This window comes from Glycocaulis albus, assembly GCF_014639075.1.
GTDB classification, from domain to species: domain Bacteria; phylum Pseudomonadota; class Alphaproteobacteria; order Caulobacterales; family Maricaulaceae; genus Glycocaulis; species Glycocaulis albus.
The window spans coordinates 112,309-227,651 of the sequence record NZ_BMFS01000002.1 but is presented as its reverse complement, the minus strand read 5'-3'; the positions used below and the strand labels follow the sequence as shown (position 1 = coordinate 227,651).

104 protein-coding genes and 1 tRNA gene (2 of these 105 only partly in view) are annotated in these 115,343 nt (G+C 63.2%); 68 read left to right on the top strand and 37 right to left on the bottom strand.

The genetic code is table 11. The features are described from left to right. From nuoL to lpxB, 27 genes are all read left to right on the top strand, one after another. On the top strand, positions 1-1,048 hold the 3' portion of the coding sequence (nuoL, locus tag IEV75_RS03375) for an NADH-quinone oxidoreductase subunit L (protein WP_188451136.1). The gene continues 926 nt to the left of window position 1, outside the view; the window shows 1,048 of its 1,974 coding nt (coding positions 927-1,974); its start codon lies off the left edge, out of view; its stop codon occupies positions 1,046-1,048. 2 nt (positions 1,049-1,050) lie between these two features. Beyond that, the gene (locus IEV75_RS03370; RefSeq protein ID WP_188451135.1) at positions 1,051-2,565 is read left to right on the top strand and encodes an NADH-quinone oxidoreductase subunit M; all 1,515 of its coding nucleotides are present in this window, start codon (positions 1,051-1,053) and stop codon (positions 2,563-2,565) included. Positions 2,566-2,584: 19 nt separating this feature from the next. Then, a complete protein-coding gene (gene nuoN, locus IEV75_RS03365; RefSeq protein WP_188451134.1) occupies positions 2,585-4,036 on the top strand; it encodes an NADH-quinone oxidoreductase subunit NuoN in 1,452 nt (483 codons plus the stop codon). Then, the gene (locus IEV75_RS03360) at positions 4,037-4,774 is read left to right on the top strand and encodes a biotin--[acetyl-CoA-carboxylase] ligase (protein ID WP_188451133.1); all 738 of its coding nucleotides are present in this window, start codon (positions 4,037-4,039) and stop codon (positions 4,772-4,774) included. A gap of 5 nt (positions 4,775-4,779) precedes the next feature. Further along, a complete protein-coding gene (locus IEV75_RS03355) occupies positions 4,780-5,562 on the top strand; it encodes a type III pantothenate kinase (protein ID WP_188451132.1) in 783 nt (260 codons plus the stop codon). Between the two features lie 63 nt (positions 5,563-5,625). Beyond that, a complete protein-coding gene (locus IEV75_RS03350) occupies positions 5,626-7,239 on the top strand; it encodes a ribonuclease J (protein ID WP_188451260.1) in 1,614 nt (537 codons plus the stop codon). Positions 7,240-7,253: 14 nt separating this feature from the next. Beyond that, on the top strand, positions 7,254-7,682 hold the full coding sequence (gene mce / locus IEV75_RS03345; RefSeq protein WP_188451131.1) for a methylmalonyl-CoA epimerase: 429 nt from the start codon (positions 7,254-7,256) through the stop codon (positions 7,680-7,682). Beyond that, entirely contained in the window at positions 7,682-8,059 is a 378-nt protein-coding gene (locus IEV75_RS03340; protein ID WP_188451130.1) for a DUF1467 family protein, read from the top strand. Before mce ends, IEV75_RS03340 begins: the two co-directional genes overlap by 1 nt. A gap of 91 nt (positions 8,060-8,150) precedes the next feature. Further along, positions 8,151-9,485, top strand: coding sequence for a proline--tRNA ligase (gene proS / locus IEV75_RS03335; RefSeq protein WP_188451129.1), 1,335 nt, complete (start codon positions 8,151-8,153; stop codon positions 9,483-9,485). After that, entirely contained in the window at positions 9,482-10,807 is a 1,326-nt protein-coding gene (locus IEV75_RS03330) for a lipoprotein-releasing ABC transporter permease subunit (protein ID WP_188451128.1), read from the top strand. The genes proS and IEV75_RS03330 overlap by 4 nt, the downstream gene beginning before the upstream one ends. Continuing rightward, the gene (locus IEV75_RS03325) at positions 10,800-11,480 is read left to right on the top strand and encodes an ABC transporter ATP-binding protein (RefSeq protein ID WP_188451127.1); all 681 of its coding nucleotides are present in this window, start codon (positions 10,800-10,802) and stop codon (positions 11,478-11,480) included. The genes IEV75_RS03330 and IEV75_RS03325 overlap by 8 nt, the downstream gene beginning before the upstream one ends. A 311-nt stretch (positions 11,481-11,791) precedes the next feature. After that, a complete protein-coding gene (gene dnaE, locus IEV75_RS03320) occupies positions 11,792-15,256 on the top strand; it encodes a DNA polymerase III subunit alpha (RefSeq protein WP_188451126.1) in 3,465 nt (1,154 codons plus the stop codon). A 207-nt stretch (positions 15,257-15,463) separates the two neighbouring features. Then, positions 15,464-16,303, top strand: coding sequence for a 30S ribosomal protein S2 (rpsB, locus tag IEV75_RS03315; protein ID WP_188451125.1), 840 nt, complete (start codon positions 15,464-15,466; stop codon positions 16,301-16,303). Positions 16,304-16,336: 33 nt separating this feature from the next. Then, entirely contained in the window at positions 16,337-17,278 is a 942-nt protein-coding gene (gene tsf, locus IEV75_RS03310; RefSeq protein ID WP_188451124.1) for a translation elongation factor Ts, read from the top strand. A 67-nt stretch (positions 17,279-17,345) separates the two neighbouring features. Then, complete coding sequence (pyrH, locus tag IEV75_RS03305; RefSeq protein WP_233351731.1) at positions 17,346-18,110, top strand: UMP kinase; 765 nt, start codon at positions 17,346-17,348, stop codon at positions 18,108-18,110. 7 nt (positions 18,111-18,117) lie between these two features. Continuing rightward, positions 18,118-18,684, top strand: coding sequence for a ribosome recycling factor (frr, locus tag IEV75_RS03300; protein ID WP_188451123.1), 567 nt, complete (start codon positions 18,118-18,120; stop codon positions 18,682-18,684). Positions 18,685-18,727: 43 nt separating this feature from the next. Continuing rightward, on the top strand, positions 18,728-19,450 hold the full coding sequence (gene uppS / locus IEV75_RS03295; protein ID WP_188451122.1) for an undecaprenyl pyrophosphate synthase: 723 nt from the start codon (positions 18,728-18,730) through the stop codon (positions 19,448-19,450). Further along, complete coding sequence (locus tag IEV75_RS03290; protein WP_217979890.1) at positions 19,447-20,274, top strand: phosphatidate cytidylyltransferase; 828 nt, start codon at positions 19,447-19,449, stop codon at positions 20,272-20,274. Before uppS ends, IEV75_RS03290 begins: the two co-directional genes overlap by 4 nt. Further along, positions 20,275-21,474, top strand: coding sequence for a 1-deoxy-D-xylulose-5-phosphate reductoisomerase (dxr, locus tag IEV75_RS03285; protein ID WP_188451121.1), 1,200 nt, complete (start codon positions 20,275-20,277; stop codon positions 21,472-21,474). A gap of 6 nt (positions 21,475-21,480) precedes the next feature. Then, positions 21,481-22,680, top strand: a complete 1,200-nt coding sequence (locus tag IEV75_RS03280; RefSeq protein ID WP_188451120.1) for a M50 family metallopeptidase — start codon at positions 21,481-21,483, stop codon at positions 22,678-22,680. Between the two features lie 34 nt (positions 22,681-22,714). After that, positions 22,715-25,087, top strand: coding sequence for an outer membrane protein assembly factor BamA (gene bamA, locus IEV75_RS03275; RefSeq protein ID WP_188451119.1), 2,373 nt, complete (start codon positions 22,715-22,717; stop codon positions 25,085-25,087). 4 nt (positions 25,088-25,091) lie between these two features. Further along, positions 25,092-25,700, top strand: coding sequence for an OmpH/Skp family outer membrane protein (locus tag IEV75_RS03270; protein WP_188451118.1), 609 nt, complete (start codon positions 25,092-25,094; stop codon positions 25,698-25,700). Between the two features lie 11 nt (positions 25,701-25,711). After that, positions 25,712-26,779 (top strand): UDP-3-O-(3-hydroxymyristoyl)glucosamine N-acyltransferase, encoded by a 1,068-nt coding sequence (lpxD, locus tag IEV75_RS03265; RefSeq protein ID WP_188451117.1) that lies wholly within the window; start codon positions 25,712-25,714, stop codon positions 26,777-26,779. Positions 26,780-26,791: 12 nt separating this feature from the next. Next, positions 26,792-27,262 carry a 3-hydroxyacyl-ACP dehydratase FabZ gene (gene fabZ / locus IEV75_RS03260; protein WP_188451116.1) on the top strand — a complete coding sequence of 157 codons (471 nt, stop codon included), beginning with the start codon at positions 26,792-26,794 and terminating at the stop codon, positions 27,260-27,262. Continuing rightward, positions 27,262-28,053 carry an acyl-ACP--UDP-N-acetylglucosamine O-acyltransferase gene (lpxA, locus tag IEV75_RS03255; protein WP_188451115.1) on the top strand — a complete coding sequence of 264 codons (792 nt, stop codon included), beginning with the start codon at positions 27,262-27,264 and terminating at the stop codon, positions 28,051-28,053. Before fabZ ends, lpxA begins: the two co-directional genes overlap by 1 nt. A 5-nt stretch (positions 28,054-28,058) precedes the next feature. Further along, the gene (locus IEV75_RS03250; RefSeq protein WP_188451114.1) at positions 28,059-28,904 is read left to right on the top strand and encodes an LpxI family protein; all 846 of its coding nucleotides are present in this window, start codon (positions 28,059-28,061) and stop codon (positions 28,902-28,904) included. Beyond that, positions 28,867-30,087 carry a lipid-A-disaccharide synthase gene (lpxB, locus tag IEV75_RS03245; protein ID WP_217979888.1) on the top strand — a complete coding sequence of 407 codons (1,221 nt, stop codon included), beginning with the start codon at positions 28,867-28,869 and terminating at the stop codon, positions 30,085-30,087. Before IEV75_RS03250 ends, lpxB begins: the two co-directional genes overlap by 38 nt. Here the strand turns inward: lpxB and gltA are convergent. Together gltA and gltX are read right to left on the bottom strand one after the other, a co-directional pair. Beyond that, positions 30,084-31,388, bottom strand: coding sequence for a citrate synthase (gltA, locus tag IEV75_RS03240; RefSeq protein ID WP_188451113.1), 1,305 nt, complete (start codon positions 31,386-31,388; stop codon positions 30,084-30,086). The two genes, lpxB and gltA, sit on opposite strands and share 4 nt — an antisense overlap. A gap of 32 nt (positions 31,389-31,420) precedes the next feature. Then, positions 31,421-32,824: a glutamate--tRNA ligase gene (gltX, locus tag IEV75_RS03235; RefSeq protein WP_233351730.1), complete on the bottom strand. Its 1,404-nt coding sequence runs from the start codon at positions 32,822-32,824 to the stop codon at positions 31,421-31,423. 100 nt (positions 32,825-32,924) lie between these two features. Between gltX and IEV75_RS03230 the strand changes: the two genes are divergently transcribed. Next, positions 32,925-35,075 carry a ComEC/Rec2 family competence protein gene (locus IEV75_RS03230; RefSeq protein ID WP_188451111.1) on the top strand — a complete coding sequence of 717 codons (2,151 nt, stop codon included), beginning with the start codon at positions 32,925-32,927 and terminating at the stop codon, positions 35,073-35,075. A 40-nt stretch (positions 35,076-35,115) separates the two neighbouring features. Here IEV75_RS03230 and lexA read toward each other — a convergent pair whose 3' ends face one another. The 4 genes from lexA to IEV75_RS03210 all read right to left on the bottom strand — a co-directional run bounded on the left by lexA (position 35,116) and on the right by IEV75_RS03210 (position 38,296). After that, positions 35,116-35,787 (bottom strand): transcriptional repressor LexA, encoded by a 672-nt coding sequence (gene lexA / locus IEV75_RS03225; protein WP_188451110.1) that lies wholly within the window; start codon positions 35,785-35,787, stop codon positions 35,116-35,118. Between the two features lie 98 nt (positions 35,788-35,885). Continuing rightward, positions 35,886-36,680, bottom strand: a complete 795-nt coding sequence (trpC, locus tag IEV75_RS03220) for an indole-3-glycerol phosphate synthase TrpC (protein WP_188451109.1) — start codon at positions 36,678-36,680, stop codon at positions 35,886-35,888. A gap of 12 nt (positions 36,681-36,692) precedes the next feature. Further along, complete coding sequence (gene trpD / locus IEV75_RS03215) at positions 36,693-37,709, bottom strand: anthranilate phosphoribosyltransferase (RefSeq protein ID WP_188451108.1); 1,017 nt, start codon at positions 37,707-37,709, stop codon at positions 36,693-36,695. After that, entirely contained in the window at positions 37,706-38,296 is a 591-nt protein-coding gene (locus tag IEV75_RS03210; RefSeq protein WP_188451107.1) for an anthranilate synthase component II, read from the bottom strand. Before IEV75_RS03210 ends, trpD begins: the two co-directional genes overlap by 4 nt. A gap of 92 nt (positions 38,297-38,388) precedes the next feature. Here IEV75_RS03210 and IEV75_RS03205 point away from each other — a divergent pair, with 92 nt between their 5' ends. Then, complete coding sequence (locus IEV75_RS03205) at positions 38,389-39,297, top strand: divergent polysaccharide deacetylase family protein (RefSeq protein ID WP_188451106.1); 909 nt, start codon at positions 38,389-38,391, stop codon at positions 39,295-39,297. On the opposite strand, the gene trpE is transcribed toward IEV75_RS03205, so the two are convergent. Together trpE and IEV75_RS03195 are read right to left on the bottom strand one after the other, a co-directional pair. Beyond that, positions 39,294-40,793 (bottom strand): anthranilate synthase component I, encoded by a 1,500-nt coding sequence (gene trpE, locus IEV75_RS03200; protein WP_188451256.1) that lies wholly within the window; start codon positions 40,791-40,793, stop codon positions 39,294-39,296. The two genes, IEV75_RS03205 and trpE, sit on opposite strands and share 4 nt — an antisense overlap. Before the next feature lie 12 nt (positions 40,794-40,805). Continuing rightward, positions 40,806-42,695, bottom strand: a complete 1,890-nt coding sequence (locus IEV75_RS03195) for a peptidylprolyl isomerase (protein ID WP_188451105.1) — start codon at positions 42,693-42,695, stop codon at positions 40,806-40,808. Positions 42,696-42,874: 179 nt separating this feature from the next. Here IEV75_RS03195 and tpiA point away from each other — a divergent pair, with 179 nt between their 5' ends. The 16 genes from tpiA (at position 42,875) to IEV75_RS03115 (ending at position 59,200) form a co-directional block, all read left to right on the top strand. Then, positions 42,875-43,609, top strand: a complete 735-nt coding sequence (gene tpiA / locus IEV75_RS03190; RefSeq protein WP_188451104.1) for a triose-phosphate isomerase — start codon at positions 42,875-42,877, stop codon at positions 43,607-43,609. A gap of 77 nt (positions 43,610-43,686) precedes the next feature. Beyond that, positions 43,687-44,679 (top strand): response regulator, encoded by a 993-nt coding sequence (locus tag IEV75_RS03185; RefSeq protein ID WP_188451103.1) that lies wholly within the window; start codon positions 43,687-43,689, stop codon positions 44,677-44,679. Positions 44,680-44,728: 49 nt separating this feature from the next. Then, positions 44,729-45,160, top strand: a complete 432-nt coding sequence (gene secG, locus IEV75_RS03180) for a preprotein translocase subunit SecG (protein WP_188451102.1) — start codon at positions 44,729-44,731, stop codon at positions 45,158-45,160. 7 nt (positions 45,161-45,167) lie between these two features. Then, positions 45,168-45,602, top strand: a complete 435-nt coding sequence (locus tag IEV75_RS03175) for an MAPEG family protein (protein ID WP_188451101.1) — start codon at positions 45,168-45,170, stop codon at positions 45,600-45,602. Between the two features lie 85 nt (positions 45,603-45,687). Beyond that, the gene (gene pyrG, locus IEV75_RS03170) at positions 45,688-47,316 is read left to right on the top strand and encodes a CTP synthase (RefSeq protein WP_188451100.1); all 1,629 of its coding nucleotides are present in this window, start codon (positions 45,688-45,690) and stop codon (positions 47,314-47,316) included. Positions 47,317-47,749: 433 nt separating this feature from the next. Continuing rightward, complete coding sequence (gene rpmF, locus IEV75_RS03165; RefSeq protein WP_036513502.1) at positions 47,750-47,932, top strand: 50S ribosomal protein L32; 183 nt, start codon at positions 47,750-47,752, stop codon at positions 47,930-47,932. A gap of 165 nt (positions 47,933-48,097) precedes the next feature. Continuing rightward, positions 48,098-49,375, top strand: a complete 1,278-nt coding sequence (eno, locus tag IEV75_RS03160) for a phosphopyruvate hydratase (protein ID WP_188451099.1) — start codon at positions 48,098-48,100, stop codon at positions 49,373-49,375. 108 nt (positions 49,376-49,483) lie between these two features. Beyond that, a complete protein-coding gene (locus tag IEV75_RS03155) occupies positions 49,484-49,798 on the top strand; it encodes an FtsB family cell division protein (protein WP_188451098.1) in 315 nt (104 codons plus the stop codon). Between the two features lie 132 nt (positions 49,799-49,930). Next, positions 49,931-50,953, top strand: coding sequence for a pyruvate dehydrogenase (acetyl-transferring) E1 component subunit alpha (gene pdhA, locus IEV75_RS03150; RefSeq protein WP_188451097.1), 1,023 nt, complete (start codon positions 49,931-49,933; stop codon positions 50,951-50,953). A gap of 18 nt (positions 50,954-50,971) precedes the next feature. Then, positions 50,972-52,408: a pyruvate dehydrogenase complex E1 component subunit beta gene (locus IEV75_RS03145; protein ID WP_188451096.1), complete on the top strand. Its 1,437-nt coding sequence runs from the start codon at positions 50,972-50,974 to the stop codon at positions 52,406-52,408. A 5-nt stretch (positions 52,409-52,413) separates the two neighbouring features. Then, a complete protein-coding gene (locus IEV75_RS03140) occupies positions 52,414-53,778 on the top strand; it encodes a pyruvate dehydrogenase complex dihydrolipoamide acetyltransferase (RefSeq protein ID WP_188451095.1) in 1,365 nt (454 codons plus the stop codon). Positions 53,779-53,814: 36 nt separating this feature from the next. Next, positions 53,815-55,227 (top strand): dihydrolipoyl dehydrogenase, encoded by a 1,413-nt coding sequence (lpdA, locus tag IEV75_RS03135; protein WP_188451094.1) that lies wholly within the window; start codon positions 53,815-53,817, stop codon positions 55,225-55,227. Positions 55,228-55,490: 263 nt separating this feature from the next. Beyond that, positions 55,491-56,339 (top strand): AsmA family protein, encoded by an 849-nt coding sequence (locus tag IEV75_RS03130; RefSeq protein ID WP_188451093.1) that lies wholly within the window; start codon positions 55,491-55,493, stop codon positions 56,337-56,339. A gap of 47 nt (positions 56,340-56,386) precedes the next feature. Next, positions 56,387-57,643: a hypothetical protein gene (locus IEV75_RS03125; protein ID WP_188451092.1), complete on the top strand. Its 1,257-nt coding sequence runs from the start codon at positions 56,387-56,389 to the stop codon at positions 57,641-57,643. An 82-nt stretch (positions 57,644-57,725) separates the two neighbouring features. Continuing rightward, positions 57,726-58,697 (top strand): lipoyl synthase, encoded by a 972-nt coding sequence (gene lipA, locus IEV75_RS03120; protein WP_188451091.1) that lies wholly within the window; start codon positions 57,726-57,728, stop codon positions 58,695-58,697. Between the two features lie 14 nt (positions 58,698-58,711). Beyond that, on the top strand, positions 58,712-59,200 hold the full coding sequence (locus tag IEV75_RS03115) for a type II toxin-antitoxin system RatA family toxin (RefSeq protein WP_188451090.1): 489 nt from the start codon (positions 58,712-58,714) through the stop codon (positions 59,198-59,200). Here the strand turns inward: IEV75_RS03115 and IEV75_RS03110 are convergent. Then, complete coding sequence (locus tag IEV75_RS03110) at positions 59,168-59,668, bottom strand: CinA family protein (protein WP_188451089.1); 501 nt, start codon at positions 59,666-59,668, stop codon at positions 59,168-59,170. The genes IEV75_RS03115 and IEV75_RS03110 overlap by 33 nt on opposite strands. After that, on the bottom strand, positions 59,665-60,801 hold the full coding sequence (locus tag IEV75_RS03105) for a bifunctional 2-C-methyl-D-erythritol 4-phosphate cytidylyltransferase/2-C-methyl-D-erythritol 2,4-cyclodiphosphate synthase (RefSeq protein WP_188451088.1): 1,137 nt from the start codon (positions 60,799-60,801) through the stop codon (positions 59,665-59,667). The genes IEV75_RS03110 and IEV75_RS03105 overlap by 4 nt, the downstream gene beginning before the upstream one ends. A 121-nt stretch (positions 60,802-60,922) precedes the next feature. Between IEV75_RS03105 and dusB the strand changes: the two genes are divergently transcribed. The 10 genes from dusB (at position 60,923) to hflX (ending at position 73,301) form a co-directional block, all read left to right on the top strand. Beyond that, the gene (gene dusB / locus IEV75_RS03100; RefSeq protein WP_217979876.1) at positions 60,923-61,924 is read left to right on the top strand and encodes a tRNA dihydrouridine synthase DusB; all 1,002 of its coding nucleotides are present in this window, start codon (positions 60,923-60,925) and stop codon (positions 61,922-61,924) included. Further along, complete coding sequence (locus IEV75_RS03095; protein ID WP_188451086.1) at positions 61,921-62,961, top strand: two-component system sensor histidine kinase NtrB; 1,041 nt, start codon at positions 61,921-61,923, stop codon at positions 62,959-62,961. The genes dusB and IEV75_RS03095 overlap by 4 nt, the downstream gene beginning before the upstream one ends. Beyond that, positions 62,958-64,250 (top strand): response regulator, encoded by a 1,293-nt coding sequence (locus IEV75_RS03090; RefSeq protein WP_188451085.1) that lies wholly within the window; start codon positions 62,958-62,960, stop codon positions 64,248-64,250. The genes IEV75_RS03095 and IEV75_RS03090 overlap by 4 nt, the downstream gene beginning before the upstream one ends. Positions 64,251-64,368: 118 nt before the next feature. Further along, the gene (locus tag IEV75_RS03085) at positions 64,369-66,549 is read left to right on the top strand and encodes a sensor histidine kinase (protein WP_188451084.1); all 2,181 of its coding nucleotides are present in this window, start codon (positions 64,369-64,371) and stop codon (positions 66,547-66,549) included. Between the two features lie 3 nt (positions 66,550-66,552). After that, positions 66,553-67,977, top strand: a complete 1,425-nt coding sequence (ntrX, locus tag IEV75_RS03080) for a nitrogen assimilation response regulator NtrX (RefSeq protein ID WP_188451083.1) — start codon at positions 66,553-66,555, stop codon at positions 67,975-67,977. Continuing rightward, on the top strand, positions 67,977-69,350 hold the full coding sequence (gene trkA, locus IEV75_RS03075; RefSeq protein WP_188451082.1) for a Trk system potassium transporter TrkA: 1,374 nt from the start codon (positions 67,977-67,979) through the stop codon (positions 69,348-69,350). The genes ntrX and trkA overlap by 1 nt, the downstream gene beginning before the upstream one ends. Before the next feature lie 4 nt (positions 69,351-69,354). Next, a complete protein-coding gene (locus tag IEV75_RS03070; protein ID WP_188451081.1) occupies positions 69,355-70,752 on the top strand; it encodes a potassium transporter TrkG in 1,398 nt (465 codons plus the stop codon). Positions 70,753-70,757: 5 nt separating this feature from the next. Next, positions 70,758-71,612: a D-amino-acid transaminase gene (locus IEV75_RS03065; protein WP_188451080.1), complete on the top strand. Its 855-nt coding sequence runs from the start codon at positions 70,758-70,760 to the stop codon at positions 71,610-71,612. 103 nt (positions 71,613-71,715) lie between these two features. Then, positions 71,716-71,976, top strand: a complete 261-nt coding sequence (hfq, locus tag IEV75_RS03060; protein WP_188451079.1) for an RNA chaperone Hfq — start codon at positions 71,716-71,718, stop codon at positions 71,974-71,976. Continuing rightward, the gene (gene hflX, locus IEV75_RS03055) at positions 71,973-73,301 is read left to right on the top strand and encodes a GTPase HflX (protein WP_188451078.1); all 1,329 of its coding nucleotides are present in this window, start codon (positions 71,973-71,975) and stop codon (positions 73,299-73,301) included. Before hfq ends, hflX begins: the two co-directional genes overlap by 4 nt. Positions 73,302-73,307: 6 nt before the next feature. Here hflX and mazG read toward each other — a convergent pair whose 3' ends face one another. The 11 genes from mazG to IEV75_RS03000 form a co-directional block, all read right to left on the bottom strand. Next, a complete protein-coding gene (gene mazG / locus IEV75_RS03050) occupies positions 73,308-74,147 on the bottom strand; it encodes a nucleoside triphosphate pyrophosphohydrolase (RefSeq protein ID WP_188451077.1) in 840 nt (279 codons plus the stop codon). 50 nt (positions 74,148-74,197) lie between these two features. Further along, the gene (locus IEV75_RS03045) at positions 74,198-74,602 is read right to left on the bottom strand and encodes a MerR family transcriptional regulator (RefSeq protein ID WP_188451076.1); all 405 of its coding nucleotides are present in this window, start codon (positions 74,600-74,602) and stop codon (positions 74,198-74,200) included. A gap of 10 nt (positions 74,603-74,612) precedes the next feature. After that, positions 74,613-75,356, bottom strand: a complete 744-nt coding sequence (locus IEV75_RS03040; RefSeq protein ID WP_188451075.1) for a glutaredoxin family protein — start codon at positions 75,354-75,356, stop codon at positions 74,613-74,615. A 94-nt stretch (positions 75,357-75,450) separates the two neighbouring features. Further along, positions 75,451-75,912, bottom strand: a complete 462-nt coding sequence (locus IEV75_RS03035) for a methyltransferase family protein (RefSeq protein WP_188451074.1) — start codon at positions 75,910-75,912, stop codon at positions 75,451-75,453. A 98-nt stretch (positions 75,913-76,010) separates the two neighbouring features. Continuing rightward, positions 76,011-76,871 carry an MBL fold metallo-hydrolase gene (locus IEV75_RS03030; protein WP_188451073.1) on the bottom strand — a complete coding sequence of 287 codons (861 nt, stop codon included), beginning with the start codon at positions 76,869-76,871 and terminating at the stop codon, positions 76,011-76,013. After that, positions 76,868-77,656, bottom strand: a complete 789-nt coding sequence (locus IEV75_RS03025) for a TatD family hydrolase (RefSeq protein ID WP_188451072.1) — start codon at positions 77,654-77,656, stop codon at positions 76,868-76,870. Before IEV75_RS03025 ends, IEV75_RS03030 begins: the two co-directional genes overlap by 4 nt. A gap of 20 nt (positions 77,657-77,676) precedes the next feature. Continuing rightward, entirely contained in the window at positions 77,677-78,720 is a 1,044-nt protein-coding gene (locus IEV75_RS03020; protein ID WP_188451071.1) for a DNA polymerase III subunit delta', read from the bottom strand. After that, positions 78,720-79,352: a dTMP kinase gene (gene tmk / locus IEV75_RS03015; protein WP_188451070.1), complete on the bottom strand. Its 633-nt coding sequence runs from the start codon at positions 79,350-79,352 to the stop codon at positions 78,720-78,722. The genes IEV75_RS03020 and tmk overlap by 1 nt, the downstream gene beginning before the upstream one ends. Before the next feature lie 8 nt (positions 79,353-79,360). Then, positions 79,361-80,506 carry a D-alanyl-D-alanine carboxypeptidase family protein gene (locus IEV75_RS03010; RefSeq protein WP_188451069.1) on the bottom strand — a complete coding sequence of 382 codons (1,146 nt, stop codon included), beginning with the start codon at positions 80,504-80,506 and terminating at the stop codon, positions 79,361-79,363. A 93-nt stretch (positions 80,507-80,599) separates the two neighbouring features. Further along, the gene (locus tag IEV75_RS03005; RefSeq protein WP_188451068.1) at positions 80,600-81,157 is read right to left on the bottom strand and encodes a septal ring lytic transglycosylase RlpA family protein; all 558 of its coding nucleotides are present in this window, start codon (positions 81,155-81,157) and stop codon (positions 80,600-80,602) included. A 98-nt stretch (positions 81,158-81,255) separates the two neighbouring features. Continuing rightward, on the bottom strand, positions 81,256-81,789 hold the full coding sequence (locus tag IEV75_RS03000; RefSeq protein ID WP_233351728.1) for a response regulator: 534 nt from the start codon (positions 81,787-81,789) through the stop codon (positions 81,256-81,258). Positions 81,790-81,936: 147 nt separating this feature from the next. Here IEV75_RS03000 and IEV75_RS02995 point away from each other — a divergent pair. Next, positions 81,937-82,026: transfer RNA gene (locus IEV75_RS02995), tRNA-Ser, on the top strand. Between the two features lie 151 nt (positions 82,027-82,177). On the opposite strand, the gene IEV75_RS02990 is transcribed toward IEV75_RS02995, so the two are convergent. The 3 genes from IEV75_RS02990 to IEV75_RS02980 form a co-directional block, all read right to left on the bottom strand. Further along, entirely contained in the window at positions 82,178-84,631 is a 2,454-nt protein-coding gene (locus IEV75_RS02990; protein ID WP_188451067.1) for a TonB-dependent receptor plug domain-containing protein, read from the bottom strand. Between the two features lie 117 nt (positions 84,632-84,748). Continuing rightward, positions 84,749-85,837 carry a dipeptidase gene (locus tag IEV75_RS02985; RefSeq protein ID WP_188451066.1) on the bottom strand — a complete coding sequence of 363 codons (1,089 nt, stop codon included), beginning with the start codon at positions 85,835-85,837 and terminating at the stop codon, positions 84,749-84,751. 156 nt (positions 85,838-85,993) lie between these two features. Then, complete coding sequence (locus IEV75_RS02980; RefSeq protein WP_217982151.1) at positions 85,994-86,620, bottom strand: helix-turn-helix domain-containing protein; 627 nt, start codon at positions 86,618-86,620, stop codon at positions 85,994-85,996. A 325-nt stretch (positions 86,621-86,945) separates the two neighbouring features. Here IEV75_RS02980 and amaB point away from each other — a divergent pair, with 325 nt between their 5' ends. The 3 genes from amaB (at position 86,946) to IEV75_RS02965 (ending at position 90,513) form a co-directional block, all read left to right on the top strand. After that, complete coding sequence (gene amaB, locus IEV75_RS02975) at positions 86,946-88,421, top strand: L-piperidine-6-carboxylate dehydrogenase (protein WP_188451253.1); 1,476 nt, start codon at positions 86,946-86,948, stop codon at positions 88,419-88,421. Positions 88,422-88,460: 39 nt separating this feature from the next. Further along, on the top strand, positions 88,461-89,459 hold the full coding sequence (locus IEV75_RS02970; RefSeq protein ID WP_188451065.1) for a tetratricopeptide repeat protein: 999 nt from the start codon (positions 88,461-88,463) through the stop codon (positions 89,457-89,459). Between the two features lie 85 nt (positions 89,460-89,544). Next, complete coding sequence (locus IEV75_RS02965) at positions 89,545-90,513, top strand: tetratricopeptide repeat protein (protein ID WP_188451064.1); 969 nt, start codon at positions 89,545-89,547, stop codon at positions 90,511-90,513. 32 nt (positions 90,514-90,545) lie between these two features. Here the strand turns inward: IEV75_RS02965 and IEV75_RS02960 are convergent, their stop codons facing one another. The 4 genes from IEV75_RS02960 to IEV75_RS02945 form a co-directional block, all read right to left on the bottom strand. Continuing rightward, a complete protein-coding gene (locus IEV75_RS02960; protein WP_188451063.1) occupies positions 90,546-91,037 on the bottom strand; it encodes a hemerythrin domain-containing protein in 492 nt (163 codons plus the stop codon). A gap of 113 nt (positions 91,038-91,150) precedes the next feature. Then, positions 91,151-91,552 (bottom strand): hypothetical protein, encoded by a 402-nt coding sequence (locus IEV75_RS02955; protein WP_188451062.1) that lies wholly within the window; start codon positions 91,550-91,552, stop codon positions 91,151-91,153. Between the two features lie 33 nt (positions 91,553-91,585). Then, complete coding sequence (locus tag IEV75_RS02950; protein ID WP_188451061.1) at positions 91,586-91,942, bottom strand: hypothetical protein; 357 nt, start codon at positions 91,940-91,942, stop codon at positions 91,586-91,588. Positions 91,943-92,039: 97 nt separating this feature from the next. Continuing rightward, positions 92,040-93,419: an META domain-containing protein gene (locus IEV75_RS02945; RefSeq protein ID WP_188451060.1), complete on the bottom strand. Its 1,380-nt coding sequence runs from the start codon at positions 93,417-93,419 to the stop codon at positions 92,040-92,042. A gap of 130 nt (positions 93,420-93,549) precedes the next feature. Here IEV75_RS02945 and IEV75_RS02940 point away from each other — a divergent pair, with 130 nt between their 5' ends. Genes IEV75_RS02940 through IEV75_RS02930 form a run of 3 tightly spaced genes read left to right on the top strand, consistent with a single transcriptional unit; the run spans position 93,550 to position 96,077 of the window. Next, positions 93,550-94,398 carry a tryptophan 2,3-dioxygenase gene (locus IEV75_RS02940; RefSeq protein ID WP_188451059.1) on the top strand — a complete coding sequence of 283 codons (849 nt, stop codon included), beginning with the start codon at positions 93,550-93,552 and terminating at the stop codon, positions 94,396-94,398. Positions 94,399-94,416: 18 nt separating this feature from the next. Next, the gene (locus IEV75_RS02935; RefSeq protein ID WP_188451058.1) at positions 94,417-94,680 is read left to right on the top strand and encodes an Lrp/AsnC ligand binding domain-containing protein; all 264 of its coding nucleotides are present in this window, start codon (positions 94,417-94,419) and stop codon (positions 94,678-94,680) included. 14 nt (positions 94,681-94,694) lie between these two features. After that, positions 94,695-96,077, top strand: a complete 1,383-nt coding sequence (locus IEV75_RS02930; RefSeq protein ID WP_188451057.1) for an L-serine ammonia-lyase — start codon at positions 94,695-94,697, stop codon at positions 96,075-96,077. 126 nt (positions 96,078-96,203) lie between these two features. Here IEV75_RS02930 and IEV75_RS02925 read toward each other — a convergent pair whose 3' ends face one another. The 4 genes from IEV75_RS02925 to IEV75_RS02910 form a co-directional block, all read right to left on the bottom strand. After that, positions 96,204-96,851 carry a CoA transferase subunit B gene (locus tag IEV75_RS02925; RefSeq protein ID WP_188451056.1) on the bottom strand — a complete coding sequence of 216 codons (648 nt, stop codon included), beginning with the start codon at positions 96,849-96,851 and terminating at the stop codon, positions 96,204-96,206. A gap of 14 nt (positions 96,852-96,865) precedes the next feature. Further along, complete coding sequence (locus IEV75_RS02920; protein WP_188451055.1) at positions 96,866-97,561, bottom strand: CoA transferase subunit A; 696 nt, start codon at positions 97,559-97,561, stop codon at positions 96,866-96,868. A 315-nt stretch (positions 97,562-97,876) separates the two neighbouring features. Then, positions 97,877-98,770 (bottom strand): YihY/virulence factor BrkB family protein, encoded by an 894-nt coding sequence (locus IEV75_RS02915; protein WP_217982161.1) that lies wholly within the window; start codon positions 98,768-98,770, stop codon positions 97,877-97,879. Between the two features lie 69 nt (positions 98,771-98,839). Beyond that, positions 98,840-99,985, bottom strand: a complete 1,146-nt coding sequence (locus IEV75_RS02910; protein ID WP_188451054.1) for a CaiB/BaiF CoA transferase family protein — start codon at positions 99,983-99,985, stop codon at positions 98,840-98,842. A 104-nt stretch (positions 99,986-100,089) separates the two neighbouring features. Between IEV75_RS02910 and IEV75_RS02905 the strand changes: the two genes are divergently transcribed. Beyond that, positions 100,090-101,367, top strand: coding sequence for a diguanylate cyclase domain-containing protein (locus tag IEV75_RS02905; RefSeq protein WP_188451053.1), 1,278 nt, complete (start codon positions 100,090-100,092; stop codon positions 101,365-101,367). Here the strand turns inward: IEV75_RS02905 and mfd are convergent. Beyond that, positions 101,364-104,861 (bottom strand): transcription-repair coupling factor, encoded by a 3,498-nt coding sequence (gene mfd / locus IEV75_RS02900; protein ID WP_188451052.1) that lies wholly within the window; start codon positions 104,859-104,861, stop codon positions 101,364-101,366. The genes IEV75_RS02905 and mfd overlap by 4 nt on opposite strands. Before the next feature lie 139 nt (positions 104,862-105,000). After that, complete coding sequence (locus IEV75_RS02895) at positions 105,001-105,369, bottom strand: FAD assembly factor SdhE (RefSeq protein WP_233351726.1); 369 nt, start codon at positions 105,367-105,369, stop codon at positions 105,001-105,003. 299 nt (positions 105,370-105,668) lie between these two features. Here IEV75_RS02895 and recG point away from each other — a divergent pair, with 299 nt between their 5' ends. Continuing rightward, positions 105,669-107,762 (top strand): ATP-dependent DNA helicase RecG, encoded by a 2,094-nt coding sequence (recG, locus tag IEV75_RS02890; protein WP_188451051.1) that lies wholly within the window; start codon positions 105,669-105,671, stop codon positions 107,760-107,762. Positions 107,763-107,771: 9 nt separating this feature from the next. Here recG and IEV75_RS02885 read toward each other — a convergent pair whose 3' ends face one another. After that, positions 107,772-108,485, bottom strand: coding sequence for a DUF502 domain-containing protein (locus IEV75_RS02885; protein ID WP_188451050.1), 714 nt, complete (start codon positions 108,483-108,485; stop codon positions 107,772-107,774). Between the two features lie 120 nt (positions 108,486-108,605). Here IEV75_RS02885 and IEV75_RS02880 point away from each other — a divergent pair, with 120 nt between their 5' ends. Then, entirely contained in the window at positions 108,606-109,805 is a 1,200-nt protein-coding gene (locus IEV75_RS02880) for a DUF3089 domain-containing protein (RefSeq protein WP_188451049.1), read from the top strand. Here the strand turns inward: IEV75_RS02880 and rfaE2 are convergent. Beyond that, positions 109,795-111,264, bottom strand: coding sequence for a D-glycero-beta-D-manno-heptose 1-phosphate adenylyltransferase (gene rfaE2 / locus IEV75_RS02875; protein WP_188451048.1), 1,470 nt, complete (start codon positions 111,262-111,264; stop codon positions 109,795-109,797). The two genes, IEV75_RS02880 and rfaE2, sit on opposite strands and share 11 nt — an antisense overlap. A gap of 7 nt (positions 111,265-111,271) precedes the next feature. Then, on the bottom strand, positions 111,272-112,135 hold the full coding sequence (kdsA, locus tag IEV75_RS02870; RefSeq protein ID WP_188451047.1) for a 3-deoxy-8-phosphooctulonate synthase: 864 nt from the start codon (positions 112,133-112,135) through the stop codon (positions 111,272-111,274). A gap of 123 nt (positions 112,136-112,258) precedes the next feature. Between kdsA and IEV75_RS02865 the strand changes: the two genes are divergently transcribed. The 3 genes in view from IEV75_RS02865 to IEV75_RS02855 are tightly spaced (each overlapping or abutting the next) and all read left to right on the top strand, a layout consistent with a single transcriptional unit that may run on beyond the window. Continuing rightward, entirely contained in the window at positions 112,259-113,713 is a 1,455-nt protein-coding gene (locus IEV75_RS02865; RefSeq protein WP_188451046.1) for a cryptochrome/photolyase family protein, read from the top strand. After that, positions 113,710-115,080 carry an NAD(P)/FAD-dependent oxidoreductase gene (locus tag IEV75_RS02860; protein WP_188451045.1) on the top strand — a complete coding sequence of 457 codons (1,371 nt, stop codon included), beginning with the start codon at positions 113,710-113,712 and terminating at the stop codon, positions 115,078-115,080. The genes IEV75_RS02865 and IEV75_RS02860 overlap by 4 nt, the downstream gene beginning before the upstream one ends. Then, positions 115,080-115,343, top strand: the 5' portion of a protein-coding gene (locus IEV75_RS02855; protein ID WP_188451044.1) for a DUF1365 domain-containing protein. Its footprint extends 540 nt past the window's final position; 264 of the gene's 804 nt are visible here — the first part of the coding sequence; its start codon is at positions 115,080-115,082; the stop codon falls past the right edge of the window. The genes IEV75_RS02860 and IEV75_RS02855 overlap by 1 nt, the downstream gene beginning before the upstream one ends.

The following is a 115,343-nucleotide window of genomic DNA, read 5'->3' as shown; positions in this document are numbered from 1 at the left end:
GCGCGTGATCGCGTACTCGACCTGCTCGCAGCTGGGCTACATGTTCTTCGCGGCGGGGCTTGGCCTCTACTCGGCAGCCATGTTCCACCTGTTCACGCATGCCTTCTTCAAGGCGCTCCTGTTCCTGGGTGCCGGTTCGGTCATTCACGGCCTCCATCACGAGCAGGACATGCGCAATATGGGCGGCATCTACAAGCTGCTGCCCGTGACGTGGCTGATGATGATTATCGGCACGCTGGCGCTGACGGGTGTGGGCATTCCGCTGCTCAATCTGGGTTTTGCCGGCTTCTTCTCGAAAGACATGATCATCGAGGAAGCCTTCATGGCGGGCGCGGACGGCGTGACGTTCGGCTATTTCGCCTTTGTCGTGGCGATCATCGCGGCGGGCCTGACCTCCTTCTACTCGTGGCGTCTCATCTTCATGACCTTCCACGGCAAGTTCCGCGGCGACAAGCACACGCTTGACCACGCCCATGAGAGCCCGTGGGTGATGATCGTGCCGCTGCTTCTGCTGGCGATTGGCGCTATCTTTGCCGGTGGCCTGTTCCGCAGCGATTTCGTGGCGCGCGGCGCGCTGGAATTCTGGGGTGGCAGCCTGCCGCCCGGACCGTATGCGGAGGGCAATTACGGGGAAGGGGCCCATGGCCACCATCCGCCCACCTGGGTGCTGTTCAGCCCGATTGCCGTCACCGTGCTCGGCTTTGTGCTCGCCTACTGGTTCTATGTGGTCAAGGAAGGCCTGCCCGCGAAGATCGCCGCACGCGGGGGTCCGCTCCACAGCTTCCTCGCCAACAAATGGTATTTCGACGAGATCTACGACTTCATCTTTGTGCGCGGCGCGCGCGGGCTTGGCGATCTGTTCTGGAAGGTGGGAGACCGGCGTATCATTGACGGGTTTGGGCCGGACGGCGTCGCCGGCACGGTGATGCAGGCTGGCCGCCGGATCGTGCGCCTTCAGTCGGGTTATCTCTATCACTACGCATTCGTGATGCTGATCGGCGTTCTGGGCCTTGCCGTCTGGCTGGTCGCTCGGGCCGGGGGACAATAGGCATGCTGGGACAACTGCCCATCCTTTCTGCGCTGACCTTCCTGCCGGCGCTTGGCGCGATAGCGATCCTTGTGCTGCGTGCCATGATGCGCGCCGAAGACCGCCCGGCGCTGGACCGCAATGCGCGCGGCGTGGCCCTGTTCGTGACGCTGTTCGTATTCGCTCTGTCGATCCTGCTGGTCGTCGAGTTTGATACCGCCCAGCCCGGCTTCCAGTTCGTGGAGCAGGCCGACTGGCTCACAGCGCTTGGCATCAATTACCGCATGGGCGTTGATGGCCTGTCGGTGCTGTTCGTGCTGCTGACGGCGTTCCTGATGCCGATCTGCATTCTGGCCAGCTGGAAGCTGGAAAAGCGCGTGGCCGACTACATGGCCGCCTTCTTGCTGCTCGAAGCGCTGGTCATCGGCATTTTCTGCGCGCTGGACCTGGTACTTTTCTACATCTTCTTTGAGGGCTCGCTGATCCCGATGTTCCTCATCATCGGGGTCTGGGGCGGGGCCAACCGCATCTATGCGGCCTTCAAATTCTTCCTCTACACCTTCCTCGGCTCGGTGCTGATGCTGGTGGCGATGATCTACATGTTCGTGGTGTCCGGCACGACCGACATCACGGTTCTGCTGGAACATGAATTCCTGCGCGATGCGCAGACATGGCTGTGGCTCGCCTTCTTCGCCTCGTTCGCGGTGAAGATGCCGATGTGGCCTGTCCATACCTGGCTGCCCGATGCGCACGTTGAGGCCCCCACGGCCGGCTCGGTGATCCTGGCGGGTATCCTGTTGAAGCTTGGCGGCTATGGCTTCCTGCGATTCTCGATCCCGATGTTCCCCGACGCCAGCGCCTTCTTCGCGCCGATGGTGATGGTGCTCTCGGTGATCGCGATCATCTACACCTCGCTGGTCGCCTTCCGGCAGACCGATATCAAGAAGCTGATCGCCTATTCGTCCGTCGCTCACATGGGCTTTGTGACGATGGGTATCTTCACCATGAATGCGCTCGGCGTGCAGGGGGCGATCTTCCAGATGATCTCGCACGGGGTGATCTCCGGCGCGCTCTTCCTGTGCGTGGGCGTGATCTATGACCGCTTCCACACGCGTGATATCGCCTTCTATGGCGGGCTTGTGCACAAGATGCCGGTCTATGCCGCCTTCTTCGCCCTGTTCACCATGGCCAATGTCGGCCTGCCGGGTACGTCCGGCTTTGTCGGCGAGATCATGACCATGATGGGTGCGTTCGAGTATGATCCGCGCGTCGCCTTTGGCGCCGCCTTCGGCGTGATCGTCTCGGCCGTCTACATGCTGACCCTCTACAAGAAGGTCGTGTTTGGCGAGCTGACCAACCCGAAGCTGGAAACGGCGACGGATCTGGACTGGCGTGAGTGGATAAACCTCGGCGTGCTGGCTTTCCTTGCCATCTGGCTCGGCTTCTTCACCACCCCGATCACCGATATCACCACCGCTTCGGTTGAAGCGCTGATCTCGCAATATCAGGGGGCGCTGGCCGCCTCCGCCAACCCGTAAACTTCAAGGCTTGATGCCCATGACCGGACCTGCGCTTCTGGCTGATCTGAGCCTCATCATTCCCGAACTGATCCTGGCGGTCGGTGCGATGGGCCTGTTGCTGGCCGGAGTTTTCATCAAGGGTGAGGAAACGGCGGCGCGTCTGGTCTCGCTGGCGGCGATGGCGCTGCTGATCCTCGCGGCCGGCGTGGCGGTGTTTCTGGCGCCGCAAGGGGGTGGGACGGCCTTCTTTGGCGCCTTCGTGCTCGACAGCTTCTCGCTCTATGCCAAGGCGGTGGTGTATCTGGCTGCCGCCATCGCTCTGGTGCTGGCCGGGCATTATCTGCGCACTGAGCGCCTCGCGCGTTTCGAGTTCCCCGTGCTGATCCTGCTGGCGACGCTTGGCATGTCGGTCATGGTGTCGGCCGGCGATCTCATCGCGCTCTATCTGGGGCTCGAGCTGCAATCGCTCGCGCTCTACATTCTTGCCGCCTTCAACCGTGACAGCCTTCGCGCTTCGGAAGCGGGCCTGAAATATTTCGTGCTGGGCGCGCTCTCCTCCGGCCTGCTGCTCTATGGCGCATCGCTGGTCTACGGCTTTGCCGGATCAACCGAGTTTGGCGCGATTGCGCTGGCGGCCGAGAACCCGTCTGTGGGCCTTGTCTTCGGCCTCGTGTTCGTGGTTTCCGGGCTGGCGTTCAAGATCTCCGCTGCGCCCTTCCATATGTGGACGCCGGACGTCTATGAGGGCGCGCCGACGCCGGTTGCCGCCTTCTTTGCCACCGCACCGAAGCTTGCCGCCATGGTGCTGCTCATCCGCGTGCTGATGGAGCCGTTTGGCGCCATGGCCGACCAGTGGCAGCAGATCACCATCATTCTGGCGATCCTCTCCATGGGTATCGGCGCTCTGGGCGCGCTCTTGCAGACCAACATCAAGCGCCTGATGGCCTATTCCTCCATCGGCAATATGGGCTACGCGCTGGTTGGCCTGTCTGCGGCCAGCGAAGCGGCCGTGTGGGCCGTGCTGCTCTACATGACGCTCTACGTCATCGGCGTGGCGGGCGCGTTCGGCGTGATCCTGTCCATGCGCCGCGCTGAAGGCATGGTGGAGCGGATCGAGGATCTGGCCGGGCTTTCCAAATCGCGCCCCGGGCTTGCGCTCGCCTTCACCGGCCTGCTTCTCTCGATTGGCGGCATGCCTTTCCTTGTCGGCTTCTTCGGCAAACTGTTCGTGTTCTATGCCGCCGTTCAGGCAGGGCTGGTGTGGCTCGCGGTCATTGGCGGCCTCTTCTCCGCGATCTCGATTGCCTACTATCTGATGATCCTGAAACGTGTCTGGTTCGACGAGCCGACGGGCGGCGAGTTCATCAATCCGCCCGCCAGCGTCGCCATCATCACGCGCGTGACGGGTATCGCCACGGTGGGCCTGCTCCTGCTCGTGCCCTTCATGCTTACCCGTGTCATCGAGGCGGGCTCGGCAATCGGCGGCTAGATGCCCGTCCGCATCGATCACTATGCCGAGATAGACTCCACCAATGAAGAGGCCCGGCGCCGGGCGCTCGCCGGTGAGCGCGGGCCGGTCTGGATCCGCGCAGACCGTCAGGGCGCGGGGCGCGGGCGGCGTGGACGGGAATGGGTCAGCAAGCCGGGTAATCTCTTCATCACCGGACTTTATGTGCTCGACACCAGCGCCGGAGATGCGGCGCGCCTCTCCTTTGCGGCAGCCCTGGCCGTCGCCGATCTCGTCGAGGAACTCGTGCCCGGTCTCAATCCGCGCCTGAAATGGCCCAATGACGTACTGATCGAGGGCAGCAAGGTGTGCGGCATATTGCTGGAATCGGGCGCAGCGCCCGGCGGCGGTCTGTGGCTCGCCGCCGGTATTGGCGTGAACCTCGCCCATCACCCGGAAGATTCCGAGCGTCCTGCGACCAGCCTTGCCGCCCATGGCGCGGCAGCTGATCCGGCGCATGCCGGAGAGCGGCTGGCCCATCATTTCGACACCTGGCTTCAGCGCTGGCAGGCTGCCGGGTTCGCGCCGATACGTGATGCCTGGCTCGCCCGCGCGCACGGTCTGGGCGAGAGGGTCGCCGCGCGGCTGGAAAACGAGACCGTCGAAGGCATTTTTGCCGATCTGATGCCGGATGGTGCGCTGCGGCTGGATTTGGCAGATGGCACGAGACGGCTTATCTCCGCAGGCGACGTCTTCTTTCCCGCTAACCCACAAGGCTGAATGCGATGCTGCTGGCGATTGATTGCGGCAATACCAATACGCTATTTGCCGTTCATGACGGCCAGGACTGGCGCGCGCAATGGCGCACGGCCACCTACAGCCCGCGCACCGCAGACGAGTATGCCGTCTGGCTGGCCCAGCTCATGGGGCTTCAGGGGCTGAGCTTTGACGATTTGTCGGCCTGTGTGATTTCCTCGGTGGTGCCGCAATCGCTGTTCAATCTGCGCAACCTGTCGCGGCGCTATCTGAAGACCGAGCCGCTGGTTATCGGCGATGCCGGTGTCAATCTCGGCATTTCGGTCAATATCGACCGGCCGGGCGAGGCGGGCGCGGACCGGCTGGTCAACGCGCTGGGCTGCCGGGTTAAGTATCCCGGCCATCTGGTCATTGTGGATTCGGGTACGGCGACGACGTTTGACGTGGTCTCTGCCGACGGCGTGTTCGAGGGCGGGATCATCGCGCCCGGTATCAACCTGTCCATGCAGGCCCTTCACAACGCCGCGGCGCAACTGCCGCGCATTGCCATCGAAAAGCCCGACCGGGTCATCGGCAAGAACACGGTCGGCGCCATGCAGTCGGGCGTGTTCTGGGGCTATATCGACCTGATTGACGGGCTGATCAGGCGGATCAGGGCAGAGTATGGCCAGCCCATGACGGTCATCGCGACCGGTGGTGTGGCCTCCCTGTTTGAAGGCGCGTCTGGCGCAATCGATCATTTTGACGCGGATGTGACCATTCGCGGCCTGTTGGAAGTCTGGCGCCTCAATAGCGTCCGCAAAGGAGTCTGAGGCGTGAGTGAGAGTGAAAACACGGTCTATTTCCTGCCGCTGGGCGGTTCGGGCGAGATCGGCATGAATCTGAACCTCTACGGCTTCGGGCCGGAAGAGGACCGCAAATGGATCATCGTTGATTGCGGGGTGACATTCGGGGATCTGTCGACACCGGGCATTGACGTGATCATGCCCGATCCGCGCTTTATCGAGGAGCGCAAGCACCAGCTTCTGGGCATTGTGCTGACCCATGCGCACGAAGACCATATGGGCGCGGTCGCCTATCTCTGGGAGCGCCTGCGCTGCCCGATCTGGGCAACGCCCTTCACCGCCTATCTGATGCGTGACCGGCTGGCCGAACGCGGCCTGTCGAACGAAGCCAAGGTGCGCGAGATTTCGCTGACCGGCCGGTTCGATATCGGCCCGTTCGACCTTGAACTTATCACGCTGACCCACTCCATCCCTGAGCCGAACGGGCTTGCCATCCGTACGCCTGCGGGCCTTATCCTGCACACCGGTGACTGGAAGATTGATCCTGAACCGCTGATTGGCGCGCCCACCGACCCCGAAGCCATCAAGGCGCTGGGCCGGGAGGGCATCCTGGCCATGGTGTGTGACAGCACCAATGTGTTCACGCCGGGTGAAGCCGGGTCGGAGGGCGGCGTACGCGAGAATCTGACCAAGGTGATCGCCGAACAGAAGGGCAAGGTCGCCATTGCCGCCTTTGCCTCCAACGTTGCGCGCCTGGAGACCGCCATCCTCGCCGCAGAGGCCAATGGACGGCGGGTGTGCCTTGTTGGCCGCTCGATGCACCGCATGGCCGGGGCCGCGAAATCTGTGGGGCTCCTGCAATCATGTGCGCCGTTCGTGGAGGAGGAAGAGGCGGGCTATTTCCCCAATGACAAGATCGCCTTTGTCTGCACAGGCTCGCAAGGCGAGCCGCGCGCGGCGCTGTCGCGCATTGCCGACCGCGAGCACCGCAATGTCAGCCTGGGCGATGGCGATACCGTCATCTTCTCCTCACGCGTCATCCCCGGCAATGAGCGTAGCATTTTCGACCTGATGAACCGGCTGGCCTTGCGCGGTGTGAAGATCATCACCGAGCGCGACCGTCATGTTCACGTGTCCGGCCATCCCTGCCGGGACGAGCTGAAGCAGATGTATGAATGGGCGAAGCCAAAAGTCGCCATTCCGGTGCATGGCGAAGCGCGCCACCTGATCGAGCATGCGGACTACGCCCGGAAGCTGGGTGTGCCCTCGGCCGTCATTCCGAAGAATGGCAGTCTGATTGCCATTAATGCTGACGGCGCGCGCATTATCGACGAGGCGCCGGCTGGCCGGCTGCATCTTGACGGCAATTTCATCGTCGATGCAGAAGCCAACTCCATGCGTGAGCGGCGCAAGATGGCCTATGCCGGAGCAATCAGCCTGGCGATGGCCGTTTCCGGCAAGGGCGAGATCGTCTCCGGCCCGGACCTGCGGGCGCTCGGCGTACCAGACTCCGGCGACAATGATATCGAGGAATTTCTTGACGCGCTGGCCGATGCTGCCGAACGCGCATTTGCCAAGATGGGCAACAAGGCCCGCCGGGACGAGGACGAGGTGGAGGAAACGGTGCGGCAGGCCGTCCGGCGCGAGGCAAACCGGCTTTGGGGCAAGAAGCCTGTCGTCGAAGCCATGGTGTTGATGGTCTAGGAGAGGGCGTTCCCATGAAAATCGGACGGCTCAATCATGTCGGTGTAGCCACGCCGGACGTGAAAGCGGCGGCGAAAGTCTATGCTGACCTTTATGGCGCGACCGACGCGACCGACGCGAAGGATTTTCCGCATCTGGGTGTGCGCGTGGTCTTCGTGTCGGTGCCCAACATGCAGATCGAGCTGATCGAGCCGCTCGGCGCGGACAGCCCGATCCACAAATTCCTGGAGAAAAACCCGAAGGGCGGTCAGCACCATATGTGCTTTGAAGTCAGCGATATAATTGCAGCGCGTGATGCGATGCGTGAACGCGGCGCGACAGTGCTCGGCACCGGCGAGCCCTATATCGGGGCGCATGGCGTGCCGGTGATCTTCGTGCATCCGAAGGATACGGGCGGCGTGCTGGTGGAGCTGATGCAGGCTCCGGGCGAAGGGGCGCACTGATGGCGGAACGTCCGTGTGTTCAGATTCATCCGGCCTTTCGCTATCTGGGGCTTTTCCTCAGCACTCTGGCGCTGGTGATCATCTTTGCCCAGCTCTTCATCCCCTCCGGCGAGGTTGGCTTCGTTGAAGGTCTGGTGGTCTATCTCATCACGTGGTGGATCGTGATCTTCACCGTGCTGCCCTTGCGCATTCAGGGTCAGTACGAGGCAGGCGACATTGTGGAAGGCTCCGAACCCGGCGCGCCGGTCAATCCGCGCCTGAAGGAGAAGGCGCTGCTGACCACGTTCATCACCAGCGTGCTCTGGCTGATCTTCTTTGCGGTGATGGAGCTGGGCCTTGTGGACCTGAATGCGCTCTGGGGGCCTGAGTTCCGGTAAGTACAAATGGTTGCGGCGCCTTGCGGGGCGTGCCGGTGCGGTCTAATCGTTGAATCCGTATTTCAACCCGCCCTGACGCGAGACCGTTTCCATGCGCCTTAGCCGCTTTTTCCTGCCCGTCCTGAAGGAAACGCCTGCCGATGCGCAGATTGTCTCGCACCGGCTTATGCTGCGCGCCGGGATGATCCGGCAGGAGGCAGCCGGCATTTATTCCTGGCTGCCGCTGGGCTTCCGGGTCTTGAAGAAGATCGAACAGATCGTGCGCGAGGAGCAGGACCGGGCGGGGGCCGTGGAGCTCTTGATGCCGACGCTCCAGCCGGCCGATCTCTGGCGCGAGAGCGGGCGCTATGAGGATTACGGCAAGGAGATGCTGCGCATCGTCGACCGCCATGAGCGCGATCTGCTCTACGGGCCGACCAATGAGGAGATGATCACCGCGATCTTCCGCTCATACTGCCGGTCCTACAAGGACTTGCCGAAAACCCTCTATCACATCCAGTGGAAATTCCGCGACGAGATCCGTCCGCGCTTTGGCGTGATGCGCGGGCGCGAATTCCTGATGAAGGACAGCTATTCGTTCGATCTGGACGAAGCATCGGCCCGGCGCGCCTATAACCGCATGTTCGTGGCCTATCTGAACACGTTTGCCCGCCTTGGCCTGAAGGCTGTGCCGATGCGCGCTGACACCGGCCCGATCGGCGGCGATCTCAGCCATGAATTCATCATCCTCGCCGAGACCGGCGAAAGCGAGGTGTTCTGCGATTCCAGGCTTGTCGATATGGGCGCGCCGGGCCTCGACGTCGATTTTGACGGCGATCTGCAACCGCTCGTAGATGCACGCACCTCTCTCTACGCCGCGACCGAGGAAATGCACGAGGCAGACCGCTTTGTGTCCGAGGTGCCCGAAGAGCGGCGCCTGTCCGCGCGCGGCATTGAAGTGGGCCATATCTTCTATTTCGGCACCAAGTATTCGGCGCCGCTGGGCGCGAACGTCACCCATCCCGATGGCAAGGACCGGCCGGTGCATATGGGCTCTTACGGGGTAGGCGTCTCGCGCCTGCTGGGCGCGATCATCGAGGCGCATCACGACGAGGCTGGCTGCATCTGGCCTGAAAGCGTCGCCCCGTTCGGTATCGGTATCATCAATCTGAAGCCCGGTGATGCAGACACCGACGCGGCCTGCCAGAGCGCCTATGAGGCGCTGGTGAAGGCCGGCAAGGACCCGCTGCTGGACGATACGAATGAGCGCCCTGGCGGCAAGTTTGCCACCATGGACCTGATCGGCGTGCCCTGGCAGCTCATCATCGGTCCGCGCGGGCTGAAAGAGGGCAAGGTGGAGATCAAGCGGCGGGCGACGGGCGAGCGCTTCGAGGCCAGTCTTGAAAGCGTGCTTTCACAGCTCACGGCGGAGCAGACAGGTCAATGAGCGCTGCGAGAGCCGGAACCGGAAACAGCAAGGGCGCAGGCGCGTTCAGCGCCTGGGAGTTCCTGCTGGCATTCCGGTATCTGAGAACCCGGCGCAAGCATGGCGGGGTCACGCTGATTTCCGTGATTTCCTTCATCGGCATCACGCTGGCCGTGACAGCCCTGATCGCCGTCATGTCGATCATGAACGGGTTCCGGCATGAATTGCTGTCACGCCTGTTGGGCGTGCAGCCGCATGTCTATGTCTACACGGCCGAAAGCGCGGCGCTTACCGGTGATCTCGTTGACCGGATCAATCAGGTGCCCGGTGTCCGCCAGGCCGGACCGATCATCGCGGCGCAGGCCCTGATCAGCTCGGAGCGTGCCGCCTCCGGCGCGCAGGTGATCGGCGTGCGCCCCTCTGACCTCGGCCAGTTTGATCTGATCGCCGGTGAGGGCGATGCTGCCGAGGCGGGCGGCGGCATTGTGCAAGGCTCGGCGGATAATTTCGGTGTCGGCCATAATGGGGGCGACGGTATCCTCATCGGTTCGGGTATCGCTGCCCAGCTGGGTGTCAGCGCCGGTGACACGGTGACACTGCTGGCACCACAGGGCGCATCCACGCCTATGGGCACGGTGCCACGGCGCAAGAATTATGTCGTGGAAGGTGTTGTTTCCATGGGTGTTCTGGATCTCGACCGGATCTATGTCTTCATGCCGCTGGAGCAGGCTGCGCTATTCTTCGGCCGGTCGGGCGGCGCTGACTATATCGATATCCGCGTGACCAATCCCGATGCGCCGGAGGCGGTGGTCGAGGCTGTACGCCAGCTTGTGCCGGCGGGCTCTGCCGTGTTCGACTGGCGCCGGCAGAACCAGTCCTTCTGGACGGCCCTGCAGGTGGAGCGCATGGCGATGCGCATGATCCTGTCCATCATCGTGCTGATCGCTGCGATGAACATCATTTCCGGGCTCGTGATGCTGGTGAAGAACAAGAGCCGCGACATCGCCATCCTGCGTACGATGGGCGCAACGCAAGGCGCCGTGATGCGCGTGTTTCTCATCTCCGGTGCTGCCATCGGCGTGCTGGGAACGATTGCTGGCATCATTCTGGGCGTGCTGATCGCGGTTTTCATCGGGCCGATCCAGGATTTCCTGGCCTTTGTGACGGGCGTCGATGTGTTCGATCCGTCGGTCTATCTGCTCTACCGCCTGCCCGCACGGCTGGACTGGGCGGAGGTGGCGTTTGTCGCCGTATGGGGCTTCGCGACGGCCCTCATAGCCACTTTGCCGCCATCGTGGCGGGCAGGGCGGATCGATCCGGTGGAGGCGCTGCGCTATGAGTGATCCGGCCGTTTCCATTCGCGGCCTGGTGCGCCAGTACCAGACCGATGCCGAGCTGATTGAGGTGCTCAGCGGGGCTGATCTCGATCTGATGCCCGGTGAGCTGGTGGGTCTTGTTGGCCCGTCGGGATCGGGCAAGTCCTCGCTTCTCCATGCTGCCGCGCTGCTGGAAAAGCCCAATGCCGGTTCGGTGCATGTGGGTGGGATTGACGGGCTTGCACTGAATGAGCGCGGGCGCACGGCGCTGCGCCGCCGGGAAATTGGATTTGTCTATCAATTCCATCATTTGCTTCCCGAACTTGATGCGTTGGATAATGTTGCCCTGCCGCGCCTGATCGCAGGCGAGAGCAAGGCGAAGGCCCGTGCGAAAGCGCATGACTGGCTGACAAGGCTGGGGCTAGGCGGGCGCCTGACGCACTTGCCGGCCCAGCTTTCCGGCGGGGAGCAGCAGCGCGTCGCCATCGCGCGTGCACTGGTGGGCGAGCCGCGCGTGGTGCTGGCCGATGAACCGACCGGCAATCTCGATCCGGCCACATCCGATCAGGTGTTTGATGCGCTGGCGGCGGCGTGCCGTGAGGCGGGCGCGGCGGCTCTGGTGGCGACCCACAATCTCGCGCTCGCCGGGCGGATGGACAGGGTCGTCACGCTGGAGAATGGCCGCGTCGTCGCAGCCTGACATCATCCTCATCCTGCAGAGCTGAGGCGTGCTGGCGGGGCTTGGCGCGCATCGGGACGATTCTGCTTGACGGCGGAACATAAGGCGAATATTTCAAGTGGAACAAACAGCGAATATCATCGATATCAACAGGAGTTCTCACATGAAGCGCTTGATCGAAGAGGCCAGCACCGCCTTTGTTACGCTAGGGTTCGTGGCCGTTGTGCTGACATGGAGCACCGCGCTCGTCGGCTAGGGGCGTTCGCGCGTCGCCGATAGAAGCGAATCCGGTAAGGCTGCCCCGCGTCGGTTGACCGGTGGAGTAGCAGGAGATGACCGTGAACCCGGACGGATTTGTTCATCTGCGAAGCCGGTCGCCCTACTCATTGCTGGAGGGTGCGACCCGGATACCCGAGCTGGCAAAGCTCTGCGGCGAGATGAGCATGCCGGCCCTGGCGCTGACCGACAGCAATAACCTGTTCGGCGCCTTGGAATTTTCCGAGTACCTGTCCGGCGCAGGCGTGCAGCCGATCATCGGGTGCACATTGTCTGTGAAGCTGGAATCGGAGCGGCCCGGGGAAAGAATTGTCCCCACTGGCACCCTGGTTCTGCTCGTCCAGAACGAGGCTGGCTACCGCAATCTCGTTTCGCTGTCGTCCTCGGCCTATCTCGATGTCGGACCGGCCGATGAGCCTTCAGTGCCACTCAGTTCGATACTGGAACAAAGTGAAGGCCTGATCTGCCTTACGGGCGGATATGACGGGGTGCTCAACCGGCTTGTCGCAGGTGGAAAGGCGCCCAGGGCAGAGACCGTTCTGGAGCGGTTGTGCGAGGCGTTCGCGGGCAGGCTCTACATTGAATTACAGCGCCATGGGCGGCCTGATGATGTGACAGCGGAGGACTGGCTGGTTCCGCAGGCCTATGCGCGCAATCTGCCGCTGGTGGCGACCAATGAGCCGTACTTCGCGACAGCGGAGCGCCATGAAGCGCACGATGCGCTGATGTGCATCGCGCAATCGACCTACGTGATTGTCGATGACCGGCGCAAGGTCACGCCGGAGCATTATTTCAAGAGCGGCGAGGAAATGGCGGCGGTGTTTGCCGACCTGCCGGAAGCCATCAGCAACACCGTCGATATCGCCCGGCGCTGCGCTTACCGTCCGCGGACCGGTGATCCGGTCCTGCCGCGTTTTCCGAGGCTTGAAGGGCGCACCGAGGCCGAGGAGCTGGCTGGGCGGGCGCAGGAAGGGCTCAAGGCGCGTCTTGCCGCCGTGGAGCCGGCTGCATCGGTGAAGGAATATGAGGACCGGCTGGCCTTCGAGCTGGGTGTCATCGAGCGGATGGGGTTTCCCGGCTATTTCCTGATCGTCGCCGACTTCATCCAGTGGTCCAAGGCGCAAGGTATTCCGGTGGGTCCGGGCCGGGGCTCGGGCGCCGGTTCGGTGGTGGCGTGGGCGCTGACCATTACCGATCTTGATCCGCTGCGTTTCGGGCTGCTTTTCGAGCGTTTCCTCAACCCCGAACGCGTCTCCATGCCGGACTTCGATATCGATTTCTGTCAGGAGCGCCGCGGTGAGGTCATCCGCTATGTGCAGGAGCGCTATGGCTCTGACCGGGTGGCCCAGATCATCACGTTCGGCACGCTGCAGGCCCGCGCTGTCGTGCGCGATGTCGGCCGCGTATTGCAGATACCCTTCCCGGTGGTGGACCGGATCGCCAAGCTCGTGCCCAACAATCCCGCCCAGCCGGTGACGCTGGCGGAGGCTGTGGAGAGCGAACCGAAACTGCAGGTGATGCGCCGGGAAGATGCCGCCGTTGACCGTCTGATGACGGTGGCCTTGCAGCTGGAAGGGCTTTACCGGAACGCGTCCACGCACGCAGCGGGCATCGTCATCGGTGACCGGCCGCTGACCGAGTTCGTGCCGCTCTATCGCGACCCCCGCTCGGATATCCCCGCGACCCAGTTCAACATGAAATGGGTGGAGCCGGCGGGCCTCGTCAAATTCGACTTTCTGGGCCTGAAAACCCTGACCGTGATGGCGCGTGCGGTGGCATACATCAAGGCCTCCACTGGCGAAGATATCGATCTTGATGCGGTGCCTCTCGATGACCCCAAGGCCTATGCGCTGATGGCGGCGGGCAGCACGATCGGCGTGTTCCAGCTGGAAAGCTCTGGCATGCGCGACACGCTCAAAAAGGTGAAGCCGGACACATTTGAAGACATTATCGCGCTGATCTCGCTCTACCGGCCCGGTCCGATGAAGAACATCGACATTTATGTCGAACGCAAGTTCGGCCGGTCAGAGCCTGATTATCTCCACCCCGATCTGGAGCCGGTCCTGAAGGAGACCCACGGGGTCATCATCTATCAGGAACAGGTGATGCAGATCGCCCAGATCCTGTCCGGCTACTCGCTCGGCGAAGCTGATCTCTTGCGCCGGGCCATGGGCAAGAAGAAAAAGGAGGAGATGGACAAGCAGCGCGAGCGCTTCCTCAAGGGTGCCGCCGAACGCGGGGTTGGCGAGCAGAAGGCGTCCTACATCTTTGATCTCGTCGCGGAGTTTGCCGGCTACGGCTTCAACAAGTCGCACGCAGCCGCCTATGCACTCATCGCCTACCGCACGGCCTGGCTCAAGGCTCATCACCCGGTGGCTTTCATGGCCGCGCTGATGAGCCTTGATGCGGCCAATACCGACAAGCTGGCGGTGTTCTTCCAGGAATGCCGCCATATGGGCGTGACCGTGCTGGGCCCGGATATCAATCGCTCCCTTGCTGACTTTTCGGTGGAAGATGGCGCGGTACGCTACGGGCTGGGCGCGGTGCGCAGTGCGGGCATGGGCGCCATGGAAGAGGTGGTGCGCGCGCGCCGCGATAGCGGCCCGTTTGCTGATCTCTATGACTTTGCCGCCCGCGTGGATGCGCGCAATGTCAACAAGCGCCTGCTGGAGACGCTGGCACGGGCCGGTGCATTTGACAGTGTGGAGCCTGACCGGGCGCGGGTAATGGCGGCCGCCGAAACATTATGCGCAATAGCGCAGGCCGCGCAGGCCGAGCGGGATTCCGCCCAGGTCTCGCTTTTCGGTGCCGGCGGCAATGACCCGGTGGCACTCGAGCGGCCGCCTCTGCCGGCGGCCGAGCCCTGGGAGCCGTCGCGCCGGCTGGACGAGGAACTGGCCGCTATCGGCTTCTATCTGTCCGGTCACCCGCTTGATGCCTTCAGCGAGGTGCTGGCGCGGCGCGGCGCAGTGGGCTGGTCGGAGCTGGTTCAGCGTGTGCAGGAGGGCGCGGTGAAGGCGGTGCGCATGGCGGGCATTGTCCGCCGCCGCCAGGAAAAGATATCGCGCCGGTCAAACGAGCGTTTCGCTTTCCTTACCCTGTCTGATCCCAGCGGCGAGTTCGAGGCGCTGGTGCCGCCAAGGGTGTTCAGTGAGGTCCGGGATCTTCTGGAGGCGGGGCAGGGCATTCTGGCCACGTTCAGGGTTGAAGACCAGGACGAGCAGATCCGGCTCATCATGGATGGCTGTGAACCGCTGGAGGGGCTGCTGCGCGAGGCGCAATTGCCTGGCCTGTGTGTGGAAGTGGACGATGTGCAGGCGCTCGACGGCATTCATGCCCGGCTGTCACGCCTGGGCTCATCGGGGGGGGAAGCGCGCGGCGTCGTTGTGCTCGACCTGCCGGTCGAGGGGCGTTCGCGCGCCCGGGTGCGCCTGCCCGGCGGATACCGGCTTGATCCGGCCTTGCGCAGCGCGCTGAAAGAAGTGCCGGGCGTCAGCGCGGTCGAGGCCCTGGCCGTCTGAGCGGCCCACCCGGCGTGATTGTTGCCGGTCACCGCACACGGGCGCTTGTCTGCACGGCAAAGCACGCCTATAAGCGCGCCCGCAATCCCGCACGTGGGGCAACGGCAGGTTCGGTGTTCGAACCGGTCGATCCGGTGCCTGGCCTTTCCTGTTTATCGGGAAGACCGGCTCCGCCCTGCGGAGGCCAACCGGAAAAGGAAAATCGATATGGCCCTTCCTGACTTCTCCATGCGTCAGCTCCTTGAAGCTGGTGCGCACTTTGGTCACCAGACCCATCGCTGGAACCCCAAGATGCGTCCGTTCATCTTCGGCGAGCGTTCCAACATCCATATTATCGACCTGTCCCAGACCGTTCCGCTGCTCCACCAGGCTCTGGTGAAGGTGCGCGAAGTCGCGGCCAATGGTGGCCGGGTCCTGTTTGTCGGCACCAAGCGTCAGGCCTCCGAGCCGATCGCCCAGGCTGCCCAGCGCTGCGCGCAATACTATATGAACCATCGCTGGCTCGGCGGCACGCTGACCAACTGGCGCACGATCTCCATCTCGATCGCCCGCCTGCGCGAGCTGGAAGGGATTCTCGACCAGGATGGCGGTCCGCAAGGCCTCACCAAAAAAGAGATTCTCATGCTCACGCGCGAGCGTGAGAAGCTTGAGCGGTCGCTGGGTGGCATCAAGGAAATGGGCGGCACGCCGGACCTCATCTTCGTGATCGACACCAACAAGGAAGCCATCGCCATCCAGGAAGCCAAGCGGCTGAATATTCCGGTGGTCGCCGTGGTCGATACCAATTGCGATCCGGACCCGATCGATTTCCCGATTCCCGGCAATGACGATGCGGCACGCGCCATCGCGCTGTATTGCGATCTGGTGGCGGACGCCGTGCTCGACGGTATTTCCGACAGTCAGGCGGCGCTTGGCGTCGATATGGGCGCTGCGGTGAACCCGGTTGCCGAACCGGCACTCGCTGAAGAGGAATCCGGTGGCGATGCTGCGTCCGCAGACGGTGAGGCTGCTGCAGCCGAACCCGCCGGCGAAGACGCCAAAGCCTGATTCGACCGACACAAAAATAACAGGAGACTCCCCATGGCCGAGATCACAGCCGCTCTCGTCAAGGACCTGCGCGAACGCACCGGCGCGGGCATGATGGACTGCAAGAAGGCGCTCGCCGAAACCAATGGTGATGTCGAGGCCGCGATTGACTGGCTTCGCAAGAAGGGTCTGTCCAAGGCCGCCAAGAAGGCTGACCGCGTCGCGGCAGACGGCCTTGTCGGCGTTGCCTCGCTGGAACGTGGCAATGGCATGGCTGCTGCCGCAGTCGAGGTGAATGCCGAGACTGACTTCGTGGCGCGTAACGAGCTGTTCCAGGCTGCCGTTGCGGAAATCACCGCGCTGGGTGTCGATGCGGACTCTGTCGATGCCCTGCGTCAGGCCAAGACGAAGTCTGGCGAGACGGTAGAGGACAAGCTCACCAATCTTATCGCCAAGATCGGCGAAAACATGTCCCTGCGCCGCGTATCGACCCTGTCGGTCGAGAACGGCGTCGTGGCCAGCTATGTTCACAACGCGGCGGCTGACGGGCTTGGCAAGATCGGTGTGCTCGTTGCGCTGGAATCCACCGGCGACAAGGCCGTGCTCGCTGAACTTGGCCGCAAGGTGGCCATGCACGTTGCTGCCGGTTCTCCGGCGGTCGCGCTGGCGGTCGATGTCAACGAGCTGTCTGCCGATGTGATCGAGCGTGAAAAGGCCGTCTTTGCCGACCAGGCGCGCCAGTCGGGCAAGCCGGAGGCTATTATCGAGAAGATGGTCGAAGGCCGGCTGCGCAAGTTCTACGAGGAAGTTGTGCTGCTCAAGCAGGTCTTCGTGTTTGATCCGGACCTTACGGTTGAGGGCGCCATCGCGGCCGCGGCCAAGGATGCCGGTGCCCCCATCAAGCTGACGGGCTTTGTCCGCATGGTGCTCGGTGAAGGCGTGGAGAAGAAAGAAGAAGATTTCGCTGCCGAAGTGGCCGCGCTCGGCAAATCGTGATCTGAATATTCCGGCGGCTGGATCATCCAGCCGCCGGACCGCTTTCCAGGACGGAGCAACGATACCCGTGAGTGATACTGCCGCTGACGCCCGCCCGATCCCTGAGGGACCCTATCGCAGGGTTCTGCTGAAGGTTTCCGGTGAGGCACTGATGGGGGATCAGTCCTACGGGATCGACATGAATACCGCCGAACGCATAGCCGAAGAGGTCGGCGCTGCGGTCAAGGCCGGTTACGAGATGTGCCTGGTGATTGGCGGCGGGAATATTTTCCGCGGCCTGCAAGCGGCGGCCAAGGGCATGGACCGGGCTGCTGCCGACTATATGGGCATGCTGGCGACTGTCATGAATGCGCTGGCCATGCAGACCGCGCTGGAACGCCGTGGTGTGCAGACGCGTGTCCAGTCGGCCATTCCGATGACAACGGTATGTGAGCCCTATATCCGGCGCCGGGCCGTTCGCCATATGGAAAAGGGCCGGGTGGTCATTTTCGCGGCCGGTACCGGCAATCCGTTCTTTACAACCGACACGGCTGCCGCGCTGCGCGCCGCGGAGATGGGCTGCGATGCCTTGTTCAAGGGTACGCAGGTAGACGGTGTCTATTCGGCGGATCCCAAGAAAGACCCCAATGCCGAGCGCTATGACCAGCTGGACTATCTTGATGTGATTGCCCGCGATCTGAAGGTGATGGACGCATCGGCGGTCACGCTGATGCGTGACAATCAGATTCCCATAGTCGTGTTCGATATTCACCGGACCAATGGTCTGGCCGATGTGCTCGACGGGCGGGGCGTGTGCACTGTCGTCGGGCCGAAACCGGCACAAAAGAAGTGAGGACAATATGAGCAAGGCTGGTGATTTTAGCCTGAAAGACATAGAGCGCCGGATGGACGGCGCCGTCGAGGCACTGAAGAAGGAATTTGCCGGGCTGCGCACCGGCCGCGCCAGCATAGCGCTGCTCGATCCGATCAAGATTGACGCTTATGGCAGCCCGACGCCCATCAACCAGGTTGGTACAGTTTCGGTACCCGAGCCGCGCATGCTGTCGGTGCAGGTCTGGGACAAGAATCTGGCTCCTGCCGTAGACAAGGCGATCCGCAACTCCTCGCTGGGCCTCAATCCGGTCGTTGAAGGCACGCTGATCCGTATCCCGATCCCGCCGCTCAACGAGGAGCGCCGGGCCGAGCTGGCCAAGACGGCGGGCACGTATGCCGAGCAGGCGCGTGTAGCGGTGCGCAATGTGCGCCGCGACGGCATGGAAGCGCTCAAGCGCGCCGAAAAAGACAATCTGATCAGCGAAGATGAACACAAGCGCTTCTCCGATCAGGTCCAGAAGGCCACAGACCATAATATCGCCTCGATCGACGAGCTGCTTAAGTCCAAGCAGGACGAAATCACACAGGTCTGATTGCCTGTTTGCTGTCTGACAGGTCCGGGGAGGACTGTTTGCGATGTCAGCTGATCCCGGCGGCCAAAATCCGGTGCCGCGCCATGTTGCCGTCATCATGGACGGAAACGGGCGCTGGGCGGCGTTGCGCGGCCTGCCGAGAGCCATGGGCCACCGGCAGGGCGTAGAGGCGGTGCGCGCGCTTGTGCGCGGCTCGGCCGATCTGGGCGTGACCCATCTGACCCTGTTTGGGTTCTCCACGGAGAACTGGCGGCGTTCAACCGAAGAGGTGAGCACGCTGTTTGATCTGCTCAAGCAGTTTGTGGATGCCGATCTGGACGACCTGACGCGCAACGGTGTGCGGGTACGGATTCTGGGCAGCCGGCAGGGCCTGTCCCGCGACATACTGGACATTGTTGACCGGGCGGAGTCCTGCACGGCGTCCAATTCGCGGTTCAACCTCAACGTTGCCTTCAATTATGGCGGGCGCGATGAAATCGTCCGTGCAGCCAGGGCGTTGCTGGCTGAGGCTCAGGCTGGCGCCCTGGCCGGTGATATCGACGAAAAGGCATTTGCCGCGCGCCTCGACACGAGCGGGCTGCCTGATCCGGACATGATTATCCGCACCAGCGGTGAAATGCGGATCTCCAACTTTCTGCTCTGGCAGGGCGCGTATTCGGAGCTGGTCTTCATGGATGTGCTCTGGCCGGACTTTTCGGTTGAGCACATGAAGGAGGCCATAGCCATCTACCAGTCGCGAAACCGGCGTTTTGGCGGGCGCCCGTGAGTCTGCTGGCCCGCCTTCCCGGACCCAGAGACCCGGTTTTCCTGCGCCGTCTGGCATCGGCTCTCATTCTCGCGCCACTGGCTCTGGGCCTGGTCTGGCTCGGGGGGTATCCGTTTGCGATCTTTGTCGCTGCGTTCGCTGCCGCGATGGCATGGGAATGGGTGCGCATGTCGGACCGGGATGCGCCGCCGCGTGCCTTTTCCATTGCGACGGGCACTGCTGTCGGCGCGGTGCTGCTGGCGGCCAATGGCGAGTGGGCGTGGTGCGGGGCATGGATTCTGGCCGGTGCGGGGGGTGCCTATCTGGACCGGCGCAGGCGGGGCAGGGCGTGGGAAGCGCCGCTAGGCGTGATATACGTGGCCTGCGCAGCGAGCATTCTGGTCGGATTGCGTAGCGCTGATGGCGGGCTCGGCGCATTGCTGTTCCTGCTGGCCGTGGTGTGGGCCGCCGATACGTTCGCCTATCTGGCCGGCACCTGGCTTGGCGGGCCAAAGCTCCTGCCGGCGGCCAGCCCCAACAAGACCTGGACCGGCTTTTTCGCCGGGGTGGGGTGCGGAGCCGCTGCCGGTGTTCTGGTGGCAGGTGGGTGGGGGCTGGACCCGGCCTACGCGCTTGCGGCCGCTTTGCCTGCAGCGGTCATGGCGGTCGCAGGGGATCTGGTAATGTCACTCGCCAAGCGCCGGTTTGGCGTGAAGGATGCAGGCACGCTCATACCCGGTCATGGCGGGGTTCTCGACAGGGTGGACGCCTTGATGCTCGCAACGGTTTTTGCCGGCCTTTTTTCGCTTCTGGCACCTGCCGGCTGGCCGGGCGGGAGTATGTAGATGACGCGCAGCGTATCCATTCTGGGGGCAACCGGCTCGGTCGGGCTGGCGACGCTTGATCTGATCGATGCGGCCGATAACGGGGAATATGCCGTTACGGCCCTGACGGCCAATACCCGCGCGGCAGAGCTGGCCGAGCTCGCCTTGCGCTTCCGTCCGCGCTTCACCGCCCTTGCCGATCCGCGCCAGGCACATGTGCTGGAATCGGCTCTTGCCGGGTCGGGTCTGAAATGGGGCGCCGGCCCCTCTGCCGTTGCCGAAGCAGCTTCGATGGATGCCGACTGGACAATGGCGGCCATCGTCGGCGCTGCCGGTCTTGCCCCCACGCTGGCAGCCGTGAAGCGCGGCCGGATTGTCGCCCTGGCCAATAAGGAGGCGCTTGTATGTGCAGGCGCGCTCTTTATGGAGAGTGCTGCCCGGTCCGGAGCCATCATCCTGCCGGTCGATTCCGAGCATAATGCGATCTTTCAGGCGCTGGGCGGCAGCGATCCGGCGAAGGTGCGCCGGATTATCCTGACCGCCTCAGGCGGACCGTTCCGCAATGCCAGCCGGGACGTCATGGCGCGCGCGAGCGTCCGCGACGCGGTCGCCCATCCGGTCTGGTCCATGGGCGCAAAAATCTCCGTGGATTCAGCCACCATGATGAACAAGGGGCTGGAGGTTATCGAGGCCTGCCACCTTTTCGGCCTGCCGCCGGAAAAGGTCGATGTCATCGTTCACCCGGAATCGATCGTGCACGGGCTGGTCGAGCACAATGATGGCGGCTTGCTGGCCCAGATGGGAACGCCCGATATGCGCACGCCGATTGCACATGCCCTGGGCTGGCCGGAGCGCATGGAAACCCGCGTGTCGCGCCTTGATCTGCCTGCGCTCGGCCGGCTGACGTTCGAGGCGCCGGATCCGGACCGCTTTCCCGCGCTTGATCTGGCCCGCGCCGCTTTCCGCGAGGGTGGGGCGAGTCCCGTCATTTTGAATGCGGCTAACGAGGTTGCCGTTGATGCCTTTCTGAATGGTCATGTCGGCTTCCTTGACATCGCCGCCATCGTTGCGGACTCTCTCGAGCGGGGTGAGGGGGTAGCCAGAGGTATTTTGACCGATTTCGAAACGGTATACGCAGCGGATGCGGCGGCGCGCGAGCTGGCAGTATCGCTGGTAAAGGCGCGTGCGCAGCGTAGCGCCAGCCTCGCACAGGGAGCTTAATTCAGCGTGACGGACTTGCTTGGATCGGGACTGCTCAGCGTCGCGGCCTTCGTGGCCGTGATTTCCTTTGTCGTCGTGATTCACGAGCTCGGTCACTATCTGGCAGGCCGGCTTTTCGGCGTGCATGCAGAAGCGTTTTCCATCGGTTTTGGCCCCACACTTTTCAGCTGGCATGACCGCCGGGGCACACTCTGGCGCATAGCCGGGTTGCCGCTTGGCGGGTATGTGCGCTTTCTAGGCGATGCTGATGCAGCCAGCGCCCGCGATCATGAAACGCTGGAGCGCCTGCGCGATGCGCGCAGCGATGCCGGCAAGGTCTTTCATTTCAAGCCGGTATGGCAGCGCGCGATCATCGTGCTGGCCGGACCGGCAGCGAATTTCATTCTGGCCATCGCCTTGTTTGCCGCCCTGGGCATGGTGCGCGGGGATGTCACTATCGAGCCGCGCATTGGCGAGATTGTCGCCGGCAGCCCCGCCGATGCAGCCGGCTTTCAGAGCGGTGATCTGCTGGTGTCCATTGATGGTCAGCGCGCGCGCACCTTCACCGATCTTTCGCAGGCGGTAATGACCCGCGCGGGGCAACCGATGCGTTTCACGGTGGAGCGCGATGGCGCGGAGCTGACGCTGCAGGCCACCCCGCGGCGGGAAATGCGCGATGACGGGCTTGGCGGTACGCGGGCGTTCGGTTTTCTGGGGGTGGGCCTGTCACCTGAAGCCGAGATCGTGCAGCGCCGGTTCGGACCGTTTGAGGCGCTGGGGCACGGCGTGACGCGTACAGCCGACATTTCGGTAACAATTGTTGACTACATGGCCCGCCTGGTGACGTTCCGGGCGTCGTTCGAGCACATTAACGGCCCGCTGGGCATCGCCACCACTGCAGGACAGATCGCCAATACTGCGGTCAGCGATACCGGCACAGAAGCTGGCGACAGCTACGATGTGGGTGCTGCGCTGGTGCGCCTAGCGACCAGCCTTGTTTTGCTCGCCGGCCTCCTGTCGGTCGCCATCGGATTGATGAACCTCCTGCCTATCCCGGTTCTAGACGGTGGCCACCTTGTGTATTACGCCTACGAAGCCGTGGCGAAACATCCACCCAGCCCGTCGGTTCAGTCGCTTGGCCTGAAGGCCGGCCTGGCGCTGATACTCGGGCTGATGGTTGTCGCCACATGGAATGATTTGAGTTATCTCGTCGGCCTCTTCTCATGACGGCTGGCAGAACGGGACCAGGGTGGTGCAGTCAATGAAAGTTTTCGTCTGGACGATAGCGGCCCTGGCGCTTCTGTGCTCATCGGTGGCCCATGCCCAGCCGGCTCAGGCCGATGCGCCGGAACTGGACGATCAGCGCGTTCAGGAAGAGCAGGGGCCAGCCCGTGTCCTGCAGATTCTTGTTGAAGGTAATCAGCGCGTCGAGGCGGACACGATCCTGTCCTACATGCTGGTCCGCCCCGGTGACGTTGCAGATCCGCGGCTGATCAACCTGTCGATCCAGACCCTGTTTGCCACCAACCTGTTTGCCGATGTCCGCGTGGCGATCGAAGGCTCCACGCTGGTTATCTTTGTGCGTGAGAATCCCGTCATCAACCGGGTTGTACTCGAGGGCAACCGGGCGATCAGTGATGACCGGATTACCGATGAAATCCAGCTCCAGCCACGCGCGCTGTTCACGCGCGCGCGTGTCCAGGCAGACGTCCAGCGCATTCTGGAGGTCTACCGCCGGTCGGGCCGCTTTGCCGTTCAGGTGAACCCGCAGATTGTCGAGCTGCCGCAAAACCGCGTCGATCTGGTGTTCGAGATTTCAGAAGGGCCGACGACGAACGTGCGGCGGATCAATTTCGTGGGTAACCGCGCGTTCTCGGACCGGCGGCTGCGCGGTGAAGTGGTGACCAGCGAGGCCCGCTGGTGGCGTTTCTTCGACTCAAACGACAATTACGATCCGGACCGGCTCGAGTTCGACCGCGAGCAGTTGCGCAAATTTTACGCGGACCGGGGCTATGCCGATTTCCGTGTCAGCTCGGCCATCGCCGAGCTGGTGCCGGACCAATCTGGCTTTTACATCACCTATACCGTTGATGAAGGTCAGGTTTATAACTTCGGTGAGATCACGGTCACCACAGAGATAGAAGATCTCAGTTCGGAGTATCTTGAAGCGATCGTCGCTACACGCCCGGGCAGTCTCTATGTCGGCAGCCGCATCGAGGAATCGGTCGATACGCTGACTTTCGCCGCTGGTGCGGCAGGTTATGCGTTTGTGGATGTCCGTCCGCGTGTGCGTACCAACCGGGAAACACAGACCGTTGATATCGAGTATATCATCAACCCGGCGCCGCGCGTCTATATCGAACGTATTGATATTGCTGGTAATTCGCGGACACTTGATCGTGTGATCCGGCGTGAGCTCGAGCTTGTTGAAGGTGATGCGTTCAACCAGGTACTGGTGAATCTGTCGAGTCAACGAGTGCGCCGCCTCGGATTCTTCGAAAACGTCGAAATCACGCCGGTACAGGGCAGTGCTGAAGATCGTGCCAGGCTTCAGGTGAACGTGACGGAGCAGCCCACAGGGGAGCTGGCATTTGGTGTCGGCTACTCGTCGACAGACTCTTTCCTCGTCGATTTCTCGGTGTCTGAACGCAATCTGCGCGGCCGGGGGCAGTTCCTGCGCTTGCGTGTCTCGGAAAGCTCGCGCCGCCGGCAGATTGATATACGTTTTACCGAGCCGCGCTTCCTTGACCGGAACCTGGCCGCCGGCTTCGACCTGTTCCAGGTGCGCTCCAACTTCGCGCAAGAGGCGTCGTTCGAAACAGAGTCTACCGGTTTCAGTCTTCGCACCGGATTTCCGCTTACCGCGTCGGTCGAGGCCGGGTTGAATTTCACCTTGCGTAACGACGAGGTACGCACCTTTTCCGGCGTGTCGAGTGCGATTGCGCGGGCGTCAGGCTCCCGGCTTACGTCGCTGGTCGGTTACTCGGTGGCCTGGAACCGTATCGATAATTTCCAACAACCCTCGAACGGCTTTCAGCTCAGCCTGAACCAGGAGGTGGCCGGGTTTGGAGGAGATGTGCGCTATATCCGCACCGAGGGCCGGGGCGCCATTTACCGTAACGTATTCCGTCCGGACGTCGTTTTGAGCATTACAGGTGAGTCCGGGCTGATACTGGCCTGGGGCGGCGATGATGTGCGCATCAACGACCGCTTCTTCAAAGGCGGCAACTCCTTCCGCGGCTTTGAGACAGCCGGTATCGGTCCGCGTGTTGTGCAGCGAAATGCACAAGGCGAGCTGATCCGTGGTGACTCGCTGGGCGGCAATTTTTACGCCATTGGCGCGGTCGAGCTCGGCTTCCCGCTCGGCCTGCCCGAGCAATATGGCGTGCGCGGCAGCGTGTTCACCGAATTTGGCACCATGGGTATTCTGCCTTCAGTTGACCAGATTGCTGACGTAGGCGGGACAACATCGCCCTTCACCATTGACGAGCTGGCACCGCGCGTGTCGGTTGGCGTCAGTATTTTCTGGGACTCGCCCTTCGGGCCGGTTCGTTTCGACTTTGCCGAGGCTGTGGTCCATCAGGAGTATGACCGCCGCGAGTTCTTCCGTTTCAGCACAAGTACAGGGTTCTAAAATCATGACTTTCCAACCCAGCCAGATCGCCAGCAAACGTCTCCGTGCGTTTTTTGCCGGTATAGTTCTCGCCATTGGCACGCTCAGCGCTGCCCATGCGCAGAACATTCTGGTCATCAACGAAGAGACCATCCTTACCGAAAGCCAGGTCGGGCAGCATATCGCCAGCCAGCTTGAAGTTATCGGGCGCGAAATCCAGACCGAGTTGGAAGCGGCGGCCCAGCCTCTGACGCAGGAGAACGAAGCACTGCAGGCCGAGACCTCGGCGCTGAGCCAGGAGGCCATTCAGCAGCGTCCGGACCTGATGCAGCGCATTCAGCAATTACAACAGAACGCCCAGCAGCTTGAGCGTCTGCGCCGCGTGCGCCAGCAGGAGCTGGTGCTGACCGAGCGTCAGGCACTCCAGCCGGTTCTGCAAACGCTGCAGACGGTTCTGCAGGAGCTGGTCAACGAGCGCGGTGCCACGATTTTGCTGGACCGTTCGCAAGTGGTTTATGCGGCGGAGAGCGTCGATGTAACTGCTGCTGTGATCGAGCGTCTCAACCAGCGTATCCAGACGACGCCCGTAACGCGTGTACGCGCGCCTGAAGGCGGCTCCGGTAACGGTCAGTAGACGTTAGTCCGGTGGCTGTCGACCTCCGGTTCTACCGCCGTGCCGGAACGCTGGACGCGAAGGACATTGCCGGTGAGCTCAATGGTGAGCTCACCGGCAATACTGTTTGCAAGGCCACCGATGTGGCATCGGCCAATGCGCCATCTCCCGGAGCGCTGGTGTTTGTTGAATCCGGGACACTGCCTGAGGAACTTGGCGCGCACGCCGGGGTCATAATCGGCACCGCAGAAGCGCTGAGCGGCGCAATTTTTCACCCCCAGGCAGCCCTGGTTGCGGTGCGTCACCCCAAGGCCGCCTTCGCCCTGATCGCGCAACGGATCATTGCGCCGCGTCAAAGCGCGGCCGGCCAGGCCATTCACCCGTCCGCAGTTATCGCGCCAAGCGCCAGCATCAGTGCAGGCGCCCATATCGGTGAGGGTGCGCGAATTGGCGAGAACTGTCATATCGGCCCCAATGCTGTTATCGGCGCGGGTGTGGATATCGGCGATGGCACACGGGTGTCGGCCTGCGCTGTCATCGGATTTGCGGTTGTCGGACGCAATTGCCGTATCGGGCCTGGCAGCGTACTGGGCGAGGCGGGTTTCGGCCTTGCGCCCGGTCCGGCCGGTCTGGTGGAACTGCCCCATTTTGGCCGGGTGGTGCTGGGTGATGATGTCCGTGTCGGCGCGAACTGCACTATCGATCGGGGCATGTTTGGCGACACGCGCCTCGGCAACGGTGTGAAGCTCGATAATCTTTGCCATATCGCGCACAATGTGGATGTAGGCGATCATACCCTGATGGCCGCTTTTGCCGGCGTTTCCGGCAGTGTGAAGATCGGGCGGGGCGCCCAGTTCGGTGGCCGTGTGGGCATTGTCGATCATGTTACTATCGGCGATGGTGTGCGGCTGGCTGCCAATGCTTCACCCGCCGGCGATGTGCCGCCGGGAGAGACCTGGGCAGGTCAACCGGCGCAGCCCATACGCGGCTGGCTGAGGGAGCTTGCCATCCTGAAACGTCTGGCTGCACCCAAGGGGCAATCCGCCGTGCGGGACAGGAACGGAAAAGGCGAAAAGCCGGGCAGACAGCCCGGCGGGTGACATGAGGGCTCCATGAGTGACACAGGCAACATGATCGGCCCGGACGAGATACTCGCCCGCCTGCCGCACCGCTTTCCCTTTCTGCTGGTCGACCGGGCTCACAGCTACGTAGAAGGCGAATCCATCGTCGGTATCAAATGCGTGTCTGCCGGCGAGCCTTATTTCCAGGGCCATTTCCCGGAAAATCCCGTCATGCCGGGCGTGTTGATGATCGAGGCGCTGGCGCAGACCGGCGCATTGCTGATGTCCAAGACACTGGACGCCGATATCGGCAATACGGTGATCCTCTTTATCGGGGTTGACCGCGCGCGCTTCCGTAAACCTGTCCGGCCGGGAGATGTTCTGGAAATGCCGGTGCGGGTGGTTGCCAATCGCCGCGGACTGTTTCGTTTCGAGGGAGAGGCCCGGGTGAACGGCGCAAAGGTGGCCGAGGCGGAGTTTTCGGCCACGTCGGCGCAAAGACAGAACGGGCAAGAGGCATAATGAGCACGCAAATTCACCCTTCGGCGATAATTGAGCCGGGCGCAGAACTGGGCGCGGACGTGGAGATCGGTCCGTTCTGCCAGGTGGGGGCCAAGGTGAAGATTGGAGACCGCACCCGGCTGGTCTCCCATGTCAGTGTGAGGAACCAGACCGAGATCGGCGCTGACTGCGTGATCCATCCCTTCGCGGCGCTCGGCTCGCCGCCGCAGGACTTCAAGTACAAGGGCGGTGATGTCAGCCTGATCATCGGCGAGCGCAATACGCTGCGCGAACATGTGACCATGCATCTGGGAACCGAAACAGCGCGCACAACGACGCGTGTCGGCTCTGGCGGCTATTTCATGGTCGGTGCCCATGTCGGCCATGACTGCATTGTCGGTGACAATGTGGTGTTTGCGAACAATGCCACGCTCGGCGGCGAGGTGGTTATCGGTGATTATGTCATCATGGGCGGCCTGTCGGCCATTCATCAGAAATGCCGGGTCGGGCGCTATGCCTTCGTCGGCGGCGGTGCACCGGTGACGGGCGATGTCATCCCCTACGGTATGGTGGACAATCACGGCTATCTGGCCGGGCTGAACCTGGTGGGGCTGAAGCGCCGCGGTTTCTCCCGCGACCTGATCCATGACCTGCGGGCCGCCTATCGGCTGATCTTTTCCGCTGAAGGCGCATTTTCGGAGCGTATCGAGGATGCCGGGCGGTTGTTTGAAGCGCGTCCCGAGGTGATGGAAGTGATCAACTTCGTGAAGGCACCCGCCGCCCGTCCGCTTTGCGGGCCGGAACAGGGCTGACAGTCATGAACGAGGGCTGGACACGCCTGGGCCTCATTGCAGGCGGCGGCGCGCTGCCGCGCCTGGTGGCCGAGGCCTGTGCGGCAGATGGCCGGCTGGGGTGCGTGATCGCTCTTCAGGGCTTCGCCAACCCTGCCGATTACATCGATCCGGTCGTCAGAACCATTGGCCAGTTTGGCCATGTGGTGAAAGATCTGCGCGCTGCCGGGTGCGATGCCGTCTGTTTTGCCGGGATTGTGACGCGTCCCGATTTCCGCAGCTTCGTGCCGGACATGGAGGGCGCGAAACTTCTGCCGAAGCTGCTGGGTGCGGCGGTGCGCGGCGATGACGCGCTGCTGCGTGTGGTGGTGAAGGCATTCGAGGATCAGGGCCTGAAGGTCGTCGGTGCAGATGAGCTATCGTCTTCTCTGCTGGCGCCTGAGGGGCTTATCGGCGGGGAAGTGGATCTGGACGCACACCGCGGCGACATTGCCAAGGCGATGCATATGGCGGCTGCCATAGGAACGCTCGATGCCGGTCAGGGCGCGGTTGTGTGCGACGGGCTGGTGCTCGCGCTGGAGGCGCAGGAGGGTACGGATGCGATGCTGCAGCGTGTGGCCGGCCTGCCGGAAAATATCCGTGGCACCCGCCAGCGCCCGCGCGGCGTTCTGGCCAAGCGGCCCAAGCCGCAGCAGGAGCGCCGGATCGACCTTCCTGTCGTGGGCGTTGCCACTGTGGAGGGAGCGGCAGAAGCCGGACTGGCCGGTATTGCTGTCGAGGCGGGTGCGGCCCTGATCCTGGGACGCGATGCGGTCGACGAGGCCGCACGCCGTCATGGCATTTTCGTTGTCGGCGTTTCTGCGCACAGCTGAACGGGCAGAACTGATGGCCTTGCAAAACCGGCCCTTGCGCGTGTTTATCGTCGCTGCCGAACCGTCGGGCGACATGGTGGGGGCAGAGCTTGTACGGGCGCTGCGTGCGTCGGGCTCGCCTGTCGAGATAGCCGGCGTGGGCCGGGAGGCGATGGCCGCCGAAGGCGTGACGAGCGATATCGACCTCTCCGCGCTGTCGGTGCTGGGGCTTTTCGATGGGTTGCGGGTGTGGCGGCTGGTCCATGAGCGTGCCGAGGCGTGCGCACGGGCGGCCGCGGCCTTTGACGCTGATCAGGTCGTGCTGATCGATTCCTGGGGATTCATGCTGCGTGTTGCGTGGAAGGCGCGCAAGGTGTGCCCGCGCGCGCGTATCGTGAAGTATATCGGCCCGCAGGCCTTTGCGACCCGGCCCGGCAGGGCCAAGGCGCTCGCCCGGGCAGTGGATAATCTGCTCGCCATTCATCCGTTCGACCCGGAGTATTTCGAGCCTTACGGCCTACCGACGATTGTTGTGGGCAACCCGGCGCTGGAACGCGACCTGACAGGTGACGGCGAGGCGTTTCGCGGCCGGCACGGCATTTCGCCTGATGCCCGCCTGATGCTGGTCCTGTTCGGCAGCCGCAAGGCGGAGGTGGAGCGTCTCTTTGATGATTTTGCCGATACGGCCGAATGGCTGGCAAGGGATCGGCCGGATCTGCGGCTGGTGACGGTCGTGGCGCCATCCGTGACTGAGGCCGTCAGCAGCCGCCTGGCGAGCCGGAGCGCGCTGTCGGGCATGATTGTGACGGGGCCTGAGGAGCGGCTGGACGCATTTGCCGCCGCAGATGCGGCACTTGCCTGTTCAGGTACGGTGACGCTGGAATTGTCCCGCATGGGCGTGCCCAGCGTGGTCGGTTACCGGCTCGGGCCGGTTGCATGGACGATTGCGTGGAATTTCATGCTGAAGGCGCCTTTTGTCAGCCTGGTCAATATCGCTGCCGGCGAGGAACTGCTGCCCGAGCGATTGCAGACGCGCGCCGTGCCGGAATATCTGGTGCCGGAAATGGCAAGGCTGCTCGATGATGCCGAGCATCGAAAGACGGTCTCAGGCGCGCTTGTTGCCACGACCGGGCTGATGGCCGGACAAGGCGAGGGCGCGAGCGTCAATGCCGCCCGCGCCCTCTTTGACCTTGGCCCGCTTTAGCGCTTGCTTACGGGCAGGTAGGCACGCTCTGTGGCGCCGGTGAAAACCTGGCGCGGGCGGCCGATTTTCTGTGTCGGGTCTTCAATCATTTCAGACCATTGCGCGATCCAGCCAACGGTACGGGCCAGCGCGAAGAGAACGGTGAACATCTCGGTCGGGAAGCCCATGGCCCTGAGGGTGATGCCCGAATAGAAGTCGATATTCGGGTAGAGCTTCTTCTCCACGAAATAGGGGTCTTCCAGCGCAATGCGTTCCAGCTCCATGGCAACCTGCAGGAGCGGGTCATTTTTCACGCCCAGCTCGTCGAGCACCTCGTGGCAGGTCGTGCGCATCACTTTCGCGCGCGGATCGTAGTTCTTGTAGACGCGGTGACCAAAGCCCATCAGGCGGAAGGGGTCATCCTTGTCCTTGGCGCGCTTGATGTATTCGGGGATGCGGTCAACCGAGCCGATTTCCTCCAGCATGTTGAGCGCAGCTTCGTTCGCGCCGCCATGGGCCGGGCCCCAGAGCGAGGCGATGCCTGCCGCAATACAGGCAAACGGATTGGCACCGGACGAGCCGGCAAGGCGCACCGTCGAGGTCGATGCGTTCTGTTCGTGGTCGGCATGCAGGATGAAGATGCGGTCCATCGCGCGGGCGAGTGTCGGGGAGACCACATAGTCCTCGGCCGGGACGGCAAAACACATGCGCAGGAAGATGGAAGCGTAGTCCAGCTCGTTGCGCGGGCTGATAAAGGGCTGGCCGACCGAGTACTTGAACGCGCGCGCCGCGATGGTCGGCATCTTGGCGATCATGCGGTGGCTGGCGATGGTGCGGGCCTTGGGGTCATTGATGTCGGTGGAGTCGTGATAGAAGGCAGCCAGCGCGCCGACTGTACCCACCATGACCGCCATCGGGTGCGCATCGCGCCGGTAACCACGGAAGAACTGGTCGAACTGGTCGTGCAGCATGGTGTGCCGGCGGATCGTCCAGTCGAACTCTTCCAGCTCTTTGGCTGAGGGCAGCTCGCCGTGCAGCAGCAGGTAGGAAACCTCGATGAAGGAAGAGTTCTCGGCGAGCTGGTCAATGGGATAGCCGCGATACAGAAGAACGCCTTCATCACCGTCGATATAGGTGATCTGGCTTTCACAGCTGCCCGTCGACGTGAAACCGGGATCGTAGGTGAACACGCCGGCGTCGCGATAGAGCGTGCGGATATCGATGACATCGGGTCCTACCGAGCCACCCAGAACCGGCAGGTCGATCGTCTTGCCGTTAATGGTCAGCTGGGCGGAGCCCTTTTTCTCGGTCTTGTTCTTCATCGGTCCAGTCCCTTCACATAATTCAGGTCGGTTCAGGCCGGGCGGGCGTGGTCATCCAGCCTGGCAATGGTTTCTTCCCGGCCCAGCAATGCCAGCACCAGGCTCATGTCGGGCGCGGGGGCGCCTCCGGTCAGTACGGCGCGCAAGGGCTGGCCGATCTTGCCAAAGCCTACGCTTTCATCTTGTGCGAACGCCTTGAGCAGATTGCCCAGAGCATCACTGGTCCAGTCATTGTGTGCGGCGAGCACGCCGCGCAGGCGGGAGAGCAGCGCGAGTGCGTCAGGAGACAAATGCTTGCGCACCGCATCGTCAATGCCGAAGGGGCGCTCACGCAGGAGAAAATAGGCCTGGGATTCCATTTCGGCGAGTGTTTTTGAACGCTCTTTCAGCATGTCCATGGCAGGGATTAACCGCGCGTTTGCGATCCCGCCTTCGACAAGCCCCTTCCTGCCCTCAAGGCGCTCCGTCAGCAGCGCCAGTAGGCGTGTATTGTCCGCCTGCCGGATATGATGATGGTTCACAAAGGCCATCTTGTCGAAGTCAAGCCGGGCAGGAGCCTTGTTCAGACCTTCGAGCGAGAAGGCTGCAAGAAGTTCCGCATCGCTGAACAATTCCTGGTCGCCATGGCTCCAGCCGAGGCGAGCAAGATAATTACGCAGCCCTTCAGGCAGATAACCCATCTCGCGATACGCATCAGCGCCGAGTGCGCCATGACGCTTGGACAGCTTCTTGCCGTCCGGCCCGTGGATGAGCGGAATATGGGCGAAGACAGGCCGGTCCCAGCCCAGCGCGTCATAAAGCTGGGCCTGACGCCCGCCATTCACCAGATGGTCGTCGCCGCGGATGATATGCGTGACGCCCATGTCGTGATCATCGACGACCACGGCGAGATTATAGGTCGGATTACCGTCCGCGCGCAGCAGGATGAGGTCGTCAAATTCCTTGGCACCCCAGCGCACTTCGCCCTGAACAGCGTCGTCCAGCACAATATCGGAGTCGGGCGCGCGGAAGCGTACCGTAAAGCGCCGGTCATCGGGCGGCGTGCCGCCATCGCGCCAGGGTGAACGCAGCGCGCGGCCCTCAGCGAAGGCTTCCTCGCGCAGCTTTTCCACTTCCTCCGGCGTGCAATAGCACCGGAATGCCTTGCCTTGCGTGACCAGCTCTTCGGCCACTTCGCGGTGCCGGTCAGCGCGGGCGTGCTGCGAGACGGCGTCTCCGTCCCAGTCCAGACCCAGCCAGCGCAGGCCGGCCAGAATCGCGTCCACAGCCTCGCTGGTGGAGCGTTCCCGGTCAGTGTCCTCAATGCGCAGCTTGAACTGGCCGCCTGCCTGGCGCGCGAAAAGGTAGTTGAACAAGGCGGTGCGCGCCCCTCCGATATGGAGGAAGCCGGTCGGCGACGGCGCGAAACGCGTGATGATCTGGTGTCGGTTTTGCACGTGCGAGATGTTGCTGCGCTGCGAAGGGGTCGGGATGATTAGCATGTTAGCGCGGTAAAGAGATAGTCTCACCGCTGAAGTGACAACACGGGGTGGCTGCATGCGCCGCTACGTCCACGCGGTTCTGGCATCAATCAGGCGGCGGCGCAGCCCGTTCACGGGCGCCGGGCACGCCGGATTTCGCCGCTTTCTGCAGCCGGTTCTGCCTTCCAGGGCTGTCCGGCCGGCTGATCTTATCCTGTGGGCCCCGCTGGCTGCGGGGCTCGGATCGGCGGTCTATCTGTCAGTGCCGGCCGAGCCTTCCACCGCGCTGATCCCGGCTTTCTGGCTTGCCGCGCTCGCCGGCCTTCTGGTTGTTCCGCTGCTGACGGCGCGGCCGGCGCTTCTGGCCGCGGTGGTGCTGGGTGCCTGTGCGCTGGCGGGTCATGCCCATATTCAGGGACGCACGCTGTCGCTGGCACCGCCCGCAATTGAGGTCAGTGACCGTGCCCGCACCGTTACAGGTTGGGTGGAGCGCATCGAACGCAGAGGCCGGTCGGGCCGCGCGCTGTTGCGTGTTCAGACGCTGGAGCGCGCCGATATTGCGCCCTATCGGGTGCGGCTGCGGATCAATACCGAAACCCTGACCCCCGGCGACGGCATACGCGTCAACGCGGTCCTGTCCCATCCGCGCGGACCCGCCGCCGCTGGCGGATATGATGGCGCGCGCGCCGCATGGTATCAGCGGGTGGCACTTGCGGGCTTTTCCATTTCCCAGCCTCAGCCAGAGGAGGTTGACGGACAGGAGGAGTTGCGCGCGTTTCTGGGATGGCGCTGGCGGCTGGCGCAGCGCATCGCCGATGCAGCCGGACCCAATTCAGGACCGGTAATCGCCGCGCTACTGACGGGTGAGCGGTCCGGCGTCACTGAAGAGCATGCTGAGGCGCTCAGGCTATCCGGTCTCGGCCATTTGCTGGCCATATCGGGGATGCACATGGCATTGCTGGCGGGCGGCATCTATTTCGCGGCGCGCTGGCTCATCGCTTCAATCGAGCCCTTCGCCCGCGCCCATGATCCGCGAAAGCCTGCCGCGCTGATCGCACTGCTCGCCGCCCTTGGCTATCTACTATTGTCTGGCGGGGCTATCTCCACCCAGCGCGCCTTCGTGATGGCTGCGGTCATGTTCACAGCGATACTGATAGGGCGAAGAGCGGTGTCGTTTCAGTCGCTTGCTTTGGCCGCTCTCATCATCATCGCATTCAGCCCGCAAAGCGTGATCGAGCCGGGCTTCCAGATGAGCTTTGCCGCGACGGCGGCGCTGATTGCCGTCTATGAGGCCTGGCAGAGATGGCGGATGACCCGTGACATGACCGATTATGGATGGCTTGCGCGCGTACAGGCCGCGTTTACCGGCCTTGCCGTGACCAGCCTGGTGGCGGGCAGTGCGACCGGGTTGTTCGCCGCCTTCCACTTCCAGCGCATGGCGGCCTACGGATTTGGCGCAAACCTTCTGGCCATGCCGGTCTTCAGCTTCTGGGTCATGCCGGCCGGTGTCGTGGGGCTATTGCTGGCTCCCTTCGGGCTGGAAAGGATTCCGCTCCTGGTGAGCGCTGCGGGCATGGATATCGTTCTCGCCATAGCCACATGGACGTCCTCGCTTCCCGGCGCGGCCATGCCGGCGCTGGCGCCGGGCGGGATCGTTCTGGGGCTGTATGCGACCGGGTTTGCGCTGGCGACGCTTGGGCGCGGGCTGGTACGGGTGGCGGGTGTCCCTTTTGCTGCCGGGGCGCTTGGCTTGTGGGCGTTGCAATCGCCGCCCGACATGATGGTCACCTCGTCGGGCGTGCTCGTTTCGCGCAGCCTTTCAACTGAGTCCGGTGAGCCCGGAGACTGGCAGGTCAGCGACCGCCGCCGTGGCCGCTTCGAGACAGGTGTGCTTCTCCAGCGCGCCGGAACAGGACTGAACGCGGCGCCGCGCGGCGACTATGCCTGTGACCGTCTGGGGTGCCTGGTAATAACCGCAGAAGGGCTGCGCGTGGCGATCAGTGAACACCCGGCCTCTCTGGAAGAGGATTGCGTCCGCGCCGATCTGGTGGTCGCGCGCGGTCATGTCAGCGCCTGGCAGAAACGCCGCTGCGCGGTTCCGGTTCTGGATGATGCGGCGCGGGCAGAACTTGGCAGTGCCGAGTTCTGGGTTCGCGACGGACGTATCATCCGGCTGCGCGGCGCCAATGACGCCAGCGCATCGCGGATCTGGGGGCGGGACGGGTAGACAGGGCTGTCTGCCAGATCAGCGCGAACCGCTTGCCCCGTCAGTGATAACGGCGGATCAGTCCTACCAGGCGGCCCTGCACCTGAACGCGGTCCGGTCCGAAAATGCGGGTCTCATAGGCCGGGTTGGCGGCCTCCAGAGCAATCGATCCGCCCTTGCGGCGGATGCGCTTGAGCGTGGCTTCCTCATTATCGACCAGCGCCACAACAATTTCGCCGTTATTGGCCGTATCGCCACGGCGGATGATCACATAATCGCCATCGAGAATGCCGGCTTCGATCATGGAATCACCCTCGACCTCCAGCGCGAAATGCTCGCCGGAGGAGACCATCTGCGAGGGCACGCCGAAGCGCTCGGTCTCGTGCTGAATCGCCTCGATCGGAACACCGGCTGCAATCTTGCCCAGCAGCGGCACATCGACCGAATCCGTTTCGACCTCGCGGCGTGCGAAATTGCCGCTGACCACATTGTCTGCGGAACTGGCACGGGGTGCAGAGGCGTCCGGCAGCTTGAGCACTTCGAGTGCGCGGGCGCGGTGCGCCAGACGCCTGATAAAGCCGCGCTCCTCCAGCGCACTGACCAGACGGTGCACGCCGGACTTCGAGGCGAGCTGAAGCGCTTCCTTCATCTCGTCGAAGGACGGAGACACGCCATCCTCGGACAGGCGCTTGTGGATGAAGAGTAAAAGCTCGTGTTGTTTGCGGGTCAGCATGAGGGGTCTGAACTCCAGACAATAAAGGAACAAAACCGGAAGGGCCTTGTTTTGTTCTACGCCTGTTCCGCTATTGCGTCAAGGGAAACACGTCCGTTTCAGGCGAAGTTCATCAGCGCCCTGACCGCCTGCGACATGTCCGCCTGACGCATCAGGCTTTCTCCGACGAGCAGGGCCCTTGCGCCTGAACGCTTCACCCGCAGGGCATCGCCGTGCGAGAAAATCCCGCTTTCAGCGACCAGAAACCGGTCATCGGGAACAGACTTGCTCAAGGCGTCGAATGTGTCGAGCGTAACATCAAAGGTGCGCAGATTTCGATTGTTGATGCCTATTAGCGGCGAGGGCAGGGCGAGGGCCCGGTCCAGCTCGGCGTGGTCGTGAACTTCGATCAGTGCGTCCATGTTCCAGTGTGTGGCCTCCGCTACCAGATCGGCGGCTAGTGCGTCGTCTACCGCGGCCATGATGACGAGAATGCAGTCAGCACCCAGTGCCCGGGACTCGGCTACCTGCCAGGGGTCATAGAGGAAGTCCTTGCGCAGTACGGGCAGGGACACCGCCGCACGCGCGTCGACAAGATGGCTGTCGGCTCCCTGAAAGCTCTCGGTATCGGTAAGGATGGACAGGCATGCCGCGCCGCCCGCCTCATATGCGCGGGCAAGGGCGGGCGGGTCGAAATCGGCGCGGATCAGCCCCCTTGAAGGGCTCGCTTTCTTGATTTCAGCAATCAGGGCCAGCCCGTCGGCGGCGTGGCGGGCACGCAGACTGTCCAGAAAGCCGCGCACCGGCGAGGCCGAGCGTGCCTTGGCGGAGATATCGGCATAGCTGAGCGCGGCCTTGCGCCGTGCGGTGTCTGCGCGCTTGTAGGTGCCGATGCGCTCCAGCGTATCGCTCATGGCCCGGATTCCTCAGGTGTTTGTGATGTCTACGAGCTTTGCCAGCGTCGATGCCGCGCGGCCATCATCAATGGCAGCAGCCGCCAGCGCTACGCCATCTCTTAGCCCCTCCGCCTTGCCTGCCAGTACCAGCGCAGCGCTGGCATTGAAAAGGACGATATCGCGATACGCGCCCTTTTCGCCGTCGAGCAGGCGGTGCAGGGCAGCGGCATTTTCCTGCGGCTCTCCGCCCTTGAGATCATCAAGCCGCGCACGGGGAAGGCCTGCATCCTCGGGGGTGACGGTGAATTCGTGCACGCTGCCATCGGTTTCCAGGCTTGCAATGTGTGTGGCGCCGGTCGTCGTGATCTCGTCGAGGCCATCTTCTCCATGGACGATCCAGGCGCGCTCGGCGCCCAGATCGCGCAAGGCCTCCGCCATCGGCACCAGCCAGCGCCGGTCAAAGACGCCCAGAAGCTGGCGGCGTGTTCCGGCCGGGTTGGACAACGGGCCCAGCAGGTTGAACACGGTGCGTACGCCAAGCGTCTTGCGGGCAGGGGCGACATGGCGCACCGCGCCGTGATGGGCCTGGGCAAACAGGAAGGCGGCACCAGCCTCGCTCAGCGCGCGTTCGATCTGCCCGGGCGTGGCCATCAGGTTGACGCCCGCAGATTCCAGCACTTCCGCAGAGCCGGATTTCGACGAGGCAGCCTTGTTGCCGTGCTTGGCAACGCTGGCGCCGGCGCCGGCTGCGACCAGCGCCGCGGCGGTTGAGATGTTCCAGGTGCCGCGCGCATCGCCGCCGGTTCCGCACGTATCTATGGCGCCGGCCGGAGCGGTCACGGTGTGCATGCGCGCACGCATGGCGCGGGCGCCCGTTGCCAGAACGCCCGGATTCTCCCCGATTGCCGCCAGCCCGATCAGGAAACCGCCAATTTCGGCAAGGTCCGCTTCGCCATCCATAAGCGCGTCAAAGGCTGCCTCCAGCGCTTCGGGCGCAGGCAGTTTGCCGCCGGCAAGAGCGGAGATGGCCGGGCGCATCAGGCTCATGCGGCGGCCTTGCCGGGCTGGCGCGGAATTTCAGCCAGGAAATTCTTCAACAGGGAATGCCCGTGCTCGGAAGCGATGGATTCGGGGTGGAACTGAACGCCGTGCACGGGCCGGGAGTGATGGCGCAGCCCCATGATTTCGCCATCGGCGGTGCGCGCGTTGACGATCAGCTCGCTGCCTTCGGGAAGCTCGACGGCGAGCGAGTGATAGCGCGTCGCGTTGAAAGGCGAGGACAGGCCGGCAAAAACGCCCGTGCCGTCGTGTATGATGGGGCTGGTCTTGCCATGCATGATCTCGCGGGCCTGAACCACCTTGCCGCCATAAACCTGGCCCATCGCCTGATGGCCAAGACAGACGCCCAGAACGGGCAGATTGGCCGGCGCTTCGCGCAGCACATCAAGGCAGATACCGGCCCGGTCCGGATCACAGGGCCCCGGTGACAGGACGATCGCCTGCGCACCCAGACCCAGCGCCTCAGCCGCGCTCATGGCGTCATTGCGGATCACGCGTGTCTGCGCGCCGAGCTCCTGGAAGTAGTGGACCAGGTTGAAGGTGAAGCTGTCGTAATTATCGATGATGAGCAGCATGTCCGGGCGGTCCGTATTGCGGTGCGGCAGGGCAATCTAGTCGGGCATTGGGGAGCCGCCAACGTTTGCGACTCACCTTATGCATCATTTTCATGTCCCCGCCCGCTACCAGCGTCATCCAGATCGCCAGCGCCGCCGCTGCGGCCATGCTGCTGCTTGCCGGTCTGGCGTTCCAGCTGGGCAGCCGCGAGGCGGCACAGGAGGCCGGAGTGCATGCCGCTCCACATGAAGGGTACGTGCAACTGGTGGAAAGTCTGCCTGCAATGTCAGACAGCGGCGCGCCGGTCCTGCCCCCTCAGGAAGCGATCCAGGGCGTGGTGCGGCCCATGCTGGCTGTAATTATTGATGATGTCGGACCTGACCGCAGAGTGGCCGATACGCTGATCGCGACAGGCCTGCCGCTCACCCTTTCCATTCTGCCATTCGCCGAGGCTGCCCCCGATATCGCATACTCCGCATCGCGCGCCGGGCTCGATGTCTTCCTGCACCTGCCGATGGAGCCCGTAGGGCTTGCCGATCCAGGGCCTAACGCCTTGATCCGCGCGCATGACGCGGCGGAGATTGCCCGGCGCCTGCGCTGGGCTTTGTCACGGGTTCCCGGTGCGGCCGGCTTCAATAATCACATGGGCAGCGCGATGACCACCGACCGCGCGTCCATGGAGCGGGTTTTCGCCGTTCTGGAGGGGTCGGGCCTGATCTTTGTGGATTCGCTGACCCATCAGCGCAGCGTTGCTGCAGCGGTCGCATCGCGGGCCGGACTTACGGCTTTGCGCCGGGATGTGTTCCTGGATCATGTGCGCACGCCCCAGGCGATTGACGCGGCGATTGGCGAGGCGCTTGACCGGGCCGTCGCAACCGGGTCGGCTATTGCCATCGGACATCCCCATGCCGCCACGCTGACGGCGCTGGAAGGGCTGGCAGAACGCGCCGAGGCGGCGGGCGTGGAGCTAGTCACGGTTTCGCGCCTTGCCCAAGCGCAGGCCAGACATCAGGCCAGCTAGGCGAACCGCCAGGCTTCCTCAGCGGCCCGGAACAGGGCCTTGGCCTTGTTCACGGTCTCCATGCGCTCTGCTTCCGGGTCAGAGTCCAGCACGATGCCGGCTCCGGCCTGCACGTGCATCACACCGTCCTTGATGACGGCTGTGCGCAGCGCGATACAGGTATCCATGCCGCCTCCGGCACCGAAATAGCCGACAGCGCCCGCATAGATACCCCGCCGGTGAGGCTCGAGCTCGTCAATGATCTCCATGGCGCGCACTTTGGGTGCGCCTGAGACCGTGCCCGCCGGGAAGCCGGCAAACAGGGCGGAAATGGCATCCTCGCCGTCGTTCAACTCGCCTTCCACATTGGAAACGATATGCATGACATGGCTGTAACGCTCGACGATCTCGCGCTCGGTGACCCGCACGCTTCCCGGTTTTGCGACGCGCCCGACATCATTGCGGCCAAGGTCCAGAAGCATGAGGTGCTCTGCCCGCTCCTTCGGATCGGCGAGCAGCTCTGTTTCGTTGGCATTGTCCTCGTCGGGTGTCGTGCCGCGCGGGCGCGTACCGGCAATCGGCCGCACGGTCACCACGCCATCGCGCAGCCGCACCAGTATTTCCGGGCTTGAGCCTGCAATCGCGAACCCGTCCAGATCGAAGAAGAACAGGAAGGGGGAGGGATTGGTCCTGCGCAGCGAGCGGTAGAGCGCGAACGGCGGAGCCCTGAACGGCGTAGAGAAGCGCTGGCTGGCAACGATCTGGAAGGCATCGCCTGCGCGGATATAGTTCCGGGCCTTCTGCACATTCGCATGGAAGTCTTCCGGCGCCATGTTGCTCTGGGGCTCTTCAGGCGGTGTCTGGCCAGCATCGTTGCGGTGAACGGGTGCCGGAATGTCCAGCCGGTCGAACACCGCGCTGATTCGCCGTGCCGCAGCCTCCACGGCCTCGCGCGCGGAAACGCCCGGCGAGAGGCGGGCAGGGGCCGCAGCCAGTATTTCCTGACGTACTGCGTCAAACACGACGACAACACGTGGCCGGATCAGAAACCCGTCAGGCGTTCCCAGCGGATCGGCGGGCGCATTTTCGGGAAGCGTTTCGACTTCGCGGATCATCTCGTAGCCGAGATAGCCAAACAGGCCCGCCGCGATCGGCGCCAGTTCGCGCGGCACGTCGAGTGCGGACTGCGCCATCAGGCGTTTCAGCGAGACGAGCGCTTGTCCGTCTTCGACGAAATTTTCCGGCACATCAGCAAAGCCTTCAGCCATTGCGACAAAAGCCGTCCCGTTGCGGCTCTGCCAGATCAGATCCGGGTCAAGGCCGATCGCCGAATACCGTCCGCGATAGGTCCCGCCCTCGACGCTTTCCAGAAGGCAGGAATGGCGGGCTGTGCCCGACAGCTTGAGATAGGCCGAGACCGGGTTTTCAAGATCGTCCACGCGCCGGGCGGTCAGTAGTACATGCCCCTCGGCCTCGCAGCGGGCAATGGCTGCGTCGACATCCTGCGCGCTGAGCATCATCCGGGGTGCCTATTCGGTCTCGGTCCGGCCGAGGGCCGCGTCACGCAGCTCGGGGTTGATCCGTACTTCGTAGTTGTCCAGCAATGCCCGCTCCAGCGCGATCACGATGTCGTTTTCATAGCCTTCGGTGATGGCCTGGCGCGTTGCGCTATCCGGCTCGCCCGAACCCGGGGTGATGGCCGTCACAACGCCAACGGCACGGGTGCGCTGGTCGCCTGCGCGTGCTTCGAACGGGGTGTTCTCGCGGGCGCGGAACGCTGAGCCCACCAGCGCCTGGGTGAACGGCCCGGCGGTCTGGCCGCGCGACAATGTGGTCTCCTCGACCCGGGTACCCGGTATGCTGGCCGCTATGGCATCAAGGCTTTCACCTGCTTCGGCGCGCGACAGCGCTTCCGTAACAGTATCCTGCAGGCGGTCGTCTATCTGACGCAGCCGCCAGAATGCCTCGGCCTGTTCACGCACTTCTGCCAGCGGAGCCAGTTCACTTGGACGCACCGCGTCGACACGCAGAATGAAATAGCCACCCTCACCGTAGGGCGTCAGGTCGGACTCAAAGCCTTCCTGCGTGGTGGTGGCGGCCTCCAGGATTGCTTCCTCCCGGATAATGCTCATCAGGGGCGAACCGGAAGAAATCTCGAACGCGTCCGGCGTCATGAAGTCGAAGCGCTCCAGCGGGATGCCCGCCGCTTCAGCAGCCTCTTCCAGAGTTGCGCCCCGGCCACGCTGATCTTCAAATTCCGCAAGCGCGTCGAGTACGCGATACTCGGCGGCTTCACCGGCAAGCTCGGTGCGCAACTCGTCGGCCATCGATTCAAAATCAGGTATCTCAGGGTCACTTGCAGCCTGAACATAGACTGCCCGCCAGCCAAGACGCCCCTGGACGGCGCGTGCCTCTCCTTGCGTCATCTCGAATGCAGCCTGGCCAATCACCTGATCGGGTACCGCAAACTGTTCGACATCTTCCAGCCGTACCGGGTCGCCCAGACCTGTTGCGGCCGAAATACCGGCCGGGTCTTCGCCGGCATTGAGCCGCTCGACGATGTTCTGCGCGGTCTGCTCGTCGGGGGTTACCCATTGCAGGAAGGTGCGCAAAGGCGCTTCGGCCAGCTCACCGGTTTCCCGGCGCATGTCGTAGAGTTCGCGCAGCTCGTCCTCGTCGACCGCCACATCAGGCGATACCAGCTGGGGATTAAGGCGTACCAGCGTGATACGGCGCTGCTCGGGCAAGGTGAAGAAGGCTTCGTTCCCGGCGATGAAGGATTCCAGCGTTTCGTCGTCCGGCGTCCCGATCTCACCTGCCAGGGCCGGCGGGATCAGCAGCGCGCGGATCGTGCGCGTTTCTCCCTGATACCGGGCACGCAGTTGGCTGAAAATTGCCGGCGGCGTCGCGCCGGATAGCGCGGCATCGACAAACTGTTCACGGCGCAAATCGGCGCGCAGCTGGGCTTCGAATGTATTGGCCGTCCATCCTTCCTGACGGAGCCATTCTGCGTACGCGGCCGGATCGAACCGGTTGGAAAAGACGCTCTGGAAGGCAGGTGCGGACTGGATGATTTCAGCGACCTGCTCGTCGGTTGCGGCGATGCCCAGCTCACGCGCTTGTGCGCTGATCGCTGCCTGTGCAACCAGCAGGTTGACGACGCTGTCGCCGAGGCCGGCCGCGTCAGCTTCCTGCTGCGTCATCCGCGGGTTCTCCATCTGCAGGCGCCGTACCTCGCGCTGCATGGTCCGGCTGACATCCTGCAGGGTGACCCGTTCGGAACCGACGGTAGCAACCGCGTTGCCCGTGCCGGTGAAAATGTCGTTGATGCCGAACAGGGCGAAGGCAGCGACCACCGGAACGATGATGATCAGCACGGCAATCGGGGAGCGGGCGAGATTTCGGATCGATGAGAGCATGGAGCTTGGATAACACCGGTAAATTGGGCTGCAACAGGCTTGGCTGGCCAAGGCGGCGGACCCTAGCCGTGGCGGGCGCGCCGGGCAAGGCTGCTGCCTGCGTGAAAAGAACAGGGTTTGCCCCGCACGGGGCTGACTGGTATCGCTCGCACGTCATTGACGCAGGGGACTGACCTATCATGCCAATTCGCCGCCCGCTGATTGCAGGCAACTGGAAGATGAATGGCCGGTTGGCCGACGGGGCCTGGGTGGAGCATTTCCGGGGGGCGCTGACCGCCAGCGGTACCGACATCCTTGTCTGTCCGCCAGCGACGCTGCTGCACCACTTTGCCACGCTGCTACCCGGCGATGCGATAGCGCTTGGAGGCCAGGATTGTTCACCTGAGCCGGACGGTGCCCATACCGGCGACATCTCGGCCGGAATGCTGAAGGATGTGGGATGCAGCCACGTGATCGTCGGCCATTCCGAACGCCGGGACGGACATGGTGAGAGTAGCGAGCTTGTCCGCCGGAAGGCCGGGGCGGCGCTTCGCGAAGGGTTGGTGCCCATTATCTGCATTGGTGAACAGCTGGAGGATCGCGAGGCAGGCCGGGCCATCGAGACCGTTCTGGCTCAGCTGGCAGGCAGTGTGCCAGAAGCCGGCGCGGACGAGCTTGTCATCGCCTATGAACCGGTCTGGGCGATAGGCACCGGCCGCAGTGCAGGCCCGGAGGAAGCTCAGGAAATGCATGCTGCCATCCGCGCCGCCTGGCCCGGAGATGATCGCGAGGGCCTGCGCATTCTCTATGGCGGCTCGGTGAAGCCGGAGAATGCCCAGGCGCTGCTGGCCTGCCCGGATATTGACGGTGCGCTGGTAGGCGGGGCCAGCCTCGACCCGCATGTCTTTGCACGCCTTGTTAACCTATCTTCGTAAGGCGATTTTCAGACTTCACTGGCAGTATCCATCCAAGCAGGGGAAGGCAGCAAGACCTCCTGCCAGTGGGTGGTGAGATGAAGAATATCGATTACAGGCGCGCTTCAGTGCTGCTGTTTGACCCTGTGGGGGTCAATCTGCGCAATACGCGCTACGCGCTGCATGAGATCGGATTCCGTGAGATCAGCTGCCTGAGCTCGGTCAACGAGTTCAAGCGGCGTCTGGAAGACACCTCGCCTGACCTGATCATTGCCGAGCTTGTCAATAACGAGAACGAGCTCTTGCGCGCGGTGCGGGCCGTGCGTTCGGGCGAGCTGGGCCGAAACCCGTTTGTGGTGTTTGCATTCACCAGCTGGGTGCGTGACGGACAGGTGATGAAGCAGGCGATCGATTCCGGTGTGGATGATGTGATCATCCGCCCGTTCTCCACCGCCTTTGCCGAGGAGCGCATCCGTACCCTGGTAAAGGCCCGCAAACCCTTTGTCGTGACGAGCGACTATATCGGGCCGGACCGGCGCAAGGACATCGACCGGGGCATCGGTGCGGGCAACCGCGTCGAGGCGCCCAATACATTGCAGGTGGTTACCGAAGGCGATGAAAGCGCGATTGACGAGGCCAACCGCTGGATCGCCGAGGCACGCCGCACGGTCGAGGCAGAACGAATCCGCCGCCTTTGCATGCGTCTGAGCGTCGGCGTCGAGGTGGGCTTGCGCGAACTCAGCTCCGGCAATGTTGCAGTGCTGGACCTTGAAGATCTGACGCGGACGGCGAAGGAGCTGCGGCTGCGTCTGGCGCGTCAGAGCGCTGGCGAGGCATCGCGGATAGCGTTTGCGCTGTATCAGGTCTGTGAAGAGCTGATGGGCGAAGGCGGTTTCACCATGGCCAACCTGAATCTGATCAAGGAGCTGGCGATGGGTGTGCTGACGGCGTTTGCCGGCGGGGACTCTGTCGAAACCTCGGTCAAGGAAATCGAGGCGACAGTCGAAGCCCTTCGCCGCAGGCTTGCGCCCGTGCGGCAGTTGGAGAGTGGCAAATCGAAAGAGGCTGAGCTACAACGCGCGGCAAGTTGATCCGCCGCCAGGCTCGCGCCTTGCGGCAAACAAGGCGTTTCAAGGCTCCATGACCACTATTCTGCTTATAATCCAGATCCTTGTGGCGATTGCACTGGTTGCGGTCGTGTTGATGCAGCGTTCCGAGGGCGGTGCCCTTGGCATTGGCGGCGGCGGACCGGGCGGCATGATGTCGGGCCGGAGCGCGGCCAATCTTCTCACGCGCACGACGATGATCCTTGGCGCGGTGTTCATGGCAAACTCCATCGCGCTGGCGGCCCTGTCGACGATTGACCGTTCCGGTCAGTCGGTGATCGACCGTCTGGGCACGCAGGAAGAGCGCGGGCCGCTGCCCTTCGACTTCGATGACGAAGGCGATGCCGCTCCGGCAGACGAGGCGCCCGCTACAGAAGCGCCTGAAGAGCCGGCCGAGGTGCCTGCGCCGTTCGAGGGCGAGGCCGGGGACGCGCCTGTGGCCACTGACGACGAGCCGGGCCGGTAGGGTCTGGATGGACGGGCTCCTTGCAAACGCCGAGGCCCGTCTCATTCTGCTGCCTGCCGCATCGCATCTGGCGCTGATCGCCTTTCTCTATGCATGGCTGACCGTCGAACGCCTGCGCGCGGTAACTGCGCGCAAACGCAGCTATGCCGATCTGCAGTTTGCGGGGGGAGATGTGGATCGCGGCGCACGCGTCGCGGCCAATCTGCGTAACCAGTTTGAAGCGCCCATGCTGTTCTACCCGCTGGTACTCGTCCTGTGGGCGACCGGGGATGTGACGGACGGCGATATTGCGCTGGCCTGGCTGTTCGTGGCCGGGCGGGTCTTGCATACCGGCGTTCAGACGATGACGGGCAATGTGCCGCTGCGCGGCGCGGTCTTTGCTGCGAACTTTCTGGCGCTCGCCGGGCTCTGGACGCTGTTCATGGTGAGGCATCTGGGCTGACGCGCTGCGTTTTCCCGGCTTTTCTCACATGCGGTGACAGGGTGCGGCTTTCCCGCCGCGTGATTCTGCGCTAACCCGTCCTTCCATGCCGCGATACATTTTCATAACCGGCGGCGTGGTCTCCTCTCTCGGAAAAGGCCTCGCTTCAGCCGCTCTTGGTGCGCTCCTGCAGGCACGCGGATACCGCGTCCGGCTGCGCAAGCTCGACCCATATCTCAATGTCGATCCGGGCACGATGTCGCCCTATCAGCACGGCGAGGTGTATGTCACAGAAGACGGGGCCGAGACCGATCTCGACCTTGGTCATTACGAGCGCTTTACGGGCGTTTCCGCGACCCGAGGCGACAACATCACAACGGGCCGCATCTATTCGACGATTATCGAGCGTGAACGCCGTGGTGATTATCTTGGCGCAACGGTGCAGGTGATCCCGCACGTCACGGATACCATCAAGCAATTCGTCCTGTCTGACGCCGGCGATGTCGATTTCGTGCTGTGCGAGATCGGCGGCACTGTGGGTGATATCGAAGGCCTGCCCTTCTTCGAGGCCATCCGCCAGCTGGGGCAGGAGCTCGGCCGGGACCGCGCCATCTTCATCCATGTGACCTTGCTGCCTTTCATCAAGGCGGCCGGCGAGATGAAGACCAAGCCGACCCAGCACTCGGTCAAGGAACTCCGCTCCATCGGTATCCAGCCCGACATCCTGCTGTGCCGGTGCGAGATACCCATCGAGCCGTCGGACAAGCGCAAGATCGCGCTGTTCTGCAATGTGCCGGAGAACGCCGTCATTGAAGGACGCGACGCGTCATCTCTCTATGACGTGCCGCTGGAATACCACGCACAGGGCTTTGACAATGTCGTGCTGGAACGGTTCGGGCTGGGCGACGCGCCCGCGCCCGACCTCTCGCGCTGGCAGGCGATCTCCAAGGCCGTGAACGAGCCCGATGGCCAGGTGACAATCGCCATTGTCGGCAAGTACACCGTGCTGATCGACGCCTACAAATCCCTGATGGAAGCGCTCAATCATGGCGGCATCGCCAATGCGGTAAAGGTGAAACTGCGCTGGCTGGATTCAGAGCAGTTCGAACAACCCGACGCCTTCAGCGCGCTGGAGGACGTTCACGGCATTCTGGTGCCGGGCGGGTTTGGCGAGCGGGGCGCAGAAGGCAAGATTGCCGCGGCGAAGTTCGCGCGTGAACGTAAAATTCCCTATTTCGGTATCTGCTTTGGCATGCAGATGGCCGTCATCGAGGCCGCGCGCAATCTGGCCGGTATCGACGGCGCGGGCAGCAGCGAGTTCGGAGAGCCGAAAGTTCCGCTGGTCGGTCTGATGACCGAGTGGGCCAAGGGCAATGAGCTGGAGCGCCGTTCAAAGGCAGGTGATCTGGGCGGGACGATGCGTCTGGGTGCGTATCCGGCAAGGCTGGTACCCGGCTCAAAGGCGCAGGAAATCTATGGCGCGGAGGAGGTCTCCGAGCGCCACCGGCACCGTTATGAGGTGAATATCGGCTACCGGGAGCAGCTGGAAGCCCATGGCCTCATCTTCTCCGGCCTGTCACCGGACGGGCTGTTGCCGGAGATTGTCGAGCACAGGGACCATCCCTGGTTTGTCGGCGTCCAGTTCCACCCGGAATACAAGTCGAGGCCCTTTGATCCGCATCCACTGTTCGCCAGCTTCATCGCGGCGGCCATGGAGCATTCAAGGCTGGTTTAGGGGAGGGAATATGTCCCTCCTTGTCGTCCTTCCCGCGGAGGCGGGAACCCAGAGCCGCTGGCAACTGTCTTAGCCCTCTGATCTCTGGACCCTCACCTGCGTGGAGGCGGCGAGAGGGTGGGGACGAAACGCGGGAAGGTGCTGGCTTGGCCGCAAGCACAAAACCGCAGTCCGCGCCTGAGGTCCTACCGACTCATCTCCACAAAATGTTCCGAGCCTTGATGTCGTCTGGCCTGCGGGCGGGACTGCGCATTAAGGATCATAGCGCAAAATGGACGGCGAATCACGGAAATCCCGATCACATCTGCCTTGCCCGGCGCACCAGACCTGTTGCCTTGATGTTTGCAAACAGGTATAGCCCGCCGCTCACTGCTTCGCGCTTCCCGCGCGGAGCCTGACCGATTTTTGAAAACGACCAGTTCAGGAGAGACCCATGGCGGTCCCTAAGCGCAAAACCTCCCCGTCCAAGCGTGGCATGCGCCGCGGCCATGACGCGATCGGCACCACGGCCTATGTCGAGGACAAGGACACGGGCGAGCTGCGCCGTCCGCACCATGTCGATCTGAAGACCGGCATGTATCGCGGCAAGCAGATCCTGACGCCGAAAGAAGACTAGGCCCTCGCGCTCCGGCGCGGGCCCGTCTGACAGCTTATCAAAAGCCCTGCGCGATAACCCCGCGCGGGGCTTTTGTCTTGACCGGCCCTCGGCTATCAAGCGCGCCAGAAAGCCGTTTCACGCTGACGCTCCCCGCAGCGCATCCAGTACCAAGGACAGATAGCCATGACCGCCATTACCGACATCATTGCGCGTGAGATTCTCGACAGCCGGGGCAATCCCACGATCGAGGTGGATGTCGAGCTGGAAGACGGCTCCATCGGCCGCGCCGCCGTGCCGAGCGGGGCCTCCACGGGCGCGCATGAAGCGGTGGAGCTGCGCGATGGCGGCGACCGCTACCGCGGCAAGGGCGTGCGCAAGGCGGTCGAGGCAGTCGAGGGCGAGATATTCGACGCGCTGGCCGGCTTTGATGCCGAGGAGCAGCGCCGTATCGACCAGACGCTGATTGCGCTGGATGGCACGCCGAACAAGGCGCGTCTCGGCGCGAACGCCATGCTGGGCGTATCTCTGGCAACGGCGAAGGCATCGGCCCTGTCGGCGAACATGCCGCTTTACCGCTATCTGGGCGGGGTGAATGCACGCGTTCTGCCCACTCCGATGATGAACATCATCAATGGCGGCGCGCATGCTGACAATCCGATCGATTTTCAGGAATTCATGATCATGCCGACCGGTTTTGACCGGTTTTCCGATGCGTTGCAGTGCGGGGCCGAGATTTTCCACGCCCTGCGCGCGCGCCTGAAAGCGGATGGCCACAACACCAATGTCGGCGATGAGGGGGGCTTTGCGCCGGATCTGCGCAGCCCGGAAGAGGCGCTTGATGCCATCATGGCCGCCATCGAGAATGCCGGTTACAAGCCGGGCGAGAACGTTGTGCTGGCGCTGGATGTCGCCTCCACCGAGTTCTTCCGCGACGGCAAATATGTGCTCGACGGCGCGGGCAAGACCTATGACGGGGTGGGCTTTACGGCATATCTCCAGGGTCTTGTCGCGTCCTATCCCATCATCTCCATCGAGGACGGCATGGCCGAGGATGACTGGGAGGGCTGGAACTTGCTCACTGCCGCGCTGGAAGGTGACTGCCAGCTTGTCGGTGACGATCTGTTCGTCACCAATCCGCAGCGTCTGCACCGCGGCATCCAGGAAGGCGCAGCCAATGCCATTCTGGTGAAGGTCAACCAGATCGGCACGCTGTCCGAAACGCTGGATGCTGTGGAGTTGGCCCTGCGGGCCGGCTATGGCGCCGTAATGAGCCATCGCTCTGGCGAGACGGAGGACAATACGATTGCCGATCTCGCCGTGGCCACCAATTGCGGGCAGATCAAGACCGGCTCGCTGGCGCGTGCAGACCGGACCGCGAAATATAACCAGCTCCTGCGTATCGAGGCGGAGCTGGGCGATATGGCAGTCTATGCGGGCCGCAGCGCCATCGCTGCGGAATAGGCAGCCGAATCGTTCTGATTAACGATTCGCCTAACGTTTCCTTTACGCTATCGCGATAGCGTTCCACTTGTTCGATCCGCAAAAGGCGGACGGTGGATGGAGGCGGGAATGAATGCGCTGAAGCGCTTCATCCTGATAGGCTTGACGGTCGGCGTGCTGGGCTATGTGGCTCACCACGCCTTCTTTTCCGAGCGTGGCTTTGTGCAGCAGGCAACGGTCGCTGCACGCATCGCCCAGGCGGAGGCAGAGCTTGCCGCGGTGAGGGCCGAGCGCCTGCGCCTGGAAGACCGGGCCGCGCGCCTGTCGCCTGCCTCAGGCGAGCTTGATCTTGATTATGTCGAGGAGCGGGCGAGAGAGGTGCTGAACTTCGCACACCCTCACGAGATCATCGTGCGTCTCGAGCCGCAACCGGTCGCATACTGAGGATTGCTGCGCTGCGGCGCGCTTCTTCGCATGCGCAAAACTACCGTTTCAGGCTTTACCGGGCAGGCGTCTGTCTGATACTCCCGCGTCAGTTCTTGACCAGGGAGCGCGATATTATTTCGCGTGTGAAGTATGGCCGCTCGGCAATCTGCCTCCTCCAAATCGACGTCCCGCACACGGAAGCCCTCCGGCCCCGGCGCTGACACCTATATCGGCTGGTACCGGGACATGCTGCTGATCCGCCGCTTCGAGGAGAAGGCCGGTCAGCTTTACGGCATGGGTCTGATCGCGGGCTTTTGCCACCTCTATATCGGTCAGGAAGCGGTCGTCGTCGGCGTGCAGAGCGCGCTGCGCGAGGGTGATCAGGTGATCACCGGCTATCGCGATCACGGCCACATGCTGGCCACCGGCATGACGGCCAATGGCGTCATGGCAGAGCTGACGGGCCGGGAAGGGGGCTATTCGCGCGGCAAGGGTGGCTCCATGCACATGTTCAGCCGCGAGAAGCAGTTTTTTGGCGGGCACGGCATTGTCGGCGCGCAGGTTTCGCTGGGCACCGGCCTTGCCTTCGCCAATGCCTATCGCGAGGACGGCAAGGTGTGCGCCACCTATTTCGGCGACGGCGCCGCCAATCAGGGCCAGGTCTATGAGAGCTTCAACATGGCCAAGATCTGGAATTTGCCGGTGGTCTACATCATCGAGAACAACCAGTACGCCATGGGCACGAGCGTGAAGCGCTCATCCTCCGAAACCCATCTGTTCAAGCGCGGTGTGTCGTTCAACATCCCCGGCGAGGAAGTCGACGGCATGGATGTGAACGCCGTCTATGAAGCCGCCAAGAAGGCCGTTGAGCACGCGCGCTCCGGCAAGGGGCCGTACATCCTCGAGATGAAGACCTACCGCTATCGCGGCCACTCCATGTCCGACCCGGCCAAATACCGCACGCGAGACGAGGTGAACGAGTATCGCGAGCACAAGGACCCGATCGATCTGGCGAAAAAGCGTATTCTCGACAACAAGTTCGCCAGCGAAGACGAGCTGAAGGCCATGGAAAAGGAGATCAAGAAGATCGTCCAGGAATCGGCCGAGTTCGCGCAATCCAGCCCGGAGCCGGACCCTTCCGAGCTCTACACCGACGTGCTGATCGAAGCGTAAGGCGAGGGAACAGGAAACATGACCATCGAAGTTCTCATGCCCGCTCTCTCTCCCACGATGGAGGAAGGCACACTCGCCCGCTGGCTCGTCAAGGAAGGCGATGACGTGAAGTCCGGCGACGTGATCGCCGAGATCGAGACCGACAAGGCGACCATGGAAGTGGAAGCCGTCGAGGAAGGCATTGTCGCCAAACTGCTGGTCGAGGCCGGCACAGAAGGCGTGAAGGTCAACGCGCCCATCGCGATCCTCAAAGAGGAAGGCGAGAGCGATGAGGCGGTTAAATCGGCCGCCTCCAAATCGTCTGAAACCCCGGCCGAGCAGGGCGAGAGCCGGGGCCAGGAGCAGGACAAGGACGAGGTCCCGGATCGCGCCGAGGGCGCGTCTGGGAGTTCAGCCAAGGACGAAGGCGGCGAGAAGGCCAAGGCCAAGTCCTCCTCCCTGAAAGATCCCGAAATCCCTGAAGGCACCAAAATGGTGTCCACCACGGTGCGCGACGCGCTGCGTGATGCGATGGCGGAAGAAATGCGCCGCGACGAGCGCGTCTTCGTCATGGGTGAGGAGGTCGCTGAGTATCAGGGCGCCTACAAGGTCACGCGCGAGCTGTTGCAGGAGTTCGGTGCGAAACGTGTCGTCGACACCCCCATCACCGAGCACGGCTTTGCCGGTGTTGGCGTCGGCGCGGCGTTTGCGGGCCTCAAACCCGTCGTGGAGTTCATGACCTTCAACTTCGCCATGCAGGCGATTGACCACATCATCAACTCGGCGGCGAAAACGCTCTACATGTCCGGCGGGCAGATGGGCTGCCCCATCGTGTTCCGCGGGCCGAACAGCGCGGCGAGCCGCGTTGGCGCGCAGCACAGTCAGGACTATTCGGCCTGGTATGCCAATGTGCCGGGCCTGAAAGTGATCGCGCCCTATGATGCGGCGGACGCCAAGGGCCTCCTGAAAGCGGCCATCCGTGATCCCAATCCGGTCGTGTTCCTGGAACACGAGCTCATCTATGGCGAGAGCTTTGATGTGCCGGATGTGGACGACTGGGTGCTGCCTATCGGCAAGGCGAAAATCCGCCGCGAGGGCACAGATTGCACCATTACGGCGCATTCACGCATGGTCGGCTTTGCCCTGCAGGCCGCTGAAAAGCTCGCCGAGGAAGGCATTGAGTGCGAGGTCATCGATCTGCGCACCCTGCGCCCGCTGGACACCGATACGGTTGTGGAGAGCGTGAAGAAGACCAACCGGATTGTCTGCGCCGAAGAGGGCTGGGGCCGGATGGGCGTCGGCGCGGAAATCGCCGCGGTCGTCACCGCAGAGGCGTTCGATTATCTCGATGCGCCGCCTGCGCGCGTGCACCAGGCCGATGTGCCGCTGCCCTATGCCGCGAACCTTGAAAAGCTCGCACTGCCCGGTGTCGATGACATCATCAAGGCGGTCAAAGCCGTCACGTACGCGGAGTAAGCGCCATGGCCATTGAAGTCCTGATGCCCGCACTCTCGCCGACCATGGAGGAAGGCACGCTCTCGCGCTGGCTCGTCAAGGAGGGCGATGAGGTGAAATCCGGCGATGTGATCGCCGAGATTGAGACCGACAAGGCGACGATGGAGGTCGAGGCCGTCGATGAGGGCCGTGTCGGCAAGATCCTCGTTGAAGGCGGCACTGAAGGCGTGAAGGTCAATGCCGTCATCGCCGTGCTGCTGGAAGAGGGCGAGGATGAGAGCGCGGTGAAAGACGTGCAGTCTTCCGCTTCGCAAAAGCCTGCTCCCAAGGATGAGGGCAAAGGCAAGGAATCCAAATCGTCTGAAACCCCGGTCGAGCGCAGCGAGAGCCGGGGCCGGGAGCAGGATAATAACGAGGTCCCGGATCGCGCCAAAAGCGCTTCCGGGAGTTCATCTCAAAAGGGCGAAGGCTCCCGCCTGAAGGCCTCGCCGCTGGCCAAGCGCATGGCCGAGCAGGAGGGGCTGGACCTTGCCTCGCTGGAAGGCTCTGGCCCGAATGGCCGCATCGTGAAGCGCGATATCGAGGCCGCGCTGAAAGACGGTGCGCCGAAAGCCGCAAAAGCGGATTCGGCGCCGGAGACCAAAGCTGCACCAGCAAAGACCGAGCCCGGCAAGATCAGCGTGGCGAGCCTCAATCTGGAAGAGGGCACGTACGAGATCGTCCCGCTGGACGGCATGCGCAAGACGATTGCGCGCCGCATGACGGCCAGTTTCCGCGATGTGCCGCACTTCCCGCTGAGCATTGATCTGGAGCTGGATGCGCTGCTCAAGCTGCGCTCCGAGCTGAACGCCAAAGCGCCTGAGGGCGTGAAGGTGTCGGTCAATGACATGCTGATCCGCGCCTGCGCGCTCGCGCTCACCTCAGTCCCTGAAAGCAATGCCAGCTATACCGATGAGGGGCTGGTGATGCACAAACACGCCGATGTGGCAGTGGCCGTGGCGATTGATGGCGGCCTGATCACTCCGGTGATCAAAAAGGCGGAGACCAAGGGGCTCGCCAAAATCTCCGAGGAGATGAAAGACCTCGCCGCCCGCGCCCGCGAGCGCAAACTGAAACCCGAAGAGTTCCAGGGCGGCACTTTCTCCATCTCCAATCTCGGCATGATGGGGATCAAGTCGTTTGCCTCCATCATCAATGAGCCGCAGGGCATGATCCTGTCCGTCGGGGCAGGGGAGAAGCGCGCCGTCGTGAAGAATGATGCGCTGGCCATCGCGACGGTGATGACGATCACGCTGACCTGTGATCACCGCGTGGTTGATGGCGCAACGGGTGCGAAATTCCTCGAAGCGCTGAAACCGCTCGTCGAAGATCCGGTGACGATGTTGCTTTAGGCGCTATGCCGCCCAATCCAGTCAGGAGTGCCGCTCATGGCATCTGAAACCTTCGATCTCATCGTCATTGGCGGCGGGCCGGGCGGCTATGTCGCGGCGATCCGTGCAAGCCAGCTGGGGCTGAAAACGGCCGTGGTGGAGCGCGAGCATCTGGGCGGTATCTGCCTGAACTGGGGCTGCATCCCCACCAAGGCGCTGCTGCGCACCTCGGACATATACCACCTCTTCCAGCGCGCCGAAGAGTTCGGCCTGAAGGCCGATAATGTCCGCTTTGATATCGAGGCCATCGTCAAGCGCTCGCGCAAAGTGGCCGGGCGGCTGTCGGGCGGGGTGGGCCACCTGCTGAAGAAGAACAAGGTCACGGTGATCGAGGGCGAGGCGAAGCTGGAAAAGGGCTCCAAGGCCCCCAAAGTCGTCGTGAAGGGCAAGGACGGCAAGAACGCCACCTACGAAGCCAAGCACGTCATCCTCGCTACAGGTGCCCGCGCGCGCACCATTCCGGCTGCCGGCCTTCAGCCGGATGGCAAGACCATCTGGACCTACAAGGAAGCCATGGTGCCGGACGCGCTGCCCGCGTCCATCCTCGTTATCGGCTCAGGCGCAATCGGGATGGAGTTTGCGAGCTTCTATTCCACGCTCGGCTCGAAAGTGACCGTGGTGGAGATGGTGGACCGCATCCTGCCTGCCGAGGATGAAGAGATCAGCCAGTTCGCGAAGAAGGCCTTCGAGAAGCAGGGCCTCAAAATCCTCACCAAGGCGCAGGTCGAAAAGCTGGAGACGGGCAAATCCGGCGCGAAGGCGACCATAAAGGTCGATGGCAAGTCGGAAACGGTCGAGGTCGAGAAGGTGATTCTCGCCATCGGCATTACCGGCAATGTCGAAAATCTGGGTCTGGAAGCGCTGGGCGTGAAGATCGAGCGCGGCCATGTCGTCACCGATGGCTATGGCGCGACCGGCGTCTCCGGGCTCTATGCCATTGGCGATGTCACCGGCGCGCCATGGCTCGCCCACAAGGCCAGCCATGAGGGCGTCATCTGCGTGGAGAAGATCGCCGGCAAGGACGTCCACCCGATGGACAAGTCCAACATACCTGGCTGCACCTATTGCCATCCGCAGATTGCCTCTGTGGGCCTTACCGAAGCAAAAGCGAAGGAAGCTGGACACGAAGTGCGCGTCGGGCGTTTCCCCTTTGTGGGCAATGGCAAGGCGATAGCGCTGGGCGAGGATCAGGGCCTCATCAAAACCGTGTTCGACAAGAAGACAGGCGAATTGCTGGGCGCGCACATGATCGGCGCTGAAGTGACAGAGCTCATTCAGGGCTATGTTGTCGCGCGCCAGCTGGAAACCACGGAAGCCGAACTGATGCATACGGTGTTCGCGCATCCCACGCTCTCTGAAATGATGCACGAGAGCGTGCTCGATGCATATGGCAGGGCGCTGCACTACTAGGGCTTGCATCATTCATCCTTCGAGACGGCCTACGGCCTCCTCAGGATGAGAGTTGGGGCATCGTCTCCCTCATCCTGAGGGCGAGCGCAGCGAAGCGTCTCGAAGGACGAGGGAGACGCCTCCACCAACATCGCTATTTCCCTTACTTTTAACGACAGACGGCAAAAATTTATCGTTTTTCGGAAAAAAACCCTTCCATATCGAGTTTCGATATGTTATCGAGTTTCGATATGGTTGGTCCCTCATCAAAAGAGGTAAGAAAAATGAAAAACCGTCTCCTCCTCTCCACCGTCACTGCCACGGCAGTGATTCTGGTCGCCTGTGTCCCCACGCCGCTGACCGCAAGCTCGTCAGCACAGGACGGCACGCGTATCTCGGGCGGCGATATCCGCCTTTCACTCAATGAAGACGGCAATGCCCGCATTACCGGCGCCGACATCCGGCTCGATGGCCGGGTGGGCGGAGAGCTCCGCGTGACCGGCGCGGACCTCATGTTGCGTGACATGTCGGTCGGTTCTCTTGGCGCTACCGGCGCCGACATCTCGTTTGCCGGAGCCGTGCTCGGCGATGCCCGCGTCACGGGCGCTGACATTTCCATCCGCGGCAATATTGACGGCGATCTGACCGTTCGCGGCGCCGATCTGCGCCTTGAAGGCAATGTGGCCGGAGCGGTGGATGGCAGTTTTGCCGATGCCAGGTTCAATGGCCGGCTGGGCAGTCTTCACGCCAACGGTGCAGACATCCGGCTGGCGGACGGCTCCAGCGTTGACGGCGATGTGCGCGTCAATGCTGCCGAGATCGTGTCGGAGGCGGCTATCGGCGGGACATTCTACGCCAATGTCCGTACCGCCCGCCTTGGCGGCTCTGTCGCCGGTGAGGTTGATATCTACGCCGATGAAGGCCGGGGCTGGCGCCTCGGCGACGATGACGGGCTGGTCGAGATAAGCGGCGAGCTGTCCGGTGGAACGATTTGCGCCCGGCGCGTTGTTATCTCGGGCACGGTCACGGGCCCCCTGAATATACGTGCGGCTGAAGCCGTCAGCTTCACCGGCAATGGCGCTGCACCGCAGCTTGAATATACGCCGCGCGGCGACACGCGCTGCCGCCGCTAGTGTCCGCCATCTCGAGACATCTGAGCCATCAAAGAAAGGCTTGAACCATGATCAGCAAATGGATAGCGCGCTTCGCCCAGACGGGCATACTGGCCGGGCTCATGCTCGCCGTATCGCCTGCCCACGCGCAATATATTGGCGGCGACCTCAATCTTGACCTTGATCAGGACCGCTCTGCGCAGTTTCTCGCCGGCGACGTCACGCTGCGTGGCCGGGTTGGCGGCGATATCAGCGGCCTGGCAGGCAATGTCGATATCACGGCCGATGTAGGCGGAGGTATCCAGCTGGCCGCCGGGGACATCATCATCCGCGGGACGGTTGCCCGTGATGTCTCGCTGGCCGGCGCCAACATTTCGATCCTTGCCGATGTTTCCGGCGGCGCGGAGCTGGCGGGTGCCGATATTCAGATCGGTGGCCGCATCGGGCGTGACCTCGCGGCTGGGGGCGCCCTTATCGCTATCGATGAAAGCGGCTCCATTGGCGGTAACATGGACCTTGCAGGCAGCGAGATACGCATGTCCGGCACGGCGCAGGGGCGCCTGAAGGGCCGCGCGCGCACTGTCATCATCGAAGGCACGGTGGCTGGCGATGTCGAACTGCATGCCGAAAATGTCGAAATCATGCCGGGCGCGCAGATCGCCGGCCAGCTTCGCGTGCGTGGCCCCAATCCGCCTGTCATCGCCGAAGGTGCCCAGATCATTGGCGAGACCAGCTATGAGGAAGCGCCGTTCAGCGAGCAGCGCCGCAATCGCAGCTATACCGGTCCGCGTGTATCCGACTTCGGTCCGCCGGCCTGGGCATTTGGCACGGCGATGGGCATTGCCGCCTTCGTGCTGGGCCTGCTGGCCTGCCTGATCTCGCCGCGTGCTGTGTCCGGTGTGGCCGACCACTTCCGGGCTCGCCCCTGGGCGTCCGGCCTGCTGGGCCTGGTTCTGGCGGCCTTCCTGCCGATTCTGCTGATCGCCGTGTTCGTGTTCCTGGCCATCACTGTGATCGGTATACCGCTTGGCATCATCCTCCTGTTCGCCTTCCCCTTCATCATGGTGCTGGCCTATGCGTTCGGCGCGGTGGTGCTCGGTGACCTCATCTTCAACCGTTCGGGCGATGGCATAGGACTTGGCATGCGTGTCCTGTCGCTCTTCCTGGTGCTCGCGGTGGTCGGGGCGCTGGGTGTGGTGCCGGTCCTCGGCTTCCTGCTTGGCTCAATCGTGTTCTTCATCGGTCTTGGCGCCTGGACGCTGGCGATTTTCAACCGCAATCCGCGTATCGTTGCAGCCGAGCGTAATGGCGGCGCTGCCGTCTGAGCTGTAAACGCATAACTGACTTGCGCAGCGGCCCGGTTCACAGCGCTTGAACCGGGCCGCTTTGCGCGCCATGTTCCCGGCCATGACAACACTCTTCGACACCCGCCAGCAGCAACGCGCAGAGCGTCACCCGGAAAAGCAGAAGCGGCCCGATACGCCGGTACTGCGAAAGCCGGAATGGATTCGCGTGAAGGCCCCTGCCGGCGGCGTCTTCTCCGAGACGCGCAAGGTGGTCCGCGACAACAATCTCGTCACCGTGTGCGAGGAGGCGGGCTGCCCCAATATCGGTGAGTGCTGGGCGCAAAAGCACGCCACCTTCATGATCATGGGCGATACCTGCACCCGCGCGTGCAGTTTCTGCAATGTGAAGACGGGCATGCCCGCGCCGCTGGATACAGACGAGCCGCGCCGGGTTGCCGAAGCCACCGCGACCATGGGGCTGAAGCACGTGGTCATTACCTCTGTGGATCGAGATGATCTTGAAGACGGGGGCGCTGAGCATTTCGCGCAGACCATCCGCGCCATCCGCGCGCTCAATCCCGATACCACGATCGAGATCCTGACCCCGGACTTCCTGCGAAAGCCTGGCGCCGCGGAAATCGTGATTGATGCGCGTCCGGACGTGTTCAACCACAATCTGGAGACAGTGCCGCGGCTCTATCTCTCCATCCGGCCCGGCGCGCGCTATTACCATTCCTTGCGCCTGCTGGAGCGGGTCAAGGAACGCGACCCGTCGCAATTCACCAAATCGGGCATCATGGTGGGCCTTGGCGAGACCAAGGAAGAGGTGATGCAGGTGATGGACGACATGCGTTCGGCCGGCATCGACTTCCTGACCATCGGCCAGTACCTGCAGCCCACGCGTAAGCACGCGGCTGTGGATCGTTTTGTCACGCCGGAGGAGTTCAAGGGCTATGAGACGATTGCGCGCGCCAAGGGCTTCCTGATGGTGTCGGCGTCACCGCTGACGCGCTCCAGCTATCATGCGGGCGAGGATTTTGCCCGCCTGCGCGATGCGCGCGAGGCAGCGCTGAAAGCAGGCCGCAAGGCCTGAAGCGCGGCGCGACGATGATATCTGAACACCGCGAGAGCCTGCGCCTGCCATACCGGCCCGACGAGCTTTTTGATCTGGTCAGCGACGTACGCGCCTATCCCAAATTCATTCCGCTTATCAGTGCATTGCGGGTGATACGCGAAAACGTGGATGAAGGCGTGGGGGAGCTGGACGCCGAGGCACGCGTGCAGTTTCGTTTTGTGCGTGAGAGCTTCACAACGCGCGTCCTGCTGGACCGGCCTGCCAGAACAATCAATGTCTCCTACCTCTCCGGTCCGTTCCATGAGCTGGCTAATGAATGGCGGTTTGCCGAGCTGGCTGACGGCTCGACGGAGGTCAGCTTCTGGATCCGCTACCGTTTCCGCAATCCGGTGCTCAATGCCCTGATGGATGCCAGCCGTTCGCGGGCGATCCGCTACCTCATAGAGCGTTTTCGCGAGGAAGCGGCGAGGCGCTACACGCCTGTCGGCTCAGGCAGTGGCCGCATCGGTGAGAAGGCGTAGGGCTTCCAGCGCGGCGGCTTCCCGGACGCCGTGCCTGTCCAGATGGGCAAATACGTGCCGCTCGCTGCGGGTGGCCTCTCCGCGCCGCGCAAGGCCGAACCAGACCAGGCCGACCGGCTTTTCCCCGCTGCCGCCGCCCGGCCCGGCAATCCCGGTGATCGACACGGCAATATCAGCGTGGGAATTGAACAGCGCGCCTTCTGCCATGGCGCGCGCCACCTGTTCGCTGACGGCCCCGTGCTGGGCGATCAGCGCGACGGGCACGGCCAGACTCTCTGCCTTCGCGGCATTGGAATAGGTAACAAAGCCCCGCTCCAGCACGGCAGAGCTGCCCGCGACTTCCGTAATCGAAGCCGCCACCAGCCCGCCCGTGCAGCTCTCGGCCGTCGCAAGACTGACGCCCCTTTCTGCGGCGAGTTCCACCAGCCTTTGTGCGGCATTGACCAGTATGGCGGGCAGGGTGCTCATGGGAGAACTCCGGTAAAGGCGGCCTGAGCGGCGATGCCTTCGCCCCGGCCGGTAAAGCCCAGCTTTTCGGTGGTGGTCGCCTTGATGTTCACCCGCGCCAGCGGCAGGCCGGTCAGCTCTGCCACGCGGGCGCGCATCGCATCTCGTACGGGGCCGATCTTCGGGCGCTCGCAGATCAGGGTGATATCCGCGTGGACCGGACGTATGCCGGCCTCCCGGGCGAGTTGCATGGCGTGGATCAGGAACTGCGCACTGTCCGCACCGCGCCAGCGTTCATCGCTCGGCGGGAAGTGCTGGCCGATATCACCTGCGCCGGCTGCGCCCAGAATGGCGTCCGTCAGGGCGTGCAAACCGACATCGGCGTCGGAATGACCGACCAGCGCCAGGTCACAGGGAATGGAAACGCCGCACAAATGCAGCCCGTCTCCGGCGGTCAGTCGGTGAACGTCGAAACCTGTGCCCATCACCGGCAGGCCTGCCGGTCCGCCGAGAAGGGTTTCGGCGCGTGCGAAATCGTCGGCGTAGGTCACCTTGAATGCCCTTTCATCGCCATCTACCAGCGTAACGTGAAGCCCGCCGGCACGCGCAAGCGATATCTCGTCAGGATAATCCAGTCCGGCTGCGGCGTCGAATGCCTGCCTGAGGGCGTTGAGGTGAAAGGCTTGCGGCGTCTGGACGCGCATCAGCCCGTCGCGCGAGACCGGCTCCACACCGTTTTCACCCTGACGTGCCAGAGCATCGGCGACCGCCAGGGCAGGCGCGGCTCCGGTATTGTTTTCAAGCGCGTGTAACAACCGGTCGACAAGATCGTGCGTCATTCCCGGACGGGCGGCATCATGAATGAAAACAAGCGGCTGGCTCGCCTTTGCGATGCAGGCCTTTACCGACAGTGTGCGGCTGGCTCCGCCCTCAACCAGCACGGCATCCAGGCCCTGAAGCGCCTCGCGCGCCTGACCGGTCTGGCTTCGGGACACTGCGACAATGATCTCGCGGCACAGCGGGTGTGTGGCAAATGCGTCCGCTGCCCAGCGCAGCAGGGGCTTTCCCGCCACCCGCTCGAACTGCTTGGGCATGCTGCGTCCCGTCCGTGTGCCGCTGCCTGCGGCAACGATGCATGCACTGAATGGCGTCATCGGGTCTCTTTCGTGCAGCACTCTGGCACCAAAACCGTGCAGAGCGCTGTGCTCAGTCTGGCGGTTCGCGTCCATACACTGTATCTGCACCGCTATGACAAGGGTGTCACATAGCGCCAGCATGGCAGGTTTCAGCATCGGTCCGGTACGGGTGGACGTGCCGTGCCTGCTCGCGCCGATGTCCGGCGTGACCGATTACGCCATCCGCAAGCAGGCCAAAGCCTTTGGCGCAGGGCTCGTGGTTTCCGAAATGGTGGCGTGTGAGACACTGGCGCAGGGCCGGGCCGATGTGGTGCGCCGCATGGCAGGGGACGCGGACGTCGCGCCGCGTGTTATTCAGCTGGCCGGGCGTGAAGCCCAATGGATGGATATCGGCGCGCGTATCGCGGCTGATGCCGGGGCTGAAATTATCGACATCAATATGGGGTGCCCGGCACGGCAGGTGACGCGAGGTCTGTCAGGTTCCGCCCTGATGCGGGATCTGGACCATGCGCTGGAGCTGGTCGAGGCGACGGTCAATGCGGTCGAGGTGCCCGTAACGCTGAAAATGCGCCTGGGCTGGGACCATGACTGTATCAACGCGCCGGAGCTGGCGCGCAGGGCGCAAGACGCGGGCGTACGCCTCGTCACGGTGCATGGGCGCACCCGCCAGCAATTCTACACGGGGACGGCAGACTGGGCGGCTGTCAGGGCGGTCAAGGACGTTGTTTCAATCCCGGTGGTGGTCAATGGCGATATCACCAACATTGACGAGGCGCGCACGGCGTTGGCGCAATCTGGCGCGGACGCCGTGATGGTTGGACGGGCCGCGACGGGGCGTCCCTGGCTGCCGGGCGCCATCGGCCGCGCACTGCTGGATGGCGGCGATGCCATTGATCCACCCATGGCGGACATGATTGGGGCGCTGGTACGCGCCACGGAAGATTCCGCCTCGCTTCACGGCGAGATTCTGGGTGTACGCTGCATGCGTAAGCACTATGCGGGTTTTGTGGATCACCTCCTTGATGATCCGGGCGAGGCGCGCCAGTGGCGCGGCCTTCTGTGCAAGGCCGTCAGCGTTAAGGCCGCGATTGCCGGGCTGGAGCGTCTGGCGGGTGAAACCGGGATACGCAGTGCCGCATGAGCCCGACTGAGATCACACCCGCGCAGGCTGCCGACTTTCTGCCCAGTGCGGTGCTGCTGATCGATGGGCGTGGGATCATTACCTATGTGAACGATGCCGCCGAGGCCCTGTTCGAGCGCTCGGCGCGCCGGCTGGCCGGTGAGGCGCTGGACGGGCTGGGGCCGTGGGGCAGTGCCTCGCGCGCGGTGGCCAGCCGCGCGGTCAGCGAGGGCAGGGCGGTTTTCGCCCACGATGTGCGCGTGGAGGTCCCCGATGGCACCCGCCGCGGTGCCATTGATGCTGCCCCGCAGGGCGATGGCGCCTGCATTTCCATACGGCTATGGCCGGAGGCCGGCGCCGTGGCGCGCGGTGACCGGGCGGCCAATGCCGCCGCCGGGTTCGGCCGCCTGCTGTCGCATGAGCTGAAAAATCCGATGGCGGGGGCGCGTGGCGCGGCGCAGCTCATCGCCTCGTCGGCAGACCCGGAAACAGCCGAGATGGCTGCTCTCATCATGGCGGAGCTGGACAGAGCCCTGCGCATTGCCGACCGCTGGAGCAAGGTGGGTGATATTGCGCCGCACCCCTTTGCGCCGTTCAGCCTGAATGAGGTTGCCAGCGAGGCCCTTCGCTCGATGTCGGCGGCCAGCGGCAAGGGACTGGCGCTGATCGAGGATTATGATCCCTCGCTGCCCGATGCCTTCGGTGATCGCGACCTCGTGCTTCAGGCGGTCCTGAACCTCCTGGTGAATGCGGCAGAGGCGGTGTCCGGCCAGAGTGATGGCGCCATCGAAATCACCACACGCTACCGGATGGCACGTCCCGGCGGCGTGGCGCCTGAAGCGCGCCTGCAGATCGACATCACGGATAACGGACCGGGTGTTCCCGACGAGCTGGGTGAGTCGATCTTTTCGCCATTCGTGACCGGCAAACCGGCAGGCGAGGGGCTGGGGCTTGCGCTGGTGTCGCGGGTCGCGGAACTGCATGGCGGCGGGCTGGAATACGAGAGCCGGGCCGGGCGCACGGTATTTCGCATGTATTTGCGCGAGGAGGGGACATGACACAGGACATCAGCGCAGGCCGGCGCATTCTTGTTCTCGAAGATGACGAGACCTTGCGGCTGGTCATCTCCCGTGCGCTGACGCGAGCAGGGTTTGATGTGCGCGCTACCGCCTCGCCCTCTTCGGCCATTGAGCGCATGGCACGCCGTGATGCGGACCTGCTCGTCGCGGACGTGCTGCTCGGCGATGAGAATTTCCTCGACCGGCTGGAAGAGCTTCAACATGTCCGCCCCGACGCGCCCGTACTGGTCATCAGCGCGCAGACAACCGCGGCTACAGCGATCCAGGCAGTGCGCGGCGGCGCGTATGAGTACTTGCCCAAGCCGTTCGACCTTGACGACCTTGTGGATGCAGTCTGCCGGGCGCTGGACACCGGCGAGCGGGCCGGGCAGCAGCGCTCCGGGGCGAACCCGTTTCCTGATCTGGTGGGCCGCTCCCCGGCCATGCAGACGGCCTTTCGCCTGCTGGCCAGGCTGTCGACTGCCAGCGCGCCGGTCCTTTTCACCGGACCGGATGGTTCCGGCCGGGCGAGCGCGGCGCGAACGCTGCACAGGGCCTGCAAGCCCGGCAAGGCGCTGGTGGAAGCTGGACCGGACCGGTTGAGGCGGGAAGGCGTGCAGATCTTCCGTGAAGCAACAGGCGCGGGGCTGCTGCTGCGCCGCGCCGAACGCTGGGACGACGCCATTCAGGACATGGTGCTGGAACAGCTGGACCAGCTCGCCGATACCCGTCTCTACGTTACGGCGCTGGCCGATGTGCGCACCGCGATGGCCCCGGCCCTGTTTGAACGTCTGGCCGTTGGCCACGTCGACCTGCCGCCCTTGCGCGCGCGGGGCGATGACCGTTTGCGGCTGTTCGAGCATTTCCTGAAGAAGCACGGCAGGACAGATCTCGCGATTGCCCGCGATGCGGCGGAGTTCATCAATGCCTATCCGTGGCCCGGTGAGGTGGCAGAGCTGGAGCGGACCGCTGCGCGTCTTGCCGTGCAGGGTGATCGCGGAACGCTGGGCCTCCCGGCTTTGCAGGAGGCACTGACGGCGCCGACGGCGCCGGGCACAGGAAGCACGCTGGAAGATGCCGTACGCGCCTTTGTTGCTGCACGCCTGAGCGAACACAGCCAGGACATAGCTGGTGATACGGCGGCGATAGTGGACCGGGCGATGATAGAAACCGTCCTTGCCCATTGCGGCGGGGTGCGCCGCGATGCTGCGCGATATCTCGGTCTGAACCGCAATACGCTCGCCCGCCGGCTGACCGCGCTAGGCATGGATTCAGGTGGTGAGGAGTAACTGCAACACCGGGCGTTGAAATTTCGCCACACCCGGTCCAACATGGTGCCCGGGGCGATTTACGAATAGGCGCAAAAGCTTGCCATCCTGGCTCACCAACGGTGTTCAATCCCTGCGCATGTCGCTGTTCGCAACCGGGTTTCTGGTGGCGGCTATCGGCGTTGTTGCCTGCGCGATCCTGGCCGTGTCGGAGCAGGGCGCAATCGGCAGCCTGGCACCGCTTTTCTATACATTGCTGACGATATCTGCCGTGATCATCGCCGGTCTTGCCGGGGCTGTCAGCGTGCGGGCTGCCCGTATTTTCATGGGGCGGCGATTCGGAGCACCGGCGCCGCGCCTGCACATGCGGTTCATGGCGCTGTTTGCGCTGGCGGCGGTTGCGCCATCCATCCTGATGGCCTTGCTGCTGGCGCTGGTGCTGGGCCGGGGTGTGGAGTTCTGGTTTGGCGAACGCGTCACGACGCTTGTCGAGACCATGGCCGAGGTCGGGCGGGCACAGGCGCCGCTGGAGCTGAACCTTGCCGAGCTTCAGCTGGTCAGCATGGCAGGCGATTTGTCCTATCCTGAAGCTGTGGCCGCGATGAGCGAGAGCCGGATCGAGTACGCGCAATATCTGCGTAACCAGGCTATCGGACGCAATTTCGCCGCCGCCTATGTCATCGACAGCCGGTCCACCATCCTGGCACGCGCCGAAGCGCCGGGTGCGCCGCCTTTCGTGGCGCCCTCACGGCTGCTCTACGAGTTTGCCGCGTCCCGGGACATCGGCGTCAGCGATCCGACCCAGCGGGAGGACGGACCTGCCTTCGTCCGGCTTCTGGTGAACCTGCCTGCCTATCAGGACGCGTATCTCTACGTGGTCTGGTACGTCGATCTGGGCGTTCTGACCGCAGCCGAGGAAGCGACAGCCTCCTACCGGCAGGCTGTGGCGCGAGAGGAGGGGATGCGGCAGGTCTTCATCCTTGTCTATTTCGCTGCCGTGGCACTGATTCTGGTTGGCGCGCTTTGGCTGGCGCTGAGTGCGGCGACGCGCGTCGTGACGCCGGTAGCGCGCCTTGTCGGCGCTGCCGAGCGCGTCCGCCGGGGTGACCTGGATGCGCGTGTCCTTGTCCACCGCGAGGACGACGAAATCGCTGCGCTGGGCCGGGCCTTCAACCGGATGACCCGCCAGCTGCGCAGCCAGCGGCGTGCCCTGCTGGAGGCCAATGCGGAATCGGAAAGCCGGCGCAATTTCATCGAGGCGGTCCTCACTGGCGTCAGCGCCGGTGTTGTAGGGCTGGACCCTGACAACCGGATCACGCTGGTCAACCGGTCGGCCGAAACACTTCTGGACGTCGAGGCGGGCACGCTCACCGGCGAGCCGGTGGGCGAGGTGCTCGGCATGTTTGCGCCCATCGTCGAGGAAGCCCGGCGCTCGCGCGCCGTCCTGATCGAGCGCCAGATAGACATTCCGGGCAGCGACGGTGCGTTGCTTCATCTGAATGTGCGTGCATCGACGGACGAGAAAGGCGAGCTGGTCATCACATTCGACGATGTGACGCGGCTTGTCTCGGCACAACGCAATGCAGCCTGGCGCGACGTTGCGCGCAGGATTGCACACGAGATCAAGAATCCGCTGACGCCTATCCAGCTTTCGGCCGAGCGCATCAGGCGCAAGTATCGCGGTGCGATACCCGATGACCAGGCGGAGATATTTGACAAGTGTATCGAAACCATTGTCCGTCAGGTCAGTGATATAGGCCGGATGGTCGATGAATTTTCCACTTTCGCACGCATGCCGACGCCAAAGATGGAGGCGGCGGATCTGTCAGGCGTGGTGGAAGGGGCGGTTTTCTCCCAGCGTGTTGCCTCGCCGCGCATAAAGCTGCCGCTGGAAACGCCGGATCATCCCGTGATTGTGGAGTGCGACAGCCGGCTGGCAGGTCAGGCTCTGGCCAACATCCTGAAGAATGCCGGTGAAAGCGTGCTCGCCCGTCTCGATGAGGATGGCGCCAAGCAGGGCGGTGAAGTCGCCGTGACCTTGAAGGTGGAAGACGGCACCGCGGTGATAGAAGTGTGTGATAACGGGCTGGGATGGCCCTTTGCGGACCGCGCAAAGCTGACCGAGCCCTACATGACAACGCGCGAGAAGGGGACCGGGCTGGGTCTGGCAATAGTCAGACGTGTCATGGAGGACCATGGCGGCCGGCTGGAGCTTGATGAACGTCCGGACGGGGGGCGGGGCGCCGTGGTGCGGCTGGCCTTTCCCTTGCTTGAAATAACGAATGCGGCCAATGAGTCCGCTCTGTCCAGAGAGGCATAAGGTATGGCACACGACATTCTGGTCGTAGATGATGAAGCCGATATCCGCGAGCTTATCGGCGGCTTGCTGGAAGACGAGGGTTACACGGCGCGCTATGCCGGCGACGCCGACGAGGCGCTGGCAGCGGTACGGCAAAGAAAGCCATCTCTGGCGATCCTGGATGTCTGGCTGCAGGGAAGCAGGCTGGACGGAATTGCCCTGCTCGATGAAATCCGCGCGGCCGACCCCGGCCTGCCGGTCATCGTGATTTCCGGGCACGGCACGATCGAGACTGCTGTGGCGGCCATTCGCAAGGGAGCCTATGACTTCATCGAGAAGCCGTTCAAGTCGGACAAGCTGCTTCTGACCGTTGCGCGCGCACTGGAAGCCAGTCAGCTGCGCCGGGAAGTGGCCGAGTTGCGCGCGCGTACCGAAATGCATAACGAGTTGATCGGAAAATCGACTGCGGCAAACCAGCTTCGTCAAACAATTGATAGGGTTGCAGCAGCAAATTCACGTATTTTGATAAGTGGTCCTGCCGGCTCCGGCAAGGAGCTGATCGCCCGGCTTGTTCACGCGCGCTCGCCGCGGGCCGGTGGGAATTTTGTTCCTGTCAGCGCGGCGATGATGAATCCCGACCGCGTCGAGGAGGAGCTGTTTGGCGCCGAGCGTGCCGACGGCAGTGTGGAGCGCGTCGGCCTGCTGGAGCAGGCTCATGGCGGAACCCTGTTCCTTGATGAAGTCGGCGATATGCCGCTTGCGACACAGGGCAAGCTGCTTCGCATGCTGGTGGAGCAGCGCTTCAGGCGTCTGGGCGGCGGCGTGGATGTTGAGGTGAATGTGCGTGTCCTGTCATCCACCTCACGCGATCTCAGGGCGCTGATCAGTCAGGGACGCTTCCGGGAGGATCTGTATCACCGCCTGGCTGTCGTGCCGATCGACGTGCCGCCTTTGTCGGACAGACGCGAAGACATTCCGCTCCTGGTCAGTCACTTCCTTGAGCGGCTGACGGCCATGTCGGGCCTTACGCCGCGCAAGATCGGCCCCGATGCCATGGCGGCGCTGCAGGCGCATAGCTGGCCGGGGAATGTCCGTCAGCTTCGCAACAATGTGGAGCGTGTGCTCATACTGGCGACCGGTGACCCCAATGAAGCGATCACGCTGGATGCATTGCCGTCCGAGGTGGTCGGCCGTGACAGCGGCCCGGGAGGCATGGACACCGAAAGGATGATTGCGCTGCCCTTGCGCGATGCGCGCGAGAATTTCGAACGCGAATACCTGAAGGCACAAATCAGCCGCTTTGGCGGCAATATCTCGCGCACGGCGACATTTATCGGCATGGAACGCTCCGCCTTGCACCGGAAACTGAAAAGTCTCGGTGTTGGCGGAACGGACCGCGCCGGTGACAGCGAAAACGATGATGCACCCGTTACGGGGAGTGAAGGCTGATGAAAGCCGTCGTTTGCGGAGCGGGTCGGGTTGGCTACGGCATCGCCCGTGAGCTGGCCGCTGAAGGCAATTCGGTCACCGTGGTGGACTGGTCGCAGACGCTTATCGACCGGGTGACGACCGATCTGGATGTGCGCGGCGTGGTCGGTCACGGCTCGCATCCGGACACGCTGGAGCGGGCCGGCATTGCTGATGCCGATCTGCTGGTAGCCGTGACCTATTCTGACGAGACCAACATGGTCGCGTGTCAGGTCGCGCATTCCATTTTCGATACACCGCTGAAGATCGCGCGGGTACGCGCGCAGAGCTATCTGGCAAAGTCGTGGCGTGATCTGTTTGCGCGGGGTGCGCTGCCCATCGATGTGACGATTTCGCCCGAGCTGGAGGTGAGCCGTGCGATCCTTCAGCGTCTGGAAACGCCCGGTGCGACAGCTACCGCCCCGTTTGCGAACAACCGGTTGCAGGTGCTGGGCCTGCGGGTGGATGAGGGCTCGCCCATTGCCGGGACGAACCGCGAGCATTTGCGCGAACTGTTTCCCGATCTTGGCATGGATGTGGTCGGGGTGCGCCGGGGCGATACCCTGTTCATTCCGGAAGAGCGCGATCCGCTGAGCGTTGGCGATGACGCCTATGTGGCCGTTGCCGGTCCGCATGTGCCGCGCGTGCTTGATGTGTTCGGGCATCAGGTTCAGCGCGCGAGGCGTGTGGTCATTATCGGTGCCGGTAATATCGGGGTCTATGTCGCGCGCGCGCTGGAGCGCATGGCGGGTGTGCGCGTCCGCGTTATCGAGGCAGACAAGGCAAAGGCGGAAAAGGCTGCTGACAGTCTCTCCCGGACCGTTGTCCTGCACGGTGACGGCCTTGATCGCCGCCTGCTTCGCGAGGCCGGGGTGGAGGATGCGGAGCTGGCGATCTGCCTGACGAATGACGACAAGGTGAACCTGCTTTCCGCTGTGATGGCCAAGCGCGAGGGCGCGCAGCGCACGCTTTGCCTTGTCAACGAGCCGGGGCTGAAGGATGTCCGCACCGAGCTGGGCATCGACATCATGATCGATCCGCGCGGCGTTACCGTGTCGACCATCCTTCAGCACATACGCCGCGGGCGTATTACCGGCCTGCAGACTCTGGCCGACGGTCAGGCCGAGGCTCTTGAGGGGGTCGCACTGGCCACATCGCCGCTGGTGGGCAAGTCGCTGCGCGATCTGGAGCTGCCTGAGGACGTGTCGGTGTGCGCGCTGGTACGCGGCGAGAAGGTCTATTTCCGCAATGACAAGGTGACCATCGAGACCAATGACCGGCTGGTGGTGTTCGCGCTGAAAGCAGCGGTCCCGAAGGTGGAGCAGCTATTCCGGGTCTCGCTGGAATACTTCTGATCTCATGCAGCCCTCTCCCCGCACGATACGCGCCCTTGGCTGGAGCTGGCTCACGATAGGTCTGTTTGCGTTGCCCGTGACCCTCTATGCAACGGCGCTGGGAGAGGTGGCCGCGGCGCGTGGCCTTGGCACATGTGCTCTGATCGGAATTTTTGCTGGCGGTGGCTGTCTTGCGGCCACGTTGGGGCTGGATCGCCGTGTGCGCGCGCCCGCAGCCTTACGCCTGCTCATCCTTGGCTGGATGACCGGTCCACTGGTCGCGGCGCCGTCTTTCGGGGCTGTGTCTGATGGCTGGGTCGAGGCGGTATTCGAGGCGGTATCGGCGCTCACAACGACGGGCGCAACACTGACGGACCCGGACACCATGCCTCGCAGCCTTGTGGTCTGGCGTTCCATGCTGCAATGGCTGGGCGGTCTGGCGACGCTGGTGCTGGCCGTCACGGTGCTGGCTGGGCTGGATGACAGGCGGGCAGGCTTGCGCCGTTCATCCCTGCTTACCATCGAGAGCGGTGACCTGTTTTCCAATCTCGGCCGGGCGCTCATCCGTCTGGGCGGGGTCTATGCGGGTATCACTGTAATCGGCTTTCTGGCGCTCGCCTTCGCTGGTGCCAGCAGCTTTGAAGCGCTCAATCTGTCGCTTTCCGGCATTTCGACGGGCGGGTACCTGCCGCGCGGTGGCGAGCTGACCGAATGGCTGCCCGGACCGGCGATCGCCGTGCTCGCGGCTCTTTGCGTGCTGGGAGCTGGCAATATGGCTGTGCTTTACGAACACGTGTCGCGCGGACGCGTGACACGCCGGTTTGGCGATGTCAGGGCCATGCTCATCCTGTCGGTGACCTGCGGGGTTACCGTTGCCATCGCTGTCAGTCCGGCGGCAGGCATTGCCGGATTCTTCGACGCGCTGTTTGCCGTGACCACAGCCGGCTATTCCGTCAGCCCGGAGGGCGCTGGCCTGCCGGCGATTGCGCTTCTGACACTGGCTCTGGCCGGTGGCGCGGCCGTGTCGACATCCGGCGGCATCAAGATGGCGCGGCTGCGGCTGCTGCTGAAACGGGCAGGGCGTGACATCCTGCTCCTGGTCCAGCCCTCCTCTGTGGGGGATTCCCGCTTTGCCGGGCGCGCTGTCAACGAGGCGGCACTGGTATCTGTCTGGGCGTATGCGCTGGCGTATCCGGTGGTGCTGGCACTTGGCGCGCTGGCGCTTGGTCCTTTTGCCGCTGACATGGGGCTAGCCTGGTCTGTGGCGGGCGCAGCCCTGACCAATGCCGGGCCGATAGCAGGACAAGCATATGGCGATGTCGGCAGTGGCGGCCTGATAATCGCCTCGATCCTGATGATTCTCGGCCGGATCGAGATACTGCCATTTGCGGCAGTGTTATTCCTCCTGTTCAGCGGAGACTGAGACCCATGGCCCGTATTGCCTATGTAAACGGCCAGTACCTGCCCATCGATGCGCCGGCCATCCAGATCGAAGACCGCGGTTTCCAGTTCGCAGACGGGGTCTATGAGGTCTGGCTTGTCCGTGATGGTGTCTTTCTCGACCATCCCGGACATCTGGCGCGCCTCAAGCGTTCGCTGGGCGAGCTGCGTATCGAGTTGCCGATGAGCGATGCGGCACTGGATGTTGCTTTGCGTGAAACACTGCGCCGCAACCGGCTCGGCGATGCGCTGGTCTATCTTCAGGTGACGCGCGGGGTTGCGAGGCGCGACCATGCCTTCCCGGCGAAGCCTGTACGGCCGAGCATCGTTATCACCGTGCGGCCAGCGCCGCGTGCCCCGGTGGCCGCGCGGGCCGAAACGGGTATTGCGGTTATCACCCAGGACGATATCCGCTGGAAGCGATGTGATATCAAAAGCATATCGCTTCTTCCCAATGTTCTGGCAAAGCAGGCCGCGCGCGAAGCCGGCGCGTTTGAAGCCTGGCTGGTCAATACCGCGGGTGAGGTGACCGAGGGCAGCTCCAGCAATGCATGGATCGTGACGGGTGAGGGGGCTCTGGTAACGCGGCCCGCAGGCAATGACATTCTCAACGGCATTACGCGCCAGCGGATCATTCGCATCGCAAGGGCTCAAGGCCTGCGTTTCGAGGAGCGCGCTTTCACCGTGGAAGAAGCGCTGGGGGCACGCGAGGCGTTCATCAGCTCGGCCACTTCGATGGTCATGCCCGTAGTCAGCATTGACGGGCGCCCGGTGGCCAATGGCGCACCGGGATCTCTGGCGGGAGCATTACGGGAGTCGTATGAGGCAGGTGAGGAGGCCTGACATGTGCGCCGGGCCTACCCCATTGCAGGCGGGCGCGAGCGCCGCTACCTATGAGATTCCTTGTGTGTGATGCCCTTTTTCGGGCGGGGAAAGGTGGATGGCCATGTCGAATGATAAAAAACAGAACCTTCAGGACGTGTTTCTCAATACGGTCCGCAAGACCAAGACACCGTTGACGATATTTCTCGTGAACGGTGTGAAGCTACAGGGCATTGTTACCTGGTTTGACAATTTCTGCGTACTCCTGCGCCGCGACGGACAGGTCCAGCTGGTCTACAAGCATGCCATATCGACCATCATGCCCAGCCAGCCGGTACAGCTGTTTGACGGCAATGACGACAATCCCGACGGGGACAACGATTGACCGAAACCGCCAAGGCACCAACCCGCGCATTGATCATACACCCGTTGCCGCCGGGCACGGATGCCAGCCGGGCTGATGCGCGCCTTGAGGAGGCAACAGGACTAGCCATAGCGCTGGGGCTGGAGGCAGCCGGGGCGATAATCGAGCCGGTGCGCAAGCTGGAAGCCGGCACGTTTTTCGGCAAGGGCAAGCTGGAAACCCTGCATGAGCGCATGCAGGAACTGGACGTGCAGGCCGTCATTGTCGATAGCGCCCTGTCGCCGGTCCAGCAGCGCAATCTGGAAAAGCGCTGGCAGGTGAAGGTGATCGACCGCACCGGGCTGATACTCGAAATCTTTGGCGAGCGGGCGCGCACGCGTGAAGGCCGGCTACAAGTTGAGCTGGCGCGCCTGACCTATGAGCGCTCGCGTCTGGTGCGCACCTGGACCCACCTGGAACGCCAGCGCGGCGGACGCGGCTTCCTGGCCGGTCCCGGTGAAACCCAGATCGAGACTGACCGCCGCCTGCTGGCCAGCAAGATGGCCAAACTGCGCCGAGAGCTGGAACAGGTGAAGCGCACGCGCGCGCTTCACCGCACGCGCCGTCAGGCCGCGCCCTGGCCGTCTATTGCGCTGGTGGGCTATACGAATGCTGGCAAGTCGACCCTTTTCAACCGGCTTACCGCTGCGGGCGTACTGGCCAAGGACATGCCGTTTGCCACGCTGGATCCCACGGTGCGGGGCGTTCGCCTGCCATCGGGGCGGCGCGTGCTGGTGTCCGATACGGTGGGTTTCATTACCGACCTGCCAACCGAGCTGATTGCGGCCTTCCGGGCCACGCTGGAAGAGGTGAGGGAGGCCGATATCCTCGTCCATGTGCGTGATCTCTCCGATCCCGACCATGAGGGGCGCAAGGCCGACGTGGAAAGCGTGCTGACGGCGCTCGATTGTGGCCCGGCGCACGGCCAGCCTCTGATCGAAGCCTGGAACAAGATTGACCGGCTGGATGCAGAGGCCCGCGACGATGCGGTCTGGGCGGCCCGCATGGCCACCAGCAAGTCACAAGTATCGGTTCACCCGGTCTCGGCCGTAACGGGCGAGGGGATCCCAGCCCTGCTTGAGGCAATTGATGCGGCGCTTGGGCGTGACGATGAACGCATTTCGCTGCAGCTGGACCCCGGACAGGCGGAAATCGCGGCCTGGCTGCATGAGCACGGCGAGGTCGTCAGTGACCGGCGCGATGCCAAAACCGGGCAGATACGGATCGAGGCACGGCTCGCCGGGCCGGATGCCGGCCGTTTCCGGTCGAAATTCGCGGCCCTGCTGAATGACGGGGCGGATGCTTAGCCGGCCTTATCCGCCCGCGCGTTCAGCCTTTTTCACCTCGCCCCATTCGGCTTCCATCTCGTCCAGGCTGGCCTGTCCAACCGGATTTCCAGCCGCTTCCATGCGCGTTTCAACCGCGCGGAAACGGCGCTCGAACTTGGCGTTCGCTGCGCGCAGGGCTTCCTCCGGATCAACATCAAGTTTGCGGGCCAAGTTGGCGCAGACAAACAATAAATCGCCGACTTCTTCCTTGATGTTGGCGGTATCCTGAGCAGCGATGGCTTCGCGCAGCTCGCGTGCTTCTTCCTCAAACTTGTCCAGCACCCGCGCTGCATCCGGCCAGTCAAACCCCACACGCGCGGCGCGTTTTGTGAGTTTGAGCGCACGCAGCAGGGCGGGCAGGGCGAGGGGAATGTCGGCGAGGGCGGAGCTGTCCGGATTTCGCGCGGCGCGCTCTTGGGCTTTTTGTGCCTCCCAGGCGATTGTCTGGCCTTGCGCGTCGCGCATATCGCCATCACCAAACACGTGCGGATGGCGGCGTTCCATCTTTCCGGCGATGGCTTCTGCCACATCGTCGAACGTGAAATGCCCGGATTCGGACGCCATCTGGCTGTGGAAGACGACCTGAAACAGCAGATCACCCAGTTCGGATTTCAGGTCTGCCATGTCCGCGCGGGCAATGGCGTCGGCAACCTCATAGGCTTCCTCGATCGTGTAGGGGGCAATGGAGGCGAAATCCTGCTCCACATCCCACGGGCAGCCGGTTTGCGGGTCGCGCAAACGGGCCATGATGGCGAGAAGGCGGTCCAGCGGGTTCCCGGTTACGCCCTGCGTCCCGGCTTGGTCATCGAGGGGCGTATCAGGCATGGCTTGTTACCTTTTGTCCGGCGGTGTGGCGGGCATTATGCTGGGCCGTTTCAGCGCGTGTGTGAACCGTCCGGATTTGCCATTGCGGTGATAATCGGACAATGGGGGCGATCATCTCCATCGCACGCCTGCGCCAGAGCCTCCAGCGCCGTGATCATGGCGTTGAGTTCAGTGACCCGTTCACGCAGTGCGGTGATATGCCTGTCCGTGAGCCGTTTGACCTCGACACTTGATCTTGAACGATTCCGCCACATTCCCAGCAGGGCTTTCACGTCCGTCATCGGGAAGCCGAGCCGCCGGCATGCGCCGATAAAACGCAATGTCTGAACATCCTGTGGCCCGTAGACACGATAACCGTTGACGGTTCGTGCCGGTTCCAGCAGGGCAATCTCTTCATAATAGCGGATCATCTTGCGCGAGATCCCCGATGCCCTGGCGGCCTCACCGATATTCATATCTGCCGCTTCACATCAACGCGTACATGCGCAAGGGCATCCAGATCGCCATGGCGATCATGATCAGGTTCTCGGTCAGCGAGATGAAGCCGAGCGGCACGCGGCTATCGCCGCCCATGCACGCGCATTTCAGTTCGCGCCGGTCAATATAGACCGCCTTGAACACCGATATCGCCCCAATCGACCCGATGAAGAGAGCGGCGGGGGCGGCGAGCCATATCAGGCTGCCAGCCAGCATGAGCACGCCGGCGCCCGCTTCCACGAACGGGTAGACACGCCCGTACGGCACCCAGCGCCGTGCCAGCAGATCGTAGTTCAGGAACATGGTCGAAAAGGATTCGATATTGGTCAGCTTCTGCAGGCCGAGCAGCACCATGGCAATGGCAATGAAGTGCTCCAGCGTGCGCAGCTGGACCAGGCTGCCGCCGGATTGCCAGCCCACCGCCAGAGCCAGAAGCGCTGCGATGCTGAACAGGGCGATGACTGGGGTGTAGCTGGTGGCCTTGCCGGTGGAGAGACCGAAATACTCGCGCAAGGCCTCATACCCGCCAATGCGCTGGCCATCGATAAAGGTCTGGGGTGTCGTCTTCACATCATGCTCGGCCTTGAAGGCGTCCGTTTCCTCGCGGCTGGTCAGCAAATGGTCATCGACCTCATAGCCCTTGCTCTGCAGCAAATGACGGCTTTTCAGCCCGTAAGGGCAGGTGTGGTCAGGCATGTCCATCCGGTAGAGCGTTGCGGTCTTGCCAGTCATGAGGGCGTCCTTTCCCGAGAGCTCGCTTCTGATCGGCGCGCATGCTCAACCTTACCATAAGGGGAAGGTCAATGGGGTGGGCTGTGGCGGATACTCAGATCCAGCGGCGCACGCGCGCGCGGTAAGCGGTAAAGGTGTCGCCGAAGAGGGCCTGTAGCGCACGTTCCTCGGGCCGGATCTGAAACCGGTCAATATAAGCGACAAAAACGGCCAGGCCGAGAAGCCCGGCTGGATGCCCCAGAATGACGGTCCAGCCGAGAAGCATGACAGCCATGCCGAGATACATCGGGTTGCGCGTGCGGGCGTAAATTCCGCTATCAACAAGCGCGGTGGCTGCGGCCGGATCAATCGGGCTGACGGTGGTGCGCGCTTTCTGGAACGCGATTATGCCGGCCGCCGCGATGGCAACGCCCAGCGCAGCGATAATGAGGCCAAGCGCTGCTTGGCCGGGAAAGTTCAGGCTGAGCGCCGGGGTCAGCGTCGTCACGCCCCAGGCGAGCGCGCCGGAGGCCAGCACGACCAGAGGAGGCGGGATGCGGGTTTCGAGGAACGTCATGCCAAGTGCTCCCATGTGAACCGTAACCATATCCGTTTGTCGCATAATAAATATTATGAGAAATAATATGCGACGCTATCTTGCGATACTGTATGATCCTAGGCCGAGTCTGCGGCCAGAATCTCGCCTGTGGCCTCTGCAATAACGATTTTCAGCCCGTCATAGCCAGGCCGAACGCCGTCAGGACAGCGTGCCAGCACGGTGCGGTAATCCATGTCGATATGCATGTTGGTGAGCACCCCATGAGCCGCGCCAGCGCGTTTGAGCCAGCCAAGTGTCTGGTCCAGATGGGAATGGGATGGATGCGGCTTGTCGCGCAAGGCATCAGCTATCCAGAGGCTTATGCCGGAAATCGCATCAAAGGCGCTAGCGGGCATGTCCTTTACATCCGGCGTGTAAGCCATCGGGCCGACGCGCACGCCGCTGCAGGGCGTGGAGCCGTGATCAACCGTGAAGAAGCGAGCCTCGATCCGCCCGCCTGCCCCGTCCACGGAGAATGGCGCATCTTCCGGCAACACAACGGGCTCCAGAATGGGCGGATAGCCTGAACCTGGCGGCGTTTCAAAGATATATCCGAAGCGCGCGAACAGTGCTTCATACGTAAAATCAGCCATATAGGCCAATAATCTCGCGCGGCGCCGATAGACGATGGCACGCAGATCATCAATGCCGTGCGACTGGTCGGCATGGTCATGGGTGAATGCCACACCATCGAGCCCGGCCACATGTTCGCGTAGCATCTGAAACCTGAAATCTGGTGACGTATCAATGACTAATCGGGTTATTTGCGTGTTGTCGGCGAGCGCGGACAGGCTCTCCGCCCGCTCTACCAGCAGCGAGCAGCGCGTGCGGTAGTTCTTCGGTTCTGCCGGATCGCAATCGCCCCAGTCGCCATCGACGCGTGGGACACCGCCCGATGAGCCGCAACCCAGCAGCGTGATGCGCAGTATGCCGCTCACACCGGCACCTTGATACGGTCGAACAGTGCCAGACAATTGGCCGTCGTGCGCTGCGCGGTTTCCTCCGCGCTCCAGCCGCGCAATTCACCTAGTTTTTCAGCAATATGCGGCAGGAAGCCCGGCTCGTTCCTCTGCCCGCGATGCGGGACCGGCGCCAGGTACGGGCAATCGGTCTCGATGATCACGCGGTCAGCCGGCACGATATCGCGGAAGATCGCCCGCACATCGTCGGCCTTCTTGAAGGTGATGATGCCGGACGCGGAGAACCATAGGCCCAGTGCGCTCGCCCGCCGCGCGAGCTCTTCTCCGCCTGTATAGCAGTGCAGCAGGGCCTTGAACGGCCCCTTCCCCATCTCCTCCTCCAGCAGGTCTGCCATTTGCGCGTCGGCTTCCCGGCAGTGCAGGATGAGCGGCAAACCGGTGCGCCGTGCCGCTTCGATATGGGCACGCAGGCTCGTCATCTGCTGATCCAGCGGGCTGTAATTATAGTGCAGGTCGAGGCCTGTCTCGCCGATCGCGACGAGTTTGGGATGGTCATCAGCCATCGCGATCAACTCGTCAGCGGTAATATCCGGCCGGTCCTTGGCGTGATGAGGATGGGCACCCAGCGTAAACCAGACATCTTCATGCGCTTGCGCAATTGCCTTGACCTGATCGAATTCGCCCAGACGGCAACAGATCGCGATGATGGGCGATACGCCCGCCGCGCGCGCACGGTCCAGCACCGCATCCAGGTCATCGGCATAGGTCTCGCCATGAAGATTGGCGTGTGAATCGATCAACATGGGCGAAATCCCGTTATGCTTCAGCCTGCTGGTTGCCGGGCCGCGTCTTCCAGCAGTGAAAATGCAGCCAGAAGGCTCTGCCGGGGGTCGAGATAGAGCGTTTCGGCCTCGCGGGCGAGGCTGGTAATCCGTCTTGAAGTGTCGGCCCATTGTCCCGCAGGCACTGCCTGGCCGCTGCCGGCGGCTTGCCTTGCACGGCGTGCGGATTCGCCGGCCATCATGTCAAACAGCACAGCGCGTGCCTGGTGGCTGTCGGTGCCTGTGGCCTTGCTGATGAGGCGTTCCGCAGCGTTCTGGTCGATGCGCCCTGACGGGGTGATGGCGGCAGCGAGGTCGCGCTGCATTCCCGCGAGGCCGCTAGTGTGGAAGGCAAGCGCCCTGCCCGGCGCCCCCTTGGCGAGGTCTGCCAGCAGAGTGGCCTCTTCAGCGGGCACCGAATGTGTGGTTTCCAGCCAGTTAGCGCAGGCCAATTGCGGTTCGGCGCGCAGATGCAGGCGGCGGCAGCGAGAGCGTACGGTCGTTGGCAGGCGGCCGGGCGATGTGACCACAAGAATGAGAATTCCCCGCTCCGGCGGTTCCTCAAGACTTTTCAGCAAGCCATTGGCAGCATTGCGATTCATTTCGTCGGCGCTATCGATTATGGCCACCCGCCAACCGCCTTCAGCGGCCCGGCGGGAGAAAAAGGCAGGGATGCGCCGGGCTTCCTCAATGGTGATCTCGCCCTTCAGCCGCTTGCGCTGCTCGTCATAGGGGCGGCGGACCAGCAGAAGGTCGGGGTGTGACAGTGCCTCGATGCGCTGGTTCACCGGGTCTCCGGCCTGATGTGCCAGCGGCGCTGACGGCTCCGGCTTCACGCCCAGCAAGCGCCGCGCCATGCGCCAGGCGAGCGTTGCCTTGCCGACGCCCTTCGGCCCGGTAATCATCCAGGCATGGTGCATGCGGCCAGAGCGGATGGCAGAGGCAGCAGCCTCCTCCGCATCGGCGTGTCCGAACAGGGTGTGGACGTGGCGCGGATGCGGCAGGCCGGGCTCTGCATCGGCTTCTGGCAGGGCATCATCGCTCATCACGGCCACCCCAGTCTTTGCTCGATCTGACTCAAGGCGGCTGCCAGCACCCGGTCTTGCGGTTGCCGCGCATCAATCGTCGCGCACCGGTCCGGCTCGGCCGCCGCGATGTCTAGGAAGCCTTTTCGCAGACGCTGGTGGAAGGCCAGTCCCTTGCCCTCAAAGCGCTGTTCGGAACCGCCTCTGGAGCCCGCCCGTTGAAGTCCGAACTCGGGATCGAGGTCGAGAACCAGGGTCAGGTCCGGCGTGAAATTACCGAGGGTCAGGCGGCGGAGCTTGTCCAGGGTTGAGCGGTCAATTCCGCCTGCCGCGCCCTGATAGGCAGTGGTGGAGTCGAAAAACCTGTCGGATATCACCCACCTGCCTGCGGCCAGCTCGGGTTTGATGCGGCGCTCCACATGATCATGGCGGGCAGCGTAGAGCAGCAATGCCTCACTCATGGGCTGCCATCGCTCTGCCGCGCCTTCCACCAGCAGTTTGCGTATTTCTTCAGCGCCCGGTGTCCCGCCCGGCTCGCGCGTGCGTTCGACGCCGATGCCGCGCTGGACCAGGACTGCTTCCAGCCCGGCGGCGAGTGTGGACTTGCCGGTCCCCTCCCCGCCTTCCAGCGAGATGAAGCGTCCGCGTGCCATGCCCGGTGTCAGCCGCTTACGAGATTGACCAGGGCGCTCATGGCGCGCGAGACCATGCCCTGGCGGCGTACATCGCTGCCGGCCTCCAGCGGGTATTCCCGCGTGCGGCCGTCCGGCATGGATACGACCAGGCGTGCCACCTGATCGCCTTCGGATACCGGGGCGATGAGCGGGCCGTCATAGACGATCTCGGCGCGCATCCGGTCACGTTCGCGCCGGTGCATGGCAACACGCACCGGACCGGTGGTGCGCAAGGCGACGGTGCGCGCAGTGCCCATGTGCACGTCTGCGCTACCCAATTCCTCCCCGGGCGCCGCCAGGTCGGCCATGATGAAATCGGCGAAAGCCGCGCGCATCAGCCGCTCGGCTTCATTGGCGCGTTCGCGCATGGACTGGGTGCCATTGAAGACGATGATACGGCGTTCCCCATTGCGTTCAGCGGAGGCCGTCAGGCCGTATCCCGCCTCGCTGGTATAACCGGTTTTCAGGCCGTCTGCGCCATCCACCACGCCAAGGAGCGGATTGCGGTTCGCCTGTGTAATGCCGTTATAGGAAAAGCTGGTTTCGCTATAGAGATCATAAAACTGCGGGTGATTTCGGATGATGTGGGCTGCCAGCCTGGCCAGGTCTTCCGCCGAGACTTCGTGTCCCTCTGCGGTCAGGCCAGTCGAATTGCGGAAGCTTGCCGTCTCCAGTCCCAGCTCGCGCGCCCGGCGGGTCATCATGTCGGCAAAGGCTTCCTCGCTGCCGCCCAGCGCTTCGGCAACGACGATGCACGCATCATTGCCCGACTGCACGATGATGCCGCGAAGGAGATCGTCCACACGGGCACGGCTATTGACGTCGAGGAACATGGTTGAGCCGCCAGAAGCCGCCCCGCCCTCACGCCAGGCCCGCACGCTGACAGGCAATTCGTCATCGAGCGACAGCGTGCCGGCCTCGAGGGCCTCGAACACCATCAGCGCTGTCATCAGCTTGCTCATGGATGAGGGCGGCATGGGCTGGTCGCCATTTTTCGAGAACAGTATCTCGCCGGTCTCATAGTCCATGATCACGGCATGGCTGGCCGATGTCTGGAATACGGGTTCCTGCGCGGTGGCCAGGCCACCAAAGACAAGAAACAGACCGGCAAGTGCGGCAACGAGACGGGCCATGGCGGCTCTCCAGCGTCAGCAGATTAACAGGGGCAGTCCATAAAACCGTGCGCCGGGCCTGCCGTCCAGACAGGCGCACAGGTTGCCGCCACTTCAGTTGGCGGCGCCACGCGCGCTGGCGGTATTGCGCCGGGGCACAAAGCCAGACAGGGCAGCGCGGTCGAGCGGGTCGGCCGGGCCAAATGCCTCCACCCGAACCTCTGCCAGACCGTCCTCGATAAGGTTCAGCATCCGCGCGGCAGCGCGGCTGAGATCGACGATCCTGCCTTCCACGAACGGGCCGCGGTCATTGATGCGCACGACAACGCTAGCGCCGGTGTCCAGCCGGGTGACGCGGGCAAGGCTGCGCAAGGGAAGCTCGGGATGCGCCGCCGTGAGGGCATGCATGTCATATACCTCGCCGCTGGCGGTGAGCCGCCCATGAAAGCGCTCGCCATACCAGGACGCCAGGCCGGTTTCACTGTGACGGGGCGCTTGTGTGAGGGGGTCGGGCGCAGGGCTGCCCGCTACAGCGACGACATGTACAGGGCTGGCCGCCGGCAAGGGGGCCATTGTAACGGCATTCCGGTCAGCGGTCTGTGAACAGGCCGCCAGCAGGCATGCTGCAACGGCCATCCAGATACCCGTCAGGTGAATGCGCATTGAAATCATCGGCTATCCTTGCGCCCTGCCCGATCACAGTCCTCGTCACTAGCAGGCGCCAACCGGGCCTGCAACGTGCCCGGTGCGCGCTGGCGGGGCCGCCCGCCTCAGGCCGCAGTCCCGGACGCCTGCTCTTTCGCGTGGCGCTTTTCACTGCCGGAAAACTCCAGATCCTTGTGGCGGCGGCGGTCCGGGCCGGTAAAGCTTTTCGACCGGACGAAGGGGCGCGGTGCATTGATGACTTCCGCGATCCGGTTCCACAGATCACGCGCGGTAACCGGCTTGACGCACACTTCAGTGACGCCTGCGTCGCGTGCGGCGATAACGCGCGAGCGTTCGGTGAAGCCCGTGATCATGATGATCGGGACCATCTGCTGGTTATGGTCCCGTCCGGTGCGGACCAGACGCGTGAACTCGATCCCGTCCAGGATCGGCATATTATAGTCTAGCAGTACGAAATCATACTGGCGGGTGCGGATCAGCTCCAGAGCCTCGACGGCACCGCGCACCTCGTCCACATGACGGATGCCAAAACTGTTGAGGACCGTGCGCAAAATGGAAGCCATGTGCGTGTTGTCGTCCACGATAAGGACGCGCAACACTTCCAGCCGCCTGCGTTCTCCCGCACTGCTATCCGGCAAAGTCCCACACTCCGGTCCAATTCTTACCAACCTAGGCGGGCATTGCTGAATAAACGGTTGCTGATCCTGACTGTCACTGTATCGACGGTGGCATGCTGGCTGTAAGGCTTGCCGGGAGGCTGTCCAAGCGGCTAAACGGTCCGCGTCGGAGGGGTGGCCGAGTGGTTTAAGGCACCGGTCTTGAAAACCGGCGTGCGGGAAACCGTACCGTGGGTTCGAATCCCACCCCCTCCGCCAGCTAACTTCTACCGCTGGAACAAAAAAAGCCTGCACGTTGCCGTGCAGGCTTTTTCCGTTCTGCCTTGGCCTGAAGGGGAACAGGCCGGCTCGCGAACAGGCAGGCAGGACGGGCCTTGCAGCCCGCCCAACCCCTGTTCACGCACGCATTCTAGAAATCGTAGCTGAGGCCGAGATAGTAGTAGCCGCCGCTGGTTCCGAACACGGAGTGGTTGTCGTAGATCATGCCGAAGGCGTCCAGGCCCGGACCGCGGCCCGGCGGGTAGGTGTTGCCCAGATTGCGGCCGCCGAGCGTGACCGTGACGTTTTCAAAGCCGCGATAGCGTACTTCGGCGTCATAGAGCACTTCGGCATCGCGCGGCAGGAAGTTCGTCGCGCCATTCAGGCGGCGCCACGAGCCGTAGTACACCGCACGCCCCATCAGCTCGAAGTCAGCCACGGTGTGGGTGAGCGTGACGTTGGAGCGCCAGCGCGGCGTGCCACGTTCGAATTCCTGCACCTTGGCCGGGCTGAAAATGCCGGTCGGGTCTGAACGCAGGATCTGCTCGTTATAGTTGGTCGCCAGGCTCAGATTGGTGGTCTGGCCATTGTTCCAGTCAAACAGGTAGGAGGCGACGAGGTCGAAGCCGCGCACCCGCGTGTCCAGACGGTTCTGGAAGTAACGTACCGTCTGCACCCCTGCCCCATTGGGATAGCCAAGAGCAGCCAGCTGCGCGCGCTGGGCCGGTGTGGTGGCGATGGCATCGTTCAGCAGAAGGCGGTCATCGACGTCGATCTGGTAGAAATCGAGCGTGGCAGACAGAGCCCCGGCCGTTACCACGAAACCGCCGGAGAAGCTGGTCGAGGTTTCCGGCACCAGCGGGGTGGAACCAAAGATCGCCGCTTCAGGAGAACCGGGCACCAGCACCGCGTCGAGCACGAAATTGCCCTGGTCGAGCTGGGAGGTCTGGCTCTGTCCGAAGAGCTGGCCGGCCGCCGGAGCGCGGAAGCCTGTGCTGACCGCACCGCGAACCGCGAAATTGTCGGTCAGGTCATAGCGGGTCGCCAGCTTGTAGCTGAGATTGTCCCCGAATGCCTCGTAGTCTTCAAAGCGCAGGGCGGCGGCGAAGGTCCAGCGGTCCGTGATATCGGTTTCCACCTCCAGATAGGCGGCGATGGAGTCGGTCTCGAACTCGCCGGCTGCATCCGGGCTGAAGCCCTGGAAGCCGTTGGCGCCCACCGGCAGGTCCTGCAGCGGACCGGCGCGATAGGAGGCCGGATCGCCCACGCCGATCGTGTAGGCTTCATTGCGGTAGCTCAGACCGCCGTAGAAGAAGAGTTCGCTGGCGAGCCCGTCAACGTTAAACGATTTGTAGAAGTCCGCGTTGAGCTGATATTCACGCTGCGCCAGGCTGCCGGGGCGGAAGCTGGTGGGCGAGTCCACGCCCATGGACGCGTTGATGGTGTTGGATATCCGGTACTCGATCTCGTTGCGGCCCCAGCGTGCCGAGAGATCCCAGCCGAAATTTTCCGATTCCTCACGGCGAACGCCCAGAACGGTAGAGAAGTCCGTCTGTTCACCGCCGAAGATCGGCACATAGCCGCCCGGATAGATGGCAGCGAGGTCAAATTGCTGCGGGTGAGCCGGCGTACCCTCGAATGCAGATTGGGCATAGGAGGCGTGCTGACCCAGGCCGCCGGCCGCAATAGACTGACGGTAGAAGAAGCCGACTTCGCTGTCGGTGATGGCGGCGTTACCGAACAGATAGCCCTGCATGCCATTGCCCAGATCAAGGCCGGCATTCCATGACGTCTTGATCGCGCTATAGGCCGGGTCACCCAGGTTCACGGGATGCTCGGGCACGTCCTGGACGCCCTGCTGGCGCAGCGCCTCCGCGCCGACGTGCGGGCCATGGCGGTAAGTGCCGCTTTCCTCGGTCAGCTGGAAAGAGAGGTTGATGAAGCCGTTTTCAGACAGCGGCAGGCCGATATTGCCCTGCGCGTCCAGCACGTCACCACCATCAAAGTACTGACCGGCATGACCAATGAAGCTGGCGCCATTATCGGCATCGCGCAGGGTCAGGTTGATAACGCCCGCAATGGCGTCCGAGCCATACTGGGCCGAGGCGCCGTCGCGCAGCACCTCGATGGAGCCCAGCGCGATCGGCGGGATCATGTTGAAGTCCTGGCCTTGCGAGCCGGACGTGGTGGCATGGCCGGTGCCGATCTGCACCACCGATGAGCGGTGCCGGCGGTGACCGTTGAGCAGCAGCAGCACATGGTCTGCCGGCGAGGCACGCAGCGTTGCGGGCCGCACGAACGAAGAACCATCGTTCAGCGGCAGGCGCTGGACGTTGAAGGCGGGCACGGAGGTGCGCAGCGCATCGTTGACGTCGACATAGCCCGTCGACACCAGCTCGTCGGGCGAGATGACGTCAATCGGCACAAGGCTTTGCGTATCGGTACGGCCCTGGCGGCGTGTACCGGTCGTTACCGTGATTATTTCGACTTCCGGGCGAGCGGATGCGCCTTCAGGCGCCTGAGCCATGGCGGCCGGAGCCAGCCCCGTAAAGCTCGCGGTGGCCAGCGCCACCATCCCCGCCTGGGCGAGCAATGTTTTTTTCATGATATTCCCCGATTCATTCATCGACAGTGATGTCGGATGAGTTGTCAGCCGATCATCTAAAAAATTTCCTATCGTAAATTTTTTAGATGATCAAGGCCGGTGTCATCAAATCGTCAATCAACCGATGACATCGCGATAAAGACGCATGAGATTGCCGCCCATGATGCGGTCGGTGTCGCTCTGCGTGTATCCACGGGCAAGCAGGCCGTCCCGGATGACTGCCATCCGGGCAGGTCCGTTGAGCTGGTCGATGAATAGCGGCCAGTCAGCCTCATTGAAGGCTGCACCCATCTCACGGCGCAGCGATTCGAGGTATTCCTCGCTCATCTCGATCACCCGGTGATCCCGGTCGCTGCCAATGGCCACATGTTCAATGCCGCACACATTCACTGCATGATCGATGTGGGCAAAATATGCCTCGATAGCTCCCTCCCGCCGGTCAGTGAGGAAGGGCCGGATCTGACAGATGCCAGTCACCCCGCCCTGCTCCGCCACGGCGCGCAGATTCTCGTCGGTCGTGCTGCGGATATGCGGGTGAATTGCACGGCACGACGCGTGGGAATTGATAATGGGGAGCGATGAGGCTTCCACCGTGTCGGCCATCGTGCGCATGCCGGCATGGGACACATCGATAAGCATGCCGACATCGTTCATGCGCTCGACCAGGTCATGACCAAACAGGCTGAGGCCGCCATCGCTCGGCTCCCAGCAGCCCGAACCGGCCCAGTTCTGGTCGTTATAGGTCATCTGTGCCGAGCGGACGCCGCTGTCGTAGAAGGCGTTCACGCGGTCGAGATCGCGGCCGAACTGCGTGGTGTTCTGGAACAGGTAGAAGACGGCGATCCGGCCATCACGCGATGCGCGTTCGGCGTCCTGTGCGCTGGTCGCCTTGATGAACCAGTGCGGGTTTTCTGCTATGTGGGCATCGTATGCCTCGACGGCCTCTAGCGCATCGAGATAAGCATCTTCTTCGTACTTGCGCGGATCGCCCAGCGTGACCGTGATGGCTGTAAGTCCGCTCGCGCGCATGGCGGTCAGCAGATCATCACCGTATTCGTGGCGCAATTCGCCCATGGCGTCGAAGGCAAACGGCGCGCTGCCAGACTCAGGCAGGCCGGTAGTGCTCCAAGCGGCTGATCCGGCCACCATGCCGGTGAGGCCGGCGGGCACCGCCGAAGCAAGGAATCCGCGTCGTGAAAACTGCATGACATTTCCTCATATAATTTCTTATCGGAAATAATATGAAGGAAGAGCGGCCCGGCTGACAAGGCCCCCTGCCCGCGATTCGGGCCAGGCTGCAGGACATGCGAGCGCGGAGACTGGTACCGGGATTATCTCAAGGCTGGCCTGGCCGGCTGCGGGTCAAGCGGTGTTGACCCACAATACGACAGCGTCTTCTTCACTGACCGAGACGCAAGCGTGGCGCATATTGCTGTCGATATAGATGCTGTCGCCGGCGCGAAGATGCTCAGGCGCGTAGTGTTCGGTGTGAAACAGCACCTCGCCCTCCAGAACGTAGAGAAACTCTTCGCCCTGGTGGCCGCGCCAATCAAGGAACTCGTCGACTGAGCGGGCCTTGATGACCGAGCGGAAGGGCAAAATCCGCTTGTTCATCAGATCGGACGCCAGCAGGCGGTGGGCGTAGACCGCAGTCTCCATGAGCTTCCCGTCGCCTGCGCGTGTGACAGAACGGCGGCCGGAGGCCTCCATGCCGGTCTCGGCATTGAACAGTCGGGTAATGTCGATCTCGAACCCGTCGGCCAGCTTCTGCACCACGTCGAAGGTTGGCGACATGTGGTCGTTTTCGATCTTGGACAGCGTTGAGGCTGCAAGGCCGGTGCGTTGCGCAGCCTCTTCCAGCGTCCAGTTCTTGCTCTTGCGCAGCTGGCGCACATGCTTGCCAAGCGCCATTGCGCCGGCCCTGCGGCGAGAGGGCGTCTGAACGCGGTTCGATTCGATGATGGTCTGGTAGTCTTGCGTGTTGCTCATGTCTGCCCCGTCACGTGCTCGCGCCCTGGCCAGCCGCATTACCGATGTGTAACGCGTCCAATGTATACCGCAAGGCCGATGCGCCAAGTCCATTCTGTTACGCATTTGACGCGCAGAAAACTTTCCGATAGGAAAAGTTCGATCAACGATGCCGTTTGCCATCGGCTGGCGGGCTATCGCCCGGGGCAGCGAGTGGCAGGCGCACTGAACCACACTAACCAGAATTGGGGCGGGCTATATGCCTGATACACAAAGTCACTTTGCCGCAGATAATGCGGTGATTACGCGCGATCCTGCCGCATTGGCGCAGCAGGCCTTCACGGCAATGGGTCTGGACGTTTCTTTTTCGCGCTCCGGCGGGCTGCCGGTTCATACACCGGTTGATGGCTCTGTCATCGGCGCGATGAACCCGGAAACGGCAGCATCGACGGATGCAGCGATCGAGCGGGCCGTGGCAGCCTTCACGCAATGGCGCGCTGTTCCGTCACCGCGCCGGGGCGAGCTGATCCGCCGGTTCGGAAATCTGTGCCGGGACCACAAGGAAGAGCTCTCCTGTCTGGTCACGCTGGATTGCGGCAAGACGCTGGATGAAGCACGCGGGGAGGTGCAGGAAGTTATCGATATCTGCGACTTTGCCGTGGGCCTGTCGCGCCAGTTGCACGGTCTGAGCATCGCCACTGAGCGCCCCAACCACCGCATGGCCGAAACCTGGCATCCGCTGGGTGTGTTCGCGCAGATCAGCGCGTTTAACTTCCCCGTCGCTGTGTGGTCCTGGGGTACGATGATTGCCCTGACATGCGGAAACGCAGCGATCTGGAAACCGTCAGAAAAATCGCTTCTGTCGGCATCGGCGTGCGCGGGGTTACTGGCGCGCGCCTGTGAGGATTTCGCCGAGGCGCCGGCCCATCTGCACCAGATTCTGACCGGTGGCGGCGATGTCGGGGCACAGCTGGCCGCCGATCCGCGTGTTTCGCTCATCAGCGCGACAGGCAGCACCAGGATGGGCCGTTCTGTCGCCAGCACGGTCGCGGCGCGTCTTGGCCGCTCGATACTGGAACTGGGCGGCAATAACGCTGCCATCGTCACACCTTCTGCCAATCGCGAGCTGGTCCTGCGCGGTGTCACCTTCTCTGCGGCAGGCACGTCCGGCCAGCGGTGCACATCGCTGCGCCGTCTGATCGTCCATGAAAGCGTGCATGACGAGCTGGTCGGCCAGCTGAAGCGCGCCTTCAGCCAGCTGCGTGTCGGCAATCCGCTGGAACCAGGCGTGCATGCCGGTCCGCTGATCGACCTGCCGGCCATGGAGATGTTCAACGCTGCACTGGATCAAGCGCGCGCCGAAGGCGGCACGGTACATGGCGGCCAGCGCGTGCTGGCAGAGGACTATCCTGATGCGGCCTATGTGGCCCCCGCCCTGGTGGAAATGCCCTCGCAGACACCCATTGTGCACACGGAGACCTTCGGGCCGATCCTCTACGTCATGCGCTATCGCACGATCGAGGAAGCCATTGCGATGAACAACGCGGTGCTGCAAGGCCTGTCATCGGCAATTTTCACCGACAATATGCGGGAGGCGGAGCTGTTCACCTCCAGCCTCGGCAGCGATTGCGGCATCGCCAATGTCAATATCGGCACCAGTGGGGCCGAGATTGGCGGCGCGTTCGGCGGCGAGAAGGAAACCGGTGGAGGGCGCGCGTCGGGCTCGGACACCTGGAAGGCGTATATGCGGCGCGCCACCAACACCATCAACTACTCAACTGACCTTCCCCTGGCCCAGGGCGTGCGTTTCGACGCAGCCTGAGCTGAAGTGCGACTTACCAACCCGAAGAAAGGGCAGACCATGACTTTCAAGACCCTGCTTATCACCGGCGCGGCCGCCCTGGCCCTTGCCGGCACTGCAGCCAGCGCGCAAGAGATTCCGCAAGGAACCAGCTACCAGACTGAATCGCTTCTGGGTGAGCGCCTCTATACCCGCTCTGCCGAGACGATGAATCTTGCCGATCCGAGCGCGTTCGAGCGCGCCACGATTGAAGCTCACGCGGCTTATGTTGCCGACATGAACCCGGACACGGCCACCTGGTACGGTCGCATGCTGTCCTATCAGGGCTATTTCCGTGAGGCGATCGAGGTGTATGACGCCGCCATCGAACGCTTTCCCGACAATGCCAAGCTGCGCCGCCACCGCGCGCACCGCTATTTCACGCTGCGCGATTTTGATGCCTCGATCGAGGAAGGCCTGCGCGCGGCAGCTCTGTACGAGAACATGCCACTGGAGCGCGAACTGCTGGGGCCCGACTACTTTCCTTCCACCCCGGACGTCGTCCAGTTCTATCTCTACTACCATCTCGGCCAGGCGTATTTCGCATCCAACCAGTATCGCGAGGCTGCGCGCTGGTTTAACCGCTCCCACGAAGTGGCTCTGGGCGTGGATGATGCCGTAAGCATTACGGCCGCGGTGTACTGGGAGTATATCTCTCTGGCCCGCGCCGGCGACTTCTTTGAGGCGCGCGAGCTTCTCGACAGCTATACGTTCTCGCTGGAAGACCTCGCCGAAAATATCGAAAGCAATTTCTATTTCGACGGGATCCAGCTCTTCAAGGGCGAGCGCGATTTCGACACCTTCTTCAGCGATGAAGATACCGGCATGGCGTTTTCAAACGCCTCGGCAGCGGCGTCGTCAACCGCGTTCACACTCGCCAACTATCTGCTGTTGCAGGGACATCGCGAGGAAGCACGCGAGTGGTACCGCCGGGCGATCAATGTCGATGGCTGGTCTTTCTTTGCGCGTATCCAGGCGGAAGCCGACTGGGCGACGCTCTACCCGGGTGAGACTCCCTAACATCCCTGCCCGGGGCCCTGCACTGCCTTTCCCGGCGGTGCAGGGCACTTCCTCTGCTCCCTGCTTCCGTTGAAAGGTTCCTGTCATGCCAATCCGAGTATCTGCTGCCGCTGCCGCCGTGCTCTTGCTCGCTGCAGGACCGCTGGAGGCCCAGATTGCGGACCGTGATGCCGCCCTCGCCCCTGCTGGCGAAACCTTGCGCGAGGGACAGACCCTGATCGGAACGCAGCTCAGCGAGCCGGGCTTCAGCGATGAATTGCGCCGCGAGCTGGAGCTGGACCTGGCGATTGCCAGGGCCGCGCTGGAACTCGCGCCCCATCGAGAGGACTCGTATATCTGGCTGGGCCGCCGGCTCGGTTATCTCGGCCGTTTTGAAGATGCTGTGGATGTGTTCACACAAGGGCTGGAGCTGTTCCCGGACAGCTACAAGCTGCTGCGTTTCCGCGGACGGCATCTGGCCCGCAGCCGCCAGTTCGAGGCGGCCATCTCCGACTACACGCGTGCGCTCGAGCTTATGGAGGGTGTGCAGGACAGTTTTGAGCCGGACGGCATAGCCAACGCCTATAACCTGCCGCTCGGCACGTTCCGCTCCAACCTGCACTACTACCGGGCACAAACCAGTTTTGCGGCAGGCGATTTCGAGACACTGGTGGCCGGTATGCAGGCGGCACGCGACGAACCGCTGCTGATGGATCCGACCGGCGATATGGGTGTTGCCATCGCCTACTGGCTCTTTATCGGTCACAGCCTTCTGGGCGACGAGGCTGCAGCGCGCGATGCGCTGTCCGGCGTTCACGCGGACCTGCCACTGATAGAGAACGCCAACTACCTGCGCGGCGCATTGTTCTTCAAAGGCGAGATCAGTCGTGAAGAGATGGAGCCATTTCCTGGCGCAATCGAGCAGTTTGCCGTGGCGATGGCAGACCGGCTTGCGGGCAATGACAGGGCCGCTGAAGAAAGAATGGAGGCGATAGTACGCGCGGGCGCATCCGGCTTCTGGCCTGCCGAGACGGAGATATTGCGGATCAGGGCCGGCCGTCAGGCGCAGCACTAGCACCGAGAGGCTTCTCCCGCGCCGGTGCGCCGTTATTCCTTTGCATGTTCGCGTTTTTCCGGCGTCACACTGGCGCCAGCCTTCTCCTGCGCTTTTCGACGATCGAAAACGGCGCGCATATGACGTTCGTCATCCTCCGACAGGCGCTTTGCAAAGTCGGGGAAATGATCGTCTTCCTCTTCGTCAATATGATGAAGATAATCATGCTCCAGCGCCTTGAACTTCTGCAGCCATGCGCCAGATGCCATGTCGGTCGCGGCCAGGTCGTTCAGCGCCTCGTCTATCTCGTGATGTTCGGCAACCGAATGACGGGTCTCGTCAGTCGTCGCAGGTTTGCGCATCATGGTGGAATAAAGCGCCTGCTCCTCCGCTGCGGCGTGCGCTTTCACTTCCCGGGTGAACTCCTCGAACAGAGCCCGGCGTTCAGCGGTGTCACCACTGGTCTTGCCAATCTTGTCCAGCAGGCGGCGATGACGGTCATGGTCGTCTTTCAGACGGGCAAAGATTGCATCTGCTTTGGTCATGGGTGAACGCTCCATTCCAGGGGGGAGGCCGTAACAACCCGCCGGAAGGATGTATGGTTCCGTTCCGGGGCCAAGCCTGCGCCCGGTCGTCACCAGTACGCAGCGCTCGCGCGCTATAACGGGTCGGCCTGGTCTGCGAGCGTCCATATGACGCGCGGCGGACGGCGCTCACCGAGCGGCTGGCGTGCTGTCGGATCCCGGTCCGGTGCTATCTGCTGGCGCAGTTGCCAGCGGACCGGTCCGCCGGGGTGGCGGATACCCGCCCGCACCGTGTTGTCTGCGTTCCGGACTTCGTAATATCCGGCCTCAAGGTCACGCAGGGCAATCATGCCGCGCCGGTCCGTGGTTACGTTGGCAACTGCGTTTCCCGGAGGCACCTTTTCCACGACCACATCGACACCCGGTATGGGGTCCTCTGCCATTGCCTGAGCACCGATGGCGCCCCCCGGCAGAACAAGCGCCGTTGAACCTGCGGCCAATGCCAGCCCGATGGCTTCGCGACGTGATATTGTCATCTGTCTTCCTCCCCTTTTCTAGTCATCCTGCCGCTACAGCGGATCAGACTGGTCGGTGAGGCTCCAGATGGGCCGGCGCGTGTCGCGTCGCTGGCGAAGTTGCCAGCGAACCGGGCCGCCGCGGTGGCGGATGCCCGCGCGAACTGTGTTGTTTGCGTCCCGTACCTCGTAATATCCGGCTTCCAGATCGCGCATGGCGATCATGCCGCGCCGGTCCGTGGTTACGTTGGCGACTGCGTGTCCGGGCGGAACCTTCTCCACCACCACGTCTATGAGCGGGATCGGGTCCTCGGCCTGCGCTTGCCGCGCTGAAGACTGGCCGGCAAACGCCAGGCCCGCAATGCTTGCCGACAAAGTCGACTGGATAAATATTCGTCTGGATTGTTTCATGACGCCCTCCCTGTCCATGAGGGTAACACGGTGCGCCCTGAAACATGACAGGAAGATGAACAGCCTTGAAGATTGAGGAATGTTGGCGTCTGCCAGCTTACTCCCTGACAGCCAGAATGCGCCCCTCGCCGAGGCTGAGCGTGCCGTCTTCGTCAATACTGGCAGGAAGAGAGCCCTGGATGATGCCGAGGAATGTGGATTCCAGCTCCATCAGGTCGCCGGCACAGGCCATGCGCGTAGACAGGCCCTGTCCGAGCACGATGCCTTCGCCGGTCATCTGGTAGCTCGCCGAGTAGCGGTTGCAGGGTCCTTGTCCGGATAGCCGGCCTTCGCCGTCAAACTCCATTGTGACGGCCCGCGGGCCGGGCACTTCCTCTCCGGCGATATGGGTGACCCGCCAGACCTCTCCGGCGAGCAGGCTTTCGGCGTCGCCGCCGCATCCTGAATAGGTTTCCATGTCTGCGAGCGTAATCGTTACCGTATCGGGATATGACAGGCCGGACATCGAATCCTGGCAGATTGTGTGGGTGATCTGGACGGTGAATATCTGCCCGTCATCGCCGGAAACCGTCAGCACATTGGTTTCCTCGTCCAGCGCGCCGCGCCCGGTTACCTGACCGGACAGGCTCGTTTCCCCGTAATTGCCCTGATACACCGCCTCATTGCCGGAAAGCCGCAGGATCCAGCCCGGTTCGTTGCCGCGAGCAGTATAGACGGCCGGCTCCGCTGCGGGTTCCGGTGTGTCTTCGGGCTGTTCCACCGGCCTGTACGCGCTGGACGCACACTGCACCCACTCGCCATCTTCCTCAAACCGCACAAGAGCGCCCTCGCCCCGGCTCCAGAAAGCCCGTGGCCCTTCCTCGCTGCCTGCCTCGAAACGCGCGCCAGAGGCCGCCGGCACCGGGCTGAGGGTGTAGGCGCTATCGCCCATGGTCAGTGTCAGGTCCGGTGTGTTGTAGCGGGCGCTGAACGCCTGCCCTCCATCACACAGATAGGCTGTGTCCTCGGACGCGGCGTGATTGCTGCGTACCAGCATGATGACGCCCAGGTCAGCGTCCGGGTTTCCGGCAGGGAATCGCGCATCTTCAGGGGTTACCCACACCTGGGCGCTATCGGGATCGAGAATCCGGCCGCTGACGGCGAGTTCGCGGTCCGTAGCGATGGCAGCCGGGTCGTATGTCAGGGTGAGATCGACGGGTACCTGACGCCCGGCGAACGGCTCGCGCGCTTCCGCCACCAGTTCGGGACGGTCACTGCCGGGATCGAATGCCAGCAATTGCGCTTCCACAATTGCGTTCTCGCCAAGTGCGATACGTTCCCGGTACGCGACAGCAAACGTCACGCTGGCGGTTCCGGCCTCATTGACGGTTTCGCGATTTTGCGTGGCCTGTCCGTTCGGGCCGCAGCCCGCCGCCAGGAGGACGGCCCCGGCAATGAAGGGGACGAACACGCAGCCCGGTCTCACATGAAGGCGCAAATGGGATACTCCCTGCTTTTGTCAGAACGAATGATTACACTTCCGGACCCGGTGCGGAAAGCATAACCGCACTGGCGAGGCCCCGCGCCAACGCCTTGCCGCTGTCCCTGCCCGCCTGTAGACCGGAGACATGAGCGAACACTTTCCTACCTCGGTAGATCTGGACGGCGAGGACATTCACTGGTCCCCTGAAGGCGGGCTCAGCTATGGCCGCTATCTCGATCTTGACCGTATTCTCGGCGCGCAGGCGCCGCTGACCGGTGAACATGACGAGATGATGTTCATCATCATCCATCAGGCAAGCGAGCTATGGCTCAAACTGTGTCTGCACGAGCTGGACGCCGCTATCACGCATGTTCAGGCCGACGAGGTGCGCCCGGCCATGAAGATGCTGGCGCGCATCGCGCGAATCCAGGAGCAGCTCACCCAGTCATGGGCCGTGCTGTCTACCATGACGCCGTCAGACTATCTGAAGTTCCGCGACCGGTTGGGGCAAAGCTCGGGATTTCAGTCGGCGCAGTACCGGACACTGGAATACCGTCTGGGCAACAAGAATGCGGCGCTGGCAAAGGTGCATGAGGCAACTCCGGACGCTCACGCACTGATTTTGAAAGCACTCAACTCTCCAAGCCTTTATGATGAAACCTTGAAGTTTGCAGCAAGGTGCGGGCTGAGCGTGCCGTCCAGCCATCTGGAACGGGACTGGGCGCAAGCCTATCAGCCCGATGACGCTGTGGAGGCGATGTGGCGCGAGGTCTATCTGGATACGGCGCGCTGGTGGGAAGTCTATGAATTTGCAGAGAAACTCGTTGATCTGGAGCAAAAATTCCAGCAATGGCGTTTCAACCATATGAAAACTGTGGAGCGCATTATCGGTTTCCGGCGCGGCACGGGCGGCTCGGGCGGGGTATCCTATCTCGTCAAGGCGCTGAACTTGCGCCTGTTTCCAGAGCTCTGGACCGTACGCACCACTCTCTAGTCAGGCAGGAAAAGGCCCATGCGGCAGTTTTACATCTTCATCAAGTGCGAGCTGGGCAAGACCTATGATGTTGCCTCGGCTCTGGTCGATACGCTGGAAGAAACCCGGCAGGTGCATTCGGTGTCGGGTGCTTTCGACCTTCTGGCGCAGTTCGCCGTGGAGTCCGAAGCCGATATAGGCCGCTTCGTGAACCAGAAGGTGCAAACCATATCAGGGGTCAAGGACACGCAGACCATCATCTGCTTCAACGCCTTCACCCGTGATCGTGGTCTGGGCGATTAAGGGCAGACCCTGTCATGCACTTCGGCGTTTTTGATCTCTTCAAGATCGGTATCGGCCCGTCCAGCTCCCACACAGTGGGGCCGATGAAGGCTGCACGGCTTTTCCTGGAGCGCGTCGATGCCGAACACGGATTGAAGGCCATCGTGCGGGTGAAGGCGGAGGCCTATGGCTCGCTGGCGCTGACCGGACCCGGGCACGCGACCGACAAGGCGCTGATCTGGGGGCTTGCCGGCGAACATCCCGAAACCGCTGATCCCGATGCACTGCCACGTCTTATAGAAGAGGTAGAGAATTCCGGCACGATCCGTCTTCTCGGCCAGCATCCGATCGGTTTTGACCGCGATACGGACCTGGTTCTTGACGGGAAAATCCGCCTGCCCTTCCACTCAAACGCGATGAAGTTCACCGCTTTCAACGCGAACGGCGACAGCCTGTCTGAACAGCTCTGGTATTCAATTGGCGGCGGGTTTGTGATCGACGAGGCTGAGGCCGGGCGCAATTCCGCCGCTGAAGCGCCGGAGGGCGAGCCCTACCCGTTTGACAGCTGTAACGAGCTGCTGGAAATCGCTGACCGCGAGAACCTGTCTATCCCCGAAATCATGATGGCCAACGAGACCGCTTTCCGCAGCGAGGCGGAGGTGCGCGACCGCATAGCGACGGTCTGGCAGGCCATGGAGGACTGTATCGACCGGGGCGTCGCCGGTGATGGCGTGCTGCCCGGCGGATTGAAAGTGAAGCGCCGCGCGCCTGCCATGCAGCGCCGGCTTGAGGAAGATCCCGACCGGGCCACGCGTGACCCGCTGTCGGCCATGGAATGGGTCAATCTGTGGGCGATGGCGGTCAATGAGGAGAACGCCGCCGGGGGCCGCGTTGTCACTGCGCCGACCAATGGGGCGGCTGGCATCATCCCGGCAGTGGCGCGCTATTTCGACCGGCATTGCAGGAAACCCGGCGATGAAGACGCGATGGTGCGCTTCTTCCTCACCGCTTCGGCAATAGGCGCGCTCTACAAACTCAACGCCTCGATTTCGGGCGCGGAGGCGGGTTGTCAGGGCGAGGTGGGTGTTGCCTGCTCGATGGCCGCGGGAGGGCTCGCGGCGGCGCTGGGCGGTTCAAACCGGCAGATCGAGAACGCGGCCGAGATCGGCATGGAGCACAATCTGGGTCTGACCTGCGATCCGGTGGGCGGGCTTGTCCAGATCCCCTGCATCGAGCGCAATGCCATCGGCGCGATCAAGGCGATCAATGCGGCCCGCCTCGCCATGCTGGGAAATGCCGAATACAAGGTCCGCCTCGACCAGGTGATCGAGACCATGCGCCAGACCGGGCTCGACATGGCTGACAAGTACAAGGAAACGTCCGAAGGCGGGCTGGCGGTCAACGTTCCGGTGTGTTGAGAGCCTGATCCCGGCTCCACACCCGTGAAACCCCGGACGCGTCAGCGATCCGGGGCCTGTTTCCGATTTATCTGCTCGAGGTCCCGGATAGCGCTTCGCGCTTCCGGGATTTCAGGTGTGAAGTTCTCAGGCCGCCAACTTGGCCGCTACCCGGTACTTCGCCTCGGTGGACTTGGCGATGTCGTCGAGCGTGACGCCATCGGCCAGCTCAATCAGCTCAAGCCCGTCCTCGACCACATCAAACACGCCATAGGTGGTGATGATACGGTCGACACATCCCTTGCCGGTCAGCGGCAGGGCGCATTCTTTGAGCAGCTTGGGCGAACCGTCCTTGGCGGTGTGCTCCATGATGACCACGACGCGCTGCACGCCGGCAACGAGATCCATCGCGCCGCCCATCCCCTTGACCATCTTGCCGGGGATCATCCAGTTGGCGATGTCGCCCTTTTCGGAGACTTCCATCGCGCCGAGGATGGACAGGTTGATATGCCCGCCGCGGATCATGCCGAAACTGTCTGACGAACTGAAATAGCTGGTGCGCTTCAGCTCGGTAATGGTCTGCTTGCCGGCATTGATGAGGTCAGGGTCCACCTGGTCCTCGGTCGGGAACGGGCCCATGCCCAGCATGCCGTTTTCCGACTGCAGGGTTACATCCATGTCTTCAGGAATATAATTCGCCACGAGCGTCGGAATGCCGATGCCCAGATTGACGTAGAAGCCGTCCTCGAGCTCCCTGGCGGCGCGTTCGGCGAGTTGGTCGCGGGTCCATGCCATGATCGTGCTCTCCCTTAAGCCGCACGCACGGTGCGCTGTTCGATGCGCTTCTCGTGCTGGCCCTTGATGATGCGCTGGACGAAAATGCCCGGCGTGTGGATATGGTCGGGGTCGAGGCTGCCGACGGGCACGATTTCTTCCACCTCGGCGATGGTCACCTTGCCCGCCGTTGCCATCATCGGATTGAAATTGCGTGCCGTTTTCCGGTAGACGAGATTGCCTTCGCCATCGCCTTTCCACGCTTTCACGATTGCGAGGTCTGCCTTCAGGCCGGTTTCCATCACATAGGTTTCACCGTCGAAATCGCGATGGTCCTTGCCTTCGGCCACCAGCGTGCCGACGCCGGTCTTGGTGTAGAAGGCGGGAATGCCTGCACCGCCGGCGCGGATGCGCTCGGCCAGCGTGCCCTGCGGATTGAATTCAAGCTCCAGCTCGCCGGAAAGATACTGCTTCTCGAAGGTCTTGTTCTCGCCGACATAGGACGAGACCATTTTCTTGATCTGCCGGGTGTGCAGGAGCAGGCCAAGCCCGAAATCATCCACCCCGGCATTGTTGGAAATGACCGTGAGATCTTTGGCGCCGCTGTCACGCAGGGCCAGGATCAGGTTTTCGGGAATGCCGCACAGGCCGAACCCGCCGGCCATCACGGTCATGCCGTCAAAAGTCAGGCCTTCGAGCGCTGACGCCGCATCCGCATAGACTTTCTTCACCTTGGATGTCCTCCCGGGCATGAATTCAACGTGCGTTGTATAATTGGCAGGCGCGCATCCGCCAAGCGCAGTTTGCGCCTCTTGTCGTGCTGCCGGGAATAGCCGATTGGCCGGGCGGGGTCCATGGCCGCCCGATTACGGCCGCATACGGAAAACGCCGGACTGGAGGTTGGCCTCCAATCCGGCGCTGGTTGAGGAAACACTAGCCTCATGAAGCCCGGGACCGGCGAGGGACTGGGAACACATGGCCCAAGCTTCAAGACGTATAACGCCATACCGTGTCTGAACCGCCGCTGAACGGCGCATACTGGGCAGTCAGTCCGCAGATGTACGGAAATACTGACGGTCGGATTCCACTGCTACCGCACCGCCCAGAAACAGTATGTAGGCCGCCCAGTATATCCAAAGAAGGAAGATGATGACCGCGCCCAGCGATCCGTAGAGAGACATGCTCACCACCGTCGCAACATAGGTGTTGAAGCCGGCTGAAAGGGCGAGCCACAGCCCGGTCGACAGTGCGGCCCCGATGGCGCAGGCAGCCCAGGATGTCTCCCTGGCCCGCTGCATGACATATCGGTAGAGCAGCATCAGCGCGGCCATCATGGCCAGGACGGACACGCTCCATGGATTGATCACTGCGCTCGCGGCATCACCGCCCAGCCCGAGAGGCTCAAGCACGAAATTGATCAGTGCCGGCACGATCATGACGGTCAGGTTGGCAGCTATGAGCAGGCCGATACCCGCAAGTACGGCGAACATGGCGATCAGGTTGAATTTCACAATGGAGCGAAGCCCGTCGCGTCCGGCAATGTGGTTGAGGCCGGTGATGATGGCCTTGGTGCCACGCGATGCGGCAAACAGGGCGATTGCAAGGGCGACGAAGCCCTGCAGCGTCAGCAGCGCCGGCGAGGTGGTTGCCAGACGGGTGAGCTGGCTCATCACAAGGTCGGCCACCTCGGCGGGCAGGACTTGTGCTATACGGCCGACCTGTTCCACGGCGTCGGTCTGATCCTGAACCAGACCATATATCGAGGCGATGACAGCAATCCCGGGAAAGATCGACAGCAAGGCGAAGAAGGACGCCCCGCCAGCATATAGCATCACTTCACGCTGCAGCACGCGCGAGACAGAGCGGACGAGAATGGCGAGCGGCCCAAAGCCGGTCACCGCGCGGATGCGCTTTCTGGCCGCTTCAATGCGCTTTCTCAAAACAGGTCTGCCTCCGGTGCCGCGCGGGTCAGGACGGGACTATGGTCAACGCGTGAGAATTGCTGCGGTTCAGGTCTTGCTGCCAAACGCCCCAGCGCTTCTCAATCGGGCGATTGCATTATCGCTGAAGCCCCAGTCCGACAGCACAGCCTCAGTATCCGAGCCCGGTGCCGGAGCCGGGCCCTGAATGGCGCCGGGCGTTCTGGAAAAGCGGGGCGCGGGCGCGGCCTGACGTACCCCTGCCAGCTCGGTGAACACGCCGCGTTCGGCCATATGGGGATGACGGGCCGCCTCCTCGGTCGTCAGTACCGGCGCAAAGCAGGCGTCACTGCCCTCCAGCACGGCGCACCATTCATCGCGGGTTTTGCTGGCGAAGGCCGTTTCCAGCTTCGCCCGTTGTGCCGCCCACTGGCTTGCGTCGTACGGGTTAGCCATGACCGGATCGTCTTTCAGCGACAGCTTCTCCAGAAGCAAGGTGTAGAATTCAGGCTCCAGCGGGCCAATGGAGACATGCTTGCCGTCGGCGCACTTATAGGTGCCGTAGAAGGCCGCGCCGCCATCGAGCAGGTTCTCTCCCCTGCCCCGGTTCCAGATGCCCATGGCCTGTAATTGATGGATGGCCCCCATCAAGGATGTCGCGCCGTCAACAATGGCGGCGTCCACCACCTGCCCCTCGCCGGTTGTCCGGGCGTGGGTAAGGGCCGCCAGCACACCGAAGGCCAAATAGAGCGAGCCGCCACCGAAATCGCCGACAAGATTGAGCGGAATGGCCGGGCTCTCCGGTGTGCCCATCGCATCCAGCGCGCCGGTCAGCGAGATATAGTTGATGTCATGGCCCGCTGCGTGGGCCAGCGGACCGTGCTGGCCCCAGCCTGTCATGCGCCCATAGACCAGTGCCGGGTTGCGCTTGTGGGCGGTATCAGGCCCTAGCCCAAGCCGCTCCATGACGCCGGGGCGATAGCCCTCCAGCAGAATGTCCGCGCGGCTGATCAGATCGAGGCACGCTTCGACGGCCGCCGGGTTCTTAAGGTCGAACGCGGCCGAGCGCCGCCCGCGCGCGAGAATCTCTGCCGCACCGCCGCCATGCGCGCCGGGCCGGTCAACGCGCACGACATCCGCGCCCATGTCCGACAACAGCATCGCTGCAAAAGGTGCAGGCCCGAGCCCAACAAATTCAACGACTTTAACGCCACGCAAAGGGCCTTGTGCGTTCATGGGGCTGCTCCATGTGGTGAAAATCTGATGCGTTTGAAGGAATTCGGGTTGTGACACTGAAATTACATCGACACAATGGCAGTCCTGTCAGGCCCGGGGGACCGATGGGGCGTGCCGTCACATTACTCGTTTGCGGGAACGCAGAAGCGGCAGGAGAGCTTGCCGGAGAGCTTTGTGCTCTTGGCTTTTCAGCGCGGCCGGCAAGCACGCGCGGGGCGGCCGCAGCTCTGGACACCGAACCGGCCGACGCGATTGTGGCACTGGAACCGCTCGAGGATGCAACCGGGCTTCCGGCGCGCGCGATTGTATCGGTTGCAGGCGCTTTCGACGGGGCGCACGCCATCATCGTTCCGCCGGCCCACCCCATCCAGATTGCTGGCCGGGTGCGCTCGCTGCTGCGTCTTGGTGTACTCGAGGAAACGGCACGCCTGCGGTTGGCCGATCTGGGTGATGCGGGGCACCTGCTGCACAAGCCGGAGCAGAAAAGCGGCCCGATTTCCGTTCTTTATGCCGGACCGCCGGACCCGGCCTATTTGCGTCTTGAGCACGCGCTGGAGCGTGCCAATGCCCAGACGGTGGCAGCATTTTCGACCTTCAACGCGTTCGACTATCTCCATGAACGCGCGTTCGACGCCGTTGTCCTCAACACCCGGCCCAAACCGGATGTCGCGCATACGGTCTGTTCAGCCATGCGCCGCAATACGCGCCTTTACCACACCCCGACCGTGCTGCTGAGCCATGACGAGGTCTACCGCGCGGCGGACGAGGCCTTTGCCCGCGGCGCATCAGATATTCTGCCTGCCTCGCTGGATGCCGATGATCTGGCGGCCCGCATTCTGGCGCTGGCAGGTGAACGCAGGCGCAGGCGGCTTTCCAAGGGGCTGCTGGAATCCTGCCGTGTTTCCGCCGTCCTGGACGGTGAAACGGACCTGTTCAATGATGCCTTTGGCCGGCGCCATCTTTCCAGCCTGGTTGACCTTGCCCAGAAGCAGGCGCTGCCCCTGGCCCTTATCGGGCTGAAAGCGTCTGTTCCCGGCGCTGCCGGCCCGTCTGAAGGGCGCCACGCGTCCGGTGCGCTGAACCAGTTTGCCTCGATGCTGCGCCATTGCGTACGGGCCGAGGATCTGGCTGTGCGCCTGTCGGCCAACACTTTCTATCTGGCACTGCCCGGTACCAGCGCAGCAGACGCACAGATCGTTGCTGCACGCGTTGCCGCGATTGCCGAATGCACCGCCTATGAAGGTGAGGACCCGCAAACGCCGTTCCGCATTGTCCTGCGGCACGAGGTGACGGATACGCGTCCCGGCGACAAGGCGCAGACCCTCGTCTCACGCGCCCTGACGGGGCTGCAACAGGAACGCGCGAGCGTGGCAGCGGTCTAGGCGGCGGCCTTTCCGCGCGTGGCGGCATCGGCAATCGGGCCGATAAGCCGCTGCACGCCCTTCAACCTGCCGCCAACATCCGGGAAATCACCGCGCAGCACCATCGTATTGTCGGGCCGCAGCTTGTAGTCGGCCGGGCGCTTGTTCATCAGATCGATCAGCGCCATCGGGTCGGCAAAGGCATGGTCGCGGAACGTGGCCACCGCTCCCTTCGGCCCGGCATCAAGCTTGGCTATTCCTGCGCGCTTGCACAGCGCCTTGATGGCGACGACCTGCAACAGGCTCTCCACCTCATCGGGCAGCGCGCCGAACCGGTCGATAAGCTCAGCGGCGAACGCTTCGCGCTCCTGCTTCGTGTCGAGCTTTGACAAACGCCGGTAAAGGCCCATGCGTACGTCGAGATCGGGAACGTAATAGTCGGGGATCAGCACCGCGGCGCCGGTATTGATCTGCGGCGACCAGTCACCTTCATCCAGCGCAGGGCCATCGGTTTTCAGGGAGGCGACAGCTTCTTCCAGCATGGCCTGATAGAGCTCGACGCCGACATCGCGGATATGCCCCGACTGCTCCTCGCCGAGCAGATTGCCACCGCCGCGCAGATCGAGATCATGGCTGGCAAGCGTGAAGCCGGCCCCCAGGCTGTCGAGTGACTGCAGGACCTTCAGCCGTTTCTCCGCGCCTTCAGTAATCTTCTCGCGTGCAGGCGTCGTCAGATAGGCGTAGGCACGCGCCTTTGAGCGGCCCACCCGTCCGCGCAGCTGGTAAAGCTGGGCGAGGCCAAAGCGGTCCGCGCGGTGAATGACCAGCGTATTGGCGGTCGGCACATCAATACCGGATTCCACGATGGTGGTGGAGAGCAGCACATCAAACCGGCCCTCGTAGAAGGCGGTCATGATGTCTTCCAGCGCCGTGGCGGCCATCTGGCCGTGGGCTATCTCGAAATTGATCTCCGGTACCGCCTCGCGCAGGAATTCGGCGGTGTCTTCCAGGTCAGAGATGCGCGGCACCACGAAGAAGCTCTGTCCTCCGCGGTATTTCTCGCGCAAGAGCGCCTCACGAACGGTCACCGGATCAAACGGCGCCACATAGGTGCGCACCGCCAGACGGTCTACCGGCGGCGTGGCGATGATGGAAAGGTCACGGATTCCGCTCATCGCCAGTTGCAGCGTGCGCGGAATGGGTGTGGCCGTCAGGGTGAGCACATGCACATCGGTGCGCAGCTCTTTCAAGCGCTCCTTGTGCTTCACACCGAAATGCTGCTCCTCATCGATCACCAGAAGGCCGAGATCGGAGAACTTGATCGATTTGGCCAGCAGCGCATGGGTGCCGACCACGATCTCGCAGCGCCCCTCCTCCAGCTCTGCGCGCGCCGCTGCCGCGTCCTTCGCGTTTACCAGCCGCGATAGCTGGCGCACCTTCACCGGCCAGCCCTTGAAGCGCTCCGCAAAGGTGTTGAAATGCTGGCGGGCCAGCAGCGTGGTTGGCGCCACGACTGCCACCTGCTTGCCGCTCATCGCGGTAATGAAGGCGGCGCGCAGGGCGATTTCGGTCTTGCCAAAGCCGACATCGCCGCAGATCAGCCGGTCCATCGGGCGGCCGCGGGCCAGATCCTCGAATACATCCTCGATCGCTGAAAGCTGGTCGTCTGTCTCGGCGAAGGGGAAGCGCGCGGCAAACTCGTCATAAATGCCGGCCGGAGGTTCGATCACCGTGCCTTCGCGGGCATTGCGCTCTGCCGCGATGCGGATCAGCTCGTCGGCCATGTCGCGCAGGCGCTTCTTGGCCTTGGCCTTGCGCGCCTGCCACGCGACGCCGCCCAGTTTATCGAGCTGCGCGGTCTCGCTATCGTTGCCGTAGCGCGACAACAGTTCGATATTTTCAACCGGCAGGAAGAGCTTGGCTCCGCCTGCATATTCCAGCTCCAGACAATCGTGCGGCGCGTCCTGAACAGTCAGCGTCTTCAGGCCGAGATACCGGCCGAGGCCGTGATCGGAATGGACCACCAGATCGCCGGTGGAGAGGCTGCCGGCCTCGGTGATGAAATCGGCATTCTTGCGCTTGCGTACCCGGCGCGCGAGCCGGTCGCCCAGAATGTCCTGCTCAGCGACAACCGCCAGCGTGTCAGTCTCGAACCCCTGCTCCAGCGGCAGGACGACCCGCGCAACAGCGCTTTTGGGCAGGCCCTGCACGGCGTTCCAGTCACGCGCTATGGCAATCGGGGCAAGGCCGTGCTCGCCCAAAACGCTTGCCAGACGGTCCGACGCGCCTTCGGTCCAGCCTGCCACCATCACGCGCTTGCCGGACTGGCGAAGCTGGACGATGTGCTGGCGGGCGGCGTCAAACACGTTGTGTCCGGCCTGACGCTCGGCGGCAAAGCTGCGCCCGATCCGGCCCGGCAGGGTGACGACATGCTCTCCCGGCTCATGCAGGGCGGTGAAGCGGCGCGTGGCGCGTGCGCTCAGCATCGCCTCCCACTCGTCGCCGGTCAGATACAGCGCCTCAGGTTCCAGCGCGCGGTAGACCGGTGCAGAAAACGCGCCCTTGCCGGTGCTGGCCTGCGCGGCGTCCTGACGGGCCTGATAATAGTCCGCGACCTGTTCCAGACGCTCGGCGACCGCATCACGGGCGAGTGGGTCGAGCGCCGTCAGGCCGCTATCGCCCAGATAGTCGAACACCGTTTCCATGCGCTCATGGAAGAGCGGCAGCCAGTGCTCGGCGCCTTGCGGGCGCGCGCCTGCACTGACCGAGGCGTAGACCGGATCGCCCGAGACTGCGCCGCCAAAGCGCTTCAGGAACCCTGAACGGAAACGCGAGATGGCGGCTTCGTCGATCAGCACTTCGCTGACCGGCGTGAACTCCACGCCTTTCAGCTGGCGGGTGGTGCGCTGGCTCTCGACATCAAACGCGCGCACGCTTTCCAGCGTATCACCGAAGAAGTCGAGCCGGACCGGTTCCTCCGCGCTCGCCGGGAAGACATCGATCACTCCGCCGCGCACGGCAAAATCACCGCGTTCAGACACGGTGGCGGTCCGGGTGTAGCCATTGGCGGCGAAATAGGCGGTCAGGCGCTCCACCTCGACCACACCGCCCTGCTTTGCGCTGATCCCGGCGGCCTGCATCACGCTGCGCGGCGCGACGCGCTGGAGCACGCCGTTCACGGTGGCGATCACGATCAGCGTGCCGTCACGCCTGGCATCCCAGTTGGCGAGCCGGTGTAGCGCGCCTGCACGGCGGGCGGCCGTGCGCGGGCTGGGACTGATCCGGTCATAGGGCTGGCAGTCCCAGGCCGGCAGGCGCATGCGCTTGATGTCCGGCGAAAAGAAGGCGCAAGCCTCGGCAAACGCCAGCGCGCGCGCCTCGTCCGACGCGATGAACAGGTTGATCCCGCCCCTGATCCGCGCCGCATCGCAGAAAACCAGCGCGTCATACCCTTCCGGCACACCGCTGAGGGTGAGGCTTTCCGGCGCGGTGGCGATACGGTTCAGATCGGTCATGTCTCGGCATCCATCAAAGCGGTATCGCCCGCATGGGCGTCTTTGCCCCATGCGGGTTGTCTTGTTTCCTCAGCGTTGTCCCGGCGAACGCCGGGATCCAGAACACTCTGGACACCGGCTTGCGCCGGTGAAACGCGTGTTAGTTGCCGCCCGGACCGTCGCTCACGATTGCCTCATGGCGGAAGCCCTTAAGCGCATCCAGCACCGGGCCGTCGTAATTGGAGGGCGTCTCCGCCCGGCCCGTGATCCACGCATAGACCTCGGTGTCGGGCGCGTCGAGCAGGCGCTCAAACTCGTCCAGCTCCGCCGGGCTCAAGCCCTCAAGGCGCGCCTCGGCAAACCGGCCCATGATCAGGTCGGCCTCCTTGAAGCCGCGCCGCCAGGCCCGGAAGGTCAGCCGCTTCTTGCGGTCGGTGTCGTTGATGGGCGGATTCGGATCGGAAAACGGATCATCACTCATGGCGCGGGATATAGCGGGCGAAGGGGACGAGGCAAAGGGTGGTTTCATCGTGTGTTTTTCCCCTCGTCCTTCGAGACGTTCGCTCCGCTCACCCTCAGGATGAGGGAAAAGCACGACCTAAGCCCTCATCCTGAGGGGCTTCGTCAGAAGCCGTCTCGAAGGACGAGGGCTTTGTTTCACCTCCCCTCGTCATCCCCGCGCAGGCGGTGATCCAGAAATCGTAGAGCTAAGGCAGTGCCAAGCGGCTCTGGGTTCCCGCCTGCGCGGGAACGACGAAGGAGAGGAGCCGAGGCGATGATGCGGCATCCACCCTTCCCTCAGCCCCTCCCCCGCGCGAAACTGCCGCCATGCGCCCTGAGTCCCTCTTTCCCCTGTTTGCTGATCTGACGAGCCTTTCCGGTGTCGGGCCGAAGCTGGCTGCGCTGCTGGAGAAGGTGTTTGGCGGCGGGCGGGTGAAGGATGCCGTCTTCACCCTGCCGACCGGGATTATCGATCGCTCACGGCGGGTGACGATTGCCGAGTGTGGTCAGGGCGGCGCGTCCGGCCTTGTCACGCTGGACGTGATGATCGAGGCGCATGTGCCCGGCGCGACCTTGAAGCAGCCCTACAAGGTGCGCGCGAGCGATGAGAGCGGTTTCCTCCATCTGGTGTTCTTTCACGCCCGCAAGGACTATCTGATGCGCACCCTGCCGCCCGGCGAGCGGCGCATCGTGTCGGGCAAGGCGGAGCGGTTCGGCTCTGAAATCCAGATCGTGCATCCGGACCTGGTCGCCAAGCCCGGCGAGATCAGCACCGATGATCTGATCCAGCCCGTCTACCCGCTTACCGCAGGGCTGACCGCCAACACCGCCAGAAAGGCCGTCAGGGCCGCGCTGGAGCGTGTTCCTGATCTGCCGGAGTGGATCGACCCCGCCATGCCCGAGGCGGCCTCGTGGCCGCTTTGGGCGGATGCTGTGAGGGCCGTCCATGCGCCGCGCTCGGCCGCTGATCTGGAGCCGGGCAATATCGCCCGCACCCGCCTAGCGTTTGATGAGCTATTGGCCCATCAGCTCGCCCTGAAGCTCGCCCGCGCCAGCCGCAAGGCGAGGAAGGGCCGCGCGTTCACCGGATCGGGTGAGAAGGTGCGCGCCGTCATCGCCGCTGCGCCCTTCACGCCGACAGGCGCTCAAGTGCGGGCGTTCGAGGCGGCCAAGGGCGATATGGAAGCGGCGACGCGCATGATGCGTCTCGTCCACGGCGATGTGGGGTCCGGCAAGACCTTCGTTGCCGCCCTGTGCGCGGCCCATGCTGCAGAGGCGGGCGTGCAGACGGCGCTGATGGCGCCGACCGAGATTCTCGCCCGCCAGCACGCCGCCGTGCTGACGCCCTTGCTGGCGGCTGCTGGTATCCGCGTCGTTACCCTGACCGGCCGGGACAAGGGCCGCGCGCGGGAAGAACTCACGGAAGCGATTGCCAATGGCGAAGCGCATGTCGTGTGCGGCACGCATGCGCTGTTTCAGGACGCGATTGCGTTCCATGATCTGGGCCTCGTTATCATCGATGAACAGCACCGCTTTGGTGTGTCGGACCGCAAGCGCCTCACCGCCAAGGGGCCACTGCCCGACACACTGGTGATGAGCGCCACGCCCATTCCGCGCACGCTGACCCTCGCTGTTTATGGCGATCTCGATGTCTCGCGCCTTGATGAAAAGCCCGCCGGGCGTATTCCGCCCACCACGCGCGTCATTCCCGGCGAGCGGCTCGATGATGTGATCGAGGGGCTGGGGCGGGCCGTCGCCAAGGGCGAACGCGCCTACTGGGTATGCCCGCTGGTGGAGGAAAGCGATGTCTCTGACCTCGCCGCCGCAGAGGAGCGCCATCTCCTGCTCTCCAACGCCCTGCGGGCGCGTGTGGGACTGCTTCATGGACGGATGCCCGCGCGCGACAAGGAACGCATCGCGCGGTCCTTCCGCGATGGCGAGATCGATATTCTGGTCGCCACCACTGTGATCGAGGTCGGCGTCGATGCCCCTGATGCGACCATCATGGTCATCGAGCATGCCGAGCGCTTCGGCCTCGCCCAGCTGCATCAGCTGCGCGGGCGTGTCGGGCGCGGCGACAAGCCCTCCTCCTGCCTGCTGGTCTATCATGGCAAGCTGGGCGAGACCGCGCAGCGCCGCCTGGAGATCATGCGCGAGAGCGATGACGGCTTCTTCATCGCGGAGGAAGACTGGAAGCTGCGGGGCTCGGGCGATCCGCTGGGCCTGCGCCAGTCCGGCCTGCCGGACTATCGCTTTGCCGACCTTGCGGCCCATGCTTCGCTGCTGCCGATTGCCAGCGATTACGCCAAGCTGGAGGCGTCGCGCGAAGAGCCGCTACAGGGTCCGCGTGGGCAAGCGCTGCGCACGCTTCTCTACCTGTTCGAGCGTGATGAGGGCGTGAAGCTGATGCGCTCGGCCTAGAGGCTTTGCCTAATCGTTCTGCCTGGGTGGTTCACCTGCCGCTTCGCGTGCCTTCGCCTCCGACTGTGCATGATCCACACGCTCGCCGGCAGGCAGGCTGCCTTCAGGCAGACGGTCAGGCGTGACCAGCCCGAACGAGATGATCAGCTTGGCCGCTTCCTCGATCGTGATGTCGAGCGGGATGGCCTTGGAGCGCGGTACAAAAAGCAGGAAACCGGAGGTGGGGTTCGGTGTTGTCGGCACGAACACGCCGATCACCTCCTCCTTGCCCTTGCCGACATGGTGACGGATAGCCCCCTTGCCGTGGGATGCGACGAAGGCCACCGCATAGCTGCCCGACATCGGGTATTCGACAAGCACCACCTCCTTAAAGGCGTTGTTCTGCGCACCCAGCACCGTCTCGACGAGCTGTTTGAGCGCGCCATAGATGTTACGGATCAACGGCATGGTGTTCACGATGCGCTCGCCGACCGCCAGCAGGCTGCGCCCGAAAATATTGGCCGCCAGTGCGCCCAGCAGGGTCAGGCCCAGCACGGCAATGATCAGCCCCATGCCTGGCAGGGCGAAGGGCAGATAGGTCTCCGGGTTGTACCGGTCGGGAATGAGCGGCTTGATCGTGGAATCCACAAAGCTGATGAAGATATAGATCAGCCAGATTGTGACGGTGACCGGCGTGGCGACCACGACGCCTGTAAGAAAACTGTTGCGAAGCCAGCGCAGCACGAAATTATCTCTCCTGAAGGCAAGAGGGGTTACCCGGCCCGCCGTGATGATGGCAAACTTGTAACGGGACTGCCAGCGCGCCTGGCGGTAAGCACAAGCAAAAAGGGAAAACGGTCATTCATGCCCAAACTACGCGCGCCTGCCCGCCCGCTGACCCTGCTTCTTGTCATTGCGGGTGTGGGCCTCATCTTGCTGCTCCTCGCTGCAAGTTGGCTGATGCGCGACCAGATCTACCAGACCCTGCTTGATCCGGGCGTTCCTTTCCAGACCTATGAGCCGCCAGCCGCCCCCGATTATGCCGAAGCGGACAGCTGGGCCGTGCGTCCGGTGGTTGCTGCCCTGGAGGAGGACGAGCCGGCTGTATTTTTCGTGCATCCCACGCTTCATACCGGCGGCGAGCACTGGAATGCAGCGCTGGACAGGCGCAGCCACCGCGAGCGCCTGGCGCGGCTTTACCTGCCCAATTATGCCGGCCCGTTTGCGGAGACAGGCGCGGTGTTCGCTCCGCGCTACCGGCATGCGGCGCTCTATGCCTACATGAATAATCGCGAAGACTCCCTGCAGGCCCGTCTTCTTGCCTACGACGATGTGCGCACAGCGTTTGCGCAATTTCTCGCAGATATCGGTGACGAGCGTCCGATCATTCTGGCCGGTGCCGGTCAGGGTGGCGGCCATGTCACGGGCCTTTTGCTGGATGTCATTTCGCGCGATGAGGATCTGATCGCCCGGCTCGTGGCCGCCTATATTGTCGAGGCGCCGGTGGCGGCCGATCTGTTTGATGGCCCGTTGCAGGACATTCCTCTTTGTAGCGCGCCGGAGGCGATCCGCTGTGTCATCACCTATTCGGCGGTGCGCAGCGACGAGCCGGCCAGAATCGAGGCCATCACGGAGCGCAGCACGTTGTGGATCGACCGGGGACGGCTGGGACAGACGCTGGGGCGCGAGCTGGCATGTGTGAGCCCGCTATTGTGGAACACATCGGAGGATTACGCGCCGGCCCGCCTGCATCGCGGCGGTGCTGCAGCCGAAGGGCTGGAACTGGGTGAGCGCCCCTCGCCGCTGGCCAGCCAGACCGGTGCGCAGTGCCAGAACGGCCTGCTCTTCGTGGACCAGCCCCGCTCGCGTACACTTCGCAGGCCATCGCGCCTGGCGGAAATACGCCGGGTGCCGCCTTTCAACCTGTTCTATGCCGATCTGGAAGCCGATGTGACGCGGCGCGCCGCGATTCTGGCTGAAACGCTGGCAGAAGAGCGCCGCTGGGCGCCTGAATTGCCGGAGGCCGAGGAAATCGAGTCCGTGCCCGTACGCCCTATCGACTAGCGTCAGCCTTCATCTTTTCGACGAGCGCCGTCGTAGAGAAACCCGGCTGTAGCGGCGCGATCACGATCTCCCCGCCGCGCGAACGGATAAAGTCCGCTCCGGGCAGATCGTCGGGCCTGTAGTCGGCACCTTTCACCAGAACGTCCGGCGCAATCGCCCGGATAAGCGCCTCAGGCGTGTCCTCTTCAAAGACGACGACGCGATCGACACTTTCCAGCGCTGCCAGCATGGCCGCCCTGTGAGCCGCCGGATTGACCGGTCGGCCCTCCCCCTTGAGACGAGTCACGGACGCGTCGCTGTTTAACCCGACCACCAGCCGGTCGCACACCGAACGCGCATGGCGCAGGGAGGCGAGATGCCCGGGATGGAGAATGTCAAAGCAGCCATTGGTGAAGCCGACTTTCAGCCCGTTACGGTGCCAGGACTGCACGGTGCCGGCCGCCTTTTCGCGGGACAGGACACGCCAGTCGGCATCGCCTGCGCCCGGTATGGCAGCATCAAGCAGCTCTTCGGGCGAGACAGTCGCTGTGCCGGCCTTGCCCACGGCTGTGCCCGCGGCAAGATCAGCCAGCGCCATGGCATCGACGAGCGGCAGGCCGGCTGCCACGCCCAGTGACAGGGCCGCCAGCGCCGTGTCGCCTGCACCCGATACATCGTAGACCGAGCGCGGCCGGGCCCGGTGATGATGAACCGTTCCGTTTTCGATTAGGCTCATGCCTTGCGCGCCGCGCGTGACGATCAGGGCCGGGGTCGAGTCAAGCCGGGCCTTGAGTGCACCCAGAGCCGCTTCCGCCTCGCTGTCAGAACCGACCGGCAGGCCGACTTCGTCAGCAAGTTCCTGTGCGTTCGGCTTGATAAGGGTTGCGCCATCATAGCGCGAATAGTCTGCCCCGCGCGGATCGACGCAGACCGGCTTTCCTGCAGCGCGGGCAAGGCTGATGACCTCCCGGCAGAGCTCAGGGGTCAGCATTCCGCGGCCATAATCGGACAGCACAACCACATCCGCCCCGCCCATTGCGTCCGCGACAACGGCGATAATCCGCCGCTCGCTGTCCGGACTGATCGACCCGCCCGGGTCACAGTCCACGCAGAACATCTGCTGGCTACCCGACACATAGCGGGTCTTGGTGGGGGTCTTTCGCCCCGGCTGTTGCACGAGCGCGACCGAGGAGGCGCCGCACTCACCCAGTAACGCCTCGACGGCGGGCGCATGTGCATCATCGCCGGCGACGCTGACCGCGCTGGCGGTTCCGCCGAGGCTGATGAGGTTGCGTACCAGGTTTCCGGCCCCGCCCAGCATCATTTCCCGGCGGCGTTCCGACAGGACCGGCACAGGCGCCTCACGCGAAATACGCTTCACCTCGCCATAGACGAAGGAGTCCAGCAGCACATCGCCGACGACCAGTGCGCGTTTGCCGGCAATTGCGCTGAGCAGGATGGAGGCTTCCTGGCGCTGCATGGCGGGCCTAGAGCGCCATTACGGGGTTGGCTTTGGCCATACGGTCAAACTCCAGCAGGTCGCGGGCAATGGCCTCGAAATGCTTGAGCGGGATCATGTTCGGCCCGTCGGAAGGCGCGTTGTCCGGGTCGGGGTGCGTTTCCATGAACACGCCTGCGACACCGATGGAGACGGCAGCACGGGCCAGGTAGGGTACGAATTCGCGCTGCCCGCCGGACGAGCTGCCCTGCCCGCCGGGCTGCTGGACCGAGTGCGTCGCGTCAAAGATCACGGGGCAACCGATACTGGCCATGATGGGGAGTGCGCGCATGTCGGATACCAGCGTGTTGTAGCCAAAGCTGGCGCCGCGTTCACACGCAAACACGTTGGGGTTGCCTGCCCCGGTGATCTTGGCGACGACATTCTTCATGTCCCACGGGGCGAGGAACTGGCCCTTCTTCACGTTTATTGCCTTGCCCGTCTGCGCTGCCGCGATTAGCAGGTCAGTCTGGCGGCAGAGAAAGGCCGGAATCTGCAGCACATCGACGGCCTGTGCCGCGATGGCGCACTGCTCGGCGGTGTGAATGTCGGTGAGAACCGGCAGGCCGGTAGTCTCCCTGATTTCGGCAAATATGGGCAAAGAGTCTTCCAGCCCGATCCCGCGCTGGGCGTTCGCGCTGGTGCGGTTCGCCTTGTCGAACGAGGTCTTGTAGATGATCTGGCAGCCAAGCCGCTCGCCTATTTCCTTTAACATCGCCGACACTTCGAGACCGTGCTGGCGGCTTTCCAGCTGGCACGGCCCGGCAATGAATGTCAGCTGACGGGAATTGCCAATCTCGAAGGCGGGATGCGCTCCGCGGGCGAGCGTGACAACGGCATTGGGAGCAGTCATGGGCGGTCAGTCTTTCCTTGCAGATGCAGCGCGATCAGGATTTTAGCTGATCCGCGCGCGAGTTGTGTTCGTAATAGCTGACATAGGTATTCCCGTCATCCTTGCACTGCGGCTTTCAATATCGTGTCCACCTCAACGCATTCTGGTTCTTGCCCTGTCATCTGCTGGTTCCGTCAGGACCTGAGGCTGGCCGACAATCCTGCGCTTCATGCCGCCGCCGCGAGCGGCGCGCCGTTGATCTGCCTTTACGTGCTCGACGACAAGACCCCAGGCAAATGGGCCATGGGCGGGGCGTCGCGCTGGTGGCTGCATCACAGCCTTGCTTCGCTCGATGCCGGTCTGCAGCGGCTTGGCACGCGGCTGATCCTGCGCCGCGGAGACGCGTTCGAGATCGTGACGGGCCTTGCCAGCGAGCTTGGTGCACAGACTGTTTTCTGGAATCGCTGTTACGAGCCTTCCGCCCGCGAACGCGACGCGCAGATCAAGGCGCAGCTCACGGATGGCGGTATAGGGGCGGAGACCTTCAACGGATCCCTGCTGGTCGAACCATGGCACCTGAAAACCAAGGATGGCGGGCCGTTCCGCGTCTACTCCCCCTATTTCCGTGCACTTGCCCCGCATTGTGATGACGTCGCCCTCCTGCCGGCGCCGGGCGCCATCAAGGACGGATCGGACGGCGCGCACTCCGATGCGCTCTCCAACTGGTCGCTGCTGCCCTCTGCGCCGGACTGGTCGAAGGGTTTTTCACCTGTCTGGACACCTGGCGAGGCTGGCGCGCGCGAGCGGCTTGAAACGTTTTGCGAGGACGCCGCGAGTGAGTATGCCGGCACCCGCAACCTGCCGGGCACTGAAGGTACCTCGCGGCTCTCTGCGCATCTTCATTTCGGGGAAATCTCCCCGCGTCAGGTCTGGCATCACACCGTCAGGCATGTGCCCGCGGGAAAGGGCCGTGAAACGTTTCTGAAGGAAATCGGCTGGCGGGAGTTTTCCTACAATCTCCTCTTCCATTTCGATGATCTGCCGGAATCGAATTACCAGACTAAATTCAACGGCTTTCCGTGGGATTTTGATGAGGGATCGTTCGAGAAATGGACTCGCGGACAGACCGGCTATCCGATTGTCGATGCCGGGATGCGCCAGCTCTGGCAGACAGGCTGGATGCATAACCGGGTGCGCATGATCGTCGCGTCATTCCTGACCAAACACCTGCTGATTGACTGGCGCCGGGGCGAAGAATGGTTCTGGGATACGTTGGTCGATGCCGATCTTGCCAATAACGCCGCCAGCTGGCAGTGGGTGGCTGGTTCCGGCGCGGACGCCGCGCCCTATTTCCGCATCTTCAATCCAGTGACGCAGGGCAAGAAGTTTGACGAGGCCGGCAGCTATGTCCGCGAATGGGTGCCGGAACTTTCCAGACTGTCCGCCAAATACATCCACGCCCCCTGGACTGCGCCCGCTGAGGAGCTCTCGCGGGCCGGAATAAAGCTGGGGCGGGACTACCCCGAACCGATTGTCGATCACCCAAAGGCTCGCGAACGTGCGCTGGCCGCGTTTTCCAGCCTCAAGGATGCTGCATGAGCTCGATTGATCCGATACTGAAGCGTCCCTCGCGGATTGCCGTCATTGGCGCGGGTGTGGCCGGCCTCGGCGCGGCATGGGCGCTGCGCGGCCTGCATCAGGTCGTGCTTTACGAGAAGGAAAACCGTCTTGGCGGACATGCCAACACGGCTCATGTCGAGCACGCAGGCAAGGAAACGGCCGTTGATACCGGCTTCATCGTCTTCAACCGGCTCAACTATCCCAATCTGACTGCCCTGTTTGGTCATCTGGGGATTGAAACCCACAGGACCGACATGAGCTTCGGCTTCAGCCTCGACGGGACGTGCGAGTGGTCGTCGAACGGTCTTGGCGGGCTGTTTGCCCAGCCCTCCAACCTGTTGAAGCCTGCCTTCATCCGCATGCTGCGGGATGTGCTGCGGTTCAACGCGCAGGCCGTGGACGATCTTGAAGGCGGTGTCCTCACCGGATTGTCGCTTGGCCAGTATCTCGATCTTTATGAATTCAGCCCCGGCTTCCGCGAGCAGTATCTCCTGCCCATGGGGGCTGCGATCTGGTCGGCCAGCGAGAGCGACATGGCGGCCTATCCGGCAGAAGCCTTCGTGCGGTTCTTCAAAAACCACAGGCTGGTGAATGCGAAGCGTCCGAAGTGGGAAACGGTCGTTGGCGGCAGCCAGACCTATGTCAGCGCCCTCTGGCGCGATATGGAGGCATCGGGCGTTGAGCGGCGCTCCGGCGCTGTGAGCGTAACGCGGCTGCGCAATGGCGGGGTCCGGATCGTGGATGCCGGCGGGCATGCAGAGCGGTTCGACGAGGTCATTCTCGCCTGTCATTCCAACGAGGCGCTGCACCTGCTCAGCGATGCCGATGCTGACGAGCACGAGATGCTGGGCGCCATCCCCTATTCCTCCAACACCGCCGTCCTGCACCGCGACGAGAGCTTCCTGCCGCGCCGCAAAGGTGCGCGGGCGGCATGGTGCTATATGCGTGATCTGGAAACAGGCGATGCGGCAGTTACTTACGACATGAACCGGCTGCAGCACATTAATCCGGCGCAGCCCCTGCTGGTTACCTTGAACCCCGCGCGCGAGCCGGATCCGTCCAGGGTTCTAGGCCGGTACAGCTACGATCACCCGCAATTCACGCCGGCCGGACTTGCCGCTCAGCGCATCTTCAATCGCATCCAGGGGGTGCGCAACACCTGGTTCGCGGGTGCATGGCTGGGCTATGGCTTCCACGAGGACGGGCTGCGTTCCGGCCTGCGGGTTGCCTTGCGTCTGGGGGGAGCCATTCCGTGGACATTTGCCGACGGGGACGTAAATGGCGGAGAATGGGGGGAACGGCCAGGCATCAGCCTGCCCGACGTTCACGCCTTGCCCGCGGAGTGATGATGACGCCGCCTGCCCGGCTTTTCCTCGGACGCACCGTGCACGAACGCAGCCAGCCCTTCGTGCACCGCTTCCGCTATTCCATTGCCATGATGATGTTCGACCTCGACCAGCTGGAGGCAGTGGGCCGCCTCTCATGCCTGTTCTCGATGGAGCGCTTCAACCTGTTCAGCTTCCGCGCGCGCGACCACGGCCCGCGGGACGGTTCCTCGCTGAAAAGCTGGGCGCTCTCGCGGCTTGCCGGGGCGGGGGTCACCGGGGCG

Coding starts and splice junctions, on each gene's coding strand:
- IEV75_RS03370 (WP_188451135.1), top strand. CDS start 1,051: ATGCTGGGACAACTGCCCATCCTTTCTGCGCTGACCTTCCTGCCGGCG.
- nuoN (WP_188451134.1), top strand. CDS start 2,585: ATGACCGGACCTGCGCTTCTGGCTGATCTGAGCCTCATCATTCCCGAA.
- IEV75_RS03360 (WP_188451133.1), top strand. CDS start 4,037: ATGCCCGTCCGCATCGATCACTATGCCGAGATAGACTCCACCAATGAA.
- IEV75_RS03355 (WP_188451132.1), top strand. CDS start 4,780: ATGCTGCTGGCGATTGATTGCGGCAATACCAATACGCTATTTGCCGTT.
- IEV75_RS03350 (WP_188451260.1), top strand. CDS start 5,626: ATGAATCTGAACCTCTACGGCTTCGGGCCGGAAGAGGACCGCAAATGG.
- mce (WP_188451131.1), top strand. CDS start 7,254: ATGAAAATCGGACGGCTCAATCATGTCGGTGTAGCCACGCCGGACGTG.
- IEV75_RS03340 (WP_188451130.1), top strand. CDS start 7,682: ATGGCGGAACGTCCGTGTGTTCAGATTCATCCGGCCTTTCGCTATCTG.
- proS (WP_188451129.1), top strand. CDS start 8,151: ATGCGCCTTAGCCGCTTTTTCCTGCCCGTCCTGAAGGAAACGCCTGCC.
- IEV75_RS03330 (WP_188451128.1), top strand. CDS start 9,482: ATGAGCGCTGCGAGAGCCGGAACCGGAAACAGCAAGGGCGCAGGCGCG.
- IEV75_RS03325 (WP_188451127.1), top strand. CDS start 10,800: ATGAGTGATCCGGCCGTTTCCATTCGCGGCCTGGTGCGCCAGTACCAG.
- dnaE (WP_188451126.1), top strand. CDS start 11,792: ATGACCGTGAACCCGGACGGATTTGTTCATCTGCGAAGCCGGTCGCCC.
- rpsB (WP_188451125.1), top strand. CDS start 15,464: ATGGCCCTTCCTGACTTCTCCATGCGTCAGCTCCTTGAAGCTGGTGCG.
- tsf (WP_188451124.1), top strand. CDS start 16,337: ATGGCCGAGATCACAGCCGCTCTCGTCAAGGACCTGCGCGAACGCACC.
- frr (WP_188451123.1), top strand. CDS start 18,118: ATGAGCAAGGCTGGTGATTTTAGCCTGAAAGACATAGAGCGCCGGATG.
- uppS (WP_188451122.1), top strand. CDS start 18,728: ATGTCAGCTGATCCCGGCGGCCAAAATCCGGTGCCGCGCCATGTTGCC.
- dxr (WP_188451121.1), top strand. CDS start 20,275: ATGACGCGCAGCGTATCCATTCTGGGGGCAACCGGCTCGGTCGGGCTG.
- bamA (WP_188451119.1), top strand. CDS start 22,715: ATGAAAGTTTTCGTCTGGACGATAGCGGCCCTGGCGCTTCTGTGCTCA.
- IEV75_RS03270 (WP_188451118.1), top strand. CDS start 25,092: ATGACTTTCCAACCCAGCCAGATCGCCAGCAAACGTCTCCGTGCGTTT.
- fabZ (WP_188451116.1), top strand. CDS start 26,792: ATGAGTGACACAGGCAACATGATCGGCCCGGACGAGATACTCGCCCGC.
- lpxA (WP_188451115.1), top strand. CDS start 27,262: ATGAGCACGCAAATTCACCCTTCGGCGATAATTGAGCCGGGCGCAGAA.
- IEV75_RS03250 (WP_188451114.1), top strand. CDS start 28,059: ATGAACGAGGGCTGGACACGCCTGGGCCTCATTGCAGGCGGCGGCGCG.
- lpxB (WP_217979888.1), top strand. CDS start 28,867: ATGGCATTTTCGTTGTCGGCGTTTCTGCGCACAGCTGAACGGGCAGAA.
- gltA (WP_188451113.1), bottom strand. CDS start 31,388: ATGAAGAACAAGACCGAGAAAAAGGGCTCCGCCCAGCTGACCATTAAC.
- IEV75_RS03230 (WP_188451111.1), top strand. CDS start 32,925: ATGCGCCGCTACGTCCACGCGGTTCTGGCATCAATCAGGCGGCGGCGC.
- lexA (WP_188451110.1), bottom strand. CDS start 35,787: ATGCTGACCCGCAAACAACACGAGCTTTTACTCTTCATCCACAAGCGC.
- trpC (WP_188451109.1), bottom strand. CDS start 36,680: ATGAGCGATACGCTGGAGCGCATCGGCACCTACAAGCGCGCAGACACC.
- trpD (WP_188451108.1), bottom strand. CDS start 37,709: ATGAGCCTGATGCGCCCGGCCATCTCCGCTCTTGCCGGCGGCAAACTG.
- IEV75_RS03210 (WP_188451107.1), bottom strand. CDS start 38,296: ATGCTGCTCATCATCGATAATTACGACAGCTTCACCTTCAACCTGGTC.
- IEV75_RS03205 (WP_188451106.1), top strand. CDS start 38,389: ATGTCCCCGCCCGCTACCAGCGTCATCCAGATCGCCAGCGCCGCCGCT.
- trpE (WP_188451256.1), bottom strand. CDS start 40,793: ATGCTCAGCGCGCAGGATGTCGACGCAGCCATTGCCCGCTGCGAGGCC.
- IEV75_RS03195 (WP_188451105.1), bottom strand. CDS start 42,695: ATGCTCTCATCGATCCGAAATCTCGCCCGCTCCCCGATTGCCGTGCTG.
- tpiA (WP_188451104.1), top strand. CDS start 42,875: ATGCCAATTCGCCGCCCGCTGATTGCAGGCAACTGGAAGATGAATGGC.
- IEV75_RS03185 (WP_188451103.1), top strand. CDS start 43,687: ATGAAGAATATCGATTACAGGCGCGCTTCAGTGCTGCTGTTTGACCCT.
- secG (WP_188451102.1), top strand. CDS start 44,729: ATGACCACTATTCTGCTTATAATCCAGATCCTTGTGGCGATTGCACTG.
- IEV75_RS03175 (WP_188451101.1), top strand. CDS start 45,168: ATGGACGGGCTCCTTGCAAACGCCGAGGCCCGTCTCATTCTGCTGCCT.
- pyrG (WP_188451100.1), top strand. CDS start 45,688: ATGCCGCGATACATTTTCATAACCGGCGGCGTGGTCTCCTCTCTCGGA.
- rpmF (WP_036513502.1), top strand. CDS start 47,750: ATGGCGGTCCCTAAGCGCAAAACCTCCCCGTCCAAGCGTGGCATGCGC.
- eno (WP_188451099.1), top strand. CDS start 48,098: ATGACCGCCATTACCGACATCATTGCGCGTGAGATTCTCGACAGCCGG.
- IEV75_RS03155 (WP_188451098.1), top strand. CDS start 49,484: ATGAATGCGCTGAAGCGCTTCATCCTGATAGGCTTGACGGTCGGCGTG.
- pdhA (WP_188451097.1), top strand. CDS start 49,931: ATGGCCGCTCGGCAATCTGCCTCCTCCAAATCGACGTCCCGCACACGG.
- IEV75_RS03145 (WP_188451096.1), top strand. CDS start 50,972: ATGACCATCGAAGTTCTCATGCCCGCTCTCTCTCCCACGATGGAGGAA.
- IEV75_RS03140 (WP_188451095.1), top strand. CDS start 52,414: ATGGCCATTGAAGTCCTGATGCCCGCACTCTCGCCGACCATGGAGGAA.
- lpdA (WP_188451094.1), top strand. CDS start 53,815: ATGGCATCTGAAACCTTCGATCTCATCGTCATTGGCGGCGGGCCGGGC.
- IEV75_RS03130 (WP_188451093.1), top strand. CDS start 55,491: ATGAAAAACCGTCTCCTCCTCTCCACCGTCACTGCCACGGCAGTGATT.
- IEV75_RS03125 (WP_188451092.1), top strand. CDS start 56,387: ATGATCAGCAAATGGATAGCGCGCTTCGCCCAGACGGGCATACTGGCC.
- lipA (WP_188451091.1), top strand. CDS start 57,726: ATGACAACACTCTTCGACACCCGCCAGCAGCAACGCGCAGAGCGTCAC.
- IEV75_RS03115 (WP_188451090.1), top strand. CDS start 58,712: ATGATATCTGAACACCGCGAGAGCCTGCGCCTGCCATACCGGCCCGAC.
- IEV75_RS03110 (WP_188451089.1), bottom strand. CDS start 59,668: ATGAGCACCCTGCCCGCCATACTGGTCAATGCCGCACAAAGGCTGGTG.
- IEV75_RS03105 (WP_188451088.1), bottom strand. CDS start 60,801: ATGACGCCATTCAGTGCATGCATCGTTGCCGCAGGCAGCGGCACACGG.
- dusB (WP_217979876.1), top strand. CDS start 60,923: ATGGCAGGTTTCAGCATCGGTCCGGTACGGGTGGACGTGCCGTGCCTG.
- IEV75_RS03095 (WP_188451086.1), top strand. CDS start 61,921: ATGAGCCCGACTGAGATCACACCCGCGCAGGCTGCCGACTTTCTGCCC.
- IEV75_RS03090 (WP_188451085.1), top strand. CDS start 62,958: ATGACACAGGACATCAGCGCAGGCCGGCGCATTCTTGTTCTCGAAGAT.
- IEV75_RS03085 (WP_188451084.1), top strand. CDS start 64,369: ATGTCGCTGTTCGCAACCGGGTTTCTGGTGGCGGCTATCGGCGTTGTT.
- ntrX (WP_188451083.1), top strand. CDS start 66,553: ATGGCACACGACATTCTGGTCGTAGATGATGAAGCCGATATCCGCGAG.
- trkA (WP_188451082.1), top strand. CDS start 67,977: ATGAAAGCCGTCGTTTGCGGAGCGGGTCGGGTTGGCTACGGCATCGCC.
- IEV75_RS03070 (WP_188451081.1), top strand. CDS start 69,355: ATGCAGCCCTCTCCCCGCACGATACGCGCCCTTGGCTGGAGCTGGCTC.
- IEV75_RS03065 (WP_188451080.1), top strand. CDS start 70,758: ATGGCCCGTATTGCCTATGTAAACGGCCAGTACCTGCCCATCGATGCG.
- hfq (WP_188451079.1), top strand. CDS start 71,716: ATGTCGAATGATAAAAAACAGAACCTTCAGGACGTGTTTCTCAATACG.
- mazG (WP_188451077.1), bottom strand. CDS start 74,147: ATGCCTGATACGCCCCTCGATGACCAAGCCGGGACGCAGGGCGTAACC.
- IEV75_RS03045 (WP_188451076.1), bottom strand. CDS start 74,602: ATGAATATCGGTGAGGCCGCCAGGGCATCGGGGATCTCGCGCAAGATG.
- IEV75_RS03040 (WP_188451075.1), bottom strand. CDS start 75,356: ATGACTGGCAAGACCGCAACGCTCTACCGGATGGACATGCCTGACCAC.
- IEV75_RS03035 (WP_188451074.1), bottom strand. CDS start 75,912: ATGACGTTCCTCGAAACCCGCATCCCGCCTCCTCTGGTCGTGCTGGCC.
- IEV75_RS03025 (WP_188451072.1), bottom strand. CDS start 77,656: ATGTTGATCGATTCACACGCCAATCTTCATGGCGAGACCTATGCCGAT.
- IEV75_RS03020 (WP_188451071.1), bottom strand. CDS start 78,720: ATGAGCGATGATGCCCTGCCAGAAGCCGATGCAGAGCCCGGCCTGCCG.
- tmk (WP_188451070.1), bottom strand. CDS start 79,352: ATGGCACGCGGACGCTTCATCTCGCTGGAAGGCGGGGAGGGGACCGGC.
- IEV75_RS03010 (WP_188451069.1), bottom strand. CDS start 80,506: ATGGCCCGTCTCGTTGCCGCACTTGCCGGTCTGTTTCTTGTCTTTGGT.
- IEV75_RS03005 (WP_188451068.1), bottom strand. CDS start 81,157: ATGATTTCAATGCGCATTCACCTGACGGGTATCTGGATGGCCGTTGCA.
- IEV75_RS02990 (WP_188451067.1), bottom strand. CDS start 84,631: ATGAAAAAAACATTGCTCGCCCAGGCGGGGATGGTGGCGCTGGCCACC.
- IEV75_RS02985 (WP_188451066.1), bottom strand. CDS start 85,837: ATGCAGTTTTCACGACGCGGATTCCTTGCTTCGGCGGTGCCCGCCGGC.
- IEV75_RS02980 (WP_217982151.1), bottom strand. CDS start 86,620: ATGAGCAACACGCAAGACTACCAGACCATCATCGAATCGAACCGCGTT.
- amaB (WP_188451253.1), top strand. CDS start 86,946: ATGGGTCTGGACGTTTCTTTTTCGCGCTCCGGCGGGCTGCCGGTTCAT.
- IEV75_RS02970 (WP_188451065.1), top strand. CDS start 88,461: ATGACTTTCAAGACCCTGCTTATCACCGGCGCGGCCGCCCTGGCCCTT.
- IEV75_RS02965 (WP_188451064.1), top strand. CDS start 89,545: ATGCCAATCCGAGTATCTGCTGCCGCTGCCGCCGTGCTCTTGCTCGCT.
- IEV75_RS02960 (WP_188451063.1), bottom strand. CDS start 91,037: ATGACCAAAGCAGATGCAATCTTTGCCCGTCTGAAAGACGACCATGAC.
- IEV75_RS02955 (WP_188451062.1), bottom strand. CDS start 91,552: ATGACAATATCACGTCGCGAAGCCATCGGGCTGGCATTGGCCGCAGGT.
- IEV75_RS02950 (WP_188451061.1), bottom strand. CDS start 91,942: ATGAAACAATCCAGACGAATATTTATCCAGTCGACTTTGTCGGCAAGC.
- IEV75_RS02940 (WP_188451059.1), top strand. CDS start 93,550: ATGAGCGAACACTTTCCTACCTCGGTAGATCTGGACGGCGAGGACATT.
- IEV75_RS02935 (WP_188451058.1), top strand. CDS start 94,417: ATGCGGCAGTTTTACATCTTCATCAAGTGCGAGCTGGGCAAGACCTAT.
- IEV75_RS02930 (WP_188451057.1), top strand. CDS start 94,695: ATGCACTTCGGCGTTTTTGATCTCTTCAAGATCGGTATCGGCCCGTCC.
- IEV75_RS02925 (WP_188451056.1), bottom strand. CDS start 96,851: ATGGCATGGACCCGCGACCAACTCGCCGAACGCGCCGCCAGGGAGCTC.
- IEV75_RS02910 (WP_188451054.1), bottom strand. CDS start 99,985: ATGAACGCACAAGGCCCTTTGCGTGGCGTTAAAGTCGTTGAATTTGTT.
- IEV75_RS02905 (WP_188451053.1), top strand. CDS start 100,090: ATGGGGCGTGCCGTCACATTACTCGTTTGCGGGAACGCAGAAGCGGCA.
- mfd (WP_188451052.1), bottom strand. CDS start 104,861: ATGACCGATCTGAACCGTATCGCCACCGCGCCGGAAAGCCTCACCCTC.
- IEV75_RS02895 (WP_233351726.1), bottom strand. CDS start 105,369: ATGAAACCACCCTTTGCCTCGTCCCCTTCGCCCGCTATATCCCGCGCC.
- recG (WP_188451051.1), top strand. CDS start 105,669: ATGCGCCCTGAGTCCCTCTTTCCCCTGTTTGCTGATCTGACGAGCCTT.
- IEV75_RS02880 (WP_188451049.1), top strand. CDS start 108,606: ATGCCCAAACTACGCGCGCCTGCCCGCCCGCTGACCCTGCTTCTTGTC.
- rfaE2 (WP_188451048.1), bottom strand. CDS start 111,264: ATGCAGCGCCAGGAAGCCTCCATCCTGCTCAGCGCAATTGCCGGCAAA.
- kdsA (WP_188451047.1), bottom strand. CDS start 112,135: ATGACTGCTCCCAATGCCGTTGTCACGCTCGCCCGCGGAGCGCATCCC.
- IEV75_RS02860 (WP_188451045.1), top strand. CDS start 113,710: ATGAGCTCGATTGATCCGATACTGAAGCGTCCCTCGCGGATTGCCGTC.